Annotated in this window: 67 protein-coding genes, 3 pseudogenes and 3 riboswitches (1 of these 73 cut by a window edge); of the genes and pseudogenes, 23 read left to right on the forward strand and 47 right to left on the reverse strand. The window is 73.5% G+C overall.

The annotated features are described in order from the left end of the window. A protein-coding gene (locus ACIQOW_RS24795; protein WP_401088406.1) for a metal-dependent hydrolase crosses the window boundary here: on the reverse strand, positions 1-754 show its 5' portion. The gene continues 47 nt to the left of window position 1, outside the view; 754 of the gene's 801 nt are visible here — the first part of the coding sequence; its start codon is at positions 752-754; its stop codon lies beyond the left edge, outside the window. A 459-nt stretch (positions 755-1,213) separates the two neighbouring features. Between ACIQOW_RS24795 and ACIQOW_RS24800 the strand changes: the two genes are divergently transcribed. Together ACIQOW_RS24800 and ACIQOW_RS24805 are read left to right on the forward strand one after the other, a co-directional pair. After that, positions 1,214-1,549, forward strand: a complete 336-nt coding sequence (locus tag ACIQOW_RS24800) for a sensor histidine kinase (RefSeq protein WP_401088407.1) — start codon at positions 1,214-1,216, stop codon at positions 1,547-1,549. 34 nt (positions 1,550-1,583) lie between these two features. After that, a complete protein-coding gene (locus ACIQOW_RS24805) occupies positions 1,584-2,270 on the forward strand; it encodes a response regulator transcription factor (protein WP_188296233.1) in 687 nt (228 codons plus the stop codon). A 67-nt stretch (positions 2,271-2,337) separates the two neighbouring features. Here ACIQOW_RS24805 and ACIQOW_RS24810 read toward each other — a convergent pair whose 3' ends face one another. Then, positions 2,338-3,159 (reverse strand): lipase family protein, encoded by an 822-nt coding sequence (locus tag ACIQOW_RS24810; RefSeq protein WP_401088410.1) that lies wholly within the window; start codon positions 3,157-3,159, stop codon positions 2,338-2,340. 389 nt (positions 3,160-3,548) lie between these two features. Then, positions 3,549-6,554: a CRISPR-associated helicase Cas3' gene (cas3, locus tag ACIQOW_RS24815; RefSeq protein WP_401088412.1), complete on the reverse strand. Its 3,006-nt coding sequence runs from the start codon at positions 6,552-6,554 to the stop codon at positions 3,549-3,551. A gap of 60 nt (positions 6,555-6,614) precedes the next feature. Between cas3 and ACIQOW_RS24820 the strand changes: the two genes are divergently transcribed. The 5 genes from ACIQOW_RS24820 to cas6e are packed head-to-tail and all read left to right on the forward strand — an operon-like array spanning position 6,615 to position 11,777. Further along, positions 6,615-8,249, forward strand: a complete 1,635-nt coding sequence (locus ACIQOW_RS24820) for a type I-E CRISPR-associated protein Cse1/CasA (RefSeq protein ID WP_401088414.1) — start codon at positions 6,615-6,617, stop codon at positions 8,247-8,249. Continuing rightward, positions 8,242-8,838 carry a type I-E CRISPR-associated protein Cse2/CasB gene (gene casB / locus ACIQOW_RS24825; RefSeq protein WP_401088416.1) on the forward strand — a complete coding sequence of 199 codons (597 nt, stop codon included), beginning with the start codon at positions 8,242-8,244 and terminating at the stop codon, positions 8,836-8,838. Before ACIQOW_RS24820 ends, casB begins: the two co-directional genes overlap by 8 nt. A gap of 4 nt (positions 8,839-8,842) precedes the next feature. Continuing rightward, entirely contained in the window at positions 8,843-10,207 is a 1,365-nt protein-coding gene (locus ACIQOW_RS24830; RefSeq protein WP_401088418.1) for a type I-E CRISPR-associated protein Cas7/Cse4/CasC, read from the forward strand. Then, positions 10,204-11,046 (forward strand): type I-E CRISPR-associated protein Cas5/CasD, encoded by an 843-nt coding sequence (cas5e, locus tag ACIQOW_RS24835; protein WP_401088420.1) that lies wholly within the window; start codon positions 10,204-10,206, stop codon positions 11,044-11,046. The genes ACIQOW_RS24830 and cas5e overlap by 4 nt, the downstream gene beginning before the upstream one ends. Beyond that, entirely contained in the window at positions 11,043-11,777 is a 735-nt protein-coding gene (cas6e, locus tag ACIQOW_RS24840) for a type I-E CRISPR-associated protein Cas6/Cse3/CasE (protein WP_401088421.1), read from the forward strand. Before cas5e ends, cas6e begins: the two co-directional genes overlap by 4 nt. A 649-nt stretch (positions 11,778-12,426) precedes the next feature. On the opposite strand, the gene ACIQOW_RS24845 is transcribed toward cas6e, so the two are convergent. From ACIQOW_RS24845 to ACIQOW_RS24875, 7 genes are all read right to left on the reverse strand, one after another. Further along, entirely contained in the window at positions 12,427-15,465 is a 3,039-nt protein-coding gene (locus tag ACIQOW_RS24845) for an ATP-binding protein (protein ID WP_401088422.1), read from the reverse strand. Beyond that, complete coding sequence (locus ACIQOW_RS24850; RefSeq protein WP_188296242.1) at positions 15,458-15,727, reverse strand: hypothetical protein; 270 nt, start codon at positions 15,725-15,727, stop codon at positions 15,458-15,460. Before ACIQOW_RS24850 ends, ACIQOW_RS24845 begins: the two co-directional genes overlap by 8 nt. 661 nt (positions 15,728-16,388) lie before the next feature. Next, complete coding sequence (locus ACIQOW_RS24855) at positions 16,389-17,045, reverse strand: LuxR C-terminal-related transcriptional regulator (RefSeq protein WP_401088424.1); 657 nt, start codon at positions 17,043-17,045, stop codon at positions 16,389-16,391. After that, entirely contained in the window at positions 17,009-18,340 is a 1,332-nt protein-coding gene (locus tag ACIQOW_RS24860; protein ID WP_401088426.1) for a sensor histidine kinase, read from the reverse strand. The genes ACIQOW_RS24855 and ACIQOW_RS24860 overlap by 37 nt, the downstream gene beginning before the upstream one ends. 648 nt (positions 18,341-18,988) lie before the next feature. Next, entirely contained in the window at positions 18,989-19,456 is a 468-nt protein-coding gene (locus ACIQOW_RS24865; RefSeq protein ID WP_401088428.1) for an NUDIX hydrolase, read from the reverse strand. A gap of 118 nt (positions 19,457-19,574) precedes the next feature. Then, positions 19,575-20,003, reverse strand: a complete 429-nt coding sequence (locus tag ACIQOW_RS24870; RefSeq protein WP_401088429.1) for a hypothetical protein — start codon at positions 20,001-20,003, stop codon at positions 19,575-19,577. 54 nt (positions 20,004-20,057) lie between these two features. After that, entirely contained in the window at positions 20,058-20,570 is a 513-nt protein-coding gene (locus ACIQOW_RS24875) for a DUF1877 family protein (RefSeq protein ID WP_401088431.1), read from the reverse strand. A 480-nt stretch (positions 20,571-21,050) separates the two neighbouring features. Here ACIQOW_RS24875 and ACIQOW_RS24880 point away from each other — a divergent pair, with 480 nt between their 5' ends. Beyond that, entirely contained in the window at positions 21,051-21,251 is a 201-nt protein-coding gene (locus ACIQOW_RS24880) for a S1 RNA-binding domain-containing protein (RefSeq protein WP_401088432.1), read from the forward strand. A 2-nt stretch (positions 21,252-21,253) separates the two neighbouring features. On the opposite strand, the gene ACIQOW_RS24885 is transcribed toward ACIQOW_RS24880, so the two are convergent. Then, a complete protein-coding gene (locus ACIQOW_RS24885; protein WP_401088434.1) occupies positions 21,254-21,904 on the reverse strand; it encodes a restriction endonuclease in 651 nt (216 codons plus the stop codon). Between the two features lie 374 nt (positions 21,905-22,278). Here ACIQOW_RS24885 and ACIQOW_RS24890 point away from each other — a divergent pair, with 374 nt between their 5' ends. Continuing rightward, entirely contained in the window at positions 22,279-23,490 is a 1,212-nt protein-coding gene (locus ACIQOW_RS24890) for a serine hydrolase domain-containing protein (RefSeq protein WP_401088436.1), read from the forward strand. Positions 23,491-23,880: 390 nt separating this feature from the next. After that, positions 23,881-24,276: a hypothetical protein gene (locus ACIQOW_RS24895; RefSeq protein ID WP_401088438.1), complete on the forward strand. Its 396-nt coding sequence runs from the start codon at positions 23,881-23,883 to the stop codon at positions 24,274-24,276. Between the two features lie 72 nt (positions 24,277-24,348). Here the strand turns inward: ACIQOW_RS24895 and ACIQOW_RS24900 are convergent, their stop codons facing one another. The 8 genes from ACIQOW_RS24900 to ACIQOW_RS24935 all read right to left on the reverse strand — a co-directional run bounded on the left by ACIQOW_RS24900 (position 24,349) and on the right by ACIQOW_RS24935 (position 33,531). Beyond that, positions 24,349-25,254: a DUF5133 domain-containing protein gene (locus tag ACIQOW_RS24900; protein ID WP_401088440.1), complete on the reverse strand. Its 906-nt coding sequence runs from the start codon at positions 25,252-25,254 to the stop codon at positions 24,349-24,351. A 132-nt stretch (positions 25,255-25,386) separates the two neighbouring features. Further along, a complete protein-coding gene (locus tag ACIQOW_RS24905; protein WP_401088441.1) occupies positions 25,387-25,725 on the reverse strand; it encodes a hypothetical protein in 339 nt (112 codons plus the stop codon). 262 nt (positions 25,726-25,987) lie between these two features. Next, positions 25,988-27,007 (reverse strand): SigB/SigF/SigG family RNA polymerase sigma factor, encoded by a 1,020-nt coding sequence (locus ACIQOW_RS24910; RefSeq protein ID WP_401088443.1) that lies wholly within the window; start codon positions 27,005-27,007, stop codon positions 25,988-25,990. A gap of 353 nt (positions 27,008-27,360) precedes the next feature. Continuing rightward, positions 27,361-28,995, reverse strand: a complete 1,635-nt coding sequence (locus ACIQOW_RS24915) for a multicopper oxidase family protein (RefSeq protein WP_401088445.1) — start codon at positions 28,993-28,995, stop codon at positions 27,361-27,363. A 181-nt stretch (positions 28,996-29,176) separates the two neighbouring features. Further along, positions 29,177-30,421: an ABC transporter ATP-binding protein gene (locus ACIQOW_RS24920; protein ID WP_401088447.1), complete on the reverse strand. Its 1,245-nt coding sequence runs from the start codon at positions 30,419-30,421 to the stop codon at positions 29,177-29,179. A 73-nt stretch (positions 30,422-30,494) separates the two neighbouring features. Beyond that, positions 30,495-31,328, reverse strand: coding sequence for a carbohydrate ABC transporter permease (locus ACIQOW_RS24925; RefSeq protein ID WP_401088449.1), 834 nt, complete (start codon positions 31,326-31,328; stop codon positions 30,495-30,497). Then, positions 31,325-32,257 (reverse strand): carbohydrate ABC transporter permease, encoded by a 933-nt coding sequence (locus tag ACIQOW_RS24930; protein WP_401088451.1) that lies wholly within the window; start codon positions 32,255-32,257, stop codon positions 31,325-31,327. Before ACIQOW_RS24930 ends, ACIQOW_RS24925 begins: the two co-directional genes overlap by 4 nt. Continuing rightward, positions 32,254-33,531, reverse strand: a complete 1,278-nt coding sequence (locus tag ACIQOW_RS24935; protein ID WP_401088453.1) for an ABC transporter substrate-binding protein — start codon at positions 33,529-33,531, stop codon at positions 32,254-32,256. Before ACIQOW_RS24935 ends, ACIQOW_RS24930 begins: the two co-directional genes overlap by 4 nt. Positions 33,532-33,760: 229 nt before the next feature. Between ACIQOW_RS24935 and ACIQOW_RS24940 the strand changes: the two genes are divergently transcribed. Both ACIQOW_RS24940 and ACIQOW_RS24945 read left to right on the forward strand, forming a co-directional pair. Next, on the forward strand, positions 33,761-34,609 hold the full coding sequence (locus ACIQOW_RS24940) for a universal stress protein (protein ID WP_401088455.1): 849 nt from the start codon (positions 33,761-33,763) through the stop codon (positions 34,607-34,609). A 34-nt stretch (positions 34,610-34,643) separates the two neighbouring features. Further along, entirely contained in the window at positions 34,644-35,207 is a 564-nt protein-coding gene (locus ACIQOW_RS24945) for a YbaK/EbsC family protein (RefSeq protein WP_401088457.1), read from the forward strand. 28 nt (positions 35,208-35,235) lie between these two features. On the opposite strand, the gene ACIQOW_RS24950 is transcribed toward ACIQOW_RS24945, so the two are convergent. The 3 genes from ACIQOW_RS24950 to ACIQOW_RS24960 are packed head-to-tail and all read right to left on the reverse strand — an operon-like array spanning position 35,236 to position 38,230. Continuing rightward, positions 35,236-36,099 (reverse strand): ABC transporter ATP-binding protein, encoded by an 864-nt coding sequence (locus ACIQOW_RS24950; protein WP_401088459.1) that lies wholly within the window; start codon positions 36,097-36,099, stop codon positions 35,236-35,238. After that, complete coding sequence (locus tag ACIQOW_RS24955; RefSeq protein ID WP_401088461.1) at positions 36,096-37,223, reverse strand: FecCD family ABC transporter permease; 1,128 nt, start codon at positions 37,221-37,223, stop codon at positions 36,096-36,098. Before ACIQOW_RS24955 ends, ACIQOW_RS24950 begins: the two co-directional genes overlap by 4 nt. A gap of 8 nt (positions 37,224-37,231) precedes the next feature. Further along, positions 37,232-38,230 carry a FecCD family ABC transporter permease gene (locus ACIQOW_RS24960; RefSeq protein ID WP_401088463.1) on the reverse strand — a complete coding sequence of 333 codons (999 nt, stop codon included), beginning with the start codon at positions 38,228-38,230 and terminating at the stop codon, positions 37,232-37,234. 90 nt (positions 38,231-38,320) lie between these two features. On the opposite strand from ACIQOW_RS24960, the gene ACIQOW_RS24965 reads away from it, so the two are divergent. After that, positions 38,321-39,283 carry an ABC transporter substrate-binding protein gene (locus tag ACIQOW_RS24965; protein WP_401088465.1) on the forward strand — a complete coding sequence of 321 codons (963 nt, stop codon included), beginning with the start codon at positions 38,321-38,323 and terminating at the stop codon, positions 39,281-39,283. 140 nt (positions 39,284-39,423) lie between these two features. Here the strand turns inward: ACIQOW_RS24965 and ACIQOW_RS24970 are convergent, their stop codons facing one another. Next, positions 39,424-39,843: a MarR family winged helix-turn-helix transcriptional regulator gene (locus ACIQOW_RS24970; protein ID WP_401088466.1), complete on the reverse strand. Its 420-nt coding sequence runs from the start codon at positions 39,841-39,843 to the stop codon at positions 39,424-39,426. 69 nt (positions 39,844-39,912) lie between these two features. Here ACIQOW_RS24970 and ACIQOW_RS24975 point away from each other — a divergent pair, with 69 nt between their 5' ends. Beyond that, positions 39,913-40,764 (forward strand): SDR family oxidoreductase, encoded by an 852-nt coding sequence (locus tag ACIQOW_RS24975; protein WP_401088468.1) that lies wholly within the window; start codon positions 39,913-39,915, stop codon positions 40,762-40,764. Here the strand turns inward: ACIQOW_RS24975 and ACIQOW_RS24980 are convergent. The 4 genes and pseudogenes from ACIQOW_RS24980 to folP all read right to left on the reverse strand — a co-directional run bounded on the left by ACIQOW_RS24980 (position 40,761) and on the right by folP (position 43,930). After that, a complete protein-coding gene (locus ACIQOW_RS24980; protein WP_401088470.1) occupies positions 40,761-41,519 on the reverse strand; it encodes an adenosylcobinamide amidohydrolase in 759 nt (252 codons plus the stop codon). The genes ACIQOW_RS24975 and ACIQOW_RS24980 overlap by 4 nt on opposite strands. Continuing rightward, positions 41,510-41,659: pseudogene (locus ACIQOW_RS24985) on the reverse strand (short-chain fatty acyl-CoA regulator family protein); the annotation flags it as partial. The pseudogene ACIQOW_RS24985 and the gene ACIQOW_RS24980, both read right to left, overlap by 10 nt. Before the next feature lie 18 nt (positions 41,660-41,677). Then, positions 41,678-42,943, reverse strand: coding sequence for a tRNA uracil 4-sulfurtransferase ThiI (gene thiI, locus ACIQOW_RS24990; protein ID WP_401088472.1), 1,266 nt, complete (start codon positions 42,941-42,943; stop codon positions 41,678-41,680). A gap of 129 nt (positions 42,944-43,072) precedes the next feature. Further along, positions 43,073-43,930 carry a dihydropteroate synthase gene (gene folP, locus ACIQOW_RS24995; RefSeq protein WP_401088474.1) on the reverse strand — a complete coding sequence of 286 codons (858 nt, stop codon included), beginning with the start codon at positions 43,928-43,930 and terminating at the stop codon, positions 43,073-43,075. 172 nt (positions 43,931-44,102) lie between these two features. On the opposite strand from folP, the gene metF reads away from it, so the two are divergent. Further along, the gene (metF, locus tag ACIQOW_RS25000) at positions 44,103-45,020 is read left to right on the forward strand and encodes a methylenetetrahydrofolate reductase [NAD(P)H] (protein ID WP_401088476.1); all 918 of its coding nucleotides are present in this window, start codon (positions 44,103-44,105) and stop codon (positions 45,018-45,020) included. Between the two features lie 74 nt (positions 45,021-45,094). On the opposite strand, the gene metE is transcribed toward metF, so the two are convergent. Together metE and ACIQOW_RS25010 are read right to left on the reverse strand one after the other, a co-directional pair. Continuing rightward, the gene (gene metE, locus ACIQOW_RS25005; RefSeq protein WP_401088478.1) at positions 45,095-47,410 is read right to left on the reverse strand and encodes a 5-methyltetrahydropteroyltriglutamate--homocysteine S-methyltransferase; all 2,316 of its coding nucleotides are present in this window, start codon (positions 47,408-47,410) and stop codon (positions 45,095-45,097) included. A gap of 155 nt (positions 47,411-47,565) precedes the next feature. Then, positions 47,566-47,810: riboswitch (cobalamin riboswitch) on the reverse strand. Between the two features lie 70 nt (positions 47,811-47,880). After that, positions 47,881-48,375, reverse strand: coding sequence for an acyl-CoA thioesterase (locus ACIQOW_RS25010; protein WP_317619893.1), 495 nt, complete (start codon positions 48,373-48,375; stop codon positions 47,881-47,883). A 275-nt stretch (positions 48,376-48,650) separates the two neighbouring features. Further along, positions 48,651-48,807: riboswitch (cobalamin riboswitch) on the reverse strand. A 136-nt stretch (positions 48,808-48,943) separates the two neighbouring features. On the opposite strand from ACIQOW_RS25010, the gene cobF reads away from it, so the two are divergent. Then, a complete protein-coding gene (cobF, locus tag ACIQOW_RS25015; RefSeq protein ID WP_401088481.1) occupies positions 48,944-49,702 on the forward strand; it encodes a precorrin-6A synthase (deacetylating) in 759 nt (252 codons plus the stop codon). A 6-nt stretch (positions 49,703-49,708) separates the two neighbouring features. Here the strand turns inward: cobF and ACIQOW_RS25020 are convergent. From ACIQOW_RS25020 to ACIQOW_RS25065, 10 genes and pseudogenes are all read right to left on the reverse strand, one after another. Continuing rightward, positions 49,709-50,176, reverse strand: a pseudogene (locus tag ACIQOW_RS25020) (enoyl-CoA hydratase-related protein); the annotation flags it as partial. After that, complete coding sequence (gene mmsB / locus ACIQOW_RS25025; protein WP_401088483.1) at positions 50,173-51,060, reverse strand: 3-hydroxyisobutyrate dehydrogenase; 888 nt, start codon at positions 51,058-51,060, stop codon at positions 50,173-50,175. The gene mmsB and the pseudogene ACIQOW_RS25020, both read right to left, overlap by 4 nt. Continuing rightward, a complete protein-coding gene (locus tag ACIQOW_RS25030) occupies positions 51,057-52,136 on the reverse strand; it encodes an enoyl-CoA hydratase/isomerase family protein (RefSeq protein ID WP_401088485.1) in 1,080 nt (359 codons plus the stop codon). Before ACIQOW_RS25030 ends, mmsB begins: the two co-directional genes overlap by 4 nt. Then, positions 52,136-53,281, reverse strand: coding sequence for an acyl-CoA dehydrogenase family protein (locus tag ACIQOW_RS25035; RefSeq protein WP_401088487.1), 1,146 nt, complete (start codon positions 53,279-53,281; stop codon positions 52,136-52,138). The genes ACIQOW_RS25030 and ACIQOW_RS25035 overlap by 1 nt, the downstream gene beginning before the upstream one ends. A gap of 5 nt (positions 53,282-53,286) precedes the next feature. Continuing rightward, a complete protein-coding gene (locus ACIQOW_RS25040) occupies positions 53,287-54,786 on the reverse strand; it encodes a CoA-acylating methylmalonate-semialdehyde dehydrogenase (protein ID WP_401088489.1) in 1,500 nt (499 codons plus the stop codon). Positions 54,787-54,985: 199 nt separating this feature from the next. Further along, a riboswitch (cobalamin riboswitch) is annotated at positions 54,986-55,177 on the reverse strand. A 96-nt stretch (positions 55,178-55,273) separates the two neighbouring features. Beyond that, entirely contained in the window at positions 55,274-55,726 is a 453-nt protein-coding gene (locus ACIQOW_RS25045; protein ID WP_401088491.1) for a MarR family winged helix-turn-helix transcriptional regulator, read from the reverse strand. After that, a complete protein-coding gene (locus ACIQOW_RS25050) occupies positions 55,726-57,201 on the reverse strand; it encodes an MFS transporter (RefSeq protein ID WP_401088493.1) in 1,476 nt (491 codons plus the stop codon). The genes ACIQOW_RS25045 and ACIQOW_RS25050 overlap by 1 nt, the downstream gene beginning before the upstream one ends. 153 nt (positions 57,202-57,354) lie before the next feature. Beyond that, complete coding sequence (locus tag ACIQOW_RS25055; protein ID WP_188294786.1) at positions 57,355-57,711, reverse strand: zinc ribbon domain-containing protein YjdM; 357 nt, start codon at positions 57,709-57,711, stop codon at positions 57,355-57,357. 459 nt (positions 57,712-58,170) lie between these two features. Next, entirely contained in the window at positions 58,171-60,288 is a 2,118-nt protein-coding gene (locus tag ACIQOW_RS25060) for a HelD family protein (RefSeq protein ID WP_401088496.1), read from the reverse strand. Between the two features lie 117 nt (positions 60,289-60,405). Continuing rightward, positions 60,406-62,100, reverse strand: a complete 1,695-nt coding sequence (locus ACIQOW_RS25065; RefSeq protein WP_401088498.1) for an ADP-ribosyltransferase domain-containing protein — start codon at positions 62,098-62,100, stop codon at positions 60,406-60,408. A 235-nt stretch (positions 62,101-62,335) separates the two neighbouring features. On the opposite strand from ACIQOW_RS25065, the gene ACIQOW_RS25070 reads away from it, so the two are divergent. Further along, the gene (locus ACIQOW_RS25070) at positions 62,336-63,022 is read left to right on the forward strand and encodes a macro domain-containing protein (protein ID WP_401088500.1); all 687 of its coding nucleotides are present in this window, start codon (positions 62,336-62,338) and stop codon (positions 63,020-63,022) included. Positions 63,023-63,106: 84 nt separating this feature from the next. Here the strand turns inward: ACIQOW_RS25070 and ACIQOW_RS25075 are convergent, their stop codons facing one another. Beyond that, on the reverse strand, positions 63,107-63,763 hold the full coding sequence (locus ACIQOW_RS25075; RefSeq protein WP_401088502.1) for a TetR/AcrR family transcriptional regulator: 657 nt from the start codon (positions 63,761-63,763) through the stop codon (positions 63,107-63,109). A gap of 101 nt (positions 63,764-63,864) precedes the next feature. Between ACIQOW_RS25075 and ACIQOW_RS25080 the strand changes: the two genes are divergently transcribed. Together ACIQOW_RS25080 and ACIQOW_RS25085 are read left to right on the forward strand one after the other, a co-directional pair. Beyond that, positions 63,865-64,878 carry a zinc-binding dehydrogenase gene (locus tag ACIQOW_RS25080; protein ID WP_401088504.1) on the forward strand — a complete coding sequence of 338 codons (1,014 nt, stop codon included), beginning with the start codon at positions 63,865-63,867 and terminating at the stop codon, positions 64,876-64,878. A gap of 215 nt (positions 64,879-65,093) precedes the next feature. Further along, on the forward strand, positions 65,094-67,988 hold the full coding sequence (locus ACIQOW_RS25085; protein WP_401088506.1) for a penicillin acylase family protein: 2,895 nt from the start codon (positions 65,094-65,096) through the stop codon (positions 67,986-67,988). A gap of 41 nt (positions 67,989-68,029) precedes the next feature. On the opposite strand, the gene ACIQOW_RS25090 is transcribed toward ACIQOW_RS25085, so the two are convergent. Continuing rightward, a complete protein-coding gene (locus ACIQOW_RS25090) occupies positions 68,030-68,341 on the reverse strand; it encodes a hypothetical protein (protein ID WP_401088508.1) in 312 nt (103 codons plus the stop codon). 169 nt (positions 68,342-68,510) lie between these two features. Here ACIQOW_RS25090 and ACIQOW_RS25095 point away from each other — a divergent pair, with 169 nt between their 5' ends. The 3 genes from ACIQOW_RS25095 to ACIQOW_RS25105 all read left to right on the forward strand — a co-directional run bounded on the left by ACIQOW_RS25095 (position 68,511) and on the right by ACIQOW_RS25105 (position 71,935). After that, complete coding sequence (locus ACIQOW_RS25095; RefSeq protein WP_401088510.1) at positions 68,511-69,065, forward strand: YceI family protein; 555 nt, start codon at positions 68,511-68,513, stop codon at positions 69,063-69,065. A gap of 110 nt (positions 69,066-69,175) precedes the next feature. Continuing rightward, positions 69,176-70,393: a pyridoxal-phosphate dependent enzyme gene (locus ACIQOW_RS25100; protein WP_401088512.1), complete on the forward strand. Its 1,218-nt coding sequence runs from the start codon at positions 69,176-69,178 to the stop codon at positions 70,391-70,393. A 156-nt stretch (positions 70,394-70,549) separates the two neighbouring features. Continuing rightward, positions 70,550-71,935, forward strand: coding sequence for a hypothetical protein (locus ACIQOW_RS25105; protein WP_401088513.1), 1,386 nt, complete (start codon positions 70,550-70,552; stop codon positions 71,933-71,935). An 82-nt stretch (positions 71,936-72,017) separates the two neighbouring features. On the opposite strand, the gene ACIQOW_RS25110 is transcribed toward ACIQOW_RS25105, so the two are convergent. The 6 genes from ACIQOW_RS25110 to ACIQOW_RS25135 form a co-directional block, all read right to left on the reverse strand. Then, the gene (locus ACIQOW_RS25110) at positions 72,018-73,073 is read right to left on the reverse strand and encodes a zinc-binding dehydrogenase (protein WP_401088514.1); all 1,056 of its coding nucleotides are present in this window, start codon (positions 73,071-73,073) and stop codon (positions 72,018-72,020) included. Further along, positions 73,070-74,734, reverse strand: coding sequence for a phytoene desaturase family protein (locus tag ACIQOW_RS25115; protein ID WP_401088532.1), 1,665 nt, complete (start codon positions 74,732-74,734; stop codon positions 73,070-73,072). Before ACIQOW_RS25115 ends, ACIQOW_RS25110 begins: the two co-directional genes overlap by 4 nt. Before the next feature lie 29 nt (positions 74,735-74,763). Next, the gene (locus ACIQOW_RS25120; RefSeq protein WP_401088516.1) at positions 74,764-76,533 is read right to left on the reverse strand and encodes a phytoene desaturase family protein; all 1,770 of its coding nucleotides are present in this window, start codon (positions 76,531-76,533) and stop codon (positions 74,764-74,766) included. Beyond that, the gene (locus tag ACIQOW_RS25125) at positions 76,520-85,762 is read right to left on the reverse strand and encodes an amino acid adenylation domain-containing protein (RefSeq protein ID WP_401088518.1); all 9,243 of its coding nucleotides are present in this window, start codon (positions 85,760-85,762) and stop codon (positions 76,520-76,522) included. The genes ACIQOW_RS25120 and ACIQOW_RS25125 overlap by 14 nt, the downstream gene beginning before the upstream one ends. 71 nt (positions 85,763-85,833) lie before the next feature. Beyond that, complete coding sequence (locus ACIQOW_RS25130; RefSeq protein ID WP_401088520.1) at positions 85,834-86,691, reverse strand: sterol desaturase family protein; 858 nt, start codon at positions 86,689-86,691, stop codon at positions 85,834-85,836. Between the two features lie 307 nt (positions 86,692-86,998). Beyond that, positions 86,999-88,417 carry a helix-turn-helix domain-containing protein gene (locus ACIQOW_RS25135; RefSeq protein ID WP_401088522.1) on the reverse strand — a complete coding sequence of 473 codons (1,419 nt, stop codon included), beginning with the start codon at positions 88,415-88,417 and terminating at the stop codon, positions 86,999-87,001. A 373-nt stretch (positions 88,418-88,790) separates the two neighbouring features. Between ACIQOW_RS25135 and ACIQOW_RS25140 the strand changes: the two are divergent. Further along, positions 88,791-89,290: pseudogene (locus ACIQOW_RS25140) on the forward strand (peptidase M28); the annotation flags it as partial.

Consider the following 89,290-nt stretch of genomic DNA (forward strand, 5'->3'; position numbering starts at 1 on the left):
CGGCCCCCATGAAGACCGGGGTCAGCACCTTGATCTCCACCCAGCTGCCGGCCCGGAACCGCATGCCCTTCGGCGGACCGATCGGGTACCAGCGCCGGCGCCCGACCGGGATCGGCCAGAGCACCGGACAGCCCGAGGCGGTCAGCGCGTCACCCAGGCAGTGCACCAGCGCGCCGAGTGCGATCGGCAGCCCGATCCACAGGTACTGCTGCCCGGGCTCCTCGAACAGCCACTGCGAGCCGTTGCCCGGCTTGTCGAGGACCTCCGCGAGCATCCACGCGCTGCACGCCCCCAGCAGCCACACCAGGACGTCGCTGGAGACCCGGGCGTGCCGCCACAGCAGGCCCTCGATCGCCAGCACCATGTGCACGAACAGCACCACCAGCACGCCCCAGCGGCCGCCGTACACGGCCACCGCCGCGGCGCCCGCCCCGCACAGCACGGCCCAGAGCCAGGTGTGCGTCAGCGTCCGGTGTCCGCCCGAGCGCCGCGGGTCCCCCTTGCCCCGGGTGGCCTTGTAGACCGCGTACGAGAGGTTGTCGATCACTTCGCAGAGCGCCCGGGACACCGGCCCGAACGCCCTGGATATGGTCGCCGCCTTGTGGTCCAGGTCCGGCGCCAGCGCCGCCCCCGCGCAGATCAGCGCCCCGGCGAGCAGGACCGGCCAGGGCATCGGCTCCCCCATCCCGGCCGCCACCGCCCCCACCCCCAGCCATGCGGTCGCACCCGACAGCGAATGCGCCGGTCCCATCATCTCCGTACACCACCGATCCTGATCAGCTCCGTCCTCTCCGCGAGGACCTGACATCACGGCAGCCTATCCGTCCAAGATCACCGGCCGGGCATCCCACACACGGCCACAACCGACCGACGCCCGACCCGCGGGGAGCCTCGGCCTCCGGCACCGAGCGCCGGTCGGCGAACCGCGGCACCCCGCGACGTCAGTCCTCCCCCGCCGCCTCCGCTCCGTAGGCCGACTCCGACGGACAAGCCGATCGGCGACGGCATCACCGGGCCCTCCGATCACGGAAGTTGAGCCGAGCACGCCCACCCGCCACCCTGCGCGCACTCCCCGCCGGCGCCCGAACCGTCGGTTCGTGTCGCACAGTTGGAGGCCCGGGCCGACGCAAGCTCTCGCCGGCGCCCGCCACCTCCACCCTGCTCCCCGACGAGCTGCACGAAGGGTTCCGCCTACCGGGTGGTCCAGGAGGCCTTGACCAACGTCCTCAAACACGCCGGCCCCACGCGGTGCCGGGTCGAACTGGTCGCCGACGGCCGGGAGCTGCGCGTCGGCGTGACGAACGAGGCTGCCGCCCCCGGCCGCGGCACCCGCCGCCCGGGCCCGGGCGGACAGCCGCCCTGGCACGGCCCCGGGCATTCCGACACCCCCGGCCACGGAAGCGGCCACGGCCTGATCGGGATGCGGGAGCGGGTCGAGCTGTTCGGCGGACGGTTCCAGGCGGGCCCACTGGCCCACGGCGGCTTCGCAGTTCGCGCCGAGCTCCCCTACCGGACCACCGAAGCGGAAACCGCAGGTGCTGAGCCCTGATCGGCGGCAGGATCGAAGCGGGAAGAACGAACGTATGGAGGATGCCGTGACCGAGCCCGTCCGTGTCCTGGTCGTGGACGACCAGGCGCTACTGCGCGGCAGCTTCCGCATGCTGATCGACGCCGAACCCGGCCTGACGGTGGTCGGCGAGGCCGCCGATGGCGCCGCCGCGGTCGAACTCGCCGCCGAACAACGGCCCGACGTGGTGCTGATGGACGTGCGGATGCCCGGCATGGACGGCATCGAGGCCACCCGGGCGATCTGCGAACACAGCCCGGACGTGCGGGTCCTGATGCTCACCATGTTCGACCTGGACGCGCACGTCTTCGCGGCACTGCGGGCAGGAGCCGCCGGATTCCTGCTCAAGGACATCCCGCCCGTCGAACTGCTGCGCGCGATCCAGGTGGTGGCCACCGGGGAGAGCCTCCTCTCCCCGAGCGTCACTCGGCGCCTGATCGCGGAGTTCTGCCGCCACCCCGCCACCGACCCGCCCGGCCCGCCCCCCGCTCTGGACGGCCTGACCGGCCGGGAGCGGCAGGTCCTCGAACTGGTCGGCGCCGGCAGGTCCAACGCGGAGATCGCGCGGGAGCTCTACGTCTCCATGGCCACGGTGAAGACCCACCTCGGCCATCTCCTTGACAAGCTCGACGCCCGCGACCGGGTCCAACTGGTGATCATCGGTTACGAGAGCGGACTGCTCACCCCACGCCAACGGGCCTGACCGCTCCGGCCCGGGTTCGGGTGCGCCAGGCGGGACCGGACGCACCCGGACCTCGGAGCGGCACGGATCAGGCCAGGGCCTTCTCCAGCGCGGCGAGGTAGCTCCGCATCAGGTGGTCGCGGATGCCCTCGCCGTCCGGGGAGAAGGCCGCGGTGCCCAGCCCCTTGGCCCGGTCGGTCAGCGCGGAGACCAGCCCGGCCTTCTCCTTGACGCGGCCCGCGGAGTCGATGTGGCGCAGCGTCTCGACATGGGTGAAGACGGGCTCCGGAGGCAGCTCGGGGACGATGTCGTTGCCGTGGACGAACCGGAAGGTGCGCCCCTGGAGGCCCTTGTTGTACGCGGCGGCGAGCAGCCGGTCACAGGTCCGCGGCTGGCCGAAGGTGTAGACGCCGTCGGCCGCCAGCCGGGGGTCCTCCAGGTCGAGCCGGGCGGCGACGAGCATGGCGAGGGCGCCGCCGAGGCTGTGCCCGGTGAACCACACGGTCTGGTCGTCGGTCCGCAGGTCGGAGACGGCCTTGGCGACGTCGGGGAAGATGGAGTCCAGGGCCTCGGCGAAGCCGTAGTGGACGTAGCCCGTCCGGGCGGGGCCCGGCCAGGGCGGGGTGGTTCCGTCGGTGAGCCAGTCGCGGATCTGCGCGGGCTCGGTGCCGCGGAACGCGGTGATGATCATGTTCTCGCCACCCATGGTGTAGGCCTGGGTGTCCTGTAGCGGGAACGGCGGCGTGAAGCTCGTCCGGTGGTGGCGCACCTCGTCGAACCCCCAGGCGTGGGCCTGCTCCTCGATGGTGGCCTCGTCCTTGTAGGCCAGATCGGAGGCCTTCGCCAGCCAGTAGGCGTGCGGGAGGCTGTAGCCGCTGGCATGCTGGTCGAAGGCGGTGGGTACGGCCACGGAAGACGCTCCTGTCGGTTCGACGATCGGGACGGCTGGTCGACTCCAGGGCCCGGTCGGGCGCCCACTCCAAGGAGGGCACACCGTGACACTCTGGTGACCAAGGGTGACGCTACCGCCCTCGCAGTTCGCGCGCGGCCAGGCCACGCCACTCACCCCGACCGCACCGAATGCCGCACACTCACCCGCTCCCGAACACCCGCTCGGGCCCCGGTGCAGCGCCCTCGTCGCCGCCCGGCATCAGGGCCGGAGCCCGCCACGCTGCCGGGTACACCGGTGGTCGCAGGTCGGCATCTCCCCCGCTGCCGCGGGGAGCATGGAAGCAGAGAGCTCGGAACATCGGGCCCATCCCCGCTGGTGCCGGGAGCAGGGATGGGCAGAGTACCGCCTCATGACCGGAAAGCCAGGTGCAGGCCCCGCGTTGAGTCGTAGCGGAGCCACTTGGGCGCGTGGCCGTCCCGGCTCGTACCGTCCGGCTTCAGGACGATGACGTGCCGATGGCGGAGGACCCCGATGCCGGGGTTCTTCCAGTACTCGGCGGGCAGCAGGTGCTCGAACCAGTGGTACGGGATGGACACCGTGTTGAGCAGCAGGTGCTGCTGCTGGGCCCGCCGGGCGGCGCGGTCCGCGACACGGCGGCTGTACCGCTTGAGGTCGGCCCTGATGCGGCCCCGCGGGTCGTAGCTGTAGTGGTTGCTGGGGTGTTCGCCGTCCGAGGGGTGGTGGTAGAGCAGGATCGCTTCGACGGAGCGCTCCGCGAGCCGTGACCGGGCCGCCAGGCCTGGAGCGCCGTCGTTGCCGTGGCCGTTCGCGCCCCCGCTCTCCAGGAGGTGGATGTCGCCGGGGGTGCCGTCGTCGGGGTGGTAGGGCTGCAGGGCGTAGGCCTTGGCTGCGTTGGTGTGCTTCGCGAGTTCGGCGTTCCAGTCTTCCCACGTCGTCGACAGCAGCGCCCCCGTGGGGGTCCGGGGGAACGGCGCCGGATCGTAGACGGACTCGATCAGGGCCTCGTTGTCGCGTGGGGTGGACAGGCAGGCGATGCGGGCGGCCGGATCGGCCCGCCGGGCGTCCTCGCAGTCCGGGCAGGCCGGCTCGACGGTGCGTTCCGCGAGCTGGTGGTAGGTCGCGGCGAGTGCGTAGGGCGCGTACACCAGGGCGTCGCGGTTGCCCGGGGTTCGGCCGGCCGGCGGCTGGACGAGCGGCAGGTGCGCCTGGTCCGGCTGCCACAGGATGGTCATCCGGGGGGTCCGCATGCCGGCGGACCGGGCACCGTTGTTGACGGCGTGCCGGTGGAGGCGGCCCCGGCGCTGGACGAGCAGGTCGACGGGGGCCAGGTCGGTGTAGAGGCGGTCGCTGTCCAGGTCCAGTGACTGCTCGATCACCTGGGTGGCGACGACCAGCAGGCGGGCCGGGCGCCGCGGGTTGGCCGTCGACCGGTCCTCCCCCGGCCCCAGAAGGGCACGGAGTTCGGCTTCCCTGGGCAGTCGGTCGCGGGCCACGAGCCTGCCGTGCAGGAGCAGGATCTCGTCACGGCGCCAGCCGTGGCGCTCGGCCTGCTCGACCAGGTGGGCGTGGAGTTCGTGGGCGGAGCCGACCCGGTTGCGGATGACGGTGATGATGCCCCCGGCGGCGGCTTCCCACAGGAGCCGGCCCGCGAGGGCCGCGGCGCCCGGGTCGGGCAACAGGTCGAGCCGGGTGTGGAGTTCGTCGGGTGGTTCGTCGGGGGCCGCGCGGGTGACGCGGCCGTGCCGGTCCACGAGGGTGACGGGCCCCTTGGCGTCGGTGGGCCGGACGACGGTGCGGTGGCCACGGCACCACGCGGCGACCAGTGCCTCCCGGGTGGCGGCGGGGAGCGTGGCGGAGAGGACCACGACGGAGGCCCCCGCGTCGGCGAGCCAGGCGATGGCCGCCTCCAACAGCCGCTCCTGGAACAGCTGGTACGCGTGGGCCTCGTCGATGACGACGGTCTTGTTGGCGAGGCCGAAGAGTCGCAGGAACCAGTGCGCGGAGCGCTGCGAGGCGAGGGCGACCTGGTCGACGGTGCCGACGCCGAAGGTGGAGAGCAGGCCGAGGCAGCGGCGGAGGTACCACGGGTCGAGGACCACGGCGGCGGCCTCGTCCTGGTCGTGGCGGTCGCAGAGGGTGGATTCGACGAAGGGCGTGAGATCGGTGAGGTCGTCCGGCGGCGCGGGGGCCTCGCCCGCGTCGAGGAGCCGGTGCACGGTGTCCGTCGCTTCCGCGGTCCCGTGGACGACGGCGAGGTTGGCGTCGCCGGGCCGGCCGAAGGCCCGGGCGAGGAACTCGATGTGCTCCACCGCGGCCTGGTCGGTGGCCGCCCGGGTGGGCATCGCCGTGTAGAAGCCGTGGTAGCCGTTGGTGCGGGCGAGGTGGTGGGCGTACCAGAGGGCCAGGGAGGTCTTTCCCGATCCGGTGCCGGCCTCGATGAGGACCAGCGCCGGCCCTTCCTCCGGCGCGGCGGCCATGGCCGCCGCCTGGAAGGGGCGGGGCTGCGGGGTGCCGGGGAAGAGCCGGGCCCACGGCTCGGGCTTCGGTGTCCAGCCGCGGAGGCGGAGGTCGTGCACCGCGGTGCGGGCCGACTTCCTCGCGTCGTGCCACCACTGCCGGACGTCCCCCGTCCTGCGGTACTCGAAGCGGTTGTCGTCGGAGGCGATCCAGTCCGCGGCGACGACCAGGCCGGCGAACAGGGGCCCGGCCGCCGGCCGTGAGAAGGAGGTCTGGTCCGGAAGCCGCTTCAGGTCGACGTCCAGGAACGACGCCACCGCCCTGACGAGGAACCACTGGACGGCGTCCCAGTGCTGCGGCGGGGCCGCCGTCGGCGCCCGCTGGAGGAGGTCGGGACCGGGGATGTGACCGTGGTGGCCGCCCAGGAGCAGCGCCACCCGGTGGAGGCCCAGGTGCGGGGCGCCCGTGCCGCCGCAGTCCTGGCAGGCGCAGCCGAGCAGCCGGGGCAGGCAGTGGGCGGTGACGAGTTCGTGCCGCAGCCGACGGGCCGCGCGGAGGTCGGCGGGAAGCGGCAGTCCGTTCCGGCGGGCCATCGCGAGCCACTCCTTGGCGGCCTTGCGCAGATGCCCCTTGTCCGTGTCGAAGAACTGGAGCTGGAATCCCGCGGAGGCCTTCCCCAGGTCGTGGAGGGCGGCGTAGAGCATCGCGTTCCGCCGGGCGACGACGGCGTCCCCGGATCCCAGCGCCTCGGCTAGCCGGTCGCGGACGGGCGTCGCGAGGTAGTGGTCCCACAGCTCTCCGGCGCAGGCCGCGGTGTCGAGCATGTGGGCCAGGAGAGGGTTCCAGGGCGGGCCGCCCCGCTTCTCGCTGATCTTGAAACGGTCGGTCTTGCCCCACAGCATGACCCCCGCACGGGTGATTTCGTGCACTTCCACCGCTCGGCCGCTCCCAGGCTAGTAGGGTCCGATTTTGTGACGAAGCGTCAAATTTCAAGGATGTCCCGAGATTTCCTGGAATCTCGGGACGCACTGTCGAGTTGGGACCCTCGGACGGAAGCATGCCAGCCGGCACTGACACGCCCCGGCCCGGAGCGGCCGGCGCAAGGGGAGGACCCGACTGTACGTCCGGCCGGGGTCCGGCGCGCGGGGTTGGTCGAACTCCTCAGGAACGCCGAGGAGTTCACCGCGCTGGTCAGCTCGACTCCCGGTGAGGAGGTCGCCGTACTCGAGTACCTGATGGCGATCATGTATGCGGCGAAGTGCGTGCCGGCCACGCCCGCCGCCTGGCGCGAGTGGGTGGAGGACGAGCACCCGCTGGAGCAGGCGGCCACCTGGCTGGAGGAGGAACCGCCCGAGCGCTGGGACCTGTTCCACCCCGAGCGTCCCCTGGGCCAGAACGCGCTGCTGGCCCCGTTCATGGCCGCGCACGGCGTCGGTTCGGCCCAGCTCGTCATCGAACGCACCGGCGACTACAACCAGTTCTTCGACAAGGTGCACCTCCACGACCCCGAACCGATGGCGCCGGACGCGGCGTTCCGCGCCATGCTGACCCAGCACGCCTACGGCCTCGGCGGGCGCGCCATGGCCAAGGCCGACTGGCTGGGCCCTCAGCTCACCTACCAGGCGGTGGGCAGGCTCGGCACCCGCATCCGCGTAGTGGCCAGGGGGCGGACGCTCGGCGACACCCTGCGGCTGAACATCGCTCCGTGCAAGCCCGGAGACACCGGGACCTTCAACTACTCCTGGACGGCCGACCGCCCCGGCGGCCGCCGCACCTTCCGCGGCCGGAAGGCGTCGCGGCTGCCGGACGGGCCGGCCGACCTCCACTCCTTCCTCGGCCGGTCGATCCTCCTGCGCCCCGTCCTGGTCGACGGCAGGGTCATGGTCGACCGGGTCCTGCGGGCCGCGGGCGAGATCCTCGACCCGCTGCCGCCCGTCCACCTCCAGGACGCGGTCCTGGCCCCGCGCAGGAGCGGCGGCGAGCCGGAGCCGCTGCGGCCGAGCGAGGAACGCGCGCTCTGGCGCGAGTCCCACGCGCTGTACGCGGCCGCGGCCACGGCCGATCCGAAGCTCGCCAAGGGCACCGGCCTGTACGACCGCCTCGCCGGCCTGCGCGACCGCCGGGTGGGCCTGACCGCCGTGGGCCTGATCTCCCGCCAGGCCACCGCCACCGCCTGGGTCTCGGACACCTTCCCGTACGTGCCCGGCCGGGAGGCGCAGCTCAAGTGGGCCTCCGACGACGGCTCGCTGATCTGCGAGTACGCCGCCAAGGCCCTGTACGCCGCCGCGGTCGTGGCCAGGGACGAGGCGTACCCCAACCCGAAGCCCGCCGACAAGGCGTCCCTGCTCAGGCGCTTCCACGCCGAGCCGGAACTGTGGGCCGGCGCGGCCGACCACTTCTCGTTCCTGATGGCGGACGTGAGCGCCGGGACCGACCCGGGCGAGGGCCCCCTGGCGGAGTTCGGCCGGGAGATCCACGAGCTGACCCGGAAGGTCCTCCAGGCCCGCCTGGCCTCGCTGCCGCCCGGCGGGCGGGGGATGAACGCCCGGGCCAAGGCGGAGCAGAAGTTGAAGAAGATGCTGGCGAGCTCCGCTTGCCCGCCGTATCTGAAGGAGCCCCCGCGTGATTGACGAGCAGCTGTCCCTGAACCTTGACGAGGTCTTCCGTCCGGTCGCCGTCGGCGACGACGCACCCGGCGGGGCCCTCCCGGCCGAGCGGACGCCCGCGGAGCACCTCACCAGCTGGCTGTGCAGCCTGGTCTGGTCCCACGACTACGGCCGCCTCGCCGAACTGCGCCGCCCCGAGGCCCTGTCGGAGCCCAGGCTACGGGCCGCCTCCTTCAGCCCCGAGGAGGACCAGCGGGCGGTGTACGAGCGGGTCGCGTTCCTCTTCGCCCGCTACCACGCCGGCAGGAGCGTGCCCCAGGCCGGCTACGGCTCCATGGGCGACGCCCTTCGCCGCATCGGTTCCCCCGCCGCCCGCGGCCCGAAGGACCCGGGCGCCAAGCGCCTCCTCGACCGCCTGGTCGCCTCCCGCGAACTGCCCGTACGCCACCTGCAGCACGCCGTCGAGCGTGCACGGGCCTGCGAGGTGGCACCGCCCTCCTGGGCCCGGCTCGCCGACGACCTGTCCGCCTGGAAGGCCACCGGCAGGGCGACCCCGTACAGCTGGGCCCGCGCCTTCTACACCCCCGAATACCCTGCGAAGAAGAACGGCTGACCACATGACGATCGTCCGCACCAGCGCCGTCGCCGAGCGGCTCGACGGCCACCAGTTCCTCTCCCTGCACGCCCTCGAAAGCCTGGTCGCCGTCCTGCCCGTCCGCGACGAGAACGGCATGGCGAAGATCATCCCGTTCGGCGGCGAGACCCGGAACCTGATCACCTCCCAGGCCCGCCGCCGCGCCGAACGCACCCTCAGCCGCGAGAAGGCCAACGCCGGTGAAGGCGCCCTGGCCGGCTACACCATGGGCATCCGCACCCGCGAGTGGGCACTGCTCACCGCCGAGGCGCTGCGGGGCCTGGGCTGGGAGGAACAGGACGCGCTGCCCGTCGCCAAGGCCGTGCTGGAGGGCGTCGGCCTCAAGTTCGGCGACAAGGAGCGCACCCGGAACCTGACCAAGGTGCTGCTCTTCGCCCCCGAGGACGCCGGGGCCAAGCTGGCGGAATACCTCGCCGCCAACCGGGACGGGGTCGTCTCCTGGGCCGGCGAATTCGAGGAGGCCCGCAAGGCCGCCGAGACCGCCAAGGCCAGGAGCAAGGGCAAGAGGCGTGCGGCGGCGGCCGACGAGGACACCCTGCCCGTCGAGGTGGAGGAGGCCGCCGACACCGCCATCCCGACCCTGCCCAAGGCCGTCCGCGCCGCCGTCCTGGCGGCCCTGGCGCCCCGCGACGCCATCGACATCGCCCTCTACGGCCGCTTCCTCGCCGAGATCGCCGACTCCCCGAACGTCGACGGCGCGGTGATGACCGGCCCGGCCTTCACCGTCCACGCCGCGGCCCAGATCGACGACTTCTACAGCGCCGCCGACGACTCCAAGATCCGCCGCAAGGCCAACGCCCTGGACTACCTCGACGCCGCCGACGACGCCGGAGCCGGCATGACCGGCTACCAGTCCCTGATCTCCGGCACCTTCTACCGGTACGCCGCCCTCGACCGCGTCCAGCTGCGCGTCAACCTGATGGCCGGCGGCCTGAGCGCCGAGAAGGCGGACGAGGCCGCCGTGGCCGCCGAGCGCCAGTTCGTGGAGGCGTTCGTCGACGCCATGCCGGCCGCCAAGAAGAACACCACCGCCTCCACCGGCTCCCTGCCCAAGCTGGTCCTCGCCTTCGACGGCAAGCGCCCCTTCAACTACTCCGCCGTCTTCGAGGACCCCATCGACGAGCAAGCCGACGGTGGCGCCAGCCTCGCCGCCGCCACCAGGCTCCTGAAGCACCACCGGCTGGTCACCCGCAAGCGCTCCGACATCGCCGGCGGCCGCGTTCTCACCTACGACCTCGGCATCCAGGACCTCCTGGACGAACTCGCCGCCCAAGGCGCCCTCGCCGCGGCCGAGGCAGACACCGCCGAGGAGCTGACCGCCCCGTGACCCAGCCGTACGTGCTCCTGGCCCGGCTCGCCGGACCGCTCCAGGCCTGGGGACTGGTCGCCCGCTTCGACCGGCGCGACACCCACCTCAGGCCGACCAAGTCCGGCTTCATCGGCATGCTCGCGGCCGCGGCCGGCTACTCCCGCGAGGACGCGCTGGACCCGCTCGACCAACTCCGCTACGCCGTCCGCGCCGACCGCCCCGGCACCCCCGTCCGCGACTACCACACCGTCGGCGGCGGCCGGTACCCGCTGCGCCCGCGCGACCTGATCACCGACCACCGGCGCGCCCAGCAGGCCGCCACCGCCCTCGAAACGGCCACCGGCCCGGCGTTCGGCGCCATGACGGCCCGTGCCCTCACCGGCTGGTACGGGGTCCCCAAGGGGATCGCCCCCGACCCGGAGAGCGGGCCGCTGCTCGCCCGCAGGGTCGGCCGCGACCCGATGATCACCAGCCGCAGCTACCTGGCGGACGCCAAGTTCGTCGCCGCCGTCGAACACCCGGACCGGGACCTGCTGGAGGAACTGGCCACCGCCCTCGAACAGCCCCGACGCCTGCTCTGGCTCGGACGCAAGAACTGCCCGCCCGCGGGCGAGATCTCCGGCGGCGTCCACGCGGGGAGCCTCGAAGAGGTCCTCGCGGCCACCAGGCTGCTCACGGAGGACTGCGCGCCCCGCCCCTGGACGTGGATCGAGGTGCCCGCCGGAACCGACGGAGCCTCCTCGGTCACCGACCACCCCGTCAGCTTCCACACCGTGCACCGGTCCTACGCGCCCCGCTGGGAACAGCGCGTACGCATCGAACCCGGCGAGTCCATCGGATGGGACCACCTGCTGTGACCACTGCCTCCACCGCCACCGCCCGCTTCGTGGCCTGCCACAGCATCCTGCACCTCGACGCCACCCACGCCCTGGCACAGAAGGCGATCCTCGACCCGCACATCATGCACCGACTGGTGATGTCCGGCTTCTACGGGTGGACGGAACCGGGCGAGGCGGACCCGCGCGCCCAGATGGGCATCCTCAACACCTGGACGCTCGACCTCAGGACCAACAGCCTGGTCGTGATCGTGCAGTCGCGCGTGCAGCCCGACTGGTCCGCGATCCCGCGGGCGGCCCTGGCCGACAGGATCGCCCTCCTCCAGGTCGACACCACGGTCCGCACGGGTGCCGCGTTCGGCTTCCGGATCGTGGTGAACCCGACCCGGGACCGCCAGACCCGCGCCGGCGACGGCACCCTCGCCCGCAAGCGGCTCTCCGACACCACCCCCCGCCACGTCAAGGACTGGTTCGCCGCCCGACTCCAGCCCGCCGGAGCCGACCGCGTCGGCCCGGGCGGTGTCCGCCGCATCGGCGCCGACAGCGACCCGGACACCCTGGCGATCCGGATGCTCCCCAAACTCGGCCTGAGCGCCAAGCACCAGGGCGCCAAGATCGGCCGCGCCGAGATCAAGGGCGCCCTCACCGTCACCGACCCCGCCGCCTTCACCGACGCCCTCACCACCGGAGTGGGCCGCGCCCGCTCCTACAGCGCCGGCCTGCTCCTGATCCGGCCGACGGCGGGCGGATAGGGTGTCTCGCACCCCCTCGGGTTCCGGCCCGTGGGCGCATGACGCCGGTCAGACAGGCCGTCGTCTGGCTTGCTCCCCGGATATCCCGGGGAGCAGCCCGACAGCCTCCAGGCCTTGAGCCACATCATCGCTTCTTCCCCGCACCCGCGGGGGTCAGCCTGCGTGGTTCGGATTCGATTGCCGCCTGACTTCTCTCCCCGCAACGGGGGTCAGCCACAGACCTCGTCAGCGAGTGTGGCTCCGTGAGGCTCCTCCCCGCACCCGCGGGGGTCGGCCGTACGGCACCCGCTACGCACGCGCCAACGCCGCTGCCTCCCCGTACCCATGGGGGTCAGCCGACGTCGAGACCGGCGTAGAGCTTGTAGATCGGGCCTTCCCCGCACCCGCGGGGGTCAGCCATCGGTCGTGTTGAGGGTGACGTCGAGGCGGCGCTCCTCCCCGAACCCGCGGGGGTCGGCCGGCGTGCCGGGTCATCGACCCCATGGGCTCGGGATCCTCCCCGCACCCTCGGGGGTCAGCCGGTCACCCGTACGCGACTCGACCCCGGCGCCCCCTGCTCTCCGCACGCGCGGGGGGTCAACCGATCGGCGTCCACACGGCCGTCACCGACGGCTCCCGACCCCGCCGCCCGCGGGGTACCGACCCGCCGTCAGTCCTCCCCCGCCCGCCCCGCGAGGCGCTCCCGCTCCGCGGCCGCCCGCGGGTCGCCGTACCCGGCGAGCAGGGCGAGGGCCTCCGCCCGGTGCTGCCGGGCCGCCTGGGGGTCGTCGCCGGACACCGTTGCCGCGAGGGCGGCGAGGGCCAGGGCCTCGTGCCAGGGGTCGCCGAGGTCGCGGTGGGCGGTGGCGGCCCGGCGCAGGAAGGCGGCGGCCTCGGCGGGGCGGTCGAGGTGGCGGTAGGTCTCGCCGGCGCCGTGCCAGGCGAGGGCTTCGCGGCTACGGTCGCCGAGGCGGCGGTGGAGGACGGCGGCGCGCTGGTAGGAGTCGAGGGCTTCGGTGGGTTGGCCGTCGGCGCGTTGGGCGTCGCCGAGGGTGATGAGCCAGAAGCCTTCCAGGCGGTGGTCGCGGAGGTTCAGGGCGATGTCGAGGGCCGCGTGTGCCGAGGCGAGTGCGCCGGCCGGGTCGCCGTCGTCGCGTTGGATGTCGCTCAGCAGGCGCAGGGCGTTGCCCTCGCCGCGTTGGTTCTTCAGTGCGCGGTGGGCGGTGAGTGCCTGGCCGACGGCGGCCTCGGCCTCGGGGAGGCGGCCGGCGCGGTAGTGGGTGCTGGCGAGGTTGGAGAGTGTGGTGGCCTCCCAGTGCGCCTCGTTCGCCTGTCGGAAAGCCGCGAGCGCCTGCTCGAAGTGCCGTGCGGCGTCGTCCAGTTGCCTGCTGTGCAGGTGGACCAGCCCGAGCAGGTTGAGCGAGTGCGCCTCGTTGGGCCCGTCGCCGAGTTCGCGCCAGAGCGCCAGGGCTCTGCGGTGGTGCTCCAGGCTGTCGTCGAGGGCGTTGATCCTGGTGTGCCCCATGCCGAGGTCCGTCAGCAACAGGGCCTGAGCGGCGGTGTCGCCGAGGCGTTCGGCGGCACCCAGACCGAGCCGGCCTGCGGGGAGCCAGTCCGCGCCGGGGGCGGAGGGGGCCTGGGCGTTCCACAGGACGGCGGCCAGTTGCCAGGTCCGCCGGTCCTCGCCTGCGGCGCGGGCGGTGTGGACGGCTTGCAGGAGGTTGGCACGCTCGCGCTCGGCCCAGTCCACGGCGGCGTTGTAGTCGGCGAAGGCCGTCGGCTGGACTCCGTCGGGCGCGGGGTCGAGTGCCAACCGGTCTTCGGCGGGCCGCAGCCACTGCTGGGCGGCGTCGGCGGTGTGCAGGTACCAGTCGAGCACCCGGCGCAGTGCGGCCTGGCGCTGGGCGGGGGTTTCCTCCTGCTGGGCCTGGTCGGTGGCGTAGGCGCGCAGGAGGTCGTGGAACTGGTAGCGGTCGGGTGCGCTCTGTTCGACGAGGTGGGCGCCGACCAGGGAGTCGAGGAGCTGGCGGGTGCGACTGGGCGTGAGGCCGGCGAGGGCGGCCGCGGCGTGCAGTCCGAAGTCCGGGCCCGGATGGAGGCCGAGGAGGCGGAAGAGGCGTGCGACCTGTTCCGGCAGCGCCCGGTAGGACCAGGCGAAGACCGTACGGACGGCGTCGGCGTCCTCGTCCTCCCCGACACTGAGGGCGTCCCAGAGCGCTGATTCGTCGCGCAGGTCGCCGATCAGGTCGTCCAGACCCATGTGCGGCAGGCTGGCGGCGCGCTCGGCCGCGATCCGCAGGGCCAGCGGCAGTTGCGCGCAGAGACGGGCGAGTTCGGTGAGCTTCGCGGGGTCGTCCTGCGGCCGGTGCCCGGCGGTGACGGCGCGCAGCAGGGCGACGGCCTCGGGTTCGGGCAGGGTCCGCAGGGTGAGCCGGCGGGCGCCGTCGCGGACGGCGAGGCCGGACAGCCGGCTGCGGCTGGTGACCAGGACGAGGCTGCCGGTACTGCCGGGGAGGAGAGGACGCACCTGGTTCGCGCTGGCGGCGTTGTCGAGGACGACCAGGACGCGGCGTTCGGCGAGGAGGGAGCGGTAGAGGGCGGCGGCCGCGTCGGGGTCGTGCGGGACGGACCCGGCGTTGACGCCGAGGGACGTCAGGAAGCGGTGGAGCGCCTCGTGGGCGGTGACCGGCCGGCCCGGGTCGTAGCCGCGGAGGTTGACGTACAACTGGCCGTCGGGGAACCGGTGGCGGGCCTGGTGGGCCCAGTGCAGGGCGAGCGAGGTCTTGCCCGCGCCGGCGGTTCCGGCGATCACGACGACGGCCGGGTCGGACGGGTGCTGCTCCTCACCGGTCAGGGCGTCGTCCAGCTGGTGGAGTTCGTCGACGCGGTTGACGAAACCACGGACGTCCGCGGGCAGTTGGCGGGGTGTCGGAGCGGAGTCCGAACGCCCGGTCGCACGGTGGAAGTGGATGCCTCCGCTGACGTCCCTGGCCTGGACGACGTCGTGAGCGGAGGAACCGGACACCGCGGACCGCGTACTTCCGGCGCCGACGGCATTCCCATCGCGCTCGGCCGCCACTGTGCTCCCATTCCGTACGGGTGGGGGAAGAGGAGCCACTTCGCGATCGAAGTAGGCCCGGACGTCCTCGCCCGCGCGGTGGAGATCCGCGAGGTAGTCCTCCCAGCGGCGGACGAGACCGGGATCGGTGTACCTGACCGCGCCGGCCGGAATTCCCGTGTCCGAATAGCGCACCTGGTAGAGCGTTCGGCCGCCGAGCACGACGATTTCCGGCAGCGGCCCGAATTCCTCGGAAGCGGCCAGTGCCGCGGCACGGACAATGCGGATCCGCTCGCCGCATTCGGCCCGGATCCGCAGCGAGTGCAGTTGCCACCACAGGTAGTCCGTCCACGGCCGCTCGACCACCCGCACCCGGTGGAAGAACGACTGCCGCGCCGCGTCCTCCCGCCCGATCGCGAGCAGCGCCTGGCGCCGGCCCTCCAGGAGCCGCAACGCCTCGGCCCAGTCACCCCGACGGGCGGCATCCCAGCTCGGACTGCCCTGCTCCTCGAAGTGCTGGCGGCGCTCCAGCTTCCACGAGTCCCGGCCGCGGACCAGCGCGTCCCGCTCACGGAAGTCGCGCTTGTAGTCGTCCCGGGCGAGCGACTCGCCCCACTCGGGCCGCAGCTCGGGAGCGTGCCGATCAGGCATCCGGGATGTCCGCTTTCGCCGTGCTCAGCATGAGGCCGGGAATGACGACGAGCCGCTCGTCCGCGCCCAGGACGACGCCCTCGGGGAGCCGGCCGCGATAGTTCTCCGTGAGGTCACGGCCGATCACCGCGACATCGCCGTTCGAGAGCTGCCAGATGTCCGGGCATTCGTCCTTCTCGTCGGACGATCCCAGTTCTTTGGCGGATTTCCCGAGGCGCTTCTGCAGCGAAGCGGAAGGATCGGCTTCCCATCGACGAGCCATGACTGCCCCCGTTGATATCGTTCTCGGCACGGAGCCGCGGTTTCTCCATCTTACACCTGATGACCAGTCAGGGGAATATTCAGTACATTCGCCATGTACTCCTAAATGATCACCATCGCGGCACAACGGCCACATTTGTGACAGTATTCGTGCGCCGGGGGGCGGCGACGGGGGCGCGCGGCGCGACTGAACTCGCGCGGGCGCGGAGACGGGTGACCCTGCGCTCGGTTCGTCGACGCGGCACCAAGCCCGGCGCCCCTGCGCCAGTTGCTGCTCACGCTCCGGCTACTGCTCTCTCAGTGCCGCGTGGGATGATTCACGCGCTCCTTGACATCTCGTCAGGCCACGGCGGCGGGGATGCTCGCACGGGGGCCGTCCGGCCGTGCAAAGAAATCGCAAACTCGCTTCATCGCCCCAGGTCACGAAGTCTCCTCCCCGCACCCGCGGGGGTCAGCCGACGTAACCGCTGTCGGCCGCGCAGATGGGACACGGTCCTCCCCGCACCTGCGGGGGTCAGCCGTACGAGCCGGCGGCCAAGAGCGTGGTAAAGGCCTCCTCCCCGCATCTGTGGGGGTTCGGCGCGTCCGACTCGCGGCCTTCTCATGAGGTTGCCACCGCGAGGGCGCGTGTCACCCGCTCCACGCCCGCCCGCCATACGGCCTCAGCCCGTGCGTGTCCCGTCGAGGTACGCGAGGACGGCGAGCACCCGGCGGTTGTCGTCGTCGGAGGCGCCCAGGTTGAGCTTGGCGAAGATGCTGGACGTGTGCTTGCTGACCGCGCCCTCGCTGAAGTGCAGCCGCTGGGCGATCGCCGCGTTGGAGCGGCCCTCGGCCATCATCGCGAGGACATCGCGTTCCCTCGGGGTCAGCAGGGCGAGCGGCTGGTCGTAGGCGTTGCGGGCGAGCAGCCGGGAGATGACCTGGGGGTCCATCACCGTGCCGCCCGCCGCGACGGTGTGGACGGCGTCGACGAACTGGTCGGCCTTGGAGACCCGGTCCTTGAGGAGGTAGCCGACACCGCCGGCGCCGTCGGCGATCAGCTCCCGGGCGTAGAGCTGTTCGACGTGCTGGGAGAGGACGAGGACGGGCAGGCCCGGCCGTTCACGGCGAGCAGCGAGTGCGGCCTGGAGGCCCTCGTCGGAGTAGGTGGGTGGCAGGCGGACGTCGACCACCGCGATGTCGGGGCGGTGGTCGGCGAGTGCGGCGGCCAGTTCGGGGCCGCTCTCCACCGCGGCGACGATCTCGTGCCCGTGGGCGCTCAGCAGCAGGGAGAGGCCGTCCCTCAGCAGGACGAGGTCCTCGGCGAGGACAACACGCACGGTAGCTCCATGATCAGCCTGGTCGGACCCCCCGGGGGGCTGGTCAGCGTGAGCGTACCGTCGAACACCGCCAGTCTGCGCCGGATGCCCCGCAGGCCGCTGCCCAGGCCGGGGTCGGCGCCGCCGCGGCCGTCGTCGGTGGCCTCGGCGCGCAGCAGTCCCGCGGTGTGGGAGAGGTGCACCGTGGCGTGCCGGGCGTCGCCGTGCTTGACGGCGTTGGTGAGCGCCTCGCTGACGGCGAAGTAGACCGCCGACTCCACCGGCGCCTCGGCCCGTCCGGGCAGTTCGGTCCGCACCTCGACCTTCAGCGGGACGTCCAGCGCCAGCGCCCGCACGCCCTCCGCGAGACCGCGTTCGGCGAGCACCGGCGGGTGGATTCCGCGCACCAGGTCGCGGAGTTCCTGGAGTGCCTGGGTGACGTTCTCCTGGGTGTCCGTCACCACCCGCTTGGCCTGTTCCGGGTCGCGGTCGATCAGCCCCGCGACCGCGCCCAGGCGCAGGCTCACCGCGACCAGCCTGGCCTGCGCGCCGTCGTGCAAGTCCCTTTCGATCCGGCGCAGTTCGGCAGCCTGGGCCTCGGTGGCGTCCAGCCGGATCTCGGTGAGCTGCTCGACCCGCCGGGCGAGCCGGGAGCGCTCGGTGGGGCCGAGCAGACTGCGGGTCCAACGGCCGTGCAGGCGCAGTGCGGGCCGGGCGAGGGCGAGGCCCGCGACGACCAGCACGGGGCCGAGCAGACCGAGAAGCAGGGCGGACAGGCCGCCGAACGGCAGGTCATACGGCAGAGGCGCCTGGACGATTCCGTACAGGCCGGCGCCGGCCAGCAGCACGGGTCCGGCCGCGATGCCGCCGCCGACCAGCGGGTCGGTGATCAGCCAGAGGGCGTCACGCCAGGTCGCCGGGTCGTTCCAGAGCCAGCGGACGTCAAGGGACATACCCGCGAACCAGCGGTTCCTGTGGTAGTCGTGGCCGGTCCAGTACCAGCCGTGCAGGGTGCGCTCCAGGGCCGGACGCGGCCGGTACGGCGGTGGCACCGGCACCTGCGACCAGTGGCCGGCCGCCCACCGGCCGGCGACGGCGACGGCGCGGACCCGCCTGATGACCGCCGGGAACAGCGGGAACATCCCGAGGCAGCCCCAGAGCAGGAAGGACAGCAGGAAGGCCGTCGCGAGCACCACACCGACGGGTATCAGCAGCGTCAGGACGGCGAGCCGCCCGAGGGCTTGTGCGGCGCCGCGCAACTCCCGTGCGGCGCCACGTGGTTCTCCGGCGACAGGAGTCGTCTGCGGGCTGCTCACAGGGCCTCCGATCGGGCACGGCGCGGACCGCTCATGATCGCAGCCCCCTGCCTCGGCCCTGACTGCGGGAGCACATGATCAACCTTAGGAGCGGGCGGGGCGGCGGAAGAGTCCGGCTGCACCCCCGGCAGGGGTTGGCCTGGGCCCGCCTTCACACTTGTCTGCGGGCCGCACAGCGGTGGCGGCGGACGCCCGTGGCGGGCAAGCACATGGGATGATTCGCGGGCTCTTTGACATCTCGACAGTTCATCTACAGTGGAGAGGCGTTCGGGCAGGGACGCACTTGACGATGCAAAGAAACAGCAAGGTCGCCGCATCGCCCCAGGCCACAAAGTCTCCTCCCCGCGCCCGCGGGGGTCAGCCGTACGACATCACCCTCGCCGCATCCGACGTCCTCTCCTCCCCGCGCCCGCGGGGGTCAGCCGATCAAGGACACCCTGGGTAATCCGATTTGGAATTCTTCCCCGCACCCGTGGGGGTCAGCCGGCGGCCTGGTTGGTCGCCCACAGTTCCTTGAGCTCCTCCCCGCACCCCGCAGGGGTCAGCCGTCGGCCGACACCGTCCGCACCATGCGATGCGGCAGCATCAAGGCCGTCGGCCGCTCCACGCCCAGACGACACCGCCGTTCACGCGGCCCGACGACGCCGGTCACCGCACCACCGGGATCGCTCCCGAGCGCCAGTCCGTCAGCCGCTTGCGGATGCTCGGCACCATCGGCAGTTCGTCCGTCTCGGCCGGGGTGAACCAAGCCACCTCGTGCGACTCCTCGGACACCCGCAGCTCCCCTTCGATCGGGCGTCCGAGGAGGCAGACGGAGAACTCCTGCCGGACCTCGCCGTCGTCGTACGCAAGGACGTGCCCGGGGTTGGTGTAGGTGCCGACGATCCCGGTGATCTCGATGTCGAGGCCGGTCTCCTCGCGGGTCTCGCGGATGCCGCACCCGGCGATGGACTCGCCGATGTCCATCGTGCCGCCGGGAAGGGCCCACATGCCGTTGTCCGTCCGGCGCTGGAGCAGGATGCGGCCCGCGTCGTCGGTCACCACGACGGAGGCGGCCGGAACCAGGCTGTTCGCCTTCGGGGCGTTCGGGCCGTCCTCGTAGTCACGCCTGGGCATGCTCCACCTCCGGAATCGTCCATGCCGGTCTCAAGTCCGCGCAGGCCCATGAGACAACGAGGAGTTCACCGGCCGCGGCAGAACCTGCTGCGGCCAGTCGAGAAGCTCCCCCGCAGCGTCAGCCGTCCACCACCGTCCAGCCCCACGTACGTGCCCGCGCCGCGACGGCGTCGAAGTCCACGGCGTCCGCCAGCGCGGAGACCGTACGGCGGTCGAGCGGGGCGCCCTTCAGGACCGACTCCACCGCCTCCCTGTCGACGGACCGCTCGTGGTACTCCTCCGCGTAGTCGATGAACGCCTGCGCGGCGTCGGCACCGGTGAGGACCTCGAACAGCCAGTCGGCACCGTCCGTGTCACCGTCGGTGAAGTCGACCGGTCCGCACTGCCAGCCGCTGGATCCGGTCTCGTACCAGGCGCACACGGTCGCGTCGAAGAACCCGTCGAACTCGAACTCGGGCGCCTGGGCGTACTGCGCGAGCGACGCCGGCAGGCCGTCGAGCAGTCCTGGCCAGTGCGCGCGGACCTCCTCCCGCCACGGCGAGGACATGGTGCACACCCAACCGCATGCCACTGACACTCGGCCGAACCGGCCCGCAGGAGGTCATGCGGACTCGAACTTGACCATCGCGTCGCCGGCAGCGGCGGCCCCGGCGTAGAAGTCCTTCAGCGCGCGCAGGTCGGCGGTCAGGTGGCCGGCCCATTCCTCGGACCATGGAGTCGCGAATCCGAGGTCGGCGACCTTCTCCGCCAGCGCGGCGCCCACGGTGCTCACCAGGTCGTCGACGCCGACCCGCTCCAGGAAGGCCGACGCCGCCCGGACCTCGTCGGGCCGGAGCACCCGGATCGTCGTCTCCTCATCGGCGATCACCCGCTCCTCCCCGGCGAACACCGGCAGTTGGGCGGTTCTCAGGTCCGGCCCCGCGCCGCCGACCGCCTCCATCAGGGCGACGTGCATCAGGTATCCGTTGCTCTCCACCGCCAGCACGGTGCCCGCCTGATGCTGCGGTCCGAACTCGCTGTCGAACCAATCCGGCACCAGGTCGAAGAGCTCCCCCGGCGACAGCTCGTCCAGCAGTCCTCCGTCCACCCGCCGCCAGAAGAAGTCCACGCTCATGTACCGCACCCGCCCTGTTCGTTCCGCCGGGACGTCCTTCGACGTCCACTTCGCCGTCAGGCTAGACGGGACCACCGACAGACCGGTCGGGCACGATGGAAGACTGGGTCGCATGGATGGAGCACCCAGGAGCCCGGAGCTGGAGGTGTTCCTGGCATCGCTGAGCATCGGCCGGCCACTCTCCGGCACCGTCGCGGCGATCGAACGGTACGGCGTGTTCGTGGCGCTGGACGACGGCCCCGACCACCCGCTCTTCCCCGGCGTGGGGGGTTCATCACGGTCCCCGAACTGTCGTGGCGGCGCATCGAGGCGGCGTCCGACGTCGTACGGGTCGGTCAGCGCGTCACGTGCGAGTTCCTCCAGGTCGACACCTGGAACCTGGAGGCCAGACTCTCCCTGCGGGCGCTGCGACCGGACCCGTTCCAGGCGTTCGCCGACCGCAACCCGGTCGGTCAGCGGCTACGGGGGCGGGTCACCGGGGTGGTCCCGTTCGGCGTGTTCGTCCAGGTCGCCGACGGCGTCGAAGGGCTGGTGCGGCTACGGGATCTCACGCCCGCCGAAGGGGAGCCGCCGGGCGCGGTCCGGGTCGGTGACGAACTCCCGGTCCTCGTCGCCGAATTGGACCGGGAGTGGCGCCGACTCCTGCTCTCCCCGGCCGACCCCGAACGCGCGGACGGGTGAACTCAGGCCCACGGTGGGCCGCCCCGCCCGTCCGCCCACAGAGCGAGCGCTCGCCGGTCGACGGTACGGATGCCGACCTGCGTGCAGAAGGCGGCGGCGGCCTTGGTGAACGAGCTGGTCGTCACCACGGCGGCCAGATCGCAGTGGTGCACGTCGCGGTAGGTACCGTTGACCTTCTGGACGTCGTGGGAGCCGACGAAGGTCTTCGGGCCGTACCGCTTGGCCTGGATGAGGAGCCGCTGCCCGGTCGGGGTGACGGCCAGGACATCCGCCGCGAGGTCTCCGGCGCCGCCGACCACCGTCACCTTCGTGCAGCCGTCCCGACGGCACAGATCGGCCAACGCGTGCTCGAAGGCCTTGGGGGTCATCGCCAGGAACGGCCCGATGTGCCGCAGTTGGGCGGTCCGCGCCTCCAGCTCCCGTCGGCCGGTCCGCGCTCGCGAGCGCAGCACGACGAGGCCTGCCACCGCTCCGATGGCGAGCAACGCGGCGACCAGCACCAGGTGTTGAGCCAACCAACGGACTATCGTCACGGCCAGGGCGACCACGACCAGCGCGGCGATACCCAACGGCAGGGGGTTGGCCTTCGCCTGCCGTACGACCCGACGAACGGTGGTCGCACGGCGCCGCCGCCGGACAGGCCTACGGGTCACGGCACTCCCCTTCACAACGCCATTGTTCGTGCGAGCCTAGAAGCCAGCGCTTCCGGTGCGCCTGCGATCCATCGAACTCCACTTGCCTCGCAGCCGAGTTGACCGGATCCCGGCGACCGACGGCCGAACCTGGCACCTGGGCGCCCACGGGCCCTGCCCAGCGAACGGACGGAAGCCCACAGACACGCGCCCAGGGTGGCCGGCCAGCATTCGCCTCGGATCCTTCCACAGGGCCGCACGGGTGCCGGGTCCACCAGCCTCAGGTAGGACACGGTGCGACACCTTCGACGGATGCCCGGACGGGAACCCCACCGGCAGGCTCACTTCAGGGGCAGCGACAAGCGCCTGCTCCCGAAGGGAAATCCATGTCAGACGTGACGACACATTCGCGCCCCGCGGGACTCGGCATCCGCTCGGCGGCCGCGCTCCTGACCGCCGCCGCCCTGCTCGGTACCGGCGCATCCGCGAGCTTCGCCGCATCCCCCGCCCGGCCGACGGGCGGACGCCAGGAACTCCGCTTGGAAACCGCCGGGGTTGCTGCGCTGCGCACCACACTGCAGGGCATCGTCGACGCCGGCTCCTCGGCAGCCGTCGGCGAGGTCCGCCAGGACGGGCGGACCATCTTGCGTGGGCGGGCCGGCGTCGCTGATCTGGGCACCGGCGCGCCGGTGCCCGCTCAGGCCCGATTCAGGATCGGCAGCGTCACCAAGACCTTCGTCGCCACCGTCGTGCTCCAACTCACCGGTGAGCGGCGCATCGGCCTGGACGACCCGATCGAACGCCACCTGCCCGGCGCGGTACCGAACGGCGCGACCATCACCATCCGCCAACTGCTCAACCACACCAGCGGGTTGTACAACTACACCGATGCACCGGGCCTCGATCCTCAGGACGAAGCCCAGTACCGCAGCTGGCTGGCAGGACCGCGCTGGCGCACCTACCAGCCGGCCGAACTGCTCGCGCTCGCCAACGGCAACGCCCCCTACTTCCCGCCAGGGCAGGGATGGCACTACTCCAACACCAACTACCTGCTCGCCGGCCTGCTCATCGAGCGGGTCACCGGCCACTCCTGGCAGCAGGAGGTCGACCGGCGGATCATCCGGCCGCTGGGACTGCACGACACCAGCATGCCCGGGCTCTCGCCGCGACTGCCCGGCCCGCACGCCCACGGCTACGTGAAGCTCTCGACCGGGCCGGTGGACATCACCGAACTCAACCCATCCGTCCTGGGCGCCGCCGGGCAGGGCATATCCAGCGCGGACGACCTCAACCGGTTCACCGCCGCCCTGTTGGCCGGCCGGCTGCTACCGCCCGCCCAACTCGCCGAGATGACCCGGACGGTGGACGCGGGGCCCGGGCGCGGATACGGGCTGGGGCTGGCTCGGTTCGACACGCCGTGCGGAGTGCTCTGGGGCCACAGCGGAGACCTCCCCGGCTACTCGACGATGGTGGCCGGCACGGCCGACGGCCGACGCCAACTCGTGCTCTCGCACAACCCGTACGACGCCTCCGACCCGCGCGGTGCCAAGGCCGCCGTCGCCGCCTTCCTCACCACAGCCGCGTGCGGCACCGACCCCGCACACTGAGCCGCCGTAGAGGAGCCCGGCAAGGGCGTTCATCTGATGAACCGCTTTGCCGCCAGCGGCGCGCCCCTGCTGGTGAGGTGCAGGCAGGGAGAAGGCTGGGACGAACAGCGGCACGTCGTCGACGAGCGGCTGACCCCCGCGGGTGCGGGGAGGAGGCTTTCCGACCTGCGACACAGCGCGGCCTTTGCCATTTCTTGACTATGCTGTGGCGCCCCGTCAGTAGCAGCTTCGAATGGCGTCAAGGAGCCCGCACATCGTGCCATGCCCGCAGCAGCGCGCGACACCCGCCGGCCCCGGCCCGCGCACCATCATCCGCACGGCTTGCCGGGCGACCGCGCCGCGGTGACGGGTCCTCCGTCACCCTCACCTCACCACCGGAAGGCCCCACCCATGTCCCGTCTCACCTGGCTGTCGCAGGCCGCGGCAACCGTGCTGCTGACCCTGGAGACGGTGGCGGTGGTGCTGTTCTTCTGCATCGCGGTGCCGCTGTTCTACAACGGCGTCGGCTTCGAGGACGAGTTGGCCCCGCGGTCGAAGGCGGTGCCGTACGTGTTCGCGAGCGCGGGGCTGGTGATGGCCGGGCTCAACGGGTGGGCGGTACGGGCGGTTTGGCGGCTGCCGGCCGACCGGGGCAGGCGCGTGCTGGTGCCGGCGGCCGGGGCGCAGGCGGCCCTGCTGGGGTATGCGGCGCTGAGTGGCGAGCACCTGTTCACGGCGTTCGCGCTGTCGGTGCTGCTGACCCTCGGAACGGCCGCCTGGTCCTCGCGCCAAGGCGAAGCTCGCTGAGCACGTCCGGTTCCCCACCCCTCGACAGTCTCCGGCGGCGGCCCGACAGCCACCGCCGGAACGCCCCTTCCCTTACGACTCCTCACCCCCCGCCAGGCGCCGGACGACCGTGTCGAGGTCCGTGCCCAGCCGCTGGGCGGCCCTGACCAGCAGGCCGATCGCGGTGTGCGGGGTGACGCCGAAGCGCTCGACGGTGATGCCGATGGCCAGGCCGGTGGCGTGCCGGCGGTCGAGCAGGTCGGCGGCCGCCCGGGAGAGTGCGAAGCGGTCGAGGGCGACGGACGCCTGGAGGGCGAGCACCTCCACCAGTCCGAGGGCCGGTGTGCCGGGATCGGCCGGCGTCCGCAGGTACGCGCTGAAGGCGGTGCACCCGTGCGGGTGGGTGCGCAGGTGGGCGCTGGCCACGGCCCGTACGCCGCAGCGCCGGGCCCGGTCTGCGAAGCGGCCGGGACGGCCCGGGTCCAGCTTGACCACGACCTGCCCCTCGCCCTGGCGGCGGATCCGGGACAGCGGACCAGCGCCCGCCTCGCCCTGGGCGCGTTCGAGGGCCATCAGGTACGACGAGGTGGCCGCGAAGGTCTCGACGGAGCCGTCGTCGTGCCAGGTGCTCACGGCGGCGCCCACGCAGTCCGGGACGGTGACGCGGGTCAGCTGAACGATGTCGTGCAGTGTCGAGAAGGGCCCGGGGCGGCCCTGTTCACGGGCCGCGAGGTCGCCGAGTTCGGCGAGCAGGTTCTCGCGGGCGCGGTCCGGGACCGGGGTCCCGGCCGCCGCCCCGCCGTCACCTGCGGCTGCCTGACGGTCCAGCAGCACGCGGGCCCGGGCGACCGCGCGGGCCGCGTCGGCCTCCCCCGTGTAGATGCCGATCGTGTAGCAGACGTCGCGCAACCGTTGCCGGGCTTCCGGTGAGCGCGACGGGGACAGGGCCTCGTACTCCGCGACCAGCCGGCCGAGGGCCGCGACATCCACCATGGGCATGAACACCTCCGTGTGTTTACGGACAGTATGCGCCGATCACACAGTGGAACCATGCCGCGAGGGCGGGGGCCCGGACCCACCCGGGACGCACCACGGGCACCGCAGACAGCACGGACGGTACGGACAACACCCTCACCCCCCGTCCCCCCGCCCGTCGGCGCAGGCGCGGAGCACCGTGGCGGCGATCGCCAGCGCCAGGGCCCAGCAGCCCGCGAGGCCCCAGAGGAACGGTGCCTTCGACGTCCCCAGACCGGCCGCCAGCAGGCCCAGCGACAGCAGGGCGAGCCCGAGGACGGTGCGCGGCCGCACGCCGCGCACCAGGTCCCAGGCCCGGCCGCGCAGACCGAGCCCGACGCCGCGCAGCCCCGGGCCCGGACGGGGCCCCAGCCGCCGCCCCGGAGCCCAACCGTGCACCCGCGCCCGCTCGGTTCCACCGGTTCCGCGCGGCTCCGCCTGCTCGCGTCCGTCCATGCTGTCCGCCTCCTCGCTGCGCCGCCCCCGTGGTCCGCCGCGGCGATTACCCCGGATCCGCGATCGCTAACGCCCCTGATGCGGACACAGCCTGACGGCCGGCGGGCAGCCGGGCCGTCCGGGCCGGGGCAGCCGAGGCGGACGGACGGGAGCGCTTTCCGGCCCGGACGCGATGGCCTTCGGACTCGACACGGCACCCACCCGATCTGTGAGCGGCCTGACCTGCGACGGGCCCGGCCTGTAACCGGCCGGCCCGACCGTCTCAGCCGGACACCGCAGGCTCAGCCTGGCACCCAGGACACCCGGGACACCCGGGCCGCCGGGGCTCGTCGGCCCAGCCGGGGGCGTCCTGGTCCTCCAGTTGCTCGCGGAGCCAGGCCAGGGTGGCGCTGAGCAGCCGGGAGACGTGCATCTGGGAGACGCCGATCCGGTCGGCGATCCTGGACTGGGTCCAGCCGTCCCAGAAGCGGAGTTTGAGGACGGTCCGCTCGCGTTCGGGGAGCCGGGCCAGCAGGGGGCGCACGGCGATCCGGAAGTCGGCGAGTTCGAGGCCGGGGTCGCAGCCGCCGAGGCGGTCGAGCAGGGCGCTGCCGGTCTCGTCGGTGTCCTGGTCGCGCAGCGCGTCCAGGGAGTTGGGGCGGTAGACCCGGCCCGCCGTCAGGCCCTCGGTGGCCTGTTCGACGGTGAGGTGCAGGTCCTCGGCGATCTCCTCGGGCTGCGGGAGCCGGCCGAGTTCCTGTTCCAGGCGGTCGGATCCGCGGGCAACGCTCAGGTAGAGCTCCTGCATGCCGCGCGGGACCCGCACCGGCCACGAGGTGTCGCGGAAGAACCGTTTGATCTCCCCGGTGATGGTCGGGATCGCGTACGTCACGAACTCGACGCCGCGCCGCCGGTCGTAGCCGTCGACGGCCTTGATCAGACCGATCGTGCCGACCTGGAGGATGTCCTCCATGTCCTCCGCCCGGTGCCGGAAGCGGGCCGCGATGAACCGCACCAGCGGCATGTTCAGCTCGATGATCGTGCCGCGGACGTAACTGTAGGCGCGGGTCTCCCTGGCCAGTCCGGCCAGCCGCTCGAACAGGGCGTCGCTCAGCTCCCGGGCCTCCGACTTCCCCATCCGGCGCAGCTCGGCCACCGTCGGCCTGGGCGGCAGGTCGGACGGAAGATCGGCCGGAAGGCCCGACGGCCGGTCGGGCGACAGACCCGAGGCCACGAACTCCCGGCCAGTCGCCTCCCGGCCGCTCGTTTCCCGGTGGATGGACACGTGATCGCTCCTGGGCATCGGGGTGAACGCCCGTGGACAGCGACGGTCTCGCGTGTCACGTCACGGGCTTCTTCCCCCAGGACCTGTGCCCGGCTTCCGCGGGCGAGATCCCGGTGGCACACCGTGCGGGGGTGCCGGAGCAGCCGGATCGTTCACGGCCGCCGCATGGGTGTTCTACCCGGGATTCGGGGTCGAACGCATGGTGCGGGTGTTTTCTCACCGTATTTCCGGGTCCGGCCGGCTGAGGCTCCCGGCGGGAGCGCCACCTCCGGCCGGGCCCGCTTCCCCCGCCCTCGGGCGCGCACCCCCAGGTGCGGGCGAGCCGCGCCTCCACCCGCAGGCCGGCGCCGGAGGGACCGGCTCGGCATCGGCTACACCCGCCTCCCGGCCCGTTCCCCCTGCCGGGACTCGACGTAGTCGACGCGCTGCATCATGCCGAGCTCCTCGTGCTGGAGCTGGTGGCAGTGCAGGACGGTACTGCCGGTGAAGTCCTGGTACCCGACCAGCAGGGTGACGGTGTCGCTCGGACTGCCGCCGGCCAGGTCGACGGTGTCCTGCCACACCGGCGGGTCGAGCCGTTCGCCGTTGCGGTGGGTGACGAGGACGTGGTTGGTGTGCAGGTGGAAGGGGTGGTGGAAGCCCGGCGCGGACTCGTCGGTGCGCAGGGTCCACCGCTCGACGGTGCCGAGTTCCAGGGTGTGGTTGACGTAGTCGGGGTCGAACAGGCCGTAGGCGGGGTCGCTGGTGAGATCGCCGTCGGGGTCGGCCGCGGGGGTCGGGTGGCTGCCGAGGACGCGGTAGGCGTGCGGGAACGGCTGCTCGAAGACCCCGCCGTCGACGTGGAAGACCACCGTGCGGTCGCCGTCGGGGTTGGTGATGTCGCCCTCGTCGAGGAAGGGCTTGCCCTGCGGCAGGGCGGCCGGCAGTCCCATCGGCGGGTCGACGGCCTCCCCCGTCACCTCGACCGTCATCAGCGGGCCGGGGGCGCCCTGGGCCCGCAGTTCGTACGTCCCGGGCTCGCCGCCCCGGACCAGCACGTCGGCCCGGTTGCCGACGGACAGCAGCACCGTGTCGGTGGCGACCGGCGCCGGGAAGGTCACGCCGTCCATAGAGATCTGATTCAGCGTCAGCACGGTGTCGCCGTCGGTGAGTCGGAGCGACAGCGCGGTGAACGCGGTCGCCGCCACCAGCCGCCAGCGCTGGACCTCGCCGGGGCGCAGCGTGAGGGTGGGGTTGACCTCGCCGTTGACGGTGAAGGCGGGCGTGATGCCGGCGAACGAGTTGCCCGCGACGAACGCGGCGGCCCGGCCGTCCTTGACCATCAGTTCGTTGACGCAGACGACGATGTCGGCGGCGGCCGCGATCTCCGGCACCTCGTCGACGTCGCCCTCGACGACGAGGACCCCGGCCATCCCTCCGGCGATCTGTTCGGCGGTGGCCCCGTGCACGTGCGGGTGGTACCAGTAGGTGCCGGCCGGGTGGCCGGCCGGGATGTCGATGACGGTCAGGTACCGCGGTTCGGGGGCGCCGGCCTCGGCCTCCTCGACCGTGCGCGGCGCGAACTCGCGCTGGACGTTGTCGGCGTCCCCGGACGGGGAGACGTGCAGGCCGTGGGTGTGCAGGTTGAAGCTGTTCTCGCGGTGCGGCCGGTTGTGGTGGCCGCCGTCGTGGGCCCGGTTCGGCGGCAGGCCGTTGACCTGGGTCAGCCGCAGGGTGTCGCCGGCGCGCACCCGCAGGGTCGGCCCGGGGATGGTGCCGTTGTAGGTGCGCGTGGTGACCGTCCCGAGGCCGGGGACGGGGGTGTCGGTGAACCGCACGGCGAGCGTCTGGTCGAGCACGGCCCTCGGGGTGCCGGGCGCCGGTCGCGCTCTGCGGACGACCGGCTGGGGGAAGGGGGTCGCCGCCCTGGCCCGCCGGGCGAGGATCCCGTCGGAGGCCGCCACCAGGACGGCGGCGGGGACGGCCTTGAGCACCGATCGACGAGTGATTCCGACATTTTCTCTCATAATCGGGCAATGTAGGTCGACCTACACAGGGTCCCGGTCAGGCACACCGCGCGCCCGGGGGCGTTGGGCCTTCCGTGCCACGCCCTGGACGCCAAACCCTGGACGCCAAACCCTGGACCCAAGCCCTGAAGACCAAGCCCTGAAGACCGAGCCCTGGCGGCCCGGCCCCCGAGGCACCTGGCTACGCATGCTCCGGGTGGGTCAGGTTGGCGCCGCTGCGCGGGTCGAAGACGTGGATCCGCGCCGTGTCCACCCACAGCTCCAGCGGACCGCCCTCGGCGGCCCTGGTCACCGGGTTCAGCCGCGCCACCACCCGGTGCTCCAGCATCCCGGTGTCGGCGCGGCCCGAGTCGGCGGCGAGTTCGGCGAGTTCGGCGCTCACCGACCTCACCGAACCCCCCGACCCCGCCGACCCCGCCAAACCTGCCGAACCCCCCGACCCCGCCACCGGACCGCCCTCCTCCGCGAAGTGGACGTAGACGTCCGAGCCGACCGACTCCCTGACCTCGACGGTCACGGTGACGGTGACCCCGCCGTCGTGCCCCTCGGCCAGGGCGGCGTCCTCGAAGTCCTCGGGGCGGATCCCGACGATCAGCTCGCGCGGCGCGTCCGCGCGCTCCAGGGCGCGCCGGGTGCGGTCGTCCAGTGGCAGGGCGCCCAGCGAGGTGTGCAGGGCGTCCCGTTCCAGCGCGGCGCCGAGGAAGTTCATGCCCGGCGAGCCGATGAACCCGGCGACGAAGAGGTTCACCGGCTCGTCGTACAGGTGCTGCGGCGAGCCGACCTGCTGGACGACGCCGGAGCGCATCACCACCACCCGGTCGCCGAGCGTCATCGCCTCGACCTGGTCGTGGGTGACGTAGACGGTGGTGGTGCCCAGGCGGCGCTGGAGGGCGGCGATCTGGGTGCGCATCTGCACCCGGAGCTTGGCGTCCAGGTTGGACAGCGGCTCGTCCATCAGGAAGACCTTGGGGTCGCGGACGATCGCCCGGCCCATGGCGACCCGCTGGCGCTGCCCGCCGGAGAGGTTGGCGGGCTTGCGGTCGAGGTGCCGGGTGAGGTCCAGGACGCGGGCGGCCTCCTCGACCTTGGCGGCGATGGTCGCCTTGTCGACCTTGGCCAGGCGCAGCGCGAAGCCCATGTTGTCGCGCACGCTCATGTGTGGGTAGAGGGCGTAGCTCTGGAACACCATGGCGATGTCCCGGTCCTTGGGCGCGCGGTCGTTGACCACCTCCCCGGCGATCCGCAGGGTGCCCTCGGTGATGTCCTCCAGCCCGGCGATCATGTTGAGCGTGGTGGACTTGCCGCAGCCGGACGGGCCCACCAGGATGACGAACTCGCCGTCGGCGATGGTGAGGTCGACGTCGCGGACGGCGAGGGCGCCGTCCGGGTAGCGCTTGGTGATGCCGTCGAGGACGATCTCGGCCACGATCCGCCTTCCTGGTCCGCCGGGTGGGGCGGGCTCGGCCTTGGGGACTCGGCTGTGGGACCCGGCGCGGGTCTCAGCCCTTGACTGCGCCGGCGGTGAGCCCGGCGACGATGCGGCGCTGGAACAGCAGCACGAAGACCACGATCGGGATCGTGATGATCACGGCGGCGGCCGCGATCGAGCCGGTCGGCTGCTCGAACTGGGAACTCCCGGTGAAGAAGGCGATGGCGGCCGGCACGGTCCTGGCCGAGGTGGTGGAGGTCAGCGAGATCGCGAACAGGAAGTCGTTCCAGCAGAAGATGAAGACCAGGATGCCGGTGGTGAACACGCCCGGTGCCGCCAGCGGCGCGATGACCAGCCGGAACGCCTGCCACGGCGTGGCGCCGTCCACCTTGGCCGCCTTCTCCAGGTCCCAGGGGATCTCCCGGAAGAACGCCGAGAGGGTGTAGATCGCCAGCGGCAGCGAGAAGGTCATGTACGGGATGATCAGCCCGGGCCAGGTGTCGAACAGGCCGAGCGCCCGCTCGATGTCGAACAGCGGCGAGACCAGCGAGATCGGCGGGAACATCGCGATCAGCAGGGACACCCCGATCAGCAGCCGCTTGCCGGGGAAGCGCAGCCGGGCGACCGCGTACGCGGCCATGGTGCCGAGCACCACGGCGATGGTGGTGGCGATCACCGCGATCCCGATCGAGTTCACCAGGGCGCGGGTGAACTCGGAGGTCTGGAAGATGCCGCGGTAGTTGGCGAGGGTCCACCGGCGCGGCACGAAGGCGCCGTCGGACAGGGTGCTCGGGTCCTTGAAGGAGAGCGCCACGATCCACCACACCGGGAAGAGCGCGTAGAGCACGACCACCAGGTTGACGACGCCCCAGCCTGCCAGTGTCCTGGCGTGCCGGGTGCTCATCGGCGCTCCGGTTCGGCGCCGGGCGTCGCCGTGCCGAACAGCTTGACGAAGACCAGGGCGATGAGCGCCACGCAGACGAAGATCAGCACCGAGATCGCCGAGCCGATGCCCAGGTTGAGCGCGGTGAACAGGTTGTCGTAGCCGAGGATCGACACCGATCCGGTGCCGTTGGAGCCGCTGGTCAGCACGTAGATGTTGTCGAAGATCCGGAAGGCGTCCAGGGTGCGGAAGAGCAGCGCGACCAGGATCGCCGGCTTCATCAGCGGCAGGATCACCAGGCGCAGCCGCTGCCCGAAGCCCGCGCCGTCCACCATCGCGGCCCTGACCGTCTCGTCCGGCACCAGCGCGAGGCCGGCGAGCAGCAGCAGGGCCATGAACGGGGTGGTCTTCCAGACCTCCGCGAGGATGATCAGCCCGACGGCCGGCCACTGCTCGGTCAGCGGGGCGCTGCCCTCCGGCAGCAGGGCGGCCAGGTAGCCGGTGCCGGGCGTCCAGGCGTACTGCCAGGAGTACGCGGCGACCACGGTGACGATCCCGTACGGGACCAGGACGGCGGTGCGCACGGCGCCGCGGCCGAAGACCGCGCGGTGCATCACCAGGGCGAGCGCCAGGCCGAGCAGCAGCTCGGCGGTCACCGACACCACGGTGATCAGCGCCGTGACGCCGAGCGCCTGCCACCACACCGGGGAGGCCAGCACCGCACCGTAGTTGGCGAGCCCGACCCAGTGCGCCTGGTCGGGGAAGCGCAGGTCGTAGCGCTGGAGCGAGAGGTAGACGGCGTAGCCGATCGGGTAGGCGGTGACCGCGAGCATCACGATCACCGCGGGGGCGCACAGCAGCAGGCCCAGCCGGCGCTCCTGGCGGGCGCCGCGCGACGGCCCGGCGGGCCTCGGCACGGCCGCGGCGGCGGCCTCGGTGGAGGGTGTCACGGGATCAGCCCCTTCGAACCGAGGGCGTCCCTGATCTGCCCGCGGAGGTCGGCCACGTCCTTCTCCGGGCGGATGCCGGCGGGCGGGGAGAGGGTGTGCGAGATGGCGATGGAGACGTTCTGGTAGGCCGGGGTCTGCGGCCGCACGCCGGCGGAGTCCAGGGCGGCCAGCACGTCGGCGGCGAACGGGTAGCTGGCGGTCAGTTCGGCGGTCTGGTAAAGGCTCCGCAGCGAGGGCGGGAGGCCGCCCTTCAGCGCGTTGGTGAGCTGGTTGTCCCGGTCGCGCAGGCAGAGGGTGGCCTCGGCGGCGAGGTCGGGGTGCCGGCTGTAGGCGCCCACGGCGAGGTCGATGCCGCCGATGGTCACGTGGGCGGGGCGGTCGGCCGTCACCGCGGGGTACGGGGCCCAGCGGAAGTGCGGGAACAGCTCCGGCCGGTCGGCCTTCATCGCGGGGTAGACGAAGGGGTAGTTGAGTTCGAAGGCGGCGGTGCCGGACTCCATCGCGAGCCGGTTCTGGTCCTCCATCTGGTTGGCCAGCGAGGGGTCGGCGGCCACCGAGACCGCCAGGTCGCGCATCACCCCGGCGGCCGTGACGGCGGGCGCGCCGAGCGAGGGCGCCTGGGCGTCGGGGGTGAGGATCGAGCCGCCCGCGCTGGCGACCAGCGTGTTGAACCAGACCGTCAGTCCCTCGTACTGGGCGCCCTGGATCTCCACGAGGTGCGGCTTGCCCTCGTCGGCCAGCTGCCGCGCCCGGGCGAGCATCTCCGCCCAGGTCTTCGGCGGGGCCGGCACCAGGTCGTCGCGGTACCAGAGCAGCTGGGTGTTGGAGTTGTACGGGACGGCGTACAGCCGGTCCCGCCAGGTCGCGGTCCGCACCGCCGCGTCGAGGGTGTCGGCGGTGGCCCGCTCGCGCATCGTCCCGGTCCACTCGCGGATCCAGCCGGCCTCGGCGAACTCGGCGGGCCAGGTGACGTCCAGGCCCAGGATGTCCACGCCGGCGTCGTGCGCCGCCATCCGGCGCACCAGCTGCTGGCGCTGGCCGTCCGCGCCGCGGGGCAGCTTGTCGTAGCGGATCGTGTAGCGGCCGCCGGACTGCTGCCCGCAGCGGTCGGCGGCCTGCTGGAGGGCGCCCGAGTCGTCCGGGAAGTTGTACCAGTTCAGGGTGACCGGGCCGCCGCTCCCGCCGCCTCCGCAGCCCGCGAGCGCGGAGGCGAACACGGCCAGTCCGGCGGCGGCGCTCGCCCACCGCGAGCGGAGACTGAGGACCCTCGGCATCGTTCTCCCGGGCTGGGACGGACGGTCCGGCCGACCCTAGGGGCCGTCCCGCCGGTCGCTCCCGGGGCCGCGCCGCCGGTCGGCGCCGACCAGCCGGACGGCGGAACCGGCGGCGCCCGGCCGGACGTCGGAACCGGCGCCGGGCGCCCGGGAGGCGCCGGCCGGGGCCCGCGCGGATACTGGGCGCACACGGAGAGACCTCCGGCCGCACCGGAACGAGGAGCACGCCGTGACCGGACCCGTCGTCGTCGGATTCGACGGCTCACCCGAGAGCCTGGCCGCCGCCGCGTGGGCCGCCCGCGAGGCGCAGCGCCGCGGCCTGCGCCTGGACGTCCTCCAGGCCTGGCCGCGGCCGAAGCACGTCCCGCCCGGCAGCGAGTCGGGCGACCACCCCGCGCTGGCCCAGCTCGCGGAGCGCGAGGGCGAGTTGCGGGCCCTCGTACCGGAGGTGACGGTCGCCGCCACGTCCGTGGCCGGCGATCCCGTCGAGGCGCTGGAGGCCGCCGGGCAGGGCGCCGCCGTACTGGTGGTCGGCTCGCGCGGGCTGGGCACCCTGCGCGGGTTCCTGATCGGCTCGGTGAGCCAGGAGGTGCTGCGGCGGGCGGCCTGCCCGGTGGTGCTGGTCCGGGCGGGCGGGGACGAGCCGGACGGCGAGGTGATGGTCGGCCTGGACCTCGGGCGCCCGGCCGAGGCGGTGCTGGCCTTCGCCTTCGAGGCCGCCGCCCTGCGCTCGGCGCCGCTGCGGGTGGTGCACGTCTGGTCGCCGCCGGCCGGCAGCGCGTACATGTCCTACGGGGCGATCGGCGGGCTGGAGCGCGAGGCGTCCGCGGCCGAGGACAGCGGGCTCGCGCAGGCCCTGGAGCCCTGGCGGATCCACCACCCCGAGGTCGAGGTGACGACCGAGCTGATCCGGGGCAAACCCGCCGTGGACCTGGTGGACGCCGCCGGGTCGGCCCGGCTGCTGGTCGTCGGCCGCCGCGTCCGGCGGATGCCGCTGCGCCACCACCACATCGGCCCGGTGGCGCACGCCGCGATCCATCACGTGCACTGCCCGGTCGCGGTCGTCCCGTACGGCTGAGCGAAGTGGCGGGCGCGCGCTACAGTCCGGTGCCATGAGTGAGTCCGTGACCCCGCCGTTCGGGAACTTCGCCGCCACCGTCACCGCCCTGGACGCCTGCGCCGGCCTCGCCCCGCCCGTCGCCGACGCGCTGAAGAACTGGGACGCGCCCGGGGCGGCCGCCTCGGTGCTCTACGTGGACAGCGACCCGGAGCACGCGGACACCGCCGTGTTCTGCGCCGCGTACGACGTGCCGCCGGAGCTCTCCGCGAACTGCGTGGTGGTCGCCGCCAAGCGGGCCGGGGAGGTCACCCTGGCGGCCTGCCTGGCCCTGGCGACCACGCGGGTGGACGTCAACAAGGCGGTGCGCACCCGGCTGGGGGCGCGCAAGGCGTCCTTCGCGCCGATGGACACCGCGGTCGAGCTGACCGGCATGGAGTACGGGGGCATCACCCCCGTCGGCCTGCCCGGCGGCTGGCCGCTGCTGATCGACGAGGCGGTGGCCGCGGCCCCGTACGTCCTGGTCGGCAGCGGCCGGCGGCGCGGCAAGCTGATCCTGCCCGGGTGGGCGCTGGCGGAGCTGCCGGGCGCCGAGGTGCTGCCCGGCCTGGCCGGCTGACCGGCCCGACAGCACCCCGGCCCGGGGGTCAGCGGGCCCGCGGGGCGAGGCCGACCGGGCAGACCACCGGGGTGCCGTGCACCGGGTCGGTGAGGATCGCGCTCTCCACCCCGTACAGCTCGCGCACCAGCTCCGGGGTGACGATGTCGCGCGGGGCGCCCTGGGCGGCCACCCTGCCGTCCCGCATGGCCACCATGTGGTCGGCGTAGCGGCAGGCGGTGGTCAGGTCGTGCAGGACGAGGACGACGGTGCGGCCGCGCTCGGTCAGGCCTCGCACCATCTCCAGCACCTCCAGGGCGTGGCCCATGTCCAGCGCCGAGGTGGGTTCGTCCAGCATCAGGATGTCGGTGTCCTGGGCGACGGCCATCGCGATCCAGGCGCGCTGGCGCTGGCCGCCGGAAAGGGTGTCCAGCGGGCGGTCGGCCAGGTCGTGGAGGTCGGCGGCGGTGAGCGCGTGCTCGACCGCCTCGGCGTCGGTGGCCGACCACTGCCGCAGCAGGCCCTGGTGCGGCTGGCGGCCGTAGCGGACCAGGTCACGGACGGTCAGCCCGTCCGGGGCGGTGGCGGACTGCGGCAGCAGGCCGATGATCCGGGCGATCGCCCGGGTGGACAGCGAGGTCAGCGGCTTGCCGTCGAGCAGCACCGCGCCGGAGCGCGGGGCGATGGTCCTGGCGAGGCCGCCGAGCAGGGTGGACTTGCCGCAGCCGTTCGGGCCGACGATGACGGTGACCTGCCGCTCCGGCAGTTCGAGGTCGAGCTCGCGCACCACGATGGTGCGGTCGTGGCCGAGGCTGAGCGCGCTGGTCGCCAGCCGGTGGGCCGGGGCGGTGGCGCCGCCGTCGGGGGTCGCGTCGCGGTGCTGGTCGGCAGCGGTCGCGGTGCGGGCGGTCATGCGGTCCTCCGGGGACGGGTGGTGAGCAGCAGCCAGAGCAGGTAGGGGCCGCCCACGACGGCGGTGACCAGGCCGGCCGGCACCTCGATCGGCGACAGGATCGTGCGGCCGAGCAGGTCGGCGAGCAGGGTGAAGGCGGCTCCGGCGGCGGCCGAGGTGAGCACCGGCACGCAGCGCGGCCCGGCGATCCGGCGGGCGGCCTCGGGCGCGGCGAGCGCGATCATGCCGAGCGGTCCCGCGACGGCCACCGCGAGGCCCGCGCAGACCACGGAGACCACCAGGACGCCGATCCGCAGGCCGCGCACCCGCACGCCCAGCCCGGTGGCGACGGCGTCGGAGAAGCGCAGCAGCGACAGCCGGCGGCCGAGCAGCACGGCGGCGGGCAGGCAGACCAGCAGGCCGAGTTCGAGGTGGCCGACGGTGTCGGCGTCCCGGCTGTTGAGGGTGCCGACCGTCCAGCCGAAGGCGGCGTTGGCGGCGTCGATCGCGGCGCGGGAGAGCATCAGGTTGGTCACCGCGCCGAAGACCGCGCCGACGCCGAGGCCGACCACCAGGAAGCGGTAGCCGTTGCGGCCGGCTCCGCCGCCGAGGGCGAAGGCCAGCGAGGCGGCGGTGGCGGCGCCGGCCAGGGCGGCGGCGGAGGGCAGCAGCTGGGTGGCGACACCGGTGACGGAGGCGACCGCGAAGGCGGTGGCGCCCTCGTTGAAGCCGACGGTGTCCGGGGTGGCCAGCCGGTTCTGGGCGAGCGTCTGCATCAGGCAGCCGGCGACGCCGAGGGCGGCGCCGACGGCCAGTGCGGCCTCGGCGCGGGGCAGCCGCAGCTTCTCCACCAGCAGCACGTCGCGTGCGGTCCCGTCGCCGAAGGCGGCGCGCAGGGCGGTCACCGGGTCGAGATTGGTCTCGCCGACGGCCAGGCAGACGGCGGTCACCACGACCAGGGCGAGCAGCAGGACGGTGCAGCCGATCAGCGGCCGGACCGGGACGAGCACCGAGCGGCCGCCGAGGGCGAGCAGCCGAGTGCCGGGCGGTACGGGCGGCGCCGGGCGGCGGGCCTCGGCCGAGGGGGCGTCGGGCGTGGCAACCACGTCCTCCGTGGGGGCGTGGTTCGCTGCGGTGTCGTTCACGGGGGCCTTCACAGCGCGGGCATTCGATGCGAGCGGACGACGGCGACCAGGACGGGGGCGCCGCACAGGGCGGTCATCACGCCGAGCGGCATCTCGTACGGGCGGGCGACCAGCCGGGAGGCCACGTCGGCGAGCAGCACGACGGCCGGCCCGAGCAGCGCGGACACCACGAGCAGCCGGCGCAGGTCGGGGCCGACCAGGGCCCGGGCGGCGAAGGGCACGACCAGGCCGACGAAGGAGACCGGTCCGGCGATCGCGGTGGCGGCGCCGACCAGCAGGGCGACGGAGGTCACCGCGAGGGCGCGGGCCCGGCGGGGCTTGTGGCCGAGGCCGGTGGCGACGTCGTCGCCGAGGCTGAGCGCGGTCAGCGCCGGGCCCGAGAGCAGCGCCAGCACCAGACCGAGCAGCAGGACCGGCAGCACGGCGACCAGTTGGTCGGTGCCGCGGCCGGCCACCGAGCCGATGGTCCAGAACCGGATCTCGTCGGCGGCGCGGGCGTCGGACAGCAGCAGGATGGAGGAGCCGGCGTTCATCAGCCCGCTCAGCGCGGCGCCGGCCAGCACCAGCCGGACCGGGTCGTCGCCCGCGCCGCGCAGCCGGGCCGCGCCGAGCGCCAGCAGGCAGCCGGCGGCGGCGCCCAGCACGGCGACGTACGGGCCGACGCTGGCGGCGCTGGCACCGAGCACGATCGCGATCACGACGGCGAAGGAGGCGCCGGTGCTGACCCCGAGCAGTCCGGGCTCGGCCAGCGGGTTGCGGGCGGCGGCCTGGAGCACGGTGCCGGCCACGCCGAGCGCGAGCCCGACCGCGAGGGCCACCGCGGTCCGCGGGGCGCGCAGGTGGAACACCGTGAAGCGGGAGTCGGAGTCGCCGTCACCGAACAGGGTGGCGAGCGCCCGTGACGGCCCCACGTCTCCCGCGCCGAGCAGCAGGCTCGCCAGTACGGCGAGCAGCAGTATCGCGCCGGCTGGCAGCAGTCCGCGCAGCAGGAGTGATCGGAATGTCACACCGGGCCTCCCCGTCAGGGCCTTACGTATGGTTAGGCTAACCTCAGATAAACGGTTCGTCCGTAAACTACCATTTCTCGGAGAACACCCATGCTTGGCACCCGCTTTACCAAGACCCTGCTCGGCACCGCCGTCGTCGGCGCCCTCGCCCTGGGCCTGACCGCGTGCGGCTCCTCGGGGTCCGACAGTTCCGCGGGTGGCAACGGCTCCTCGTCCCCGGCCGCCGCGAAGGACGGCAAGCACAGCATCGACACCGCCTTCGGCGCCGTCGAGGTCCCGGCCGAGGCCAAGCGGGTCGTCGCGCTCGGCGACACCTCCCTGGACACCGCCCTCTCGCTCGGCATCACCCCGGTGGGCACCAGCTCCAGCCGCGGCGGCACCACCGCCCCCGGGTACCTGAAGGCCGACGGCATCCCGCTGGTCGCCACGGTCAAGGAGCCCAACATCGAGGCGATCCTGAAGGCCACCCCGGACCTCATCCTGGCCTCCTCGGGCATCGAGAAGTCCCAGTACGACAAGCTCTCGGCGGTGGCCCCGACCATCGTCCCCAAGGCCGGCGACTGGCGCTCGGTGCTCGCCGTGTACGGCGACGCGCTGGGCCGCAAGGACGACCTGACGGCCAAGCTGGACGCCCTGGACAAGCGCGCCGCCAAGGCCGGCGAGGGCAAGACCGGCAGCGCCGTGGTGATGCGCTGGATGCCCAACGGGCCGATCGTGATGAACACCACCAACATGCCCGGCGACCTGCTGAAGAAGGCCGGCGCCGGCACCCTGCCGATCGCCGACGGCCTCGGCGCCCAGCCGCACTCCGACCCGCTGTCCCTGGAGAACCTCAACAAGGCCGACGCGGACCGGGTGTTCGTCGCCACCCTGAACGCCGAGGGCGAGAAGGCCCTGGAGACCGCCCGCTCGCAGGAGGCCTTCAACCGCCTCAAGGCGGTGGGCACCAACCAGCTGGCGGGCGTCGACGGCCAGGTGTGGAGCAGCAGCTCCGGCCCGATCGCGGCCGAGAAGGTCGTCGAGGACATCGAGAAGGCCTTCGCCGCGAAGTAACCGCACCCGCCCGGGAATTACCCCCCCCCCCCCCGGAATTCTGAAGGGCCGTCACCGGATTCGATCCGGCGGCGGCCCTTCCGGCATTTCCGGGGCCCCCGACCGGACGGCGCCACGCACGGGAGGCGCGGCGACTGCCGTCATGCCTCCAGGACCAGCCGGAGCAGTTCGCGCAGGGACTCGCGCCGGCCGGCGTCGAGCCTGGCCAGCGGATCGCCGGCGAAGGGCATCCGGGCGCGCAGGTCGGCGGCGACCTCGCGGCCCGCGGCGGTGGCGGCGACGCGCTTGACGCGGCGGTCACCGGGATCGACGCTGCGCTCGACCAGGCCCCTGGACTCCAGGCGGTCGACGATCACGGTCACGTTGGACGGCTCCGCGTGCAGCCGCTCGGCGATGCGGCGGGTCGGGACGGGGTCCTCGGCGGCGAGCAGCGCCTTGGCCTGGAGCGCGGTCAGGCCGTGGACCGCCGCGGCGGCCTCGGACTCCCGGCTGTAGCGGCGGTTGACGGCCGCGAAGAGTCCGACGATCTCCCTGGTGAGGTCATCCGGTGGGTGGGGCATGCCGACCAGGGTATCCAGGTGCTTGACAGGGTGGAATGTCAGGTCACATAGTTATGAATCATATTGGTTATGTTCGATAAGCATCTGGGGTCCAGCGAGATGACCGACAAGACCGTCCTGATCACCGGCACCTCCTCCGGCATCGGCCTGGCCACCGCCGTCGCCGCCGCGCGCGGCGGCTGGCAGGTGATCGCCACCATGCGGAACACCGCGAAGTCCGGGCCCCTGCTGGCGGCCGCCGAACAGGCCGGCGTCACCGTCGACGTCCGGGCGCTGGACGTGACCGACCCGGCGTCGGTCGAGGCCTGCCTGGCCGGCGTCGACCGGCTGGACGCGCTGGTCAACAACGCCGGGGCCGGCCACGTCGGCACCCTGGAGCGGGAGAGCGTGGCCGACGTCCGCGCCGTCATGGAGGTCAACTTCTTCGGGGTGCTGCACGTCACCAAGGCCGCCCTGCCGCTGCTGCGGGCGAGCCGCGGCCGCCTGCTGACCGTGACCAGCGTCGGCGGCGTGGTCGGCCAGCCCTTCAACGAGGCGTACTGCGCCGCCAAGTTCGCGGTCGAGGGCTTCATGGAGTCCCTCGCGCCGGTCGCGGCCACGGCCGGTGTGTCCGTCAGCGTCGTCGAACCGGGCGCGGTGGCCAGCGAGTTCGTCAGCAACGTCGGCGTCACGGACGACGCGGCCGAGCAGGCAGGACCGTACGCACCGGCCCTCGCCGCCTACCTGGACCGCACCCGCGGCGCCTTCGCCCACGCCCAGGCGGCCGAGGACGTGGCCGCCCGGATCCTCGGCCTGCTCACCGCCGAGCGGCCCGCCTTCCGGCTGCTCACCTCCGACGTCGCCCGGGCCTTCGCCGGGGTGAAGCTCAACGACCTCGACGGCTCGGCCGTACAGACGCTGACCGCCGGCTGGGTCGGCTAGCGAACCGCCGCCGAGGCGCGGGGCCCGCGCACGTCCGGGAGGCGGCAGCCGGGCACCGTCAGCGGGTGCGACTCCGGCTCCCCCCGGGCCCGGCGCTCCCGGTCGAGTTCGGCCCCGTCCCGCACCGCCCGGTACACCGCCCTGGCCAGCCGGGCGCCCCACCGCGAGCGCGGGCCGCCGAAGGGGTCGGCGGGGCCCTCGGAGGAAGCGGCCCGGACGGCCACGCAGACCGCGTCGGACGGGGTGCCGGAGCAGTCGTAGCCGGCGTCCAGCAGCGCCTGGACCTTGGCCTCGGTCGCGGTGGCCAGCAGGTTGACCAGACCGCCGTCCGCGACCGCCGCCGGCACCACGGCCAGGATGTTGATCGTGCCGGGCCGGTACTCCACCGGTGCCGCGGCCGGGTCGGCCGCCCAGAGCGCGACGCCGATCCCGGTGGTGACCAGCGCGGTGACCCCACCGTCCTCGGCCCGGGTGCAGTCGTCCACTTCGGCCGCCGTCATCAGCCCCACGCCCGGCCCCACCAGGCCCTGCCCGGCGGCCAGTTCGGCCAGGTGCCGGTCCGGGTCCATCCGCGAGTAGCCGGGCCGCACCTGGGCGTTGAGCACCCAGGCGCGATCAGCGAGCCCGCCGCCGAGCACCGCGCTGCTGACCATCCGCCAGCCGGGCCCGGCCCGCCACACCAGCAGGTGCCGACAGGCGCCGTCCTCGGTCCGCGCCGCCCGTCCCACCCGCACTCCGCCGTCGTTCACGACCACTTCCCCTCCATCGGGTACGGCACCCTGCTCCTCCGGTCCGGGTCGGCCGCCGGCCGCTCCCCCGCCGCCGGCGGCCGGGCCCGCCGGACGCGGCCCGTCCGCTCGCAGGTCCGGCAGCCGAGGCCGATCGGGGTGGCCGCCCCGGCACGACCGTCCGGTCAGGACGGGAGGGTGCGGGCCGGTGCCGGCTCCTCCTCCTGCCCGGGCCGCGACACCTGGACGTTCTCCAGCAGCGCCTCGACCAGCTCGTCCAGGTCGAGGCGCTTCTCCACCGCCTTCAGGTCGCCGATCCGCGCCCCGGTGGTGACCTGGGGCGGGGCGAGCAGGCTGCAGCAGTCCTCGTCCGGCAGGACGGAGATGTCGGCCGTGCCGAGTGCCCTGGCCTGGTCGATGATCTCCTGCTTCTCCCAGCCGACCAGCGGGCGCAGCACCGGCAGGGTGGCCGCCTGGTCCACCGCGACCATGTTGGCCAGGGTCTGGCTCGCCACCTGCCCCAGGCTGTCGCCGGTCACCAGGGCCTGCGCCCCGGTGGCGGCGGCCAGCGCGGAGGCCGTCCGCACCATCAGCCGGCGCTGGGCGACCACCTGGAGCCGCCCGGCGCCCGCGACGGCCAGCTGCTTCTGGGCCTTGCCGAGGGCGATGACGTGCAGGGCGCCGGGCGGCTGGTACCGGTCGAGCTCCCGGGCCAGGGCGTACGCCTTGTAGACGGACGCCGGGTTGGTGTAGGGCGCGCCGCTGAAGTGCACGAAGTCACAGGCCAGGCCGCGCCGCATGGCCCGGTGCGCGGCCACCGGCGAGTCGTAGCCGCCGGACAGCAGGACCAGGGCCCGGCCGCTGGAACCCACCGGCAGCCCGCTCAGCCCGGGGTGCCGCTCGGCGGACAGGTAGGTCTCGCGGCGGTCGATCTCCACGGACAGGGTGACGTCGGGCGCGGTCAGGTCCACCCGCAGGCCGGCCACCCGGGGCTGCAGACGGCCCCCGAGTTCCCGCTCCAGCTGGGAGGAGGTCAGCGGGAAGGTCTTGTCGCGCCGTTTGACGCGCACGGCGAAGCCGGTGGCGGCCCGCCCGGCGCACGCGGTACGCAGCACCTCCAGCCCGTTGGCCTCGATCGACTCCATCGTGCTGGGCACGCGCAGCGCCGGTTCCACGGAGCTGAAGCCGATCACGGTACGCGCCCTGGCCACCAGGGTCTCCACGGGCACCTGCCCGCCGAGCACGGTGAGGCTGTGCGGGGTCCGGATCCAGGTCGAGCCGCCCACCCCGCGCAGCGCCGCCCGCAGGTTCTCCTCCAGGCGGTTCACGAACAGGCGCCGGTTGCGCCCCTTGAGGGCGACCTCGCCGTGCTTGAGGAGCACGCAGGGGCCGTAGGGGTCGGTGCCGCCGCGCGGAGCGGGCAGGCGGGTGTCGTCGGTCGGGTGGTCCATCCGGAAGTCCCAGTGTCGTCGGTCGGTGTCGTCGGTCGGTGTCGTCGGCAGCGTCCATCGTGCAGGACGGGCCGGAGTAGGAGCCAGGCGCGTCCGCCGGGGGCGCGCGGGGCCCGCCGGGGGCGCGGTTCACGCCCGCGCCCCCGCCGTCAGTGCCTCCGCCGTCGGCGCCGGCCGGGGCGCGGCGGGTCCGCGGCGCCGCAGCGCCGCCTCGACCCGGACCGCGTCGGCCGTGTCGCGGACCTCGTGCACCCGTACCGCCCACGCCCCCTGGGCGGCGGCCAGGACGCTGGCCGCCGCGGTGGCCGCGTCGCGTTCCCTGGCCGGGCGGGCCTCGCCCGTGTCCGGGTCGGCCAGCAGCTCGCCCAGGAAGCGCTTGCGCGAGGCCGCCACCAGCAGCGGGCGTCCCAGCGCGCTCCACGCGTCCAGCGAGGCCAGCAGCGCCCAGTCGTCCCGCCTGCTCTTGGCGAAGCCGAGGCCCGGGTCCACGATGACCTGCGACGGGTCGACCCCGGCGGACACCACCGCGTCCATCTGCCGGGCCACCTCGCCGATCACCTCGGCCACCACGTCGGTGTAGTCGGCCAGTCCGTCCATGCCCGCGGACTGCCCGCGCCAGTGCATGACGACGAAGGGCACCCCGGTCCTGGCCACGGCGCGGGCCATGCCCGGATCGGCCCGGCCTCCGCTGACGTCGTTGACGATCCGCGCGCCGGCCTCCACCGCCGCCTCGGCGACCCGGGCCCGCATGGTGTCGATGCTGACCAGGACGCCCTCGCCGGCGAGAGAGCGCACCACCGGCAGCACCCGGCGCAGCTCCTCCTCCTCGGACACCCGGGTCGCTCCCGGCCTGGTCGACTCCCCGCCCACGTCCACGATGTCGGCGCCCTGCTCCGCCAGCAGCAGCCCCCGGTCCACCGCCCGCCCCGGGTCCAGCCAGCGACCGCCGTCCGAGAACGAGTCGGGGGTCACGTTCACGATTCCCATCACTGCGCACCGGTCCCATCCGGGGAGTCCCGGCAATGCCTGCGAAGGTCTTTTCATGTCCCCATTGTGCCGTCCCGTCCGGGATCTTCCCCGGGCACCCCCGGTGGAGAAATCCGTATCACGGAGTGGACGCTCCGGGATTGGTCCGCACCAATCCGGATAACCTCCTGTCATGACACTCGGAATCCCCACCACGCGCACGGACCGGGCGGCCTCCATCCGCGAACTCCTCGCGACCGGCAGGCGTTCCTACTCGTTCGAGTTCATGCCGCCCAGGAGCCCCGAAGCGGAAGCCGGCCTGTGGAATGCGATCCGGCGACTCGAAGCCCTGTCCCCCACCTTCGTCTCGGTGACCTACGGTGCCGGCGGGTCGACCCGGGAGCGGACGGTCAACGTCACCGGCCGCATCGCCCAGGAGACCACCCTCACCCCGGCCGCCCACCTGACCGCCGTCGGCCACAGCGTCGCCGAGCTTCGGAACATCCTCGGGCACTACGCCGACCAGGGCGTCCGCAACATCCTGGCGCTGCGCGGCGACCCGCCGGGCGACCCGCTGGGCCGCTGGGACCGCCACCCGGACGGGGTGGAGTACGCGGCCGACCTGGTGCGGCTGATCAAGGAGTCCGGGGAATTCTGTGTCGGCGTGGCCGCGTTCCCGGAAATGCACCCGCGGTCTCCCGACTGGGATTCCGAGATCGGGCATTTCATCGCCAAATGCCGGGCCGGAGCGGACTACGCGATCACCCAGATGTTCTTCGAGACGGACAGCTACCTCCGTTTCCGGGACCGGCTGGAATCCTCCGGGTGCGCCGTTCCGATCATTCCGGAGATCATGCCGGTGACCACCATCCGGTCACTCCGGCGGATCCCCGACCTGTCCACCGCGGCCATTCCCCGGGAATTCTCCGAGCGCATGCTGAAGCACCGGGACGACCCGCGGGCGGTCCGCTCGATCGGCATCGAGTACGCGACCGGCATGTGCCGGCGCCTGCTGGCCGAAGGGGTCCCCGGCCTGCATTTCATGACCATGAACTTCTCCACGGTCACGACGGAGATCTACCAGAACCTCGGGCTGCCCGAGTCCGGCTGAGCTCGGCCCGGGCCTCCGGGGCACGAGGTGCCGGGGCGGGTACGACGGGGTCGCCGTACCCGCCCCGGTCACCGTCAGCCTGCGAGTTCCTCGCGCAGCAGGCGGGCGGCGCCGACCAGGCTCTCCAGCGAGGCCCGGGTCTCCGGCCAGCCGCGGGTCTTCAGCCCGCAGTCCGGGTTGACCCAGAGCCGCTCCGCCGGGATCGCGGCCAGGCCCGCGCGCAGCAGCGAGACGGCCTCCCCGGTGCCGGGGACGCGCGGGGAGTGGATGTCCCACACGCCCGGACCGACCTCGCGCGGGTAGCCCGCCCCGGCCAGTTCGCCGGCCACCTCCATGTGCGAGCGGGCGGCCTCCAACGAGATGACGTCCGCGTCGAGTTCGTCGATCGCGGTCATGATGGCGCCGAACTCGGCGTAGCACATGTGGGTGTGGATCTGGGTCTCGGCCCGCACCCCCGACGTGGCCAGCCGGAAGGCCTCGGTGGCCCAGTCCAGGTAGGCCGGGCGGGCCGCGGCCCGCAGCGGGAGGGTCTCGCGCAGGGCCGGCTCGTCGACCTGGACGACGGCCGCGCCCGCCGCCTCCAGGTCGGTCACCTCGTCGCGCAGCGCGAGGGCGACCTGCCGGGCGGTGTCGGCGAGCGGCTGGTCGTCGCGGACGAAGGACCAGGCGAGCATGGTGACCGGGCCGGTGAGCATGCCCTTGACCGGGCGCTCGGTGAGTCCCTGGGCGTAGCGGAACCACTCCGTGGTCATCGGGTGGGGGCGGGAGATGTCGCCGGCCAGCACCGGCGGCCGCACGTACCGGGTGCCGTACGACTGCACCCAGCCGTGCCGGGTGGCGAGGTAGCCGGTGAGCTGCTCGGCGAAGTACTGGACCATGTCGTTGCGCTCGGGCTCACCGTGCACCAGGACGTCCAGGCCGGCCTTCTCCTGGTACGCGATGACCTCGCGGACCTCGGCCTCCATCCGCTCCCGGTAGGCCGCCGCGTCGATCCGTCCGGCCGTCAGGTCGGCGCGGGCGGTGCGCAGTTCGGTGGTCTGCGGGAAGGAGCCGATGGTGGTGGTCGGCAGCAGCGGCAGGCCCAGCCGGGCCCGCTGGGCCTCGGCCCGGACGGGGTAGGGCTGGGCCCGGCGGGCGTCCTCGGCGGTGACGGCGGCGGCGCGGGCGCGCACCGCCGGGTCGCGGGTGATCGGCGAGCCGGCCCGGGAGGCCAGGTCGGCGCGGTTGGCGGCCAGGTCGGCCGTCACCGCGCCGGTGCCCTCGCGCAGGCCCCGGGCGAGCAGCGCCGCCTCGCCGGCCTTCTGCCGGGCGAAGGCCAGCCAGCGGGCGATCTGCGGGTCGATGTCGCGCTCCGCGGCGGCGTCGACCGGCACGTGCAGCAGCGAGCAGGACGGCGCCACGTCGACCGTGCCGGCGAGGCCCAGCAGGGTCGCCAGGGTCGCCAGCGACTTCTCCAGGTCGTTGATCCAGATGTTGCGCCCGTCGATCACCCCCGCCACCAGCCGCTTGCCGGGCAGTCCGCCGACCGCGGCGAGGTCGTCCAGGTTCGCGGCGGCCGGGCCGGTGAAGTCCAGCGCCAGGCCCTCGACCGGTGCCTTCGCCAGCACCGGCAGCGCCTCACCGAGCCGGTCGAAGTAGCTCGCGACCAGCAGCTTGGGCCGCTCGGTGAGGGCACCGAGCTCGCGGTAGGCGCGGGCGGCGGCGTTGAGTTCGGCCGGGGTGCGGTCCTGGACGAGCGCGGGCTCGTCCAGCTGCACCCAGCCGGCCCCCGCGGCCCTGAGCGCCGCGAGCAGCTCGGCGTAGACCGGCAGCAGCCGGTCCAGCAGCGTGATCGGCTGGAAGTCCTCGGCCACTCCCGGCGCCGGCTTCGCCAGCAGCAGGTACGTCACCGGGCCGACCAGCACCGGCCGCGCGGTGTGGCCCAGCGCCAGCGCCTCCCGCAGCTCGCCGACCGCCTTCGCCGGGTCGGCGGCGAACACCGTGTCCGGCCCCAACTCGGGGACCAGGTAGTGGTAGTTGGTGTCGAACCACTTCGTCATCTCCAGCGGCGCGACGTCCTGGGTGCCGCGCGCCATCGCGAAGTACCCGGCCAGCGCGTCGGCGTCCACCGCCTCCCGGTGCCGGAGCGGGATCGCGCCGACGGCCACGGTGGTGTCCAGCACGTGGTCGTAGAGCGAGAAGTCGCCGGTCGGGACCTCCTCGATCCCGGCCTCGGCGAGCTGCGCCCAGTTCGTCCGGCGCAGGTCGGCGGCGGTCGCCAGCAGCGCCTCCGCCGTGACGGCGCCCTTCCAGTACCCCTCGATCGCCTTCTTCAGTTCACGGTTGCGGCCCTGGCGGGGGTAGCCGTGCACGGTGGCGACGCTCGCCGCGGCTGCGGACTTCGTGGTCAAGGGACTCTCCTTCGCGAGCCTGATTCCTCAAGTGCCCGGTGACGGCACGAGGACGCGAAGGGATGACGAACCGGACGGATACCCGTGCACGCGCACGGCCCCGCCGGGTATGGTCGCCGACCCGCCCACGAGGTCACCGGATGGCCGCACGCGAACGGTCGCGCACGGGCAGTGGCAGGTCTTCGGACTCGTGGGCGCGCCCTCCCCGGCCTCACCAGGGCGGACACCTACTGGCCGTCGCTTCCCAGACCCGTTCCCGGGCCCAGTGCGTATGACGGCGGTCGTTCCCACTCACCGCTGCGGGGCAGTCCCGGACTGGCCAGTCGAAAGGCGTCACCGGGTTCCCTCTTGCGACGCGCCTGCCTGGCGGACAGGGCGAACCAGCTGCTCCGTCAGCTTAGGGGCAAACCGGCGGCGCCGAGGCGGAAATCTCGAAAGGCGTCCGCATGGTGGGACGTCGTCGCGGGCCGCTACTCGGCGGGCTCCAGCTCCGGCTCGGTCCTGCGGGCCCGCCGCTCCCGTGCCACCCGGCCGCGCTGCCGGTCGGCGGCGCTCTCCAGGAGCAGCTCCGGGACCCGGTGGGGCCGGCCCTCGGCGTCGACCGCCACGAACACCAGGTGCGCCGTCGCCACCCTGGTGACGGGCCCGGTGAGGTTCCACCGCTCCGAGGTCACCGCCACCGACACGTCCATCGACGTCCGTCCGACGTGGTCGACCCGGGCCCGGACGGTGAGGAGGTCTCCGGCCCGGACGGGCGCGAGGAACGACATCTCCTCGACCGAGACGGTGACCGCGGTGACACCGGCGTGCCGGCCCGCGGCGGCGGCGGCCGCGTCGTCGATCAGCTTCATCATCACGCCGCCGTGCACCGTCCCGTAGAGGTTGGTGTCGTGGTCGCTCATGATGTGGGCCAGGGTCACCGCGGACTCGGCCGGGGTGCGGGAGAGCACGGAGGGGCTGGTCACAGCGACGGCCCGCCCTTCGGGGCACCGGACGGGGCCACGGCCGGACGCCCGGCGTGCCGGCTCCGCGGGCCGTCGGGCCCGGGCCGGTGTCCACGGCGTACGGGCTCGTGGGGATCGTGGTCGGTGTTCCGCTTCACGGAACTCTCCTTCGCGGTTTCGCACACCCCGGGCACGCGAAGGGGCAGGCAGCGGTCCGGACACGTCCCGCCTGCACCGTCGACCCGCCCTCGGGGTCCTGGTGGGACCGCGGGCCGGCACGGCACGCGGGCAGCGGCAGGTCTTCGGACTCGTGGGCACGCCCTCCCGGCCGAACCGGGACGGGCACCTACTGGCCGTCGCTTCCCGGGCCCGCTTCCGGGCCGGTGCACATGACGGCGGTCGTTCCCACTCACCGCTGCGGGGCAGTCCCGGACTCGCACCGGGTTCCCTCTTGCGACACCCCGCCTGGCGGACGGGGCGAACCAGCTGCCCCGCCAGCTTACGTCCATCGGCGCAGCTCACAGCCACCGCCCACCGGCCTGACCCGGCCCGGGGGACCACGCGCGGGGCCGGACGGCAGAATGTCCCCATGCGGCAGATCTTCGTCATCGGCATCGGTGCGGGCGACCCCGACCACCTCACCCTGCAAGCGGTCAAGGCCCTCGGCCGTACCGACGTCTTCTTCGTCCTCGGCAAGAACGAGGAGCGGCAGGACCTCATCACCCTGCGCCGCCGGATGCTCGCCGAGCACGGCCGGCCGGGGCACCGCGTGGTCGAGGTGCCCGACGCGGAGCGCGACCGCGCCACTCCCGCGTACACGGCCGCGGTGGACGACTGGCGCGTCCGCCGCGCCGATCTGGTCGAGCGGCTGGTCGCCGAGCACCTCGGCGAGGGCGAGAGCGGCGCGTTCCTGGTCTGGGGCGACCCGGCCCTCTACGACAGCGTCATCGCCGTGGTGGACGACGTGTCGGCCCGGGGCGGTGTGCCGTTCGAGTACCGGGTGATCCCGGGCATCAGCAGCGTCTCCGCGCTCGCCGCCGCGCACCGCACCACGCTGACCCGGGTCGGCCGCCCGGTGCAGATCACCACCGGCCGCCGCCTCGCCGAGGGTTTCCCCGAGGGAGTGGACGACGTGGTGGTGATGCTCGACGGCCGGGCCGCCTTCACCGAGGTCGACCCCGCGGGGTTGGAGATCCACTACGGCGCCTACCTCGGCACCCCGGACGAGGTGCTCGTCTCCGGGCCGCTTGCCGAGGCCGCCCCGCGGATCCGCGAGCTGCGCGAGCGGGCCCGCGCGCGCAAGGGCTGGATCATGGACACCTACCTGCTGCGCCGGTCGGACGGCTGACGGCTGACGGCTGACGGCTGTCGGGACACGGTGCGCCGCCCCGGGGGTGGGGCGGCGCGGCGCGTCAGCGAGCTTGATCTCCGGCTGCCCGAACTTCGCGGTGTCCGCCGCCAGCAGCACGTCGCAGAGCATCGCCAGCTCGCAGCCGCCGCCCAACGCGTAGCCCGCCACCGCCGCGACCACCGGCTTGCGCAGCGCACCGAAGCGGTCCCAGGCGGCGAACCAGTCGCCGAGGTAGGCGTCGACGAATTCGAGCGACTGCATCTCCTTGATGTCGGCGCCGGCCGCGAAGGCCTTCTCCGAGCCGGTGACCAGCAGACAGCCGGTCTCCGGGTCACGGTCGAACTCCGTTGCCACGGCCACGACTTCGTTCATCAGCCGGGTGTTCAGCGCGTTCAGTGCCTTGGGCCGGTCCGGGGTGATCAGCCCCACCCGGCCCCTGCGCTCGACCAGGATCGTCTCGTAGCCGGTCACTCGGCACCCTTTCCCAGCGTCGTGATGATGGCCGAGAAATCCAGTCCGGCCGCCTCGCCCTGGGCGAAGGAGGCGTACAACTCGGCTGCCCGGCGCCCGAATTCGGCCGGCAGGGCGGAGGCGGTGGCCGCGTCGGCGGCCAGCCCGAGGTCCTTGGCCATCAGCGCCGCGGCGAACCCGGCCGCGTACTCGCGGTTGGCCGGGCTGGCCGGGACGGGCCCGGGGACCGGACAGTTGGTGGTGAGCGCCCAGCACTGGCCGGAGGCCGTGGCGGCGACGTCGAAGAGCGCCTGGTGGCTGAGCCCGAGGCTCTCCCCGAGGAGGAAGGCCTCGCTCACCGCGATCATCGAGACGCCGAGGATCATGTTGTTGCAGAGCTTCGCGGCCTGCCCGGCACCGGACGGGCCGCAGTGCACCACCGTGCGCCCCATGGCCGCCAGCACCGGCTCCGCCTCGGCGAACTCGCCGTCGGAGCCGCCCACCATGAAGGTCAGGCTCGCGGCCTCGGCCCCGGGCACTCCGCCGGAGACCGGCGCGTCCGCGGCCAGGTGCCCCGCGGTGCGGGCCAGGTCTGCGGCGATCCGGGCGTCCCCGACCGCGATGGTGGAGCAGTCCACGAACAGCGCGCCGCGCGGCGCCGCCGCCGTCAACTCCCGGTAGGACTCCAGGACGTGGCGCCCGGCGGGGAGCATGGTGACGACCACCTCGGCCGCCGCGACCGCCTCCGCCGCCGAGCCGGCCACGGCCACGCCGTGGCCGGCCGCGCGTTCCCTGGCGTCCTCCGCCAGGTCGTAGCCGGTCACCCGGAGCCCCGCCCCCACCAGGTTGGCGGCCATCGGGCCGCCCATGTTGCCCAGCCCCACGAATCCGATGTTCAGGCTCACCAGCGCTCCAGGGTGCTCGTGGTGGAGAGGCCGAGCTCACGCTCGCCCAGCCTCGCGAAGTGGCGGTCGACCTCGGCGTCCCGCACGGCGGCCAGGTCGGCCGGGCTCCAGCGCGGGGTGCGGTCCTTGTCGATCACCTGGGCCCGGATGCCCTCCGGCAGGTCGGCGGTGGCGAGCGCGGCGCAGGAGGTGCGGTACTCCTGGTCGAGGACGGCCTCCAGCGGGCCGAGCGCCCGGGCCCGGCGCAGCGCGGCGAGCGTCACCTTGACGGCGGTGGGCGAGTTGGCGGCGATCCGGTCGGCGGCCTCTCCGGCGGCCGGGTCGCCGGCCGCCGCCAGCCGCTCGACGATCTCCTCGACGGTCGGCGCGGCGTAGCAGCGGTCGATCCACTCCCGCTGCCCGGCCAGCCGGCCGGGCGGTGCGGCCGCGATGTGCCGGGCCAGCGCGTCGTGCACCGGCCGGACGGCCAGGTCGTCCAGCAGGGCGGGAAGCCGCCCGGCGGGCACGAAGTGGTCGGCGAACCCGCACAGCAGGGCGTCCGCGGCGCCGACCGCGCCGGCCGTGAGGGCCAGGTGGGTGCCCAGTTCGCCGGGGGCGAGGGCGAGCAGGTAGCTGCCGCCGACGTCCGGGACGAAGCCGATCCCGGTCTCCGGCAGGGCGATCCGGCTGCGTTCGGTGACGATCCGGACGCTGCCGTGCGCGGAGACGCCGACCCCGCCGCCCATCACGATGCCGTCCATCAGTGCCACGTATGGCTTCGGGTAGCGGGCGATCCGGGCGTTGAGGTGGTACTCGTCGCGCCAGAACCGCTCGGCGGCGGCGCGGTCCCCGCCGGTGGCGGCGCGGTGGATGGCGACGATGTCGCCGCCCGCGCAGAGCCCGCGCTCGCCGGCGCCGGTGACGACCACGGTCGCGACGGCGTCGTCGTGCTCCCAGTCGTCCAGGGCCCGGGCGATCCGCAGCACCATGGCGTGGGTGAGGGCGTTGAGGGCCTTGGGGCGGTTGAGCACGATCAGCCCGGCCCGGCCCTCCCGGTGGACCAGGACGTCGTCGGCCCCGGTGGTGTCGGCCCCCATCAGGCGGCCCCGATCAGGCCGCGGGCGACGATGACGCGCATGATCTCGTTGGTCCCTTCCAGGATCTGGTGCACCCGCAGGTCGCGGACGGTCTTCTCGATGCCGTACTCGGTCAGGTAGCCGTAGCCGCCGTGGAGCTGGAGCGCCTGGTTGGCCACCTCGAAGCCGGTGTCGGTGGCGTGCCGCTTGGCCATCGCGCACAGCTGCGGGGCCCGCGGGTCGCCGCGGTCCAGGGCCGCCGCCGCGCGCCAGAGCAGCGCCCGAGCGGCCTCCAGTTCGGTGGCCATGTCGGCGAGCCGGAACTGGAGCGCCTGGGCGTGCAGCAGCCGGGCGCCGAAGGCCTCGCGGTCGGCGAGGTGCGCCGTCGTCCGCTCCAGGGCGCTCTGGGCGCCGCCGAGCGAGCAGGCGGCGATGCCGAGCCGGCCACCGTCGAGGCCGGCCATCGCGATCCGGAAGCCCTCGCCCTCGCCGCCGAGCAGCCGGTCGGCGGGCAGCCTGACCCCGTCCAGCAGCACCTGGCGGGTCGGCTGGGCGTTCCAGCCCATCTTCCTCTCGTTCGGCCCGAAGGAGAGGCCCGGGTCGTCGCGGTCCACCAGGAACGCCGAGATGCCCCTGGCGCCCGGTTCGCCGGTGCGGGCCATCACCAGGTACACCCTGGCGGCACCCGCGCCCGAGACGAACTGCTTGACGCCGTCCAGCACCCAGTGGTCGCCGGCGCGCACCGCCCGGGTGGTGATGGCGGCGGCGTCGGAACCTGCCCCCGGTTCGGTCAGGCAGTAGCTGCCCAGGTGCTCGGCCGAGCAGAGCGCGGGCAGCCAGCGGGCGCGCTGCTCCTCGGTGCCGTGGCGGTCGACCATCCAGCCGACCATGTTGTGGATGGACAGGTAGGCGGCGATGGAAGGGCAGCCGCCGGCCAGTGCCTCGAAGGCCACCACCCCGTCCTGCCGGGAGAGTCCGGAGCCGCCGGCCTCCTCGCGGACGTAGACCCCGGCCAGCCCGAGGTCGGCGGCCTTGCGCAGCACGTCCACCGGAAAGTGCTTGGTCTGGTCCCACTCCACCGCGTACGGCGCCAGGCACTCGGCGGCGAACTCCCGTACCGCGGCGGCGATATCAATCTGATCTTCCGTCAGATCACTTGCGTGCACGGCGTTCACCCCATCGTCGGCATGGTGAAGCTCGCGCCCTCCTTGACCCCGGAGGGCCAGCGCGAGGTGACGGTGCGGGTGCGGGTGTAGAAGCGGATGGAGTCGGGGCCGTGCTGGTTGAGGTCGCCGAACGCGGAGCGCTTCCAGCCGCCGAAGGTGTGGTAGGCGACCGGCACCGGGATGGGCACGTTGACCCCGACCATGCCGGTGTCCACCCGCCGGGCGAAGTCCCTGGCGGTGTCGCCGTCCCGGGTGTAGATGGCCACGCCGTTGCCGAACTCGTGCTCGCTGGGCAGCCGCAGCGCCTCCTCGTAGTCGGCGGCGCGGACGACCGTGAGCACCGGACCGAAGATCTCCTCGCGGTGGATCCGCATCCCGGGCGTGACCCGGTCGAACAGCGAGGCGCCGAGGAAGTAGCCGCCCTCGTGTCCTTCCAGTCGGAACTCCCGCCCGTCGACGACGAGTTCGGCGCCCTCCCGGACGCCGAGGTCCAGGTACCCGCGGACCCGGTCGAGCGCGTCGGCGCCGACCAGCGGGCCGAAGTCCGCCGCCGGGTCGTCCGAGCGCCCGACCTTGAGCGCGGCGATCCGCTCGACCAGCTTGGCCACCAAGGCGTCCGCGGTCTCCTCCCCCACCGGGACGGCCACCGAGATCGCCATGCACCGCTCGCCGGCCGAACCGTACCCGGCGCCGATCAGCGCGTCGGCCGCCTGGTCGAGGTCGGCGTCCGGCATCACGATCAGGTGGTTCTTGGCGCCTCCGAAGCACTGCGCCCGCTTGCCATGGGCGGCGGCGGTGGCGTAGACGTACTGGGCGATCGGTGTGGAGCCGACGAAGCCCACGGCCTGGACGCGCGGGTCCTCCAGCAGGGTGTCCACGGCCTCCTTGCCGCCGTTGACCACGTTGAGCACGCCTGGCGGCAGCCCGGCCTCCAGGAAGAGTTCGGCCAGCCGCAGCGGCACCGAGGGATCGCGCTCCGAGGGCTTGAGAACGAAGGCGTTTCCGCAGGCCAGGGCGGGGGCGGCCTTCCAGAGCGGGATCATCGCCGGAAAGTTGAACGGGGTGATGCCGGCGACCACGCCGAGCGGCTGGCGCATCGAGTACACGTCGATGCCCGTCCCGGCGTTGTCGCTGAACTCGCCCTTCAGCAGGTGCGGGATGCCGGCGGCGAACTCCACGACCTCCAGGCCGCGCTGGATGTCGCCGTGGGCGTCGGAAACGGTCTTGCCGTGCTCGGCGGAGAGCAGCCGGGCGAGTTCCTCCTTCTCGCCCTCGACCAGTTGCAGGAAGCGCAGCAGCACCCGGGCCCGCCGCTGCGGGTTCCAGGCCGCCCACTCGGGCTGCGCCTGGGCGGCGTCGGCGATCACCGCCTCGACCTCGCCACGGTCGGCCAGCGGCACCCGGGCCTGCACCCGGCCGGTGTTGGGGTCGAAGACGTCGCCGTACCGGCCGGACGTCCCGGCGGCGCGCTTGCCGCCGACGAAGTGGGTCAGTTCACGGACCATCGGTTCCTTCTCTCATCAGCGCTGGGGAGAGGAGGACTGGAGAGCACCGCCGCCCGGCCGCGCGCACGGTCGGCGCACGGGCCTGCGGGCAGGCGGAAAATGACGGATCGTCAGGCGTCGAGCGCCCTGGCGACCGGAAGCACGGCAGCGGAACGGGAACAGCGGCCCGGAGTCATGCGTGTCGTCTCCATCCTCGTGGAAAACACGAACCACCCGCGGCCGGTATCCTGACTCCCGGATCGACGCCCGCCCCCTGGCCTTCCCGGCTGGCTGCCAGTGGCCGTCTCCTGCGAGGACGGACTCCCCGGTCACAGTGGCGGGACCGTGCCGGACTCACACCGGCTTCCCTGACACCGCGGACCTGCCGTCGACCATATAGTTGGACGTCCTAGTAAGTCCAGAGCGACAACCCGTGAGAACACGTCACGGACGCGTCGTCACCGGCCCGCCCGGGGCCGTCGAGCACCGCCCGGGCCCGGGGGCGGCCTCAGCCCAGGAGCTTCGCCACCACCCGGTCGAGCGCGCGGATGTCCTCCGGCGGCAGCGCGAGCAGGGCGTCCGGCGGGGTGGCGAGGATGCCGGTGGCGAGCGCGGCCTTCGCCTCGCCCTCCTCGGTGAGGTGGACCAGCTTGGAGCGCCGGTCGGCCGGGTTGGTGATGCGTTCGGCGAGGCCGCGCCGCACCAGGTCGTCCACGATCACGGTGGTGTACGGCGGGTCGGCGGTCAGCCGCTCGGCCAGCTCCCGCAGGGTGATCGGTCCGGCGGCGAGCCGGCGCAGCGCCCTGACCCGGCTGAAGCTCATGCCGAGGGCGTCGGCGACGGCCTTGCGGCGGTCGTGGCGCTCCAGCACGAGCGTGTACATCCCCTGCCAGACCCGGGCCGCCATCCCGGCATCGGCCTCGCCCGGCTCCGGGTGTCCGCCGGTGTCAAGGCACTCCATCAGGCGTCCACCGTCCCCTTCGTCTCTCTGATCCCGTTGCCGCCGGCGTCCTCGGCCGCCTCCTCGGCGGCGAGCCGCTCCGCCGCGCGTTCGGCCGTCGCCCTGGCCCAGCGACCGGAAGTGAGCGTACCGGTGACCAGCACGGCGACACCGCAGCCGGCGATGATCCACCACGCCGTCCGGGCGGCGGCGGTGAAGGCCGCCGGGTCGGTGTGGGCGGCACCGGCCATCAGCGCACCGGTCACCGCGACGCCCAGGGACTGGCCGACCTGCCGGCTGGTGGAGGCGACGGCCGCCGCCACGCCCGCCTGCGCGCGGGGCATCCCGGAGACGGCGGTGTTCGTGATCGGCGCGTTGACCAGGCCGAAGCCGGTGCCGAAGAGCAGGAAGGCGACGACCAGCAGACCGGTCGGCACGTGCTCGGCGTAGCCGACCGCCTGGAGCACGGCGCTCGCGGTCAGTGCCGTCCCGGCGAGCAGCAGGGGCGTGCGCGGCCCGCGGGTGGCCACCATCCGGCCGGACAGCGGCGCGGTGAGCAGCGACATGACCGCCATCGGCAGCATGAACAGCCCGGCGTGCAGCGGGTCGAGCCCGCGGACGTCCTGGAGGTACAGGGAGCCGACGAACAGGAACCCGCCGAGGCCGGCGAAGGCGGCGACCGCGATCACGGTGGCACCGGAGAACGGCGCGGAGCGGAAGAACCGCAGGTCGATCAGGGGGTCGGTGCGCCGGGGCTCGTACCACAGCAGGCCCAGCAGCGCGCCGAGCGCGGCCGCCGTGCAGCCGAGGACCACGGGCGAGGTCCAGCCGCGTTCCGGCGACTCGATGATCGCGTAGGTGAGTCCGGCGAGCAGCACGACGACCAGCAGCTGGCCGACCGGGTCCGCCCTGCGGGTGCGGGCCGCCCGCGACTCCGGCACGTAGCGGGTGAGGAAGAGCGCGGCCAGGCCGATCGGGACGTTGATCCAGAAGATCGCCCGCCAGCCGGCCGACTCCACCAGGACCCCGCCGAGGATCGGTCCGGCGGCCATGCTGATGCCGACCACGCCACTCCACACGCCGATCGCGCGGGCGCGCTGCCGGGAGTCGGTGAAGGTGTTGCTGATGATCGACATGGCGACGGGGTTCAGCATCGATCCGCCGACCGCCTGGAGCATCCGCGCGGCGAGCAACCAGCCGAGCCCGGGGGCCAGGCTGCACAGCAGGGAGGCCCCGGAGAACACCACCAGTCCGATCCGGAACACCCGGCGGCGGCCGATCCGGTCGGCGGTCGATCCGGAGAGCATCAGGAGGCTCGCCAGTACCAGGGTGTAGGCGTCGACCGTCCACTGGAGTCCGGACACCGAGGTGTGCAGGTCACTCCGGATGGCGGGCAGGGCCACGTTCAGGATGGTGACGTCGAGGCTGACGATCAGCAGGCTCATGCAGCAGATGGCGAGCACGAGCCAGGGCCGCGGTCGGGCGGCATCGGGCATGACGGACGCTCCATGGTTACTTGTATTGTTGTAATCATTGTGAGCCTATAACTAACTCCCGCGACGACTCCACCCTTTTCCGGTCCGGGAAAGACGGAACGGCCGCGCCCACACCGATCTCCTCGGCGGGGCGCGGCCGTCCAGGCCCGCGGGTCAGGCCTTCTTGACCACGCTCGACTTGAGCTGCATGGCGCCGAAGCCCTCGACACGGCAGTCGATGTCGTGCCCGTCGACGCCGTCCACCAGGCGGATGTTGCGCACCTTGGTGCCGGCCTTGATGCCGGAGACGCTGCCCTTGACCTTGAGCGCCTTGACCACCGTCACGGTGTCCCCGTCGTTCAGCACGTTGCCGACGGCATCCTTGATCACACGCTCGCCGGCCGCGGCGCCGCTCTCCTCGGAGCCGCCGGGCACCCACTCGTGGGCGCACTCGGGGCAGACCACGAGGGCGTTCATCTCATAGGTGTACTCGCAGGAACACTGCGGGCACGGGGGCAGGCTGTCGCTCATGGGTTCAACGCATCCAGGGTTTCGAGGCGGCAAGGGGGCCGGGCCGGCGGGTCCGGTGCCCACGCCGAGGGCACCCTGACGCACCTCGCGCCGATCCGACGGCACGCCAGCATGTATGAACTTGAAGAATTTTTCAAACCACCTGTCCGCCGACGTGAGGGCAGCCCCCGAAGGTGCCCCGGTCGGAGGACGCCGGGCACCTGCCGGGGCCGTCCTCCGTACCGTCGGCGAACACGAAGGTGTCCCCTGCTACACCGCGGCCGTCGGCCCGCCCTGGGTCGCGGGCCCGCGTGCCTGGTTGCCGGGGCTCCGAGGGGACCAGCCGTGGTTCACAGGACCCGCGGTCCACTCCTGGAGGCTGCCGTCCCTCGTCGTCGTGTAGACCCTGGTCTCCTTGGCGGCCGCCGTCCCGAAACGGCCCCGCAATTGGCGCGATCCGCACCCGCCCCGCCCCGCCCGTCACCCGGCCAACGGCGCGGGCAGCGGGCGGGCGTGCAGGACGTCCAGCCGGGAGACCGCCCGCGTCACCACCACGTACAGGCGGTGCAGCCCGCGCGCTTCGGCCTCCACGATCGCGGCCGGCTCCAGCACCACCACGTGGTCGTACTCCAGCCCCTTCACCAGCGACGCCGGCAGCACCGTCACCCGCGCCGTGGTGCCGGCCTGCTCGGCCGCGCCGGTCGGGACGCCCGCCTCCCGGAGGGCCTCGGCGGTCTCCGCCACCGCGTCGTCGGCCGCGATCACCGCGATCGAGCCCTCGCGCTCCAGCGCGGCCCGCACCGCCGTCACCACCGCCCCGCCCAGGCCGCCCCCGGCCACGCTCCGCACCGTCAGCTCGCCGTCCTGCCGCAGCGACACGGCCGGCGGCACCGCCACGTCCAGCGCTCCCAGCAGGGTGTTGGCGAGGGCCATCACCACGGCCGGGACGCGGAAACCGGTGGTCAGCGGCACCACCGCGGCCTGCGGCTTGCCCAGGTGGCCGAGCTGCTCGGGCCAGCTGCGGGCGGCCCACGGCGCCGTCGCCTGGGCGAGGTCGCCGAGGACGGTGAGCGAGCCGAAGACGCTGCGGCGGGCGATCGCCCGGCACTGCATCGGGGAGAGGTCCTGGGCCTCGTCCACCACGACGTGACCGAAGCCGGCCGGGTGCTCGATCAGTCCGGCCACCTCGTCCAGCAGCATCAGGTCGTGCTCGGACCACCTGGCGCTCTTCTCCGAGCGCGGCGGGCGGCGCCACAGGATCGCCGCCCGCTCCTCCGGACCGAGCACCCCCTCCGCCGCCTCGGCCAGCACCGCGGGGTCGCTCAGCAGTGCGGCGACCACGGCCTCCGGCCGCGGGTTCGGCCAGGCGGCCTCCAGGAAGGCCGCGACCGGCCTGGAACGCCCGATCTTCCGCGTCCACGCCCCGGGCATCACGCCGGACCGGCGCTCGGCCTGGTCCTGGAGCATCGCCACCACCCGGGTGCGCAGGCTCTCCCGGCCGATCGCGTACGGAGGCGCCTGCTCGCGCAGTTCGGCGACCACCCGGTCGAGCCGCTCCGGGGACACCCGCCAGCGGTAGGAGCCGTCCGGGACGACCAGCGGCTCCGAGCCCGTCGCCCGGATGCGCCCGTACAGCGCCCGGCGCAGCACCGTCGCCATCCGGGCGTCCTGCTTGACCACGGCGGCCCGCTCGTCGTCCACCGAGGTGACCGGCCGGGTGGCGACCAGGTCCTCGACGGTCTTCTGGACGACGTCGATCTCGCCGAGCGCGGGGAGCACCTCGGCGATGTAGCGCAGGAAGACCGGGTTGGGGCCGATGACCAGCAGACCGCTCCGCCGGATCCGCTGCGGGTAGCTGTAGAGCAGGTACGCGGCGCGGTGCAGCCCGACGGCGGTCTTGCCGCTTCCGGGAGCGCCCTGCACGCACACCGACTCGCTCAACTCGCCCCGCACCAGGGCGTCCTGCTCGGGCTGGATGGTGGCGACGATGTCCCGCATCGGACCGGTACGGGGCCGCTCGATCTCGGCGGCCAGGATGCCGCCCGCACCGCTGCCGCCTCGGCCGCTCCCGTCGCCGCTGCCGCCGTCCGCACCGGGCCCGCCGACCACGGCCGCCCCGCCGAGGGCCTCGTCCTCCAGCCCGGTCAGCTCCTCCGGCGCGCCCAGGCTCCACGGCGCCCAGCCGAACCTGCGCCGCCGCGCGAGCCCGAGCGGGGTGTGGGCGCTCGCCTGGTAGAACGCCCGGGAGACCGGGGCGCGCCAGTCGACCACCAGTGGCGGCACCGTCGGGTCCTCGGAGATCCGCCGGCGGCCCACGTAGTAGCGCTGCCGGCGGTGGTCCCCGGCCTCCGCGGTGTCGGCGAAGTCCAGGCGGCCGAAGAACGACGGGCTCTCCGGCAGCTCCTTCATCCGCTTGGCGCGGGTGCGCAGGTACCGGCCGAGCGCCTCCGCGCTGGCGCCGTCGCCGGAGACGTCCTCCCCGGCGACGACCTGGTGGCCGGCGTCCTCGACCTGCCGGGCCGTCGCCACCCGGCAGGCCTCGACGTAGGCCCGTTCGCGTTCCAGTTCACCGTCGAGGCTCTGGGTTTCCGAGGTCATCGTTCGCGTCCCTTCCCGCACCACGAGCTCACCGGCTGCTCGAAGTCCAGTATAACTTAACTCAGTTAAAATACTGACCTGGTTATGCAGACTGGCACGGAAGACCTCGGGCACGCCTCAGGACACCAGGGGCGCCTCCTCCAGCTCGGTCAGCGTCACGGTGCACAGACCGCCGCGCTCCGCCTTGACGGCCGTCACCTGGAGCTGGGTGCCGGGCAGCAGGATGAACTCCTCCTCGCCGGTGAACGCCGAGAAGTTCTGGATGCCGGTGGCCCGCACCGGGCGCACCTCGAAGAGCGTCCGCTTGCCCCTGCCGCCGAGGAAGGACCGCGCCACCCCGAGCTTGGAGGTGCAGGAGGACACGCCCCACCACGTCACCGTCCTGCCGAGCGGGTACTGCCGGCGCAGGTCCAGCGAGACCCCGCGCCAGAGCGGCTCGGTGCGGACGGGCAGCCGCGACACCGCCGCGAACAGCAGCCGCAGGTACGGCACGTAGGGCACCAGCCGGCCGCGGTCCGGCGAGCGGAGCACCGCGTTGATCTCCCGGTAGAACGCGGACTCGCAGGTGTACAGGTACAGCGCGGCGATCTCGTCGGCGGAGAGCCCGGCCGGGAGCCCGGCGGGGAGCCCGGCGGGGAGCCCCGCGGCCGAGCCTCCGGAGACTCCACCGGACAGGCCTGCGGCCGGCTCGTCCACCCGCCGCTTGCCGAAGTCGTGCGACAGCGACACGTGCCGGTCCAGCCCCCGCAGCAGCTCGGCGACCGGGGCCACCGCCTCCCGGAACCCCATCAGCGGGGTGTCGAACACGCCGGTGATGGCGGGCAGGACGAGGCCCTCGTCCTTCACCCCGGCGAGCCGGTCCAGGTAGAGCTGGTGCAGCTCCATGGTGGAGGCGATGAAGGCGCCCATCCGCTCGGCGACCCCGTCCCGCGCCCCGCCGCCCTGCGCCGACGACGCGTTCCAGCCGGTGCTGGGCAGCCAGTCGACCTCGTCGGCGCCGAGCGAGGCGAGCGCCGCGTTCACCGTGGCGAAGTGCTCGCCGTCGCAGAAGACGTCCCCCTGGGCCGCCGGGTTGGCGTGGTCGATGTGGCGGACCTCGACCTCGGGGTACTTCTGCTGCAACCGCAGCACGACGTTCTTCAGGCTGCGCGCGTGCGCACCCCACCAGGCGAAGACCACGAAGCGGTCCTCCTCGGCGGCCTGCCGCTTGGCCCGGAGGATCTCCTCCACGATCCGCTCGGCGACCGGCCGCCAGAACCCGGTGTGCTGGTCCGGCCCCATCGCGCCGTCACCGCTCGCGGTCAGCGCCGCGTTCAGCAGCAGCACGCCCTGGGTGAGCATCGCCTGGAACCACTCCGGCGGCTGGACGGTCTCCCGCTCCTTCAGCAGCGCCCGTATGTCGGCGATCGGCGTCTTCTTGGGGATGCCGTACTTCCACATCGCCGCGGCCTTGATCAGGCAGCGGATGCTGATCACCCGGCCGAACTGGCTGTCCTTCCAGTCGTGGAAGGTGTTGTCGAACATCGCGATGCCGGTGGCGCTCTCCGGCCGCGGGTACGGGTTCTGGCCGAAGACGACGACCTTCCACTCGTGCGGCGCGTGCGGCTTGAGCGCCTGGAAGGTCAGCTCGCGGACCGGGACGACCTCGGGGCCGCGACCGGGGCCGATGAACGAGGCCGCGCCGGGCTGCGCCTCGATGACCGGCTTCAGCAGCGGCAGCCACGGCTCGCCGCCTCCCGTGAAGAGCTCCGCGAGGGCCAGCGGGTCGCCCGGGTCGGGCTGGGCGGCGGCGGGGGTGTCGGCAGCGCTCATGGTGGTGCGACTCCGACTGGTCGGGACCGTACGGACGGCAGGCGGACGACGAATGACGATCCGTCAGATTCCCCGGCGGACAGCACAGTCCTACCAGCCGGGTCTGACAGTCCCCGGCCGCCCCCGGCCCCGGCGAACGGGGCCGGACGGGACCGGACGAGACCGGACGGACTGTCAGTGCCGCGCGCTAGCTTCGTCGGTGTCACCAAGGAACCGGACCGACAGGAGCCCCGACATGACCACGGACCGCACGCAGGCGCCGCTCAGGGTGGTGCTGACCGACCTCGACGCGACGGTCGTGGAGTCCTGGCGGGCGGCCTTCGCCGGCGTCCCCGGGATCGAGATCCGGCACGCCTCGCTGCTCACCGCGGAGGTCGACGCCTGGGTCAGCCCCACCAACTCCCGCGGCCGGATGGACGGCGGGACGGACGCCGCGGTCAAGCGCCACCTGGGCGCGGGCATCCAGCTGCGGGTGCAGAAGGCGATCCGCGGGCAGCACGCCGGCAGCCTCCCGGTCGGCAGCGCGGTGTGCGTCCCGTCCGGCGCCGTCAACCCCCGGTTCCTGATCTCGGCCCCGACCATGCGGACCTCCTCGCAGAACGTCAGCGAGACCCTGAACGTGGCCCTGGCCTGCGCCGCCGCCTTCCAGGCCGTCCACCGGCAGAACCTGCTGGAGCCGGGCTCCGTCCGCTCGGTCGCCCTGGTCGGCATGGGCGCCAGGACCGGCCGGGTCCCGGCCCGGGTCTGCGCCAACCTGATGTGGTCGGGGTACACCCTCTTCCACGACCACCACTTCGCGGACGACGACGAGCTGCGCGCCACCGTCCTCGCCCAGCTGGACGACCTCGCGAAGGCTCCCGTCACCGAGCGGGTGCGGATCGCGCCGCCCGCGCGCCGGAGTTCACCGGCCCGCCGCGGCTGACGCCACCCGCGAACCGCCCACGAGCCGTCCGCACGCCCCGCCGTGAGCCGCCGCACGGTCGGCCGTGCGGTGGCGGACGGCGCCTCAGCCCGCCGTGAGCGCGAGCCGGATCCAGCGCTCCGACTCCGCGATCGCCACCCCCACGTCGAAGGCCCGCGGAGCGGCCGCGGCCTGCACCACCAGCCCCTTGAGCAGTCCCACGAAGGCCAGCGCGAAGGCCCCCGGGTCCACGCCGGCGCCCAGTTCCCCGTCCCGCTGCCCCTGCCCGACCACCTCGGCGGTCCACTGCCGGGTCCTGGCGTCCAGCTCCGCGACCGCGACGGTCAGCTCCGAGGCCCCGGCGAGCGCCTCGGCCCCGAGCACCACGAAGGCCCGGCCGAGGTCGGTCGGGTTGCGCACGCCCTCCAGGCAGCCGCGCGCGAACCCGCACAGTTCCTCCAGCGCACCCGCCCCGCTGCGCTCCGGGGCGGCCGCCGCCATCGCCTCGGCCAGTGCCGCCTCCTGGAGCCGGGCCAGCAGCGCGGCCTTCGAGCCGAAGTAGTGGGTGGCCAGGCCCCGGCTGAAGCCCGCCTCCTCCCCCACCCTGGCGAGCGTGACCCCGGTGCTGCCGTGCTCGGCGATCAGCCGGGCGGCGGCGGCGATCAGTGCGGTCTCGGCCCGGGCGCGCCGTTCGGCCTGGGTCCGGCGCGGCGGTACGTCCCGGGGGTCCCGGTCGCCGCGGTCCTCATCGTGCGTAGGCATAGCACCATGCTACGGTGAACTTGCTTGTTGGCTAACAAGTAACTTCCGGAGCAGCGGGCCCACCCCCCCGACCCGCCGCTCCCGCGAGAAGGGAAGTCCTGATGACCGCCACGATGCTCGCCGGCCGGCTCGACGTCGCGAAGGGCGCCTTCGCCGTGGAGGAGGTCCCCGTCCCCGCCCCCGGCCCGGGCGAGGTCCTGATCAGGGTCGAGGCCGCCGGCGTCTGCCTCTCCGACGTCCACCTGATCCAGGGCATGCTCAAGCCGCTCCACCTCAAGGGCGACAAGGTCACCCTGGGCCACGAGGTCGCGGGCACCGTGCACACCCTCGGCGAGGGCGTGACCACCGCGGCCGTCGGCGACCGGGTGCTGCTCCAGGCCGGCGAGAGCCGCGACGGCGTCGTGTACACCCGCGGCGTGGACTACGACGGCGGCTGGGCCGAGTACGCGCTCGCCACCGCCACCACCCTGGTGCCGATCCCGGACGAGCTCCCCTTCGAGCAGGCCTGCTTCATCCCCGACGCGGTCTCCACCCCGTGGGCCGCCATCACCGCCACCGGCGCCGTGCGCCCGGCCGAGGCGGTCGGCGTCTGGGGCGTCGGCGGCCTCGGCGCCCACGGCGTGCAGCTGCTGCGCGCGATCGGCGCCTTCCCGATCGTCGCCGTCGACCCGCTGCCCGCCGCCCGCGAGCGCGCCCTGGCCTTCGGCGCCGACGCCGCCCTCGACCCGGCCGACCCCGGGTTCGCCGGACTGCTGCGCGAGGCCACCGGCGGCCGCCCGCTGTCCGTCGCCTTCGACTTCGCCGGGGTCGCCCCGGTGCGCGAGCAGGCGATGGCCACCCTCGGCGAGCACGGCCGGCTGGTCCTGGTCGGCCTCACCGACAAGCCGCTGACCGTCACCAACGGCACCCTGGTCAGCTACCTGCGCCAGCAGATCCGCGGCCACTACGGCTCCGAGGGCCAGGACGTCGTCGACCTGGTCAACCTGGTCCGCGGCGGCCGGCTGGACTTCTCCCGCTCGGTGAGCGGCACCTTCCCGCTGGCCGAGGCCGCCCGCGCGGTCGAGGCGCTGGAGCGCAAGGAGGGCAACCCGATCCGCCTGGTACTCAAGCCCTGACCGGCCCCGCCCCGGCGGCCCGCCGACCCGGCGCCGTACCCACCGGACTGAGCCCGGCGGGTGCGGCGCCGCCTCGCCCCCTCGGCAGGTCCCCTGCCCTCCGTCCCGAAGAGGCGCCCAGGCTACTGCCCCGGTCCGCCCCCACCGGGCCCCCTCGGAGGCACCCGCCCGATCGGCCGAACCCGGCAACTCCCCACCCCCGCCCGGTAAATGACATGCACGCTACTAGTCAACCGTCCGGTAGCACCCCTAGCGTCGACTCTTCCGCGCCCCCGACGGAGGAGTCCGCCTTGCGTCCACGCCAACGACAGCGAACCCGCCCCCTCCGGCTCCCGGCCGCCGCCACCGCAGCGGCCCTGCTCGCCACCGCCGCCCTGACCACCACGCCCAGCGCCACCGCCGCACCCACCCCCGCGACGACGACCGTCGCCGCCAACGACTACTGCGGCGGCCACTGCGCCGACATCCTGCCGCCCGGCGAGAACGGCAACGCCACCCTCTCGGACATCCTGCTCAACCGGGCCTTCGGCACCCGCCCCGCGCACACCGACGACCAGCTCGCCCCGTACGCCGCCCTCGCCTCCGGCTATCCCGGCCTGACCGAGGCCAAGCTCCGCGACTTCTTCAACGACGCCTCCTTCGGCGTCCCCGCCGACCAGGTGGCCAGCAGCATCAGCCCCCGCCCGGACGTCACCATCGTGCGCGACAAGGCCACCGGTGTCCCGCACATCACCGGCACCACCCGCTACGGCACCGAGTTCGGCGCCGGCTACGCCGCCGCCCAGGACCGGCTCTGGCTGATGGACCTCTTCCGGCACGTCGGCCGCGGCCAGCTGTCCGGCTTCGCGGGCGGCGCCGCCGCCAACCGCCAGCTGGAGCAGACCTTCTGGCAGGCCGCGCCGTACACCGAGGCGGAGCTGCAACAGCAGATCGACGCCATGGCCGCCCGCGGCGGCCGGGCCACCCAGGCGCTCGCCGACGCCACCGCCTACCTCGACGGCATCAACAAGTACGCCCAGGAGTCCTACAACGCCCGCACCTTCCCCGGCGAGTACGACCTGACCGGGCACATCGACCCGATCACCAACGCCGGCTCGATCGAGCCGTTCAAGCTGACCGACCTGGTCGCCCTCGCCTCCGTGGTCGGCGCGCTGTTCGGCTCCGGCGGCGGCGGCGAACTCTCCTCCGCCCAGGTCAAGGCGGCCGCCGAGGCCAAGTACGGCAAGGACGCCGGCGACGTGGTCTGGAAGTCACTGCGCGAGTCCGACGACCCCGAGGCCGTCCAGACCCTGCACGACGGACAGAGCTTCCCGTACGCGACCGTCCCGGCCCAGCCACAGGGTGAGGCGCTGCCCGACCCCGGCTCGGTGGTGTCCGAGCGGGTGGTCTACGACCCCACCGGCTCCGCCAACTCCGCCACCACCAAGGCGAACGGCGTCCTGCCCGGCAACCTGCTGAGCGCCAAGCACGGGATGTCCAACGCCCTGCTGGTCTCCGGCGCGCACACCGACGACGGCCACCCGGCCGCCGTGTTCGGCCCGCAGACCGGCTACTTCGCCCCTCAGCTGCTGATGCTGGAGGAGATCCAGGGCCCCGGGATCAGCGCACGCGGCGCCGCCTTCGCCGGCCTGAGCTTCTACGTGCAGCTCGGCCGCGGCCAGGACTACGCCTGGAGCGCCACCTCGGCCGGGCAGGACATCACCGACACCTACGCCGTCCCGCTCTGCACCACCGACGGCTCCCCGGTCACCACCGCCGCCAACTCCTACCTCTGGCACGGCCAGTGCCTGCCCTTCGACCGGCTGGAACGCAAGAACGCCTGGAAACCGACCACCGCCGACTCCACCGCGGCCGGCTCGTACACCCTGGTGATGTACCGCTCCAAGTACGGCCTGGTGTCGGCCCGCGGGACGGTCGGCGGCGCACCCGTCGCCTTCACCTCGCTGCGCTCCACCTACCGGCACGAGGTCGACTCCATCGTCGGCTTCCAGGAGTTGAACGACCCGGGCACGGTGCACGACGCCGCGAGCTTCCAGCAGGCCGCCCAGGACATCAACTACACCTTCAACTGGTTCTACGCCGACTCGCGCGACATCGCGTACTACAACTCCGGCAGCAACCCGGTGCGCGCCCCCGGTGTGGACCCCGGGCTGCCGGTCAAGGCCCAACCCGCCTACGAGTGGGCCGACTTCGACCCCACCGCCAACACCGCCCGGTACACCCCGGCGGCCCAGCACCCGCAGTCCGTCAACCAGGACTACTACATCTCCTGGAACAACAAGCAGGCGAACGGCTACACCTCGGCCGGCTTCGGCAACGGCTCGGTGCACCGCGGCAACCTGCTGGACGACCGGGTCAAGTCCCTGCTCCGCAACGGCGGGAAGGCGAGCCGGGTCTCGCTCACCCAGGCCATGGAGAGCGCCGCCCTGACCGACCTGCGGGCCGAGGACGTGCTGCCCGAGCTGATCCGGGTGCTGCGCAGCGCGCCCGTCACCGACCAGACCACCCTCACCGCCGTCCAGCAGCTGGAGGCCTGGCTCGCCAACGGCGGTCAGCGGAAGGAGACTTCACCGGGCAGCCACAGCTACGCGGACGCCACCGCGATCCGGGTGATGGACGCCTGGTGGCCGCTGGTCGCCGAGGGCGTCATGCGGCCGGGCCTCGGTGACCCGCTGTTCGGCGCGCTGACCGGCGCCCTCCAGATCAACGAGTCCCCCTCCGGCGGCCAGACCGGTCCCGGCAGCGGCCCGACCAACGCCAACGAGGCCATCCCGCACAAGGGTTCGGCCTTCCAGTACGGCTGGTGGAGCTACCTGGACAAGGACCTGCGCTCCGTCCTCGGCGACCAGGTGGCCGGCCCGCTGGCCCGCCCGTTCTGCGGCGGCGGCGACCTCGCGGCCTGCCGAACGGTCCTGCTGAACTCCCTGAAGCAGGCCGCCGCCCAGACCTCCGCGCAGGTCTACCCCGGCGACACGGACTGCTCGGCCGGCGACCAGTGGTGCGCCGACGCGATCATCCACCGCCCGCTGGGCGGGGTGACCGACCCCAAGAGCACCTGGCAGAACCGCCCGACCTACCAGCAGGTGGTGCAGTTCTCCAGCCACCGCTGACCGACCCCGCCGGGCCCCTCCAGCAGGGGCCCGGCGGCCGGTCACCGCGGTCCGCGCACCCGCCGTTCGACCGCCGCCGCGTCGTCCCGCAGGTAGCCCGGCTGGTCCCGCAGCCGCCGGGCCACCTTGACGTACGTCTCACGGCTGTCGCCCGTGGTCATCCGGTCCGAGGCGGCGTCGGCCAGCTCGACGACGGCCTCCACCAGCCCGGCGAGCGCCGCCAGCAGCGCCGCCTCCTCCGACTCGGGGACCTTGTCGCGGCCGCTGTCCCGCGCCTTCGGCAGCGCGTTCTCCCGCAGCTGCCGCCGCGCCTCGTCGACCGCGTCGACCATCGCCCGTACCCCACTGTCCATCGCGGCCCCCTGCTCCGTTCGCTCCTCCGGCGTACCCCGCGAGCCTTCCCGCCCCCGCTTGGGCCCAACCCGGCGCGCGACCCGCGGAGACTGCCCCTAGCGTGGTCCGGGGACCGCCCGGACACCGCCGGGCCCGGGCCCGCGACCCCCATCAGGAGGCATGCCGACCATGACCGCCAAACTCTCCGAGCTCACCGGCGACTACGTCCTCGATCCGACCCACACCCGGATCGGCTTCGTCGCCCGCCACGCGATGGTGACCAAGGTCCGCGGCGCGTTCCACCGGTTCGAGGGCTCCGCCCACCTGGACGGCAACGACCCGTCCCGCTCCACCGGCCAGGTGGTGATCAAGGCCGAGAGCATCGACACCGGCGTGGAGCAGCGCGACCAGCACCTGCGCACCAACGACTTCCTGGACGCGCCGAACTTCCCCGACATCACCTTCCGCGCCACCGCGGTCGAGGCCCGCTCCGAGACCGACTACCGGGTCACCGGCGACCTCACCATCAAGGACACCACCCGCCCGGTCACCATCGACTTCGAGTACACCGGCAACGCCGTCGACCCGTACGGCAACCTCCGGGTCGGCCTGGAGGGCTCGGTCACGATCAGCCGCAAGGAGTACGGGGTCACCTGGAACGCTGCTCTGGAGGGCGGCGGTGTCCTGGTCGGCGACAAGGTCGTCCTGGAGTTCGACATCTCCGCGATCCGCCAGGGCGGCTGACCCGGCCGAACCGCCGGAACCGGCCCGAACCCGCCGGAAACCGTTGCCCCACGCACGAGTTCACGCCGGAGCCCGGCCACCGGCGGGGCCCGCCCGGTTAGTCTCCTGTCATGCCGACAGAACACTCCCTCGCCACCGGCCAGCGCTCCCTGGGCGACCCCGCCCTCGGCTTCCCGCTCTGGCCCCCGCTCACCGCCGGCTGCCCGCGCACCGGTACCGAGGACGTCTCCTACCCCGTCGAGGTCGACTACGCCTACGACAAGGCCGACCCGGCGGCCCTGTTCGCCCCCGCCCCGGTGCGCGGCGGCCTGGAGCGCTGGGCCCCGCTGCTGCCGCCGCTGCTCGCCACCGGCCTGGGCGAGGGCACCACTCCGCTGGTGGAGATCGAACCCGGGGTGTACGTCAAGGACGAGTCCCGCAACCCCACGTGGAGCCACAAGGACCGGCTCAACCGCTGCACCACCAGCGCCGCCGTGGGCGTCGGCGCCGCCGGCATCGCGGTCGCCTCCTCGGGCAACCACGGCGCCGCGGCCGCCGCCTACGCCGCCCGCGCCGGACTGCGCTGCGTGGTGTTCACCGGCCCGGACCTCCCGCCGAACGTCGACTCCTTCCTCGACGCCTACGGCGCGGTGGTGCTCCCGGTGCCGTGGGAGGCCCGCTGGCCGCTGCTGCGCCAGGTGGTCGACCGGCTGGGCCTGCACCCGGTCAGCAACCTGACCACCACCCACACCGGGCACGCGTACGGCCCCGAGGGCTACAAGACCATCGCGTACGAGATCTTCCAGGACGTCGGCCTGCCGAGCGCGGTGTTCGTCCCCACCGGCTACGGCGAGCTCCTGTTCGGCGTCTGGAAGGGGTTCACCGAGCTGGTCCGGCTGGGTCTGGCCGACCGGGTGCCGCGCATCCACTCCTGCGAGACGGTCACCTCGGGGCCGCTCGCCCGGGCGGTCGCCGAGGGGCTGCCCGCCGCCCGCGTGACGGTCCGCCCGAGCGCGGCGTACTCGATCAACTCCCCCGTCAGCGGCTATCGCGGCGTGCTCGCGGTCCGCGAGAGCGGCGGCCGGGCGCTGACCCTGACCGACGCCCAACTCACCGACGCGAAGGAGGAGATGGCCAGGGCCGGGCTCTGGGCCGAGCTGTCCGCGGCGGCCGGCCTGGCCGGGCTGCGCAGCCTCGGCGAGCCGGACCTCTCGGACGGCCCGGTGGTCTGCGTGTCGACGTCCAGCGGCTTCAAGGACTCGGGCGTCGGCACCCGTCGCACCGATCCGGTCGCCCCCGAGTGGGACGCGGTCAGCCGGGTGCTGCGCAAGGCCGGCATCACCGGCTGAACCAAGGGTTCCCCGATCGTCGGCGGACACCCGGCGCACGCCTGCTGTTCGCCCGCCCGTCCGCCCTCGTAAGGTCGCCGTAGGGTCGGTGTTCGCCGAGCGCCAGCAGGCTGACACCCTCCGTCAACTCCCCCCGCATGTCGAAGGGTAGCCACCGTGTCGCGTCCCCTCCGCCGCCTGCTCCCGCTCGCCGTCGCCGTCGCGGCGGTGCCCGTGCTCGCCCTGCCCGCCCTCCCGGCCGGCGCGGTCTCGTACGGCACCCCGACGATCACCTTCTCGGCCGGGTACCTCTCCGGCGCGGTCGGCGCCACCGGCGACCCGACCGTGACCGTGACGGTCGCCCAGTCCGGCGCCTCGGTCTCGGCCCTGACCGTCGCCGCCTCCGCCACCACCCGCAGCGCCGTGGCCCGCACCGGCGACGTCACCGTGACCGGCACCACCGGCACCCGCACCCTCGCGGTCGCCGCCCAGGGCGTCGGCTACGCCGACCTCACCATCAAGGTCACCGGCCTCGGCGGCAAGAGCGCCACCCGCACCCTGCACTACGCCGCCTCCCCCGCCGTCCAGTCCTCCGCCACCAGCCGCTACCTGACCGGCTCCAGCGACGCCTCGGCCGCCGTGGACGCGGGCGGCGGCTACCTCGTGGTCGGCGACGACGAGTCCAACACCCTGCGCCTGTACGACCGCGACAACTCCGGTGCGCCGGTCCGCACCTGGGACTTCAGCTCGGCCCTCGGCGTCTCCAAGGAGATCGACATCGAGGGCGCCACCCGGGTCGGCAACACCATCTACTGGACCGGCTCGCTCGGCAACAACAAGGACGGCGTGGTCAAGCCGGACCGGCACACCGTCTTCGCCACCACCGTCACCGGCTCCGGCGCCGACACCCAGCTGTCCCTGGCCGGTTCGTACCACGGCCTGCGCGACGACCTGATCGCCTGGGACAACGCCCACGGCAAGCACTACGGCTTCGCGGCGGGCGCCGCCGACGGCCAGGTGCCCAAGCAGATCGACGGGTTCAACGTCGAGGGCCTGGAGTTCGCCCCCGGCAGCACCAGCACCGCGTACATCGGCTTCCGCGCGCCGCTCACCCCGGCCGTCACCGGCGGCCGGGCGCTGCTCGTCCCGGTCACCGACTTCCCCTCACTGCTGAACGGTTCGGCCTCGCACGCGACCTTCGGCGACGCGATCGAGCTGAACCTCGGCGGCCTGTCGATCCGCGACATCCGCCGCAACGACCTCGGCCAGTACCTGATCGTGGCCGGCTCCTGGTCCGCCGAGGACAACTCCGCCCCGTACGCGCTCTACCGCTGGAACGGGCAGCCCGGCTCCCAGCCGACCAAGCTGACCGACCTGCCGACCAGCGACTACGGCGCCTGGGAGGCCGTCCCGGACGTCCCGGACCTGGACGCCCCCGGCGCCCGCGCCCAGCTGATCACCGACGACGGCTCCGCCGACCTGTACGGCGACGCCACCGCCGCCAAGGACCTCACCCACCCCGAGTGGAAGAAGTCCCGCAGCACCTGGTTCACCCTGAACTGAGCGCGCGGCAGGGCCTCTTCGACGGATCCGCCGAAGAGGCCCTGCCCGTTCCCGCGGCCTCCCCCGCCGGAGGCCGCCCCGGTCAGAGCTCGACCAGCACCTTCCCCCGGCTGGCCGAGCGGTCCAGGTAGAGGCCGCGGTAGGCCGCCGGGATGCTGTCGAACCCCTGGTGCACGGTCTCCTGGTACGTCAGCTCCCCGCTGCTCACCAGGGCCCCGAGGTCCCGCCGCAGCGCGGCCCAGTTCTCCTCGGTGAACCACTCCAGCGAGAAGATGCCGCGGATCGTGGTCCGCGGGAACATGATCATCGGCAGCAGCCGCGGCCCCGCCCAGTCCCCGCCGACCTGGCTCCCCCACTGCCAGCAGACGGCCACCCGGCTCTCCACCGCGAGCATCCCGAAGACCACGTCGGTCAGCACCCCGCCGAGGCTGTCGAAGTACCGGTCGATGCCGTCCGGCGCCAGCTCGGCCAGTTCCTTCTCCAGCCGCTCGGGCTCGTCGCCGTCGCGGTACAGCAGCACCCCGTCGAAGCCCAGCTCCCACAACCGGGCCGCCTTCTCCGGCGACGCCGTGGTGCCGATCACCCGCCCGCCCCGGTGCTTCGCCAGCTGCCCGACCAGCGAACCGACCGCCCCGGAGGCACCGCTGACCAGCACCGTCGACCCCGGGCGCACGTCGAGGAACTTCTCGACCGTCCCCCAGGCCGTCATCCCCGGCCCGCCCAGGACGCCGAGCGCGGTGGTCAGCGGCAGGGTCTCGTCGTAGTGCGAGGGGTCCAGCCGGCGGAAGGCCGGGAAGACCATCGGGAAGGTGCCGGTCTGCCAGAGCCGCTGCTCGCCGTTGCTGACCAGGTGGGTGCGCCAGCCGCCGAAGCCCTGCACCAGGTCGCCGACCGCGAAGCGCGCGGCCGGCCCCGCCTCCACCACCTCCATGATCGAGTCCGCGCCCATGTGATCACCGATCGGGGTGTCCAGCGCGATGCCCTGGAGGTACGGGTCCACCGAGACGTACCGGGTGCGCAGCAGCATCTCGTCCTCGGCGAGCCCGACGTCCACCTCCTCCACGACCTTCCGGTACATCCGGTCGACGTCCGGCACACCGTCCACGTGCTCCCGGACGACCCACTTCTCGATCCTCACGAGGTGACTCCAAACTGCCGGTCGGAGGGGCCGACCGGTTCGATGAGCAGGGTGGGCAGGGGTGCGCTGTCGTCCACCTCGGCGGTGAACGGTTTGCCGTCGTCCCGGCAGATGAACTGGACGACGTGCCGGCCGGCCGCGGCCGCCCTGATCAGCCCGCCGGTGGTCGCCCAGACTCCGGATAGGTAGAAGTTCGCGAGGCCGGGCAGCCCCGGGCCGTTGCGCTTGACCTCCTCCTCCAGGGTCTCGCCGCTCTCCACGAAGGGCTGCCAGCCCAGCACCGTGCCGTTGTAGTTGCCGGTGTAGCGGACCTGGGTGAGCGGGGTGGAGACGTCCTTGACGGCCACCGCCTCGCTCAGCCCGGGGTGGTGGCAGTCCAGGAACTCGACGATGGTGTCGCGCACCCGGCGCTTCTCCCGCTGGTACTCCCGCCCCCGGCCGACCGGCAGGGTGTGCAGCTCCTCGCCGCGCCGTACCCGGGGCGTCTGCTCCGGTCCGGTGCTCAGCTCCCGCCAGGGCTCGATGTCGCAGAAGTAGCTGGCGTACACCACGGTGGTGTCGGCGGGCGACAGCTCCGGGTAGTGCCGGCTGCGGAACTGGACGTTGATGCTCGGGTGCCGGATGCCGGTGAGCCGCTCGGCGACCTCGTCCTCCAGCAGGTAGGTGGTGCACGGGTCCCCTGCGGGGAAGGGCCGGCGCAGGCCGAGGAAGACCGTCATGTAGCCGGGGAAGACCATGCCCGGCTCGGAGATGGTCTGGGTGTACAGCCGGCGGTAGGTGTCGCTCAGGTAGCGGCCCTTGAGCAGGTCCATCATGGTGGTCCGCCCGTCGCAGGCGGCCACCACGATGTCGGCCCGCACCTCCTGGCCGTCGCTCAGCCGCACCCCCACCGCCCGGTCGTCCTCGACCAGGACCTCGGTCACCTTGGTGTTGTACGTGATCTCGCCGCCCAGCCGCCGGTAGCGCTGCTCGATCGACTGCGCCAGCCCCAGCGAGCCGCCCTCCGGCACCCCGGCCGACTGCCCGGCGTGGCAGGCGAGCTGGAAGTAGTTGGGCAGCACCGGGAAGTTGGGATGCTTCTCGTACAGGATGAAGTTGAACGCCTCGCGCAGCAGCGGGCTCCTGAAGCGCGCCGAGTAGTCGCTCATCAGCACCGTGATCGAGCGCCGGATCACGTTGAAGTACGGCAGGAAGGAGGCGAGCATCCGCGTCCGCTCCCACCGGCCCATCAGTCCGACCGGCTTGAGGAAGGGGTAACGGGCCAGCGCCAGACGGAACTTGCGGAGCCCCGCGCAGAACTGCCGGATCTGCCGGGCGTCCTCCGGGGCGAGGTCCAGCAGGTGGGCCTCCAGCCGGTCCGGGTCGGAGTAGAAGTAGACCGCCCGGCCGTCCCGGGTGCGCACCACGTTGAAGACGTCGAAGTTGCGCATCCGCTTGCCCTGCAGCGCGCCGAGTTCGAGCCAGATCTGGTGCATCTCGTTGCCGGGGCCGCTGCCCAGCAGCCAGCTGATGCAGCAGTCGAAGGTGAACTCGCCGCGGTCCCAGCCGGTGCAGCAGCCGCCGGGGATCTCGTGCATCTCCAGGATCCGGGTGCGGTAGCCGTTCATCTGCGCGTAGCAGCCGGTGGACAGGCCGCCGAGCCCCCCGCCGATGATGACCATGCTCCGCCGGTCGCCGGTCGTCGTCCCGCTCACTCCGCCACTCCCACTTCCGCCACTCCCGGTTCCGGCACGCCCACGCCCGGCACGCCCGCTTCCGGCGGTCCCTCGTCGGCCGCTCCCGGTTCCGGCAGTCCCACGGTGGCCCGTCCGAGTTGCGGCAGGCGGCCCCACTTGCCCGGGTGCCAGGGTTCCCGGTTGTCGCTGGGCCAGGCCCGGAACGGCACGCCCAGCTCCCGGCAGAGGTACTGCGCGGCGAACCGGCCGCTGGTGGCGGCCCGGATCAGCCCGCCGAGCGCGGTCCACTGGCCCGCCATGGAGAAGCCGCTCAGCCCGGGCAGCCGCATCCGGTCCCGGTTGACCAGCCGGTTCGCGGCGTCCTCGGCCTCGGAGAAGGCCTGCCAGGCCAGGATGCTGCCGTAGGTGTTGCCGGTGAACCGCTCGGTGGTCACCGGTGAGGCGACGTCCACGAGTTCGATCCGCCGGCCGAGCCCGGGGTACGTCCGCTCCAGGAACTCCCGGACGAACACGGCGACTTCCTGCTTGCGGGCCCGGTACGCCCGGCGGTCGCCGGTCCGCAGGTCCTTCCAGGAGCGGTAGTCGCTGAAGTAGGTGCAGTGCAGCACCGACTTGCCCGGCGGCGCGAAGCCGTCCGCGTAGGAGGAGCGCAGCTGCACCACCAGGCTGCGCTGGAGCGTGCCGGGCAGCCGGTCGCCGTCCTCAGGGGACAGCAGGTAGGTGGTGCTGTGCGGCTCGCCCTCGGGCAGCGGGCCGTCGATGCCGACGAAGGCGGAGACCACCGCCGGGTAGAGGTTGCCCGGCTTGTCGAGCAGTTCGCCGTACAGCTTCTCGGTGGCGGGGCTGGAGTAGCGGCCCTCCAGCAGCCGGTCGAGCACCGTCGGGCCGTCGCAGGCGGCCACCACGTGGTCGGCGTAGTGCCGTGAGCCGTCCTTGAGTTCCACCCCGATCGCGCGCCCGTCCTCGATCAGGATGCGCTCGGCCCGGCGGCGGTAGCCGATCACCCCGCCGAGCGAGGTGTAGCGCTCCTCCACCGAGCGGGCCAGCCCGAGCGAACCGCCCTGCGGGAAGCCCGCGTTGCCGTTGTGCGCGGCCGCCAGGGTGTACAGGTACGGCAGCAGCGGGAAGCCCGCGGGCTCCTGGAGGAACATGTTGGGGAAGGCCCGCCGCAGCAGCGGGTCCTGGAAGCGCTCGGCGAAGCCGCTCATCGGGGTGGTGGCGGTGCGCCAGAACAGCCGGAACGCGGGCAGCACGGCGCGCAGGGTGCGCAGCCGTTCCGCCGTGGTGCGCAGCGGCGGCGGGGTGAGGTCCCAGGGCAGCTCGGTCGCGGCGAAGCGGCGCAGGTCCCGGCAGAAGGCCCGGATCGGCTTGGCGTCGCCGGGCGCGACGGCCAGCAGGTGGGCCTCCAGCCGGTCCGGGTCGCCGTAGAAGGTGACGGCCCTGCCGTGTTCGTCGACCACCCGGTTGAAGGTGTCGAAGAGGGTCACCGACTTGCCGTCCAGGGCGCCGAGTTCGCTCCAGACCTGGTGTGCGCCGGTGCCCTCGGCGGTGCCGATCAGCCAGTCGATGCAGTAGTCGAAGAGGTAGCCGTGCCGGGACCACGCGGTGCAGCAGCCGCCGGGCAGCACGTGTTTCTCGAAGATCCGGGTCTCCAGGCCGCTCATCTGCGCGTAGCAGCCGGTGGCGAGGCCGGCCAGGCCGGCCCCGATCACGATGACCCGGGGCGGGCCGCCGGGGGCCCGCTCCCTGGTGGACCAGTCGGGTCCGCGGTCAGCCACGGGCATCGGTGGTGCCCCCGGCCAGGATGGCGCCCGCCAGTTCGGCGTTGCGGGCCGCGAAGTCCCCGTCGAGCATCTCGGCGTGGACGCCGTGGCCGACGTACACCGCGGTTCCGGTGGTGGAGGCGCCGTGCCAGGAGCCCGGTTCGCCGCCCACGTGCACGGACAGCCGCTCGCGTTCGCAGACCACGTCCAGCTGGGCCGTCACCGTGCCGGTGTTGGGCGTGCGGCTGCAGAACTCCAGGTAGTCCCTGGCCTGTTCGAGGGTCTCCCGGGCGACGATCCGCGAGCCGGTGTGGCGGTGCAGGTGCTCGTGGAGTTCGCGTTCGAAGACGGCCAGGTGTTCCTCGCCGAGGTCGAAGGCCTCGGTGACCCGGTAGGCGTCCACCATCAGCACCGAGCCGACGGCGCGTCCGCGCCGTTCCAGTTCCTTGGCCACCTCGAAGGCCAGGTTGCCGCCGAGCGAGTAGCCGAGCAGGACGTACGGCCCGGAGGCGTGCAGCTGCTCGACCAGGTCCGCGTAGCGGGCCGTCTTGTCGTCGCCGGTCAGGTAGTTGAACGCGGCGATCCGGTGCTCGGGCAGGTGCGCGGCGAGCTGCCGGTAGACCAGCCCGTGGCCGCCGGCCGGCGGGAAGCAGAAGACCGTGCGGTCCTCGGGTGCCTCGGGGTTGAACCGGAGGTAGGGCTCGCCGCCGGCCACCTCGCCGGTGATGATCTGCTCGACGGTGCGGGCCATGCCGTGCAGGGTGGTGACCTTGAACAGCAGGCCGACCGGGATGGCGATGTTGAACTCGCTCTGGAGGTGGTGGATCAGTTCGATGAGCCGGATCGAGCTGCCGCCGAGCTCGAAGAAGTCGTGCTGGAGACCGACTTCCGCCAGGCCGAGGAGGTTCTTCCAGTGCTCGGCGACGCTGGTCTCGTAGAGCGTGACGGGCGGTTCGTGCCGGGCCCCCGCGGTGTCGGCCTTCGGTTCGGGCAGCGCCGCGAGATCCACCTTGCCGTTCGGGGTGAGCGGCAGGGCGGGCAGCTCGGTGAGGTAGGAGGGGATCATCACGGTGGGCAGGTGCTCGGCCAGGTGGCGGCGCAGTTCGCGGCGGTCCAGTGTGGTGCCCTCGGCGGGCACCACGTAGGCGGCGAGCACGGCCTCGCCCCTGGTGTCCTGGCGGACCGCCACGCAGGCCTGGGCGAGTTCGGGGCGGGCGGTGAGGTGGGCCTCGATCTCGCCCAGCTCGATCCGGTGGCCGCGGACCTTGACCTGGTTGTCGATCCGGCCGAGCAGGTGCACGGTGCCTTCGGTGTCCCAGTGGCCGAGGTCGCCGGTGCGGTAGAGCCGCAGGGGCGTGCCGTCGGGTTCCAGGGTGACGAAGCGGCCGGCGGTCTGCTCGGGGTCGTTGGGGTAGCCGGCGGCGACGCCGGCGCCGCCGATCCACAGCTCGCCGGGCACGCCCACCGGGACGGGCTCGCCGTAGGGGTCGAGGATGTACACCGCGCTGTTCGGGAACGGCCGGCCGATCGGCACCATCCGGCCGGGTTCCAGCCGCTCGGCCGCGCCCTCGTAGTAGGTGCTGTCGACGCTGGCCTCGGTCAGTCCGTAGGAGTTGACCAGCCTGGTCCGCGGGCCGCACAGGGCGCGCACCCGCCGGTGCTCGGCGGCCTTCCAGGAGTCGGATCCGACGATCAGCAGCCGCAGGAAGTCCAGCGTCAGGCCGTCGCGCTCGCAGTGCGCCAGCAGCGCGCGGGCCACCGCGGGCACGAACTCGCCGCCGTCCACGGCCTCCTCGCGCATCACCCGGTACAGCCGGGCGGTGTCGAAGAGCAGCTCGCGGTCGACCAGTACGAGGGTGCCGCCGGTGCTGAGCGCCCGGGCGAGGTCGCCGGAGAACACGTCGAAGGCGGTGCCGGCCATCTGGAGGTGCACCCGGACGTCGGTGTCCAGCCGGTACTCGGCGCGCCAGCCCGCGGTGACGGCGGCCAGGTTGCGGTGGTCGACCCTGACCCCCTTCGGGCGGCCGGTGGAGCCCGAGGTGTGGATCACGTAGGCGGCCCGGTCCGGGTCGGCGGCGGGCAGCGGCACCGCGGTGCCCGCGGGCCGGTCCAGCTCCTCCAGGGTGACCGGCGTGGCGGGCAGCGCGGCCGGCAGCGGGCGCCGCTGGTCGACCACCACCAGCGCGGCTCCCGCGTCGGCCACCTGGTGGGCGATCCGGTCGGCCGGGTGGCCGGGGTCGAGCGGCAGGTAGGCGGCGCCGGCCCGCCAGATCGCCAGCAGGACGGTGATCAGCTCGGGTGACTTGTCCAGGCAGACCGCGACCACCGAGCCCTCGCCGACGCCGAGTTCGCGCAGCCGTACGGCGGTGCGCTGGGAGCGCCGGTCCAGTTCCCCGTAGGTCAGCCGGCGGATCCGGTCCCGGCCCGGCGCGACCACGGCGATGGCCTCCGGCCGCTCGGCGGCGGCCTTGGCGATCAGCTCCGGCACCGGGGTGTCGTGCTCGATCCGGCGTTCGGCACCGCTGAAGCCGGTGAGGATCTCGCGGCGTTCGGCCTCGCCCAGCATCCGCAGCCGTCCGACCGGCTCCGCCCCGGCCGAGCGGGTCATGGCGTCCAGCAGGTTGCGGTAGTGGGCGGCGAGCCGTCGGACGGTGGCGGGCTCGAAGAGGTCGGAGTTGTACTTGAAGACGCAGTGGAAGCAGTCGTCCGCGCGGTCCTCGTAGGCGGACAGTGTGAGGTCGAACTGCCCTTCCTCCTCCGGAAGTTCGATGTACTCCAGGCGGTAGCCGAAGCGCTCCACGGCGACCTTGTGGGTGAGCAGGATGAACATCGCCTGGAACACCGCGGAGCGGCTCGGGTCGTGCTGGAGCCCCAGCTGCTCGACCAGCAGCGGGAAGGGGTACTCCTGGTTGTCCAGACCCCCGAGCACGCTCTCGCGCACCCTGGCCAGCAGCTCGGCCACCGTCGGCTCCCCCGCCAGACTCACGTGCAGCGGCAGGGGGTTGACGAAGTAGCCGTAGACGGAGGCGAACTCCTCCTGGGTGCGGCCGGTGACCGGGCTGCCGACCACGACGTCCGGCTGCCCGGACCACCGGTGCAGCAGCAGGTAGTAGGCGCCGAGCAGCACCATGAACGGGGTGGCTCCGTTCGCGCGGGCCAACTCGTGGACCCTGGAGGTGAGTTCGGCGTCCAGCCGGAAGAACTCGGAGGCGCCGTTGTGGGTCTGCACGGCCGGGCGCGGCTTGTCGGTGGGAAGCGCCAGCACCGGCATCCCGGCCGGCAGGCGTTCGCGCCAGTAGTCGAGCATCCGCCGCGCCTCGGGCCCGGCCAGGAAGCGGTTCTGGTGGTTGAGGAAGTCCAGGTAGCGGGCGGGCACCGGGGGCAGTTCCGGGGCGCGGCCCTGGCGCAGCGCCTCGTAGACCTCGAACAGCTCCTCGATGAAGGTGAAGGTGGAGATCGCGTCCGAGACGATGTGGTGGACGGCCTTCATCAGTACCCAGCGGTCCGGCCCGCGCCGGAACAGCCGCAGCCGCACCAGCGGGTCCTCGGCGAGGTCGTACGGCCGCCGGTACTCGCTGACGATCAGCTCGTGGATCTCCTCCCACGGCCGGCCCTCGACGTCGAACAGCCCGGTGTCGGCCTCGGCCTCGGCCCGGATGTGCTGGACGGGGCGGCCCTCCTCCGCGGTGAAGGCGGCGCGCAGCTCGGGGTGCCGGGCGACCAGGAAGCGGAAGGCCGCGAACATCAGCTCCGGGTCGAGCTCCGCGCGCACCTCGACGGCGCCGCCGATGTTGTACGCGAAGCCGTCCGGGTGCAGCAGGCGCAGGAACCAGAGCGCCTGCTGGTTGTGGGTGAGCGGGTGGCGGGACTCGTCGGTGTACAGCTCCACCTCGGCCTCGGCCGGGCCGCCGTCGGTGGCGAGCCGCTCGGCCAGGCCCTCGGTGAGCAGGTCGGCCAGGTCGCCGACGGTGCCGTTGCCGAGCAGGGCCACCACCGGCAGGGCGACGCCCAGTTCGCCGTGCACCCGGGCGCGCAGCTCCATCGCGAGCAGCGAGTCCAGGCCGTGGGCGCCGAGCCTGGTGTCCCGGTCGATCCGCTCGGCACCGATCCGCAGGACGGCCGCGGCGGCGGCGGTGAGCCGCTCGGTGACCAGTTCGGACCGGGTCTGCGGGTCGGCCGCGCGGTAGGCGTCCAGGAAGCCGCCGGTCTCGGCCGGGGCCTGCTCGGCGGCGTTCGCCGCCAGGTCGGCGACCAGCGGCGGCGGCGCCGGGTACCAGGCGAGGAAGGTCGGCCAGTCGACCACGGTGGCGACCAGCAGCTGGGCGCGGTCCTGGCCGAGGACGCGCTCCAGGACGGCCGTTCCGGCGTCCGGCGGCAGCGAGCTCATGCCGCGGGCGTCGCGGTAGTGGGCGACCAGGCCCAGTTCCTCGATCATGCCGGTGGCCCAGGGGCCCCAGTCCAGGCTGAGCCCGGGCAGCCCGTCGGCCCTGCGGTGGTGGGCGAGGGCGTCCAGGAAGGCATTGCCGGCCGCGTAGTTGGTCTGCCCCGCGGTGGTGAGCAGCGAGGCGACGGAGGCGAAGAGCACGAAGTGGTCGAGCGGTTCGTCGCTCAGCAGCCGGTGCAGCAGGTGGCCGCCGACCACCTTGGGGGTGTAGCCGGCGTCGAAGGACGGCCGGTCCATCTGGGCCAGCAGGGTGTCCTTGACCTGCCCGGCGAGGTGGAACACGCCCCGGATCGGCGGGCGCTGGCGCTGCCGGTAGTCGGCGAGCCAGTCCGCGAGGGCGGCCTCGTCGGTGACGTCCACCGGGGCGATCAGCGGTTCGGCGCCGAGCGCCTGGAGTTCGCGCAGGAAGGCGATCCGCTCGCCGGCCGGGGTGTCCGGGTCGGTGTGCGCCCACTGGGAGCGCTCGGGCAGCGCGGTGCGGCCGACCAGGATCAGCCGCCGGGCGCCGCGCCGGACGAGGGTGCGGCAGAGCAGCCGGCCGAGGGCGCCGAAGGCCCCGGTGACCAGGTAGCTGCCGTCGGGGCGCAGGACCGGCGGCAGCGGGCGGGTGAGGCCCTCGGCCTGCCGCAGCCGGCTGGTGAGCCTGGCACCGGCCCGCAGCGCGATCTCCTGCTCGTCGTGGGCGGCGAGTTCGGCGAGCAGTGCCTCGGCCTGGTCGGCGGCGCCGACGGCCGGGTCGAGGTCGATCAGGGTGCCGCGCTGGGCGACCAGCTCCTGCTGCCACAGCACCCGGCCGATGCCCCAGGCGGGGGCGCCGAGCGGTTCGACCCGGTCGCCGGGGACGGCGGGCTGGGTGCCCCGGGTGACGATGTGCAGCCGGCCGTCCGGGCGGGCGGCGGGCAGGGCCTGGGCGAGGGTGATCAGGGAGTAACCGCCGAGGGCGGCGAGCGGGCCGAGCCGGTCCGCGGCGGTGGCGGCCAGCGCGGGCTGGTCGAGGTTCCAGAGGTGGACGACGGTGCCGAAGCCCGGGCCGAGGTCGGCGAGCAGCCGCTGGACGTCCTCGGCGGAGTCGGGCCGTACGGTCGAGTGCCCGTCGCCGTGCCGGTACCCGGTGCCGGGCCTGACCAGGTGGCAGCGGGTGCCGCGCTCGGCGGCCAGTGCGGCCAGCCGCTCGGCGAGACCGCCCTCGTCGGCGAAGAGCAGCAGGTCGCCGACGGTCCCCTCGGTGGCCGGCTCGGGTGCGGCCACCCAGGCGACCTCGGTGAGCCAGCCGTCGATGGTGGCGAGCCCCACGGAGGCCGGGGCCTGGGCGACGTCGGCGACCCGGAAGCCGGTGATCCTGCCGACCGGGGTGCCGTCCTCGGCGTGGAGCGCGAGGTCGCCGACGAGTTCCTCGCCGCTGTCCCGGGTGACGGTGGCGTGCACCCACAGCGGGCGGTCGCCGATCTCGTCGAGCCTGACCTCCTCGATCGAGACCGGCAGCCGGACGCTGCCGTCCTCGGGCGCGTCCAGCCGGGTGGCGAGCAGGGCCTGGAAGCAGCCGTCCAGCAGCACCGGGTGCAGGTGGTGGCCGGCCGCGTCCGGGCCGAGCTGTCCGGTCGGCCGGATCCGGGCGAGCGCCTCGCCCCGGCCCGTCCACACCTCGGCGACGGTCTGGAAGGCCGGTCCGTAGTGGTAGCCGCGCTCGGCCAGCTGCCGGTAGCAGTCCGGCCCGTCGAGGTGCCGTCCGCGGGCGCGCAGCGCGTCCACGTCCAGGGCGGGCCCGTACGAGCGGCGCTGGCCGGTGCGGACCCGGCCGCTCGCGTGCACGCCCGGCTCGCCGCCGGCCGGGGTGGAGGTGACGGTGAAGCGGGCGTCCTCGGGCGCGTAGCCGAACTGGACCGGGACGGGCTCGGTATCGGAGAGGAACAGCGCCCGGTTCAGCTCGATCTCGGCCAGCGTCACGTCGGTGCCGCCGGTCAGGGTACGGACGGCCTGGGCGGCCATCTCCAGGTACCCGGCGGCCGGGAAGACCACCTGGCCCTCGATCCGGTGGTCGCTCAGGTAGGGCAGCCGCTCGGGGTCGAGCGCGCTGGTCCAGCCTGGCTGGGCGCTCGCGGTGCGGCGGCCGAGCAGCGGGTGGTCGAGCCGTCCGAGCCGGACCTGCTCGACCGGCTTGGGCTCCACCCAGTAGCGGTCGCGCCGCCACGGGTAGGCGGGCAGTGGCACCGGGCGGCCGGCCGGGTGCAGCGCGTTCCAGCTCAACTCGACGCCGAGGGTGTGGAGTTCGGCAAGGCTGCGGGCGAAGCGCTCGGGCTCGTCCTGTTGCCGGCGGATCGACGGGAGGGTGTGCGTCTGCTCGGCGCACTCACGGATCGCGTGGCCGAGCACCGGGTGCGGGCCGAGCTCCAGGAACAGCCCGTGCCCGTCCTCGGCCATCCGCTCGACGGCGGCCCGGAAGCGCACCGGGTTGCGGACGTTCTGCCACCAGTACGCGCCGTCCAGCTCCGGCCCGCGGGCGAGCCCCTCGCGGGCGGTCAGGTAGAGCGGGAGCCGCGCCTCCTGCGGCTTGATGACGGTGAGCGCGGCGACCAGTTCGTCCCGGATCGGGTCCATCCGCACGCTGTGGTAGGGGACTTCGACGTCCAGCAGGCGGGCGAAGACGCCCTGCTGCCGCAGTTCCCCGGCCAGCTCGCGCAGCGCCTCGGTGTCCCCGGCCAGGGTCACCGCGGAGGGGCTGTTGACCGCGCCGAGCGAGACCTGGCTGCGGTACGGGCGGATCCGGCGCTCGGCCTCGGCCTCCGGCAGGCCGACCGCGAGCATGGTGCCGGTGCCGGCCAGGCGCTGCTGGAGCCGGCTGCGGGCGAGCACCACCCGCACGGCGTCGGCCAGGTCGTACACCCCGGCCTCGTGGAAGGCGGCGACCTCGCCGGTGCTGTGGCCGACGACCGCGTCGGGGCGCAGGCCGTGGCTCCGCCAGAGCGCCGAAAGCCCCACCTGGACGGCGAAGTTGGCGGGCTGGGCGAGCCAGGTCTCGGCCATCCTGGAGTCCGCCTCGTCGCGGCCCAGCTCGGTCAGCAGCGACCAGCCGGCCTGCGCGCGGATCTCCCGGTCGACGGCCTGCACGGCCTCGCGGTAGACCGGCTCGTGCTCGTGGAGCCCCCGGCCCATCCCCCACCACTGCGGGCCCATGCCGGTGAACACCCAGGCCAGGCGGCGCTGCCGGCGCTCCCTGGCGCGGCCCTGGACCACCCGCGGGTGCTCCTCGCCGCGCTCGCACGCGGCCAGCGCCTCGTCCAGGTCCTCCCGGGTGGAGTAGACCACGCCGAGCCGCTCGGGCAGGTGCTGGCGGCGGTGCGCCAGGGTGTGGCCGAGGTCGGCCAGGGACGTCCCGCCGGCCAGCTCCTGCCGTACGGCGGCGGCCAGTTCGGGCAGTCCCGCGGTGTCCTTGGTGCTCAGCGGCAGCACCGTACGGGCCGGCTCGGCCACCGGCACGACGGGGCCCGCCTGCGGCGGTTCCTCCAGCAGGACGTGGGCGTTGGTGCCGCCGAACCCGAAGGAGTTGACGCCGGCCCTGGCCGGGCCCCGGTGCTCGGGCCACTCGACCGGGGCGGTCGGGATCTCGAACGGCAGCGCGGCCAGGTCGATGCCGGGGTTGGGCCGCTCCAGGTTGAGGTGCGGCGGGATGCGGCGGTGCCTGAGCGCGAGCGCGGTCTTGATCAGCCCGGCGACGCCGGCCGCCGCCTCGGTGTGCCCGATGTTGGTCTTCACCGAGCCGACGTAGCAGCGGTCCCCGGCGCGGCGGCCGATGCCGAGCACCCGGCCGAGGGCCGCGGCCTCGATCGGGTCGCCGACCGGGGTGGAGGTGCCGTGCGCCTCGACGTACTGGAGACTGCCGGGCAGCACCCCGGCCTCGGCGCAGACCCGTTCGATCAGGGTGACCTGGGCGTCCGCGCTGGGGACGGTGATGCCGTTGGTGCGGCCGTCCTGGTTGACGCCGCTGCCGAGGATGACGGCGTGCACCGGGTCCCCGTCGCGCAGCGCGTCGGAGAGCCGCTTGAGCACGACCACACCGACGCCCTCGGCCCGGACGTAGCCGTCGGCGGAGGCGTCGAAGGCGCGCGAGCGGCCGTCCGCGGACAGGAAGCCGCCCTTGGTCTCGGCGATCGTGTACTGCGGCGCCATGTGCAACAACGCACCGCCGGCCAAGGCGAGTTCGGTCTCGCCGCGGAGCAGGCTCTGGCAGGCCAGGTGCACCGCGACCAGGGAGGAGCTGCACGCGGTGTCGATCGAGACGCTCGGCCCGCGGAAGTCGAAGCAGTGCGAGATCCGGTTGGACACCATCGTCATCATGGTGCCGGTGGCGGTGTGCGCGGCGATGGTGTCGAAGGCGAGGTCGGCGAACTGGAGGATCTTCCAGTCGAGGGTGAAGGCGCCCATGTAGACGCCGACCTCCCGGCCGGCCAGTGCGCCGGGGCGCAGGCCGCCGTCCTCCAGGGCCTCCCAGCTGACCTCCAGGAGCTTGCGCTGCTGCGGGTCCATGTGCTCGGCCTCGCGCGGGCTGATCCCGAAGAAGTCCGGGTCGAAGGTGTCGAATCCGTCGATGTAGCCGCCCCGGCCGCCGATCAGCCGCCCCGGCTTGGCCCGGTCCCTGCTGCCCAGGGTCGCGGTGTCGTAGCGGTCGGCTGGCGTCTCGGTGAGACAGTCCCGGCCCTCGATCAGGTTGCGCCAGTAGGAACGGTGGTCGTTGGCGTGTCCCGGCAGGCGGCAGCCGATACCGGTGATCGCGATGCGCTCGCGGGGCACGGCGAAGGGCGAGGAAGTCATGATCCAATCCGAGGGTGATGGCGTGGCGCCGGGGACGCGGTCAGGTGGAGGCGGCCTCGCGGGCCGGGGTTTCAGGCGGACTGCTCGGTGGTCTTGGCCCGGCGCCACGGGTGCAGCAGAGTGGCGCCGAACTCCCCGGTGGCGGGGAACGCGGCCGGGTCGGTGAGGCCGACGGCCTTCGGCACTCTGCCGGGCCGCCAGGTGAAGCTCCCGAACACGTGATCCCAGAGCGAGAGGTCGGAGGCGTAGTGGCCGGCTTCGGCGAGGTCGGTGCTGTGGTGCAGGCGGTGGAGTTCCGGGCCGGCCAGGATATGGCCGAGCGGGCCGATTCGGACTTCGATGTTCGCGTGGACGAAATACCCCTGAGCCAGGACGAATATTCCGACCACGAACACTGAATCCGGTGAGAAGCCGATGAGCGCCAGCGACAGTTGGACCACGGACTGCGCGGCGAACACGTCCAGGAAATGATTCACGCCGTTGTTCGAGACGTTCACCTTCCCCGGGACGTGGTGCACCCCGTGCAGCCGCCAGAGCCACCGGTTGCGGTGGGACCAGCGGTGCACGAGGTAGTCGCCGAGCGAGCCGACCAGCAGCGCGAGTGGGATCTCCACCGCGAACGGCAGCGCCGGACGGGCCGGGCCGAGCAGTACCACCAGCGTCGCGACCAGCCCCTGGGCCAGTCCGCCGCCGACCATGCTCAGCGCGAAGTAGACGCTGTACCAGCCGAGTTCGCGACGATTCGGATGCCAGTCGGTCCGGTACGGGATGACCCGTTCCAGGACCGCCAGGTAGGCGATGACGGCGATCAGAAAGAGCGAGGAGACCCGGTCCGTCGCCCAGTGGAAGTGCAGGGTCGCAACGGCCGTGCACAGCACACCCAGGAGCAGGAGCGGATGGGCGAGCCGGCGGGCAATGGCTGACAGCACGCGCCCCCCGTTCTTCGCGAACTAACGACTGGAAACGTCAGAGACTCTAGCGGCAGATCTGCGTCGTGACAGTCATTCGACGTGTTAACTCCATGAATGACCCGATCGGCGGACTATACGCGCACAAAGTTGACGTTTGGGCGGCGCAAAGGGGGCGCATTGTGTGAATTACGCGGGAGTTGCCGGGGTGCGACCGCCGTCGTTCCAGCAGGTGAGCGCCGTCGCACGCCCCTTCTGCGCCGCCCTGCGCCGCCCTCGTTCCGGCCAACCGGGCACCGGACGTCACGGTCCCCAGGACGGCCGTCGGTCAGGAGCGGGCCGGTTCCGTCAACCGGTGTGCGGCGCGGGGCGCGTGCGCCGCGAGACGGTCGCGCAGACCGCGCAGCTCGTACTCGACGAGCGCGGGCAGGGCGGTGGCCCCGGTCGCCTCCAGGGCGGGGGCGAGCAGTTCGACGGCCGCCTCCGGATCGTGCGCGCAGACCAGGCAGTCGGCCGCCCGGACGACGAAGAGCAGTCGGCTGGACGGCAGTTGGTTCGGGCCGAGCAGGCCGAGGGCGGTCTCGGTGGCGCGCAGCGCCCGGCGGGCCAGCCGGGGGTCGTCGGTGGCCGCGGCGAGGTCACGCAGCGCGGCCGCCGCGGCGGACTCCACCCGCATCCGCATCGAGGCGATGGAGAGCCAGGGCACGTCGGCCTCGTCCTCCGCTCCGATGTGGTCCAGGTGCGCCCGGGCCAGCCCGATCTCCCGGACGGTCGCCCTGACCTCCCCGGTCAGGGCGTACGCCCTGGCCCGACTGATCCGGCCCATCGCGCCGGCCCAGGGCCGGCCGGGGGCGGCCCGTTCGATCTCGCCCGCGTAGCCGAGGGCGGCGACCGGATCGCCGTCCAGCCGGGCCAGGATGCTCATGTCGCTGAGCGTGCCGACCAGGGTGGCCCGGTCGGAGGCCAGCCCGGCCCAGGTGAGCGCGCGGTCGTAGCAGGCCATCGCGGTGGCGTTGCGGCCGTCCTGCATCCGCAGTGCGCCCGCCGCGTGGGAGTGCTCGGCGGCCAGCCGGACCAGCGGTCCGCGCTGCGCGGCGGGGGCGGCGGCCAGCCGGGCGAGCACGGCGTGCAGGGTGCGCTCGACGGCGGCGGCCAGGCCGAGCCGGTCGCCGGTCTCGCCGGAGCGCAGGTGGGCGGCGAGCAGCCCGGTCAGGGCGTGCACGGTCTCGGCGTCCAGCGGGCGCGCGGCGGCCGGGTCGGCGAGCGCCCCGGGGGCGCAGAACTCGGCGTGCAGGGCGGCGACTTCGGCGGGCCCGGGGACCTCGCAGCCCTCGGCGCCGTGGAGCGGGCAGAGCAGGCCGTAGTCGGGCAGCCGCGGCGGAGCGGGGGCCGGCATGGGGACGGGCGTGCCGAGCGGCGCCCCGCCGGGCAGCGGGGGCCGGAGCAGCGCGGGCTGGAGGGCCTCCAGCCCGCCCAGTTCGGCGCTCTCGGCACGCTGGCAGGCCGCGCTCAGCTCGCCACCGGCTCCGAGGAGCTCGTCGATCCGGTCGGCGATCCTGGGGGTGACCCGGCGGGCGCCGTGCTCGATCCGGCTGACCGCGGTGTGGTCGTAGCCGATCCCGGCACCGAGCTGTGCCTGGGTGAGGCCGGCCCGGCGCCGCCAGTGCCGCAGCCGGGCGCCGAACTCCCGCCAGGTGTCCTGCCCCCGGCCGGTCGGCGGTGCCGGAACCCCTGTCGCGGGGGTCACACGGTTCCGCTCCACGGCTGCCTCCCGGGCGCGTCGTCCCCGGCCGGGCGCGGGGCCCGCCGACGGTTCCAGTGATTCCGACGACTCCGATGATGAGGACGGTACTCGATCGCCACCCACCCCGTACATGACGTGGTCTCAACCACTTGAAGAAAACCGCAGCTTGACGGAATTTGCCAACCCCTTGCATCGCGTGCACCAGCCATTGACCAGAGCATGACGCCGTGTGAGTGTTCGGGCACCCGAGCGCGGACGGCCCGCACGGCCGTCCCCCCAGACGCGACCCTGCGGTGCGCCACCAGCCATACCGTCCGCGGTCGAGGACCCCCACATGCGAGGAGCCTCGATGCAACGCAGGATTACCGCAGGAAGGTTGCTGACCACGGCAACCACCCTGACCGTGCTGGCCGGCATGTTCGCCGCCACCGCGGGGCCGGCCACCGCCGCGCCCACCCCCGCCACCGCGCCGCCCAGCGCTCTGGCCGCCGCCGTGAACGCCGCCGACGCCGCGGTCGCGGCCGGTTTCGACGCCCTGGCCAAGGGCACCGACGAGACGTACGAGCGCACGAACGTCACCCCGTGGGTCGGCGGCCTCTACTCCGTCGCCTACGAGCGCAGCTACCGCGGCCTGCCGGTGGTCGGCGGCGACGCGGTCGTGCTGGCCGACTCCCAGGGCACCGTCCGCGCCCTGCAGTCCGCCGCCCCCGGCCCGGTCGGCGGCTCCACCACGGCGCAGGTCAGCGCGGCGCAGGCGGAGAAGACCGCCCGGACCAAGCTGGCCTCGGTGGACTCCGTCGAGTCCCGCCGCCTGGTCGTGCGGGTCAAGGACGGCGGCAGCCGCCTGGCCTGGGAGACCGTCCTGGCCGGCCACAA

It is taken from the genome of Kitasatospora sp. NPDC091335, assembly GCF_044757205.1.
Lineage (GTDB): Bacteria > Actinomycetota > Actinomycetes > Streptomycetales > Streptomycetaceae > Kitasatospora.

What these genes read in the sequence shown, in the direction of transcription:
- ACIQOW_RS24805 (WP_188296233.1), top strand. Translation starts at nt 1,584, where the DNA reads ATGGAGGATGCCGTGACCGAGCCCGTCCGTGTCCTGGTCGTGGACGAC.
- ACIQOW_RS24820 (WP_401088414.1), top strand. Translation starts at nt 6,615, where the DNA reads ATGTCCCGAGATTTCCTGGAATCTCGGGACGCACTGTCGAGTTGGGAC.
- ACIQOW_RS24830 (WP_401088418.1), top strand. Translation starts at nt 8,843, where the DNA reads ATGACGATCGTCCGCACCAGCGCCGTCGCCGAGCGGCTCGACGGCCAC.
- ACIQOW_RS24845 (WP_401088422.1), bottom strand. Translation starts at nt 15,465, where the DNA reads ATGCCTGATCGGCACGCTCCCGAGCTGCGGCCCGAGTGGGGCGAGTCG.
- ACIQOW_RS24850 (WP_188296242.1), bottom strand. Translation starts at nt 15,727, where the DNA reads ATGGCTCGTCGATGGGAAGCCGATCCTTCCGCTTCGCTGCAGAAGCGC.
- ACIQOW_RS24865 (WP_401088428.1), bottom strand. Translation starts at nt 19,456, where the DNA reads ATGCCCAGGCGTGACTACGAGGACGGCCCGAACGCCCCGAAGGCGAAC.
- ACIQOW_RS24870 (WP_401088429.1), bottom strand. Translation starts at nt 20,003, where the DNA reads ATGTCCTCGCCGTGGCGGGAGGAGGTCCGCGCGCACTGGCCAGGACTG.
- ACIQOW_RS24875 (WP_401088431.1), bottom strand. Translation starts at nt 20,570, where the DNA reads ATGAGCGTGGACTTCTTCTGGCGGCGGGTGGACGGAGGACTGCTGGAC.
- ACIQOW_RS24895 (WP_401088438.1), top strand. Translation starts at nt 23,881, where the DNA reads ATGTCCCGTCTCACCTGGCTGTCGCAGGCCGCGGCAACCGTGCTGCTG.
- ACIQOW_RS24900 (WP_401088440.1), bottom strand. Translation starts at nt 25,254, where the DNA reads ATGCCCATGGTGGATGTCGCGGCCCTCGGCCGGCTGGTCGCGGAGTAC.
- ACIQOW_RS24905 (WP_401088441.1), bottom strand. Translation starts at nt 25,725, where the DNA reads ATGGACGGACGCGAGCAGGCGGAGCCGCGCGGAACCGGTGGAACCGAG.
- ACIQOW_RS24910 (WP_401088443.1), bottom strand. Translation starts at nt 27,007, where the DNA reads ATGCCCAGGAGCGATCACGTGTCCATCCACCGGGAAACGAGCGGCCGG.
- ACIQOW_RS24915 (WP_401088445.1), bottom strand. Translation starts at nt 28,995, where the DNA reads ATGAGAGAAAATGTCGGAATCACTCGTCGATCGGTGCTCAAGGCCGTC.
- ACIQOW_RS24925 (WP_401088449.1), bottom strand. Translation starts at nt 31,328, where the DNA reads ATGAGCACCCGGCACGCCAGGACACTGGCAGGCTGGGGCGTCGTCAAC.
- ACIQOW_RS24935 (WP_401088453.1), bottom strand. Translation starts at nt 33,531, where the DNA reads ATGCCGAGGGTCCTCAGTCTCCGCTCGCGGTGGGCGAGCGCCGCCGCC.
- ACIQOW_RS24945 (WP_401088457.1), top strand. Translation starts at nt 34,644, where the DNA reads ATGAGTGAGTCCGTGACCCCGCCGTTCGGGAACTTCGCCGCCACCGTC.
- ACIQOW_RS24950 (WP_401088459.1), bottom strand. Translation starts at nt 36,099, where the DNA reads ATGACCGCCCGCACCGCGACCGCTGCCGACCAGCACCGCGACGCGACC.
- ACIQOW_RS24965 (WP_401088465.1), top strand. Translation starts at nt 38,321, where the DNA reads ATGCTTGGCACCCGCTTTACCAAGACCCTGCTCGGCACCGCCGTCGTC.
- ACIQOW_RS24970 (WP_401088466.1), bottom strand. Translation starts at nt 39,843, where the DNA reads ATGCCCCACCCACCGGATGACCTCACCAGGGAGATCGTCGGACTCTTC.
- ACIQOW_RS24975 (WP_401088468.1), top strand. Translation starts at nt 39,913, where the DNA reads ATGTTCGATAAGCATCTGGGGTCCAGCGAGATGACCGACAAGACCGTC.
- thiI (WP_401088472.1), bottom strand. Translation starts at nt 42,943, where the DNA reads ATGGACCACCCGACCGACGACACCCGCCTGCCCGCTCCGCGCGGCGGC.
- folP (WP_401088474.1), bottom strand. Translation starts at nt 43,930, where the DNA reads ATGGGAATCGTGAACGTGACCCCCGACTCGTTCTCGGACGGCGGTCGC.
- metF (WP_401088476.1), top strand. Translation starts at nt 44,103, where the DNA reads ATGACACTCGGAATCCCCACCACGCGCACGGACCGGGCGGCCTCCATC.
- cobF (WP_401088481.1), top strand. Translation starts at nt 48,944, where the DNA reads ATGCGGCAGATCTTCGTCATCGGCATCGGTGCGGGCGACCCCGACCAC.
- ACIQOW_RS25030 (WP_401088485.1), bottom strand. Translation starts at nt 52,136, where the DNA reads ATGGGGGCCGACACCACCGGGGCCGACGACGTCCTGGTCCACCGGGAG.
- ACIQOW_RS25040 (WP_401088489.1), bottom strand. Translation starts at nt 54,786, where the DNA reads ATGGTCCGTGAACTGACCCACTTCGTCGGCGGCAAGCGCGCCGCCGGG.
- ACIQOW_RS25045 (WP_401088491.1), bottom strand. Translation starts at nt 55,726, where the DNA reads ATGGAGTGCCTTGACACCGGCGGACACCCGGAGCCGGGCGAGGCCGAT.
- ACIQOW_RS25050 (WP_401088493.1), bottom strand. Translation starts at nt 57,201, where the DNA reads ATGCCCGATGCCGCCCGACCGCGGCCCTGGCTCGTGCTCGCCATCTGC.
- ACIQOW_RS25055 (WP_188294786.1), bottom strand. Translation starts at nt 57,711, where the DNA reads ATGAGCGACAGCCTGCCCCCGTGCCCGCAGTGTTCCTGCGAGTACACC.
- ACIQOW_RS25060 (WP_401088496.1), bottom strand. Translation starts at nt 60,288, where the DNA reads ATGACCTCGGAAACCCAGAGCCTCGACGGTGAACTGGAACGCGAACGG.
- ACIQOW_RS25065 (WP_401088498.1), bottom strand. Translation starts at nt 62,100, where the DNA reads ATGAGCGCTGCCGACACCCCCGCCGCCGCCCAGCCCGACCCGGGCGAC.
- ACIQOW_RS25070 (WP_401088500.1), top strand. Translation starts at nt 62,336, where the DNA reads ATGACCACGGACCGCACGCAGGCGCCGCTCAGGGTGGTGCTGACCGAC.
- ACIQOW_RS25075 (WP_401088502.1), bottom strand. Translation starts at nt 63,763, where the DNA reads ATGCCTACGCACGATGAGGACCGCGGCGACCGGGACCCCCGGGACGTA.
- ACIQOW_RS25080 (WP_401088504.1), top strand. Translation starts at nt 63,865, where the DNA reads ATGACCGCCACGATGCTCGCCGGCCGGCTCGACGTCGCGAAGGGCGCC.
- ACIQOW_RS25085 (WP_401088506.1), top strand. Translation starts at nt 65,094, where the DNA reads ATGCACGCTACTAGTCAACCGTCCGGTAGCACCCCTAGCGTCGACTCT.
- ACIQOW_RS25090 (WP_401088508.1), bottom strand. Translation starts at nt 68,341, where the DNA reads ATGGACAGTGGGGTACGGGCGATGGTCGACGCGGTCGACGAGGCGCGG.
- ACIQOW_RS25095 (WP_401088510.1), top strand. Translation starts at nt 68,511, where the DNA reads ATGACCGCCAAACTCTCCGAGCTCACCGGCGACTACGTCCTCGATCCG.
- ACIQOW_RS25100 (WP_401088512.1), top strand. Translation starts at nt 69,176, where the DNA reads ATGCCGACAGAACACTCCCTCGCCACCGGCCAGCGCTCCCTGGGCGAC.
- ACIQOW_RS25115 (WP_401088532.1), bottom strand. Translation starts at nt 74,734, where the DNA reads ATGGTCATCATCGGCGGGGGGCTCGGCGGCCTGTCCACCGGCTGCTAC.
- ACIQOW_RS25120 (WP_401088516.1), bottom strand. Translation starts at nt 76,533, where the DNA reads ATGCCCGTGGCTGACCGCGGACCCGACTGGTCCACCAGGGAGCGGGCC.
- ACIQOW_RS25125 (WP_401088518.1), bottom strand. Translation starts at nt 85,762, where the DNA reads ATGACTTCCTCGCCCTTCGCCGTGCCCCGCGAGCGCATCGCGATCACC.